This window comes from Pseudobdellovibrionaceae bacterium (assembly GCA_023898385.1).
Taxonomy (GTDB): Bacteria; Bdellovibrionota; Bdellovibrionia; order Bdellovibrionales; family UBA1609.
The window spans coordinates 2,882,893-2,998,235 of record CP060220.1; the positions used below are offsets into that span (position 1 = coordinate 2,882,893).

Here is a 115,343-nt window from a genome sequence, read left to right on the forward strand (position 1 = left end):
CGAGTCATCTGTTCGCCGTTTGACCCGCGGTGGACCCATCTATGACCACTTCAAATTTGACGATGAGACGCTTTTTGTCATGCCCAAAGGGGAATGGGGTAAAGATGAAGCCACACCCTACAAAGAGGTGGCATTTGAGCTTAAAAGCGGAAAGCTCGGGCGAGTGCAGTTGGCCATTCAGCCGTTTACGGATGCAGCAGGTGAGCTGCGATGGGTGTTGATGCTCCATGATGTGACCCTTGAAGAGGTGTTACACAAAAAATACCACAAGCAACTAGAAGAAAAAGAAGTGGTGATTGATGAGCTGAAAATAGCTCAGGAGAAGCTTGAAGCTTATAGCAAAAATTTGGAATCTATGGTTGAGGAAAGAACGCGTGAATTAAAATCAGCCAACCTCATGCTCAGTGCAATTATGGATAGCTTGGGACAGGGATTTTTGGTTTTTAATGAGGGTGGAGTCTGCTCGAAGATCTTCACTAAGGCCTGTGAAGATGTTCTTGAATGCAATCCTGCAGACAAAAATATTTGGGATGTGTTGCGCCTGGACTCTTCTGAGTCAGAGACATTTCAAATGTGGATGAAGGCCGTCTATTCAGAGGCATTGCCGTTTGCAGATTTAAAAAATTTAGCACCCAATGAATATAAACATAGCGAAAATCGGTTTATTGAACTCGATTATTATCCGTTAAATACAGATGAGGGATCTATCGGTAATGTGGTATTGGTAGCTACCGACAAGACAGCAGTTCGCGAAGCGAATTTGGCTCTAGAAAAAGAAAAGCAATTTGTAAAAATGGTTATGAAAATTGTGGCCAACAAAGGCCAGTTTTCAAAGTTTCTGGCAAGCTGTGTTGCGACCATTTCAAGCGTGAAGACGCTGGTGTCCCAATCTAGCGATCTTGATATTAACTATTTATTTAGACTTTTGCACACCCTTGAGGGCGAGGCGGCCACTTACTCAGCCAATGAGCTTTGGCGAGCTTCTCGAATGGTCCAGGAGGTATTGGAGCCGCTCAGAAGCGGTAAGGCCGAGAACCCAGAAGCGGTTATTGTTAATTTAAAGCGATCTGTTAACGATTTAGAAACATCATACTCTGATTTTATGGCAAACAACGAAAAGCTATTTACACTTACAGGTGTGGCGGGAAGCCGACGGGTTGAGGTCACTTTAGAGGAAGTTTCAGGGTTGATGGATGATTTGCGAAAAAGAGGAGTGCCCGAAGAGGCCTGCGTGCTTGTGCAAAACCTACTATTGGCGGAACCCGTAGCTCCCTTGTTCATGCACATGAATGATGTGGCCACTCTTGTGGCCGAAAGAACCGGAAAGAAGCTCAAGCCCATGTATGTGGAAGGTGGCGAGATTAGAGTTTATCCAGCAGCCTATGAAGAATTATTTAGCACCCTAGTGCATGCATTTCGAAACGCTGTGGATCATGGGATTGAGCCCCCTGAGGAACGACAGATGGCCGGGAAAGACGAACAGGGTCAAATTAAGGTTGTGGTGAAAAGCACAGACTCTGGTCAGCAGCAGTGGCTGGAATTCCACATTTGCGATGATGGCGGTGGAATTGATGCTTCGCGGGTTCGAAGAAAGATGCAGGAAATGGGTCGTGGCAATGAGATTGAGGGGCTATCGGATCACCAAGTTATACAATATATTTTTGATGACGGATTTAGCACCCGTGATTCTGTAAGTGATTTTTCGGGACGTGGAGTGGGAATGAGTGCGATAAAAGCCTCTGCTGAAGAATTGGGCGGTACCGTAGAAGTGCAAACACAGCCAGGTGTGGGTTCTCGACTTATGATTAAGGTGCCATTGATCGTGCCCAACGAACTTGTCGTCGCAGAGGCCATAGCCAGCTAGATTTTTTGAATTGTACCACAACCTTAGGCCAGTATAGGTGTTCAAAGCCGATAATAGAACTTCAAATTGCTGAGAAAAACTGAAAGAATAAGTTATTGCAACTAAGCGGCGAAGAGGTTTCGCGATATGTTTCCAAAAGAGACCCAAATTCTTGTAGTTGATGATTCAATGAATATTCGTCAGATCATTTGTGACAACTTAAGGCGACTTGGGTACACAAGAATTGAGTCTGCCGGAGACGCCAACGAGGGTTATGGACGTTTAATGAATCTCAAGAATGAGGGGTCACCGGTAGGTTTGGTGCTTTCCGACTTGAACATGCCTGGACCCAGTGGGCTTGATTTTCTTAAACAAGTGCGGGCCCAGCCTGAGTTTTCAAAGCTGCCTTTCGTATTGGTTACCACCGAAAGTGAAAAAGGCGCGGTCATTGAAGCCGCTGTGAATGGGGTGAGCGGCTACATCGTAAAACCTTTCAATTTAGAGACCCTCACGCAACGACTCAAAGAAGCCTGGAAAAAGCACGGACATGCGGGAAGCTGACCTAAGTCGAGTTAATTCTTAACAGCAAATTGCCGATACATTTAATGCAATGAAAAAGTCCGAAATCAACATTTTAGTTGTCGATGATGACTCATCGATATTAGAAGCATTAGTGCAGGCGGTGACTCGTTCTGGGTTTACAGCGTTGCCTGCCAGTAACGGAAAAGAAGCCATTCAAATAGCGAAGTTGAAACCTGTTCACTCCGCCATTGTGGACTGTATGTTGCCCGGCACGCCGGGAGTTGATTTAGTTCGGCAGCTCAAAAACACGTTGCCCAATCAGGATTCGTGTTTGTTTATTTTGATGAGCGGAATTTTTCGCGACAGATCATTTCCAGCCGAGGCCATGGGCAAGACCGGGGCGAAAGAATTCTTTTTAAAGCCCTTTGATAATCGAGAAATCCTAAAGGTTTTGGAACAAGAATTAGCACACCATGTGGATGTGCCGAAGGTGGACTTGCATTCGCTCCTGTCGCAGCCATTTGCTTCGCAGCGAGAGCGACGTAAAGCTCTGGATCATGTGGAAGACATGTATGGATACGATCTTCCCTTCATGCTTTGCATATTGATGGATGCCGGTAGCTCAGGGCACCTAAATATCGTCAATGAAAACCATGAGATTTACGGGATCACCGTGGCCGAAGGACAAATAGCCAAGGTCGATACGGAAAAGTCGAAAGACCGACTTCAGGAGTTACTAGAGAAAAAAGGTTTTGTTTCAGCGAAAGAAATTTCTGAACTCGAAGTACAAAACAAAAAAGGTGACCTAATAAAAAATCTGATCCATGAGGGTCTATTGAGCCCCCACGCGATGACTGAAGTGCTTCCCGAACAGATCTTAATGGAATTACGACATTTAGTTACGGCAAGCAAGGTTCAAGTGAATTTTTCGCCAGATAGAAAACTGAAGGGGCAGGGCGGGTGTATAGATCTTGTGGCATTCACTTCTGAGCTTGAGAGAATGATCGAAAAGCAGATCCCCGTGGATTGGTTAGTAGATTTTTATTCTGCGTGGATGGATCACCCTATTGTACTTGGGCCCAATTATGATGACCATAGCTCAGTTCTAAAAATGCACCTGGTTCGCAGCGCGGGCGCGGAATTTATCGAGTGTGTGCGCGGCGGTTGCACCTTAAAAGAAATTAACGACAGGTTTGATGCAACTAAAATGCAAAGCATCTACCGGGGACTTCACCTATTGGCATTGCGGCGCTTGGTGGTGTTTGCGGAGTCGAAGAAATCCAGTGATTTCACCGAGAAGAATTCGAGAATTGAGGAGTTTTTGAAGCAATTCAAAACTAAAAATGCGGTCCAGATTTTTCAGTTTCTCGGAGCCTCAGACAGAATGACCGCCGACGAAGTGAGTCGGATATATAAAGAAATCGCCAAAGAGTACCACCCCGATCGATTGCCAGTATCTGCACCTGAGGCTTTGAAAAAGAAAGCCCATGACTTATTTGCTATAATATCAAGTGCACAAGATGTTTTAGTACATCAAGATAAGAGAGCAAAGTTTTTTGAAGAGCTGAAGCAAGAAGAGGCTAAAAAGCAAATGTTGTCGGAAGATTTACTAGGGCATGCCAAAAATAATTTGGTTTTAGGTAAGTACAAAGAAGCCCAAGAGCAACTGGAAGAGGCCGAGAATTTATTTTCGTCTTCAGCCAACCAAATGCACCTAATCTGGGTGAAACTGAAGCGGGCCACCGGAGAAGTTCCACTGGAAGTTTTAGCCGAAATGCAGGAGCAACTAAGGCGTACCGACCCAGACTTAAAAACTAAAGCCACTTTTCATTTTGTGAGCGGATTAGTTCATTTAGCAATGAGAGACGTGGCCACTGCAGCCAAAGACTTTCAAAAAGCCAATCAGATTGACAACAGGTTTATGCCGGCCCGACGAGAGCTGGCCAGCTTAAAATCCGTAAGTGGCAAAAAAGTGTCCACGAAAGACCTCCTCACGGGTGATTTATCATCAGTTGTGGGTAGCTTTTTTAAGAAGAAACGGTAGTTCCCTTAATGGTCTGTTGGGTGGTGGTCTACACCTGCTTCGTTAGATTTTCCGTCTAATAGTTTTCTGATGTTCTGCTGAAGAATTGCTTCTAGTACCATAAGTTCATTTTCAGTAGGTAGATTTTGAAGGAGAAGCCGCTTTAACGTGATGTAGGCGCTGGCTTTTCTTGCTTCAATGTCAAAGCCCATAGCTTCGAGCCATTGCCGAATGGATTGGTCTGGAAAGACCATTTGTTTTTCTGAAACTCTCGTGTCGAGCTCTTGAGATTGCCAAGTTTTAGTGTCGTCAGAATCCCCCATCAGTTCTTCGGCCGTGATAAAAATGGCCAACAATACAGCTTGTGATAAATTTAAACTGGCAAATTTACCGTACGTGGGTAAAGAGCTGCAATAATTAACAAAAGCCATATCGTCAGCGTTGAGCCCGTGGTCTTCGGGACCAAAGATAAGGTAGATAGGTTTATTGGCTAAATCACTTTGGTGGTCAGAGGACAGGCGTTTCATCAGGGGGCGAAGGGGTATGAGCGGACGGCGTTTCCCGCCCCGCCGTGAAAAAGCAATGCGAATGCCATCACCCTCGGCACGGTAAAAATCCTCCCAAGAAGAATACGACGTAGCTTGCTGTAAGGGTTCTTGCGCGCTGGCCGCGCCCTGTTTGGCCTTTGAGTTGATATCAGTTTTTGGATCCACAAGAATCAGCCGAGAACCACCCATATTGGCCATTGCACGGGCCGCAGCGCCAATGTTTGAAGAATATTTTGTGCGAACCAATACGACGTTAATTTTAACCATAGCTAGGAGAAGTGCGGATGATCCGTAAGAAGATAGTTTTTAAAATAGTCTTCAATGCCCTTTTCTAGCGGCCATTGGGGCAGGGAGAGATCTTGATCTTTAAGTTTATCCATTTTGGCTTCGGTAAAATACTGATACTGTTTTCGTAGATCTTCAGGAATATCAATCCAGTCTATGTCCAAAGTTCGGTCCATGCAGGCAAAAATTCCTTTTGCCATATCAAGCCAGGTCCGGGCCTCGCCATATCCCATGTTGTAGATTCCATTTGCAGTATCGGGTTTATTCAGCAGTTCTAACATCCACCGAGTAATATCCTTCACGTAGACAAAATCACGTTTTTGTTCACCATCTTTGTAGTCTGGGTGATGGGATCGAAACAATTTTAAGCGACCGGTTTCGTTAATTTGTTTGAAGGCTTTGTAGGCGACACTGCTCATTGGGCCTTTATGGTATTCATTGGGCCCATAGACATTGAAAAAGCGAAGGCCATACCAAGAATCGGGTGTGGTCGCTTGCTGTACGACCCATTTATCAAAATTTAACTTTGAGGCGCCATACGGGTTAAGCGGGCTAAATGTGTCTGGAGGGGTGCGGTCGTCAAACCCGTTTTCACCTCCACCATATACGGCTCCGCTACTGGCATAGATATAGGGAACGTTATGCAGAGTGCATAACTCAAAAAGGTGTTGAGTGTATTCGGTGTTATTAACTCTAAGATAATCGACGTTTTTTTCAAGAGTAGATGAGCAAGCTCCCATGTGAAAAATGGCCTGGCAGTCTTTTAATAGGCTGGATTCACGTAACAAGGGAAGAACTTCATCCGTATGAACAAATTGACGGAATTTGAGACCTTTTAAAAGCTCGGGCCGATCCTCTGGGCGAACAGTATCGGTGCAAATAATGTCATCAATACCGGATTGATTAAGCTCCCAAACCATAGCGCTACCGATAAATCCGTTAGCTCCGGTGACAATGATCATTGAGTCCTCCTGATAGGTTAGGTGCCAAAGGTTGAATCTATGGCCTGGCCAGCGATCTGTTGACGCAGCAGGCTGAAAATGTAAACCCGGCAGCTAACGCAAATAGCAGATTTTTTAATAGGGGAGTAGAGCTAAATGCTCTCTTTGCACTCTTCCACCATATCTAAAATCTCGGCCATAATTTGTTGGGCCTTTTTAGAGGGGAGGTTGTCAGGTTCCACCGTGGGGAGGCGATGGAGCGTGGGCGCGGTGTCTTGGTGGTAAATGAGCTCTTCGATGATTTTTTGAACGCTATGGTGCTCTAAACCCTTTTTGCGGGCATCCATGATGTGTTGAACGATGTAAATAAGCGCGTTACCAGTGAGTCGATCCTCGCGATTGATGATCGAGGCTCGTTGTTCTAGGGTCTTCAATAGGGTCTTTCTGGACCCATTGCCGGCGCAAGATAGGATCATTTCTAAATAGGTTCTTTGAAAGTCTTCGATTTTTCGTTGCTGATATTTAGTTAGGCTTTTTGGATTTTCAACCTCTTCCGCCAACATCAAATTACGTAAGTCTTCAGCGGGCGCCCCATCAGGGTGACTCTGCAAAATATGGGGAAGCTGGGCCAATAATTTTCGCATATTGTATAGAGCTGGCGTATTCACGCCATCTTCCACGGCTTCTTCTTCAGAGGTGGCCTTTGTCTTTTCAAGATTCTCGAAGGTGCGGTAGAGGCGATCAACAAGGTCTTTGTGTTGATCTTGCAGTCTATCTATCTGTGACTTGGTAAGCCCCACTTGAAACAAAAAGTAATCAATAAGTTTTTCTTTAAAAAGACTGTCAAACCGCTGAAGTATTGGGTGCTTTGAAAACTCAGCTAGCGGTGTTTTCTTCTTTGTTTTTAGAAATTCAATCAGCTGAGCAAATTCTTGCACGATAAGGCGAGCTTTTTGTTTTTGTTCGTTGAGGTTGGTGGACCATCTTTCAACATCATCATATCGGTATTTATCGTGGCGAAGGCCAAACTGTCGGATGCTCCCGTAATCTATAATTCCGGCATCGAGCAAAACATTGTCGCCGTCCCAGTCGAGCCACGCAAAAATATATTCTCGTTCTAGTCGCGCACAGAATGTCGCAAAATCCGAACAAACTTGATCAAGCATCAGGTCATAGCGATTCTCAGCCAAAACGCCAAAGGGCCATTTGCGGTTTTTAGCCTGCCGGCGGATGACAAAGTCAGTGGCCCGTTGAAGGGCATCATGGTTTTCTTGCTTTAGATAAACAAACAAGTGGGCTGGTCGAAATAGGTTTTGGGCCGCTCGTACGCCAATGCCCATGCCGTTTCCAATATCAATGATTGTGAGGACTCGTTCGGTATGAATTCCCCGTCGATGAATGATTTCTGCCATAATGGCTGCAGAATAGAGTTCGTCAATTTCAGCTAACCCGCAACCGTAGCCAAAGTCTGTTGACCCAGATTGTAGCGGCTTGCCTGCTTCTACCGCACCGGGCGCCAAAGCTGTAACCCCTGTGCCACGGCTACTGATATCCCAAATTTTATTTTTATGCTCAAATGTGCCGTTCCAAATTCCTCGGCCGTCGCCAGAAGTCTTACCCTGTTTGTTTCTATGTTGAAGCTGTAGATAGCGGGTGGCCATATAGGGGTGAGGCTTCACGAGGGAAGGCTTAAATTGCTTGTTATTTGTTTGGTCAAACTCATTAATGATTCGTAAGGAGAATGTTTTTACAAGTTTTTTAGCAAGGTCAGGATTCATCACGGGGGAATGATTTTCATGAACAAGCCCCATTTCTTTTGCGAGATCAAAATTGAAATAGGCAATTTTGCCGGCCTTCAATTCGCGCACAGGGTAATTGACGCACCCTTCTGGCATGGCCAGCTGCCAGGGATGTTCCCCATTTATTTGATCAAAGGCTGGATAGGCCTCTTTGGGTTGGGGAGAATCATTAGTTTTGTTTGCCGCTGCTGCCATAACATATGCTATATCGGTGACATGACTCGCCGACTAAAGCATTTCTCGACCAAGGCCCATGGAGTATTTTTGTATTATGAAATCTGATGATCTCTACAAATTAATGACCAGCCGAAAGTCGATTCGAAAGTTTAAACCGGAGCCGATTCCTCGTGAAATTTTGGATCGTGTTTTAGCCGCAGGAATGCAGGCCCCCTCTGGCAAAAACCGACAAAACTGGCGTTTTTTTGTGGTCACAGGTGAAAAGCGAAACGCCTATTTGAAGTATTCGCAAAAAAGTTGGCTTGGCATTAAAGACATTTTGAAGGAGCGTCTTAAGCCCTCGCTTTATGAATTCACAGAACGATTTTTTTTCACATTGGGCGACGCACCTGTCATTTTTTTTTGCTATTCAATGAATGATCCGGATGAGCGATATCTAACCAGTGTAGGTAGTGTATATATGGCCGTGCAGAACATGATTCTTGCCGCCGTGAGCGAAGGTCTCGGGACTTGCCCCATGGGCGCTCCACTAGAAATTGAAACGGAAGTGAATCGATTTCTAGAAATTGAAAAAATCAAAATGAAAGAAGGGGCTGAGCTTCAGTTGCTATGTGCGCTAGTGTTGGGTTTTCCAGACCACGATCCGCCGAAAGCTCCACGGCAAACAGATGGTCGGGTTGTTTGGCTAGCCTGAAACAACAATTGGCGCAAATCCACCCTGTGGCGTAGAAAAGTTTGTCACTTGCCCCTTATAGACGCGGGCTGTAGCCAGTTGAATTCGATCTTTGTAGACATAAAAACGAATGTCGTATTTCCATTGGCCATCTTCGGTTTCTGCAGCCGGGAAGTACTCTTGCACCAGCGTGTCTTCTTTGAGGAGGCGCTCGAAAGTGCCCTTTGTAATCGATTTTCCTCGATAGGTTGATTTGCCGCCATGCGATCTTTTTGGTTTGAAAAACCAGTGCTTTCGTTCTGTCCAGAGCGTATCAGGATCCGAAAATTCAGAGATATCTTTGGTTTTTAGCAAAACTTCTGCGATTGTATCGGGCAGGTCAGGGGCAAGTCCCCATTCGACCATTCGTTGTTTGTCGGCAATCAATAGATACTCTTTCGGTTGAGGAGAAAGACCCACCACTTTTGTTAGGTAAGCGGCCCGCAATTTTTCTGATCGGCGTTCGCGCAATAGAAAATCGCAGTAACGGTTGTATATAAAATTGCCACCGGCAACCTTGTTGGTTTGAGCGTGAAATTCTAGGTCCTCAAAATCTATCAAACTTGCGCTGAATCCCCATTGTCGAAAGAGATCTTCGTAAAGTAAAAATTCAGGATACATCTTTTGCTGTTTTAAGGTTTCATCCATAATCAGAATGTGCGAAGTCCCACCGCCGTTAAACAACTGTAATTCACTTGTAAATGAGTTTTTCAAAACCATAAGCGGATTGATTTGCGGAAAAGGCTTTAACCCATGGGTCAGGTAACTGAGGTAGGCAAAAAGGTAACCGGCTCCGTTAGTATTGACTTCAATGAGGCGAGCCTGTTGAGTGTTAGGATCTACATGAAAGTCATAGGCCATGAGCACAGAAAACTGCTCGGTCTTAAAGTCCAAGATTTCTTGGTCTTGTTTAGAGAGGTGCGGGCGAAGTTGATCAGCATATGAATCAGTGTGAGTCCATGCAAAGGTGTCAGCAATGGCTTTTTGAATTTTTCCGTACAGAGAGGGGGAGAGATTAACGGTCTGCGCACCAGCCAAATACTCCAATGGAAATGCTGAGCGCCCGGCTGCAGCCGCATCGGGAAAAAGAATTTTCAAGTGCCCAAAACATGATTCAGCGAACGACTCTTTACCCATATTTCCTCAAAAAAAACGCGCTCAGAATAGCGCGTTTTTTGTAACATAACAGTTGTCCTACCCAGTTTAGTTGGCGTTTACAAATCCATCACCAGGTTTCCAGCCCGCTCCACACAATTCTCCTGTTTTTAAGGCATTGACCACGCGGAGAATTTCTCCAGCATCTCGCCCGACATTGAGGTTGTGAATGCCCATGTATTGAATATTACCTTCAGGATCAATAACGAATGTACCCCGCGTGGCAATACCCGAATCCTGCAACAAAACGCCATAGTCTCGTGACAGTTGCTTAGTGATATCACCAATGAGTGGATAACCAAGGTCTTTCAAATCGTCTTTAATCCAGCGTGCATGCGAGTGCACAGAGTCCACACTTACACCGATCACTTCGGCACCCGCCTCTTTGAACTTACCCAAGTGATCTCGAAATTGGGTGATTTCAGTGGGGCAAACAAAAGTGAAATCCAGAGGATAAAAAAACAAGACAACCCACTTGCCCTTGTAGTCAGAAAGACTGATATCTTTAAAATCGCCTCCGTCCACAACGGCAGGTGCAGTGAACTGAGGAGCTGGTTGGCCAATGATCGGCATCATAAACTATCCTTTTTGTGCGCAACGTTAATTCGTCTTAAATTAAACTGTGCAAATACGAATATTTGCCACAGAAACGAGAGTGCAGCAAGGTGCGTGTCGACTTATGATGGCGCAGTTGCTAAATAATTGGCGAGATTTCTTAAATCTAAAAGGAGTTGGTTTTGCGAATTGTGTCTTGGAACGTCAATGGAATTAGAGCGTGTGCAAAAAAAGGATTTCATGAGTTTATCGAGGCCCACAATCCTGACCTTTTTTGTATTCAAGAAACTAAAGCCCATCGGAAACAGACAGAAAAAGAGCTGTGGTCACCTGGAGGCCGTTGCAGTTTCTGGTCGGCAGCCGCTCGTCGGGGCTATTCTGGGGTGGCCACGTATTTAAAATCAGAACCTGAATCCGTATCTCGTGGCATTGGTATTCCAAAATTCGATGACGAAGGTCGAATTGTGGTTACAAAGCAACATGGATTTTTACTTTACAACGTGTATTTTCCAAATGGGGGATCCGGTGTAGAGCGGCACATGTTTAAACAAGAATTTCTGCAAAAATTTTTAGTCCACCTAAAAACGCAAATAAATCGAGGTCATGAAATTGTTTTGTGTGGCGATTACAACGTCGCTCACCGGGACATTGATGTGTATGATCCAGAGGGTTTGAGTCAAGAAAGTGGTTTTTTGCCTGAAGAGCGAAAGTGGTTTGATGATTTTTTAGCGGCGGGATTTGTGGATACTTTTCGAAAACTCCACCCTGATGAAAAAGATCGCTATACTTGGTGGTCCTATCGCGAAAAAGCGCGAATAGGTAATCGCGGATGGCGAATTGATTATGTTTCTGTCACGAAGGGTTTGAGCAACAAAATAAAAAGAGCAGAGATCTTGGATGATCAGACAGGGTCGGATCATTGTCCGGTTCTTCTGGAGCTGGATATAAAAGGCGGTTGAATATGTTTGGTTTTTTGCTGTTTATGTTTACTGTGGTGCCGGCTGTTGAACTTTATTTATTAATTCAAGTGGGGCAGGTGATTGGCGCCATTGAAACCCTGGGTATCGTGTTGCTGACAGGCATCGTGGGTGCCTATATGGCTAAGGCACAGGGTTATTTAATTTTGGCTAGGATTCAAAGAGAACTGAGTCAAGGGCAATTGCCCGCAGCCAGCTTGTTGCACGGTTTGTTTTTGTTTGCTGGTGGAGTGTTGTTGGTTACGCCAGGGTTTATTACCGATCTGGCGGGATTACTCATGGTGTTCCCTCTCACGCGCAGCTTATTTGTGATATTCTTGAAACGCTACCTGCAGGCGGCCATGCTGCGAGGAACATTGCGATTTTATTCTTTCCGTTCAGGCTCAACTCGAGTTAACGATGTGGACCAGCCAGAGACATACAGTCACGACGAGCTAGAAGTTATCGATGTCACCCCAAAGCACAAGAAATAAACCAAAGTCAGATCACTGGGGCCGAACAATCAGCAGACCTAGATAAGCCACATAACCCAATAGAAGTAGAGCGCCGCTCAATCGACTCAGGCGAAACCGCCCAATCCAAATCAAAGGAATCACACTCAAGGTGGCCACCGCCATCACAAAAGTATCCGTCGTAACAATTTGCGGGTTCATTTGAAATGGTTTGGCCGTTGCAGCCACGCCGGTTACGCCAAGTGTATTCACCATATTAGAGCCAATTACGTTGGCAATGGCCAAATCATTGCGGCCTCGGTAGGAGGCCACAACGGAAGTGGCAAGTTCGGGTAATCCCGTTCCCACGGAGATGATTGTGATACCGATGATTCTTTCTGAAAGCCCAAATAGATGCCCTAATTGGACTCCACCCTCTAGGGCCAATTGGGCTCCACCAAGGAGTCCAATAAAACCTATGGTGAGGTAGACCACATCAAACTTCCAATTTTTCAGTACGGAGAACTCTTCGTGAACCTCGTCGCTAGTGCTCTTCCGATCTTTCTTGGCCATCATCACTGAATAAAAAATAAATCCATTTAGACCAATAAGAAAAAGACTCCCTTCCCAGCGAGAAAACATATGGTCTTGGGCAAGGAGCAAAAACAAACTGGTGGCCACAACAAGCAGAGGTAAATCCATTCGAACAATGGTTCGTGCCACTGAAAGTGGGCTCAACAGGGCGGCTATTCCTAGAATAGCCAATATATTAAAAATATTTGAACCAACAACGTTACCAACTGCTATATCGGGATTGTTTTTTAATACCGCCATCACACTTGTCAAAAGTTCAGGAGCCGAGGTGCCCGCGGCGACTATCGTCAGGCCAATAACCATTGGACTGATGCGCAGTCGTGAGGCGGCACTGACAGCACCAGCGACCAGGGCTTCGCCTCCGAAAACCAAAACTGCAAAGCCGGCTATGACAAGCCCAATAGCCATTAAGTAACTCAAAACAATTGTCCTAACGCAAAATCCCTATGATCAGAAAAATCGAAAGTGTACAATAAATGGGTCACAGGATTTAATCAACGTCTTCAATAAGGGGTCGTCGTTGTTCACAAAGTTAAGATATGGCGTGTTGGTTAGCGTTTTCATGCCCCAATTGGTTTTTGGGCTATGTGTGACCGCCAACAAGGCCTACCTTAGAAACGGGCCGGGCAAGTCATTTCAGAAAACGTGGACCGTGGGCAAATATACGCCTCTGCTGGAGGTGAACCGCAAGGGTGGTTGGATCGAGGTGCGTGACCAAGACGGTGAAACTCATTGGGTGTTTCGTACTTTAGTATCAGATGGCGATTTGCGCTGTTTGAGTGTGAAGGGAGAGGTGGCTGCGCTTAGACAAGGGCCTGGCAAGGCTTACCCCTTTTCTGATCTACAGACGGTGGATAGATACACATCGTTTAAGATTATGGACATGGATGAAGATGGGAATTGGTACTATGTTGCCGATACATTTGGGCAAAAATTTTGGATTCATCGCTCGTCAGTTTGGAGGCCCGTACGGACCACCAGCGTGAGTTTTTGATGTCCGTTATTGTTTGTTTCACATTGAAACAGCGTAAAACAAAATGTTTTGTTCCGTAAGAAATTGCATTTAAGATCTAATATTGTCCGGACAGACGCTGCGCGCAAGATGCTGAACGGGTTGTTCCTAAAGGGTTGTAAGAGATTTAAGAATATTTCATATTTTTTGTTGCAAACTTATGGGCATTTATGTGTAAATAGTTCAGTTCCAATTTGGAACTATTTCATGCCACGACCTAGCAAGGGGGAAGCTATCATGGCGGAAATCACGAGAGAGCTCGTTGAGCAGTGTAAGCAAAATTTATTAGAGACGAAGGCCGAAATACTTAACCGGTTTCAAAGCGCTCGTCAGGATCTTCATGCGTCAGATGACAGCAAAGGCGGGGACGAAGGTGATCAGACCATGCGAGCTCTTGCTGAGAGTGAGTTTTTGAGCATGAACGAACGACTTCGAAAGCAGTTGGTCGAAATTGAAAGTGCTTTGGCCCGCATTCATAGTGGGACCTACGGAATTTGTGAAGAGACTGAAGAGCCCATAGAGGCCGAACGTCTTTTGGCGATTCCTTGGACTCGTCTCAGTATTGAAGGTGCTGAAATTAGAGAGAGCATAGGGAAACGCTACGCTCGCTAGGCCAATGCGGCTAGTAGAGAGCTTCGGCTTTTTCTTGCTCTTTCATAATGGACTCAATTTCATTGGCCGAATATTTTCGGCCTTTTCCTATTCCAGGGCAAAAACTAGCGACATCTTTGTTCCATGCTTTGGCAGACATGTTTTCAGGCCAAAACGGCCAGGTTCGACATTGGACCGGGCGACCATGGTATATTTCACAGCGAGCGCCGTTGAGAAACATACAGTCTTTTTGTTTGTCACTGGATTTTAGGTGATAGTACCCGTCTGTTTTTTCACAGTACTGGCGGGTGAATGTGGAAGTGGGTAAGTTCAACTCTTTAGCCATTCGTCGACGATCAGACAAAGTCAAATACACATAACCATAAGCCCCACGAGAGGCACAGCACTTGCCGGATCCTTGGCATTCAAATCTCACACCCTCTTTGTACCATTTATCCATGGCTAATCACCGACCATCCACACATTTTCTGCAAGAGCCTGGCTCCAACATTGCCATCCCATTGACTCTCGCCTTGAGGAGCCACCTCTACCAAGTCAAAGCCAATAACTGTGCGACCGCTTTCACCTAACACACTTAACAAATGAACCGCCTGATCAAAACTCAAGCCACCCGGTACCGGAGTTCCAGTGCCAGGGCAAAATTCAGGAGACAGCCCATCAATATCAAAAGAAATATAAACTTGTTGAGGCAATTGGTTGACGATTTCTCGGCACAGCGATGTCCAATTCTCGCCGTCAAACATTTGTTTTTTTAAATCACGATCCAAATATTCCACAACGGCGCTATTGGAGGCTGCATAGTCAGCTTCTTCTTCGCAGTAGTCACGAATGCCCACTTGAACTAATTTTTGCGGTGGCTTTTCAAGTTCCATCACATTTCTCATAATCGATGCGTGGGAATAGGTGAGCCCTTGATAGGCCTTTCGCAAATCCATATGGGCGTCAAAATGCAAAACGCCAAATTGGCCCTCGTAATGCTCGGAGAGGGATTTGATAATTCCGAGACTGACAGAGTGGTCGCCGCCAACCACTGCGGGGATCTTTTTTTGAAGAAGGAGGTTTTTTGTTTCGCTATAAACCCAGTCCACCATTTTCTGGCAGGCTTGATTGATTTCGGTGGTCTGTTTTTCAGTTAAATTCTCAGTAGAGTCTGGTTTCACTGAACGGCCAAGGTCCACAATTTCAGATTTAACGGGCAGCCAATGATATCCCTGTTTGTAGGCATCTTTCACATCGTCATCAAAAAGGTCTAACTGTGGGCTTGCATCAAATATGGCCTCAGGTCCAAGCGCAGTGCCGCCGCCATAAGATGTGGTGACTTCCCAAGGCACGGGTAGAAGCGCCACCCGCGAGCTGTTTAAATCAGTGAAGACTCCCAAAAATCCGAGGTTTTGGCTCATTAAGGTACCGCCTTGTAAGCAATGAATGCCAAGATGATCACAACTGCAACGGCTATCGTGATTTTTTCAAAGTGTTTCTCTAGGCCGTCTCGTATGGACGTGCCAAATTTGTAAAGTAAAGTGGCGATCAACATAAAACGCATGCCACGGCCAAGTATTGATCCAAAAATAAAAGCCATCAGATCCAAATGGGCAACACCGGCAGCAAGAGTGAATACTTTAAATGGAATGGGTGTGAAGCCGGCTAAAAAAATCGCCAAAAAAGCATTGCTGTTAAATTCATTGATTACAAATTGGAATTTTTCTTGATTGAAAACATAGGTATAAAATATTTCTTGGGCGTTCTCCCAGAACATAAACCCCACCGCATACCCCAAAAGGGCACCGATCACAGAAAAGGTTGTGCTCATTGCCCCAAACCACAAGGCCTTTTTGGGCTTCGCGGCACCCATGGCCACAAGCAGGGGATCCACGGGAATGGGAAAAAAGATAGACTCAATAAATGCGATAAAAGCTAGGGCGAATGAGCCTTTCGGATGCTCGGCCCAACCCATGACCCAGTGGTAAAGTTGTTTAAACCACTGAAGAATCTTAAATCGGCTTAAAGAGGAATTCTTCACATCAATACTCTTGTTCATGCTGTAACCTCGAGGTCTTTTTCAGTAGCCGATTCAGGATATAATCCAAACATACTCCCCATTCGATTTCGAAAAGCGACATTTTCGCTGAGGCTCACAAGAATGGCCGTAATCAAAATGGTCAGTGGAATTACCGCAAAAATAATGTCTTGTAGCCACTGGCCATTCGGAACGTAAAATTTTGGCTGCAGTGGTAAGGTAGCAAGCACAGCGCAGGCAAGGCCTCGGGGACCCATAGCCGTAACGACCATGGCGTCCAAACGAGAGAGGTGGTTTTTTCCAAAAAGGATTCGCAACGTCACATAACGGAGGGCAAAAAGCACTAAAGTCACTACGATTGCAATTCCCACGGTGGAAAAGTTCGAGAATTTCACAAGCGTTCCAAGATACAGAAAGAAAAATGTCCGCAGCAAAAAGGTGATTTCAGACAATAAGGTTTGCTCCTGGTAGGACACGGGCTTTTTCGACATCATGTCCTTCATCCATTCTGGGAGCAGTTGCAAATTGGCGAGGGTAAAGCCAAGCACTAAGACGCCGATAGCGCCATTGTGGCCACTGGCTTCAATAAGTCCATATGTCAAAAGAGCAAAGGCTTCACCAGCAAATGCTTTTGGAATCCATTCTGAAAAACGTTTTTTTACAAACGACCACAAAAGGCCAAATCCCAGACCCATAAGGCCCGCCAATACAGTTTTAGGGCCAATTCCAACGATCAATTGCTGTACGCTAAATTGATTTTTAACAATGGACTCCAAGATGACCAAAAAAGTCACAATTGTGAGCACATCAGTAAACGCTGACTCTAAAGAAAGAACAGTTTTAGTGCGATCATTGATGGAAAGGGGTTTGACCATGGGGATAACTATTGCCGATGATGTACTGCCAAGGCCGATCCCTAATAAAAGGCAAAGTCGCCACGATTCAAACGATAGAGCTTTGGCAATCAATGTCACCGTACCCACCACCAATAAAAAACCCAATACAGACAGACCCGCGGCAGGCAAACTCGACGACTTTAAATCGTCAGTACTTAAATGCAGTCCGCCTTCATACAAAATAACAATGAGAGCCACTGTTGCTAACACGGCACCGACTTCGCCAAGGTCTGCCGGAGTTACAAATCCCAATACCGGACCGATCACAAACCCCAGCCCTACAAGCAGAAGTAGGTCTGGAATTTTTGTTTTGATAAAAAACCAATTGAGCACGTGGCCAAGAAAGAACAATGCGGCAAGACTTATTATGACGTGGGCCATAGGGCCTCCTGTAAGTATCGGCTTTTTCGGCAGGTCAGACCACTACTCTGGATCTTCCAGGTAGGTGTATCCCAAAAGTCCCTGTTCGTAGTGATTCATTAAAAGTCGAGCCTCTGGGCGGGTCAAGCGCTGTTCGAGAATCCCTTTTTCGCTGGCCTGTCGAATACGCTCAATAAGATCTGGCCAATGATACTCAACATAACTTAGGACTTCCGAGACGGTGTCGCCGCGCACGACGTGATCGACCTGATACCCAGCTTCAGATAAACCAATATGAACGGCATCCGTGTCTCCAAACAGATTGTGCAGATCGCCCAATGTCTCTTGGTAGGCTCCCGTTAAGAACACCCCGAGGTAGTAGGGCTCATCTTCTTTTAAATCATGCACTTCAAGATAGGTCTGTGGAGTTTCAGGGGTTTCGCTATCAATAAATTGGTCCAGTTTGCCGTCAGAGTCGCAAGTTAGATCGGCAATGGTGGCCCGCCGCCCAGGTTTTTCTCCCAATCTATGGATGGGCATGACGGGAAAAAGCTGGCCCACGGCCCATGCGTCAGGAAGCGATTGAAAAACTGAAAAGTTACAGAAGTAGGTGTCTGTCAGCTCTCCTTGGCACGCCCAATAGATGTCCAAATACTCCTCAATCCCCTCAGCTAATCGGGCCATTTTTGTGCAACTGGCCCAATACAGGTCGTCCGCTTTGGCTCGTTGTTGCAAACTCAATCCACCGTACGTGAACCGCTGATTGGTCTCGAGTTTTTTTTCTACAAGATCGTTGTAGTACTCGTTGATGTTTTCTGTTTTTAAATTGTTGTACATATAAAACAGTTCTCTAACGAGACTGCTGTCTTCTGGCTCCGGGCTAAAATTAGGAGTGGACACCGTGACTTCATTTACCCCCAGGACGTTAAAAACCAACACAGATGAATGGGCGACCAGTGCGCGTCCCGATTCAGAAATGATATTGGGGTGGGGCACTTTTCTTTCTTCACAGATAGATTGAATGATCGAAACAATGTCGTTGGCATATTCTTGTTCGTCGTAGTTGGTGGAGCTTTCACTGTGCCCGGACCCATCGTAGTCCACACCCAGTCCGCCACCCACATCAATGATCGATGGATGTGCCCCTAAAGCATGAAGCTCTGTGAACAAGCGGGCAGCCTCTTTTGCCGAGGATTTGATCGATTGAATAGAGGGGATTTGTGATCCAATGTGAAAATGCAGAAGCTTGAGGGCATCAATTAAACCTTCATTTTTTAAGGTCTCGATGCCTTTGACCATTTCAGAGGGGGTCAGGCCAAATTTAGAACGAGCGCCACTTGATTCCATCCATTTGCCGGCGCCTTGAGAGTTGAGTTTGGTTCGAAATCCTATTTGGGGTTTAATTCCAAACTTTTTTGACGCCTCGATAATTAAACCCAGCTCGGCCATGCGGTCGACCACGATGATCGTGTTTCGCCCCAGCTTTTGTGACAATAAGGCGGTTTCAATGTACTCCACATCCTTAAAACCATTACACACGATGTAGGCTTCCGGGGCCACTTTAAACGCCAGTGCCACAAGCAACTCGGGCTTACTCCCACACTCGAGTCCCAAATTGTGTTCGAAACCGTATTCAACGAGTTCTTCAAGGAGATGTTGTTGTTGGTTCACTTTAATGGGGTACACCCCAGCATAGGAGCCCTGGTATTCATATTCTTTGATGGCGTTGTTAAAACAATTAGCGAGTAGCTCGACACGTTTTTTTACGATATCCGAAAATCGCAAAAGAATGGGTGGTCTAATGCCTCGTTCCCGCAAATCACCGATGAGCTGGTACAGGTCTAACTTTGGCGAGTCTTTCCCTAGGCCAACTTGCACATTGCCGTCAGCATTTATAGAAAAATAGTCTTCACCCCAGGTTTCAATACCGTAAAGAGTAGAACTTTCTTCAGGAGACCAGCTCATAGTTTATTTGTCCTTTCGTCGTCCACTTTTGGCTCGAAAATGTCAGACAATAATATTCAAAATTCGGCCCGGCTTGTATATTACTTTCCGAATGGATTTGTCACCTATTGCGTTATTTACCGTGGCTATTTCTAGAGCTTTTTCTACGGCCCCGTTTTCTGGGGTTTGTTCGGTCACTTCGATGGTTCCGCGCATCTTACCGTTAACTTGAACTCCCATGGTGATGACATCGTCTTTGGCGAGGGAAGGGTCAAATTTTGGCCACGGAGCCAACGACACCAGGCCTTTGCCGCCAAGGCGTTGCCAAATCTCTTCGCTCAAATGAGGGGCAAAAGGCATTAAAAGCTGGCTGAGTCCCAATAAAAGGCCCTTATCGTTGGATTTATGCCTGTACATGTCATTTATAAATATCATCATGGCGCTAATAGCGGTGTTGAAGCTCAGATTTTCAATGTCTTCAGTCACTTTTTTTACGGTTTTATGATAGCTGCGCATCAGCTCCATCGGGACTGCGCCAGAGGCTTTTGCCAAAATGGCACCATCGTCACCCACGCACAGACGCCATATTCTATCAAGAAATCGGCGAACCCCTTCAATGCCGTTGGGGTCCCAGATTTTGTCTTTCTCAAAGGGGCCAATAAAATTAATGTAGGTTCGGGCAGCATCGGCGCCGTATTTTTCGCGAACATCGTCGGGGTTAATCACATTGCCCCGCGATTTAGACATGCGCTGGCCATCAGTGCCCATGACAACACCCTGGTGGGCTAACTTCGAAAAGGGCTCTTTGTGCTGGGTGAGTCCGGCGTCAAAGAGGACCCTTTGCCAAAATCGGGAATAAAGAAGGTGACCCACTGTGTGTTCTGCACCTCCAATGTAGAGGTCCACGGGCATCCAATAGTCCTCGGCTTCTTTTGAAAACGCAGCGCTATCGTTATGTGGATCCGTGTATCTTAGAAAATACCAAGAAGACCCCGCCGAACCAGGCATGGTATCGGTGTCTCTTCGTCCTTTTTCTCCAGTGATTGAGTTTGTGTATTCCACAAAATTTTTGACTCGCGCCAAAGGTGGCTCGCCCTCTTCCGTAGGTTCATAGTCGGCCACCTCAGGGAGTGTGACGGGCAATTCACTATCGGGTACGGGTCGTGTCGAACCATCTTCGTAGTGAACCACCGGAAAGGGTTCACCCCAGTATCGTTGACGACTAAACAACCAATCTCGCAATTTGTATTGTATGTCTTCGCTTCCCCATTGATTTTTTTCTAAATGTTTAATCATGGCATCAATGGCCTCAGATTTAGTTAATTTATTAAGGAAATCTGAGTTCACCAAGTGGCCATCGCCATCAAAGGGTAAGTCCTCATCACTAGCAATAACTCGTTTGATCGGAAGTTTAAACTGAGTTGCAAAATCAAAATCGCGAGTGTCATGGGCGGGAACCGCCATAATGGCGCCCGTGCCGTAATCCATAAGGACATAGTCTGCTATCCAAATAGGAATTTTTTCACCGTTAACAGGATTGATTCCGTAGGCACCAGTAAATACTCCCGTCTTGGTTTCAGCTGCTTTTCTGTCGAGCTCACTTTTTCTTTCTGTTTGTTCCACATAGGCCTCAACAGTGGCTTTTTGCGCGGCAGTTGTAATCTCTTGCACAAAAGGATGCTCCGGCGCCAACACCATAAATGTGGCTCCAAACAGAGTATCTGGTCGAGTTGTGAACACCGTGACCGACTTATCAAAGCCGTCAATGTTAAACCGCACCTGGGCACCACGACTTCGGCCAATCCAGTTGCGTTGGCCTTCTTTTGTGGCATTGGGCCAATTGATTTCGTCAAGGCCTTCTAGCAGTTTGTCGGCGTATTCAGTGATTTTCAGCATCCACTGTTTCATCGGTTTTCGAATAACAGGATGGCCGCCTCGCTCGCTTTTGCCATCAACGACTTCTTCGTTAGCCAAAACAGTGCGGAGTGCAGGGCACCAGTTTACAGGGACTTCTTTTTGATAGGCTAAGCCCCGTTCAAACAACATCAAAAATATTTTTTGAGTCCATTTATAATAGGCTGGATCACAGGTTGACACCTCACGGTCCCAATCAAAGCTGTATCCATACTGCTGTAGTTGGCGTCGAAAATTGGCAATGGCCTCATTGGTGGTGACAGCAGGATGTACGCCTGTTTGAATGGCATATTGTTCTGCAGGCAAACCAAAAGCATCGTAACCAAAAGGATGTAAAACGTTAAAGCCCTGGGCTCGCTTAAAGCGCGCGACCACATCGGTAGGAGTATAAGAGGCCAAATGCCCAATGTGAAGACCGACTCCAGACGGGTAGGGAAACATATCAAGGACATAGTATTTCGGTTTAGACCTGTCGACTTCAGATCGAAAGGATTTTTCATCTAACCAACGTTGCTGCCATTTCCTATCAATTTCCTCGTGCAAGTACGCCATATTTCCTCAAATCTCGCAGTCTTTACCGGTGCATTGTTTCGTGTGAGTGGGCTGACTAGGGGTATCTTTTTGCCGGGTTTCCCTCGCGGGAACATTGGCATTGGACACGTGAACTCCTCTCGACTTCGGGATAGTCGATCCCAGAAGCCCAGTCAACCAGGGCTCCTGGCCGATTCCAGCCCAGGCCTTCGTTTTAACTGTACAATTTTTCCTCTACAGGGTTGCGGTGGCAAGCTACAATGTTGAAATGGGTGAGAAAAATGAAAACAAACACCGGCATTTGCTTTTGGTGGATGATGATCCGGATTTTACTCGGTTAGTGAAGCTGGCGCTGGAGAACGAAGGGTACACAGTGACCGCTGTGAATTCAGGCGAGAAGGCTCTTGCTGCCATGACCAGCCAGCGCCCCCACCTGGTTCTGCTTGATGTGAACATGCCCGGCATCAACGGGCTAGAGACGCTGCGTTTTTTGCGCAACAGTTCAGAGTATATTAGCGCCCTGTTTGTCTCAGCGCGATCAGAGGAAGAGGATGTAATTCGAGGGCTGGATGCGGGAGCTGACGATTATATCTGTAAACCGGTCCGTCCTAAGGAGCTTTTGTCCCGGGTGCGCGCCCATTTGCGCATTAAAGATATCCGTGATGAATTGAAGCGAGCTAATAGTCGCCTCAAAGAATTGGTCGACATTGACGACTTAACGGGCTTGTACAATATGCGAAGCCTCTACGACAAGTTAGATAATGAACTTCGCCGGGCCCAGCGCTATGGCCGTTCCGTTTGCGCTATCATGATGGATATGGATCACTTCAAGTCCGTGAACGATGAGAATGATCATTTGTTTGGAAGTTTTGTCTTGAAAGAGGTGGGGCAGATCATAAAGGACAATGTGAGACAAATCGACATTGCGGCTCGATATGGCGGAGATGAATTTTTAGTTGTGCTCACCGAAATAGAATTAGAGGGTGCATTGGCTTTTGCGGAGCGCCTCAGGCAATCCATCGGCGGCCACGACTTTTCAAATGACGGATACCATCGTTCGATGTCTTCCAGTATTGGTTTAGCCCTGTCTGAACGAGGATCATCTCATGTAGACGCTCGCACTCTTGTGCGCTATGCTGACCGAGCCTTATACGATGCTAAAGAGGCGGGGCGAAATTGCGTGCGCTATCGGTTGGTGGGAGACAGTTCAGACCAAAACAGATCTGAAAGACCAACGATTCCTTGGCGTAAAAATAAACCTGCCTAAACACCGGTGCCCAGGGGCACCGATGAAGGGTGGGAATCCATGCAGAGTCAATTGCAGTCAGGTCTTCATGTTTTTCAGCTTAAAAATTTCAATTTAGAAACGTTAACCATTAAAAGTCAGGCCCTTAAGGGCAATCCGTGGAACGACTCCGTTGTTCGCCACAATCCTGTTTTGGCTCCTAAAAGCAAACCGCCTCGGGACGGGTATCCTGTGGTATTAGTATTGGCCGGATTCACCGGCAACGGGCCCAAATATTTTGGGTTGCGGACTTTTGAAGCAAATTTTCCCCAAGAACTGGATCAATGCGTGTCAGAAAATAGGGCGCCATTGGCGCTCTACGTATTTGTTGATGCCATGACCTTTTGGGGAGGATCTCAGTTTTTAAATAGTGATGGTATGGGTCGATATGAAGATTATGTGGTCAAAGAGCTTTGTCAGGCGATTTCAGAGAAATATCCCGCAGAACAGCTAGGAAAACGTTGGTGCGTCATGGGCGGGTCCAGTGGAGGGTACGGGGCTTTGCATTTAGCCAGTAAGTATCCAGAGAAGTTTTCCACAATGGCGGCCGTGGCCCCAGACAGTTTTTTTTCGATGAGTCTTTTGCCCGAATTTTATGTGGCAACACCAACCCTACAAAGTTTTGGAGGCCTTTCGGCGATCAAAAAATCTCTAAGTGAAGGCGAATTTCATCAACGCAGGGACGCCCACTCCACCCTCAATGCCATTGCCATGGGACTTTGTTATGTCCCTCGACCAGGAAAATCAAGCGAGCCGCTTTGGCCCATAGATAAAGAATCTGGGGAGTTGATCACTTCAGTTTGGAAAAAATACCTGTCTCATGACCCAATATTTTTTCTAAAAAATAGACGAAAAAAGGTGGCCAAAATAAAAAACATTTACTTAGATGTGGGTGCCTTTGACCAATTTCACTTGCAGTTTGGTACTCGTCAAATTAGGGAGACTCTAGTCAATCAGGGCTTAAAAATAGCCTATAGTGAGTTTAAGGGTAACCACTTTGACATTGGATCGCGACGTCCACCCATATGGTCTTGGCTAAAAAAGGTGTGGAAAAAATAAGGGAGATATATGGGAGTCATCTCAGCAACGCTTTCGCCCAAGGAAAAGAAAAACAGAACCACTGCGGCCGTGCTGTCGTTGATAGTGGGAATACTGTTGATGCTCGTAAAATTTTGGGCCCACAATATGACAAAATCACAGGCGATTTTTTCTGACGCTCTAGAAAGTATTGTGAACGTCACCGCAGCAGGCTTGGCTTTTTTAGTGATGTACTATTCGGCTCGTCCGGCGGATGAAGATCATCCTTACGGCCATGGGAAAGTGGAGTTTTTCTCAGCGGCATTTGAAGGTGGATTGATTACTTTTGCCGGCGTATTTATTGTCATTGAGTCTTTGCAGGCTTTTCTGGCTGGATCAACCTTGCATCGCTTGTCTGAGGGCCTTTATATCGTGGCGGCCGCAGGTGTTGCTAACTTGCTTCTTGGTCTTTTTTTATTGCGGACGGCAAAGCGAAACAGTTCTGTGGCACTACGGGCTAGTGGACATCATGTCATTTCGGATTTTTGGACGAGCGTTGGGATTATTTTAGGTCTTATTGTCGTGAAATTTACAGAGATTTTTTGGCTGGATCCGGTGATTGCGGCCCTTGTTGGTTTATCGCTTTCTTATCAAGGTTTTAAATTGGTACGCTCTTCGGCAGGTGGTTTGCTTGATGAAGAAGATCCGGAGGCTATGCAACAGTTGGTTGAAATTTTCTCGAAATATTCAACTGGCGGAATTATTCAAATACACAATGTGAAAATGATAAGATCAGGATGGTACCATCATATTGATGCTCACGTCGTATTGCCTGAATTTTGGAATACAAACGATGTGCATGAAAACCTATTGGCTTTTGAGAACAAGGTCATTGCAAATTATGAGTATGGAGGCGAGATGAATTTTCACGCTGATCCCTGTCGTCGGGCCTATTGCCGGGTGTGCGACCTCAAAGACTGCCCTGTTCGTAAAGAAGCCTTTCAAGAAAGAATGGCTGTTAGCATTGAGCAGTTGCGCTCAAAAGATGAACCTGACGAATTCAGAAAGAAGAAGATTCAATAGCCGCCGGCGGCGCCCTCGCCTCGAGAGTCAAATGCGGCATCGAGAATACCGGAGTCATTTAACAAAACTCCGTACACTCGTGAGTTCCAACTCTCTTCAACTTCGTGACCTTTTTTCTTTAAACCATCAATAGTTTCAGGTGCGAACCGATAAGTGTCGACAAATAATTTGTGCGGGAGAAACTGGTGATGAACACGGGGGGCCTGAATCGCCCAATCGAGGTTAAATCCACTGACCAACACGCGGTAGATGGCCTGAAACACACCGCTGATAATTCGAGGTCCGCCCGGTGCGCCAATGGCCAGTTTAACTTGGTTATTTTTCACCACAAAGCTTGGGCTCATTGAACTAAGAGGTCGTTTTCCTGGTTCTACGACATTGCCCTTTCCCTGCACCAATCCATACATATTGGGTTCATCTGGGCGGGTAGTAAAATCGTCCATCTCATTATTGAGCGCAATGCCAAAGCGTGGACTCACTAGGCCAGACCCATAACTTCCGTTAAGTGTGACCGTCAGCGATACGGCATGGCCTTTGGCATCCAAAACTGAAAAGTGAGTGGTTTCGTCAGATTCTTTCCATTCGCCATCGGCTAAGGGTTTGATTGACTCTGTTTTATCCAGATCAATGGATTTGGCCATTTTGTTCAAATAGGCATCAGACACCAAGAACTCTAGGGGATTTTGGTGAAAATCGGGATCGCCCAACAACGATCGTCCGCGAAAGCTGCGACTGAGTATCTCTCCAAGCAGATGAAGCTCATTCACGCTCAAGGGTTTTTGTTTGGTGACATCCACTCGCTTGACGAGTTCCAGAGCCGATTGAATGACAATGCCACCACTGCTCGGCGGGGGCATGAGATAAACTTCATAACCTTGAAAATCAGCTTTAAGTGGCTTTAACCACCGTACTTTATAATTTTTTAGATCTTTTAACGACAGCACTCCACCTGATTGTTTCACAGCCTCCACCATGTCCTGTGCGATGGGGCCAGAATAAAACGATAAAATATTTCGATGTCGCATTTGCTTAAGGGCATCGGCTAGGCCTGGTTGTCGGAGGGTTTCACCGGGGCGGTAGGGTTTTCCTTTTTTGTTAAAAAAATGTTTTCGTCCAAAATCGTTAAACCGAGTTTCGTTGCTGTTGGTTTTTTGTACCCATTCACCAGATACGCGAAAGCCTTTTTGTGCCAAGAGCAACGGTTCTCGATAAAGTTCACTCCACTTGAGCTTTCCATATTTTTTGTGCATGGCCCAAAGCCCGGCCGGCACGCCCGGTACGCCTACAGCGTGTCCGCCATTGATCGATGCGTCTTTTGGTTTGTCCAAATAATATTTGGGGTGCGTGCCTATGGGTGCCATTTCACGAAAATCTAAAACCTCCACATCTTTTCCCACTTTGATCATGGCAAAGCCTCCGCCGCCAAGCGAAGCATAGTAAGGGCTGGTGACGGCCAGTGTAAGCCCTACGGCCACAGCCACATCGACGACATTTCCGCCCTTGGCCGCGACCTTTTGGCCGACTTCTACGGCGTATTTTGAGGGGGCGGCGATCATCATATGGGAGCCGGATTCAGGTATCGCCAACAGCGCCGGCGAAGAGAAAATAAGAAGGATAACAATGAGGGTATTGAATAAATTTTTCACAATATTAAACCTTTCATCGGGGCATCTGCGGCTAACAGTGGATTAACACGGTAATGAAGGCCCATCAATAGGAGGATGCAGATGGGTGTACACCGTAAATTGCGTCCGCTCGGAGAATCTGCTATCCAAGCGCAATGGAACAATTAATTGAAAATATTGGCGTTTGCCGTACAGCCGATTTACCGAACCCGACTTATTACGTTGATGCCCTCACCGGTGAATTTTCAAGCTGGGCTTATTGTGAAGAAAAGTCACCCACCTATCGGGGTCAGTGGCGCTCTGAGGTGTTTCAGGTTTCGGACTCCCATCCATTGGATCTAGAGATTGGGACCGGCAATGGCTATCACTTTGCCCACTATGCGAAAAATCATCCTGAGCGCAGTTTTATCGGTATCGAAAAGAAATATAAGCCGTTAATTCAGGCTATACGCCGTGCCCTTAATGAGGGATGCGATAACGCCAGGATTCTACGTTATAATGCCAATTATTTGAGTCACCTTTTTGAAAAAGGTGAACTCAACGACGTGCATATTCATTTTCCGGACCCGTGGCTTAAAAAGCGGCAGAAAAAGCATCGCTTAATCCAGGAGAGTTTTCTAAAGACCTTGCATGAGCTGCAGCGGCCAGGTTCTAAAGTAGAATTCAAAACAGACAGTCGAGATTATTTTGACTGGGCGGTAGAACGATTTCAAAAGAGTCCATATCAAATCACTCGATTGACTTATGATCTGCATGGGTCCGAATTTCAAAAAGAAAATTTCGTGACCCACTTTGAACAGATCTTTTTGCAGCAAGGATTGCCCATTCATTACGCTCAGCTTCAGCGCTGACGAAGTTCACAAGCTTTATTCTCAAGCGCTTGCGCCAAGAGGCCGGTGGAGACTTGCTGTAGGTTGGCATTTCTCGACCATACCCGCTGAGCTTCGGAAAACGCCGAGAACGAGCTCAATAGAAGGGTATTTTGATTGTCTAAGGGTGAAAGAATCATATGTTCGGCCCTCACTTGATGGGGAGTCGCGATTTCAAAGAGGTATGCCATCTCAAAATCTTGCGCCGAAGGTTGGTATTGGTAGGTGAACTTGCACTGGAGTTGAATCTCGCCCGTAACAGCTAAGACGAGAGAGGATTGTGGCTCCACTCGTAAAATTTGATTTCCTATGACGGTGCCTCCACTGACAGAGTAAGGATGTTGAAGATCTAAAGTGTGTTTATACACTTCAGTGGCTAGAGCAAATCCAGTGCGAGGTTTGCTGAGTGCGGTAATGCGGGTCATTAGTGCCGATGGCCCGAGTATTCTTAAATACACAGGAAAACCATTCGGATTGCCTATAGTAGTTCTGATTTCCGGCAGAGCATGCCATCTGGTAGTTGCATATCCTTGTTCGGCCCCCGTGGTTTGTTGAATCGTGATTTCAGGCTTATACATTAAGATAGAAAATAGAGGCGATGTGGCAATCACCTGACCAAGATCAGAGTGCCCTAGAAGGCGACAGACACGAAGCGGTTCGCGATCCGGTGGCGTGGGTTGACTCAGCTGACTCCAGTCAAAGGCCACCAGCGGAATCACTTCTTTGTTGTAAGGTCGCAAAGATGACTGCATCTGATCACAATGGAGAGAAAATGAGTCCACAGTCGATATTGAATTAATCGCATTAATTTTGTGAACGTCATCTTTTAATATGGGTGTTTCGCCCATGGCCTCAATGCCATTTTTCAAGATGAGATGGTTAGACGAAGTGAGGTTCACAACATTTAACTCAAATGTGTCAAAAGAGTGGGTGGAACCATCTTCTCTTTGGGCTTTAAATGTGAACTGGCAACGAGAAGTCTTGTTTCGATTTTGGGGTAAAAACAGTTCTGGTGGAAGTATTTCCCGAACAGAAATGGTTTTTGTGGGGGGTAGTTGCAGATTGAACTGAACTTCAGTGGTGTTATTCAATTGGCATCGATTTTTGATTTCAAGCTGAAAAAAATCTTCCGGTAGGTATGGAAAACTAATGCGGTAGTCGGGATCAAGCGAAAGATTGGGGTTGTCATTGAGTTCGGTAAAATCAAGAGCATCCCCCTCTTGACTGACCAATTCAGGTTCAGGAACGGTCCAGGTATTTTGTTCGCGGGGTTTATGAACTTCCTGAACACAAGAAATGAGTCCAAGACTTAGGATAATAGCAGCATAGTACACGACATATTTAATTTTTAGCATCTGATAGCCTCCTGAAGCGCTATCTCAGCAAGGCTTGTGCCAGGTAAAAGCGTTTTGTTTGCAGAAAATTCACATTGAAGATAAAGAGTCCTTACAAACACCGAAAGTAGCCGATGGGAGAATTAGAGTTTTTTAGGTAAAGGCATTTGGGCTATTCAAAAAGTTTGAAGGAGAAAAGTTTTGGTGGATAGAGTAGCAGTTTTGGGAGCCAGTCGTGGTCTAGGGCTCGAGGTATTTAATATAGCTAAGCAGAAGTTGGGGGCCGAACAAGTGCAGGGATTTGCCCGGACTATGGGGGCTAACGGTCACATCGCCGATTTTTCTAAGGTGGAAGCCCAAGATTTTGTAATTCAGCGATTGAAGGCCTTTTCGCCAACAAAAATTTTTTACTGTGCTGGAGGCGGCCCTTTTGGCAAATATGAGAATAAGCAATGGAAAGACCATCTCTGGACCTTTCAGGTGAATTTTTTGTTTCCCGCACGGGTGTTGCACTGGGTGTTGGCAGAATCCCCGGTGAAACAGTTTGTGTGTGTGGGATCGGCTATTGCAGAATCTTCTCCGGACCCCAATGCGGCCAGCTATGCCGCTTCCAAACATGCTTTGAGAGGACTCATTTCTTCCGTGATCGCGGAGTCTCCAGAAAAAGATGTGAGGCTTTTTAGTCCGGGCTACATGGACACACCCTTATTGCCGCCAAATGCTTGGCCGCGTCACTCAGGTAGGCCCCTGGCCTTGGCCGCAGAAGTGGCACAAAGACTATGGCAGTGGGCATCAGTTGATGCCGATCCGGCGTTGAAGATATATAGAGAAGAAGCTTAGACGATATCGATTTTGTTGATCGTGACCCTATGAACTTGAGTGAGGAGTGAGTTGTGGAGAACACAGTGGAGAATGTTATAATTTTGGGTTCTGGCCCTGCCGGATTAACTTCAGCCATCTATACGGCACGGGCTAACTTAAAGCCGCTTATGATTGAGGGTGACGAGGTGGGGGGCCAATTAATGACCACCACGGATGTTGAGAACTATCCAGGATTTCCTGAGGGTGTGATGGGTCCAGAACTTATGGATGTCACAAGAAAACAGGCGGAAAGATTTGGCACTCGGTTTATCAGTCGTAACGCTACAAAAGTGGATTTTAGTACTCGTCCATTTAAGGTTTGGGTGGGAGATGACCTTTATCAAGCTCATTCAATTATTATTTCCACAGGGGCCTCGGCTAAATATTTGGGCCTGCCAAATGAAAAGCGGCTGTTGGGTCGAGGTGTCTCTGCCTGTGCCACCTGCGACGGGGCGTTTTTTCGCGACCTCAATGTGTGCATCATTGGCGGCGGCGATACAGCGATGGAAGAAGCCTTGTTTCTTACACGATTTGCAAAAAAAGTATGGGTCATTCATCGTAGGGGTGAATTCAGAGCATCGAAAATCATGGCGGAGCGAGTGCTAGGACACGAAAAGATTGAAGTCATGTGGCATTCTCAATTGGCAGATGTTTTGGGAGATGACCTTGTGAAGGCCATTTCAGTAGAAAATGTAGAAACCGGTGAAAAGACAGAGCTACCCATGGACGGAGTGTTCATAGCCATTGGCCACAAGCCGAACACAGATATTTTTAAAGGCCAGCTTGAATTGAATGAAGTGGGCTATATTAATACAAAAAATAAGTCCACCTATACATCTGTTGATGGGGTGTTTGCCGCAGGAGATGTGCAAGACCATGTTTACCGACAGGCCATCACCGCCGCCGGAACCGGTTGTATGGCGGCCATTGATGCTGAAAGATGGCTTGAAAACCAACAACACTCATAGAATGCGATGACTGAATATGGTTAAAAAACCCACATTGGATACCCGAGATCTACTCAATAAAATAGAGCGACTGACTCAGGAGCGAATGTCCCAGGAAGAGGTTGTTTCGTTAGCTGAATATCGGAGCTTAAAGAATCAGGTGGAGCCTCCGTCCATATTGGTGATTGAAGACGACGAGACCATGCGAAAATCACTTCGCCGGATTTTTGAATCAGAAGGTTACCGGGTAACCACAGCGGCGGATGGAACCCAGTTGAGCCAAGTGTTGGACGTGGCACCGATAGATTTGATTGTACTTGATGTGGGTTTGCCATGGATCAATGGATTTGAACTAGCAAAACTCATGAAAGAACACGATCAACTGAAGCACTTGCCCCTCGTTTTCGTTTCTGGGCGAAGTTCAGAGGAAGATGTGAAAAAAGGTTTCGAGTTAGGTGCTGATGACTATATTAAAAAACCTTTCGATATTGAAAAGATCAAAAAGTCGATCAGCACCTTGTTGAAGTTACACTCGTAGTTGAGGGCCTTGGTTATTGGCCGGTAAACTCTGAAAGTTCAAGATCTAGGGCAAAGGTACGTTGTTCGTCTGATTCCACTTGATGAATCTTGATGAGCGCAAAAGGAGCCAGTCCGATCCAATAAAAACCAGAAATTTGGCTTTGAGAAGAAAAACCCGCGGGTTTAACACCGAACTGAGCCATGCCATTTTCCTCGATGGGAAATTTGCATGTGTCATAAGTGCCAGCAGGAACTTTGATTGATTCTTTAACGCCACCTTGTTGTTCGCAAACGGCGAGAATCATCTGAACTAAGCTGTTGTCTGGCAAATCTTTACGTTTTTTCCATTCAGACTCGTCGCTGGCTAGGGTGTCTTCAATGAAAAACTGCGAAGTCAGAAGCATTTCTTCCCCATCCCCTTTTTGTTCGACCAATTGCTGCTGGAGTTTCGCAGGAAAGGGTTCGCCATTAACAGCAATGGTGCCGGTTAAAATGGCCTGATCACCCATTTCTGGAAAACCATAGCTTTGAGCAGAAAAAACAATTGAAAAAATAAATAACGCTAGTGACTTCATATTTCCCCCTTTAATGGATTTTTTAGGTCCATCTGATTTAATGAACACAAACGTTAGCCAAGCCCAAAGGGGAAGGCAACATGATCCTTAATAGGAATTTAAAATATCTGAAGCCTAAAGAAGCTCTTTGGGAATTCCTCTGGGAATGGCGCTTAGCAGCTTTTTTGTGTAGGCATCTTTGGGATTTTTATAGATCTCAAGAGCATCGGCCATCTCCACAATTTTTCCCTTATTCATTACAGCCAGCTCGTCAGCGATGAATTTCACTACGGCTAAGTCATGGGAAATAAATATATAGGTGAGATCGAGCTCTTCTTGAAGATCTAACAACAAATTCAAAATCTGCGCCTGAATGGACACATCAAGAGCCGACACCGATTCATCACAAACGATGAACTCAGGTTCCACAGCAAGGGCTCTTGCAATGCACACCCGCTGCCGTTGACCACCAGAAAACTCATGGGGGTACCTGTTCAGCATGGATCGATCGAGGCCCACTTTCACTAATAGAGAAGCCGCCATTTCAAGACGTTCTTCTTTTGACGACCCTAGGTTATGGATCACCATTGGCTCCATGATCGTTGAGCCGATAGTCATTCGTGGGTTCAGCGAGGCATAGGGGTCTTGAAAGATAATCTGCATTTTTCGCCGAACATGCCGAAGCTCTTCGCGATCCATGGCCGTTACACTTTTGCCATTGTAGATAACTTCGCCAGCAGCCGGTTCGATAAGTCTCAAAACAGAGCGACCCAAAGTGGTTTTTCCACATCCAGATTCACCCACGAGTCCCAGCGTTCGACCCTTTCGAACCGAGAGGGTCACGTCGTCAACGGCGTTCAGCCAGTTTGTGACATTGCCAAAAAAACCTTTCTTTGAGGGAAACCGTGTCACCAATGACTTAACTTCTAAAAGGACGGGATTCTTGTCTTCAGAGACGGGCCGGTTGGTTTTTTCTTTAATTTCCACTTGAAAGGATTTTTCTTTACCGTCTGAGGTCATGAAATCACTGACTGTCGGCAAACGAAGCGGATTATTTTCTAGTGAAGGACGGCATGCCAATAGGCCCTTGGTGTAGGGGTGTTGGGGCGATTCAAAAATCTGCCGAGCAGGTCCCTTTTCCACGATATCCCCTCGGTACATGACTACAACTTCATCGGCAATATCGGCAATCACACCCAGGTCATGAGTAATAAACAGTACGCTCATGCCATATTCTTTTTGAAGATCAGCCAGCAATTCGAGAATTTGTTTTTGAATGGTCACATCAAGTGCCGTGGTGGGCTCATCGGCAATCAACAAATCAGGCTCACAGGCTATGGCCATAGCAATCATCACCCGCTGGCGTTGGCCGCCACTCATCTCGTGGGGATAAGACTTAATTCTATTTTCAGGGTCGGGAATACCCACTTGTTCCAGAAGTTTTACGGCCTTGTTGAGGGCCTCGGCTTTGTTGAGGTTTTGATGCAACATGAGCGTTTCACAAATTTGATCACCAACGGTGAACACCGGGTTTAGGCTGGTCATCGGCTCTTGAAAGATCATTGAGATGTTGTTACCTCGAATCTTTCGCATCTGATCTTCTGTTTTTTTCACAAGATCTTGACCATTAAACAGCATTTGGCCGCTGGTTATACGTCCGGGGGGATTGGGAATGAGCTTCATTACCGCAAGAGAGGTCACACTCTTGCCAGAGCCGGATTCACCCACAAGACCAACGGTCTTCCCTTTAGGTATATCAAAGCTAATGCCTTTTACGGCATTGACTATGCCATCATCCGTTTTAAATTCAACCGAGAGATCTTTTATCTGTAGCAAAATGTCGCTCATTACGGACATCTCCTTACCATCACACCAGCAACCGGGGCTTTTATTTCTTTAGTTTGGGATCAAGGGCATCCCGCAAAGCATCGTTAAATAAGTTAATAGCTAGCAACAAGAAAAACATAAATATTGTTGCTGCCGCCAAATTCCACCAAACACCTCGAGCCAATTCTTGTCGGGCATCGTTGATCATCATACCCCAAGATGGCACTCCAGGCTCAACTCCAAGCCCTAAAAAGCTGAGGATCACTTCGCTTTTTACGGCACCCACAAAGCCTAAAGAAAAATTAATCAACATAAGGTGAGAAATATTAGGCAAGATATGACGAAACATGCGGCGGGCGTGGCTAGCGCCCATGGCCATGGCACTTTGCACGTATTCTCGCCCGCGGTGCTTCATAAATTCACCACGAACCAGTCGACATAAACCCACCCAACTGGTCAGCCCAATGGCTAAACAAATCGTCTGCAGGCTGGGGCCAAGCACAAATGAAAATGTGGCCACAAGGAGAATGTAGGGGATAGTATCAACTGTAGAATAAAACCAAACCACCAGTTCATCGGCCACGCCACCAAAGTAGCCCGCAATGGCTCCCAGAGTGGTACCGATAAGAAGTGCAATGCCTGTTCCCACCACGCCCACAGTGAGGGATGTTACCGTTCCGTGAGCGGCTCGCGCTAAAACATCGCGGCCAAAAATGTCTGTGCCAAACCAATGCTGAAGGCTTGGCGAAGCATAAGTGTTGGCTTCATTAATAATGTCATAGCTAGGAAAGGCCACTCCAAGAGCGCTAAAAATGGCAAGAAGCGCATAGGTTAATATAATGAAAAAACTAATCACAGCTACGCGGTCTTTTTTCATTCGCCTATAAGCATCCCACCAAAGTGAATTCTGCCGAGGTTTTGCAAGCCGCTTGAGATCTGTTTTATTTGTCATTACTGCTGTACTCATCAATCACCACCGGGCCTAGCTCAGTTTCACTTTTGGATCGACCAAGGCATACAAAATGTCTGTTAACAGTTGGGCGAACATATAAAGTACGGCACTCATAAATACCATGGCTTTAATTACCGGAAAATCCGCATTGCCCAGAGCCGAGTAAAGGAGGCCTCCTAAGCCTGGAATTCCGAAGAACGCCTCAAGTAAAAGGGTTCCCAAAATCAAAAATGGCAGTTGCACCACAGTGATGGTGATGATGGGAATCAGCGCGTTTCTAAGGACGTGTTTAAGCATAATGGCCTTTGGACCAAGTCCTTTAGATCTGGCCGTTCGCACGTAGTCTTGAAAAATCTCATCCATAAAGATGGTCCGGTAAAACAGGATATTCGATCCTAAAGACAACACCACATAAATGAGGATGGGGAGGATTAAGTATTCCCAGCGCCCCACCCAGTCGGGATCCCATCCCGTAATCGGAAACCAACCCAATTGGTATCCAAGGAAATACTGAAGAAACAAAATATAAACCAAAGAAGAAATACTCATGGCCGCCAGGCAAACGACCATCACTGATTTATCTACGATCTCACCAAATCGAGGCCCTCGCAAAAACACCAATAACAGAGCAATTGAAATGGTCACTACTAAGGTGATCATAAAGGCTGGAAAAGTCAGCGACAAGCTTGCGGGGATGCCGTCTAAAATCATGTCGGTAATTTTTTGCCGAGTGGCCCAACTGCGGCCAAAATCAAGGGATGCAATTTGTTTAACATAAAACACATATTGCATGTGCAGCGGTCGATCGAGGCCGAGCTCTCGTCTGATTTCAGCAATTTGTTCTTCAGAGGCGTGCTTACCTGCATGCATTGTTGCCGGATCACCTCCGGCAACGTTAAAGAGCAAAAAAGTAACGAGTGTGATCCCAAACAGGATCAGCGGCATGTAGAGAACGCGTCGTACAACATATTTTAACATTAGAGTTTAGCCTTCATTTTGGCTTTTTCACTGCCTTCAACTCGAAAATATTTATATCCATCAGAAATGATGGGATGAGGCTTGTAGTTTTTAACCCACTGATGTCGAAGTGAATAGCCCATGCGATGCATACCCATGACCCATGGAGCTTCGCTCACAACGATATCTCGCATTTGATGATATAAATCTGTTCGCTCAGGTCCAGGCGGCAGTAGGGCCGCTTTTTCGTAAAGCTTATTAAACTTAGAATCATCAAAGTTTGAACCATTGGGCCCAGGACTGGTGTTTGGACCATAGAGTAACTGCAAAAAGTTCTCGGCATCTGGGTAGTCGGCCAACCAAGCTACGCCCCAAATCTGCGCTTTCTTTTTATGAATCTTGTCTTGGAATTGAGGCCATGAACTTGTGGCTATGGAAACCTTAACGCCAATTTGAGCCATGTTTTGTTTAAAGAACTCTGCCATTTGTCGGCTAGTGGTAGATGAGACAGTGGAAAATTCCAGTTCTGGAAGACCCTTTCCACCAGGAAAACCAGCTTCTGCTAAGAGTTGTTTGGCCTTTTCAACATTGAACTCTTTGTACGGGTTTTTGTACTTGGCATCGTAGGCGTCCACACCTGGAGGAATGGGGCTTTGTGCTGAAATGGCGCGGCCATTGAAAAACTTTTTAATCACTGAATCCACGTCGGTAGCCATAGAGATGGCTTTGCGTAGTTTTTCGTTTTTTCCCAAGATGGGATCTAGCATGTTGAAAGCTGTGTAGGTGACATCTGGTTCCATGACTACAAACAGCTCAATACCCTTAGCCGCAAATTCTTTGGATAGCTTGTCGTCTTGAATGGCGGTTTCAAAATTGTCTTTTGGGATACTAGAAAAATCTAATTCACCCTTCATGAACTTTAGCCATCGGGGCTGTTCTTGCACAATTTCGTGCATCACAACTCGATCTACAAACGGGATTTTCTTGCCAGCGTCGGCCAAGAAACCATTGGTTGTATCCGATGCTTCACCGTCAGTGGGGTAGGTTTCATTGCGCCAGTTGGGATTTCTAACCAGTTCGATTCGGCTGTTTCGAATCCAACTGTCAAACTTAAACGGGCCAGTACCCACAGGATGATTGATGATTTCTTTGCCATATTTTTCGACGGCTTCTTTGGGAACGGGAGAAGTGTAAGGCATGGCCAAGACGTAGTAGAGCTGATAATAGGGTTGAGTCAGCTTAATGACAATTGTGTATTTATCAGGCGCTTGAAGTCCAGAAACGGGTGTCGAATAATCAGCCTCACCTTTGCCGACTTTAGTTCTCCACTCATTGAGGCCTTCAATTCGTTTATCAAAAACCCAAAAACCAAGGGCGTTGTTTTTAGGGTCAGCCAGACGTTTCCATGAGTAAACAAAGTCTTCAGCTGTGAGCTCTCGGCCTTTTCCATTAGGAAAACATTCGTCGTCGTGAAACATCACGCCAGGCTTAATCTTTATCGTGTGAGTGAGGCCGTCTGCGGAAGCCGTTGGCATTTCAGTGGCCAATAGGGGCTGAAGAGTCAGCGGGCGTTTTAGGTAGTGGTAGTGAAGAAGAGTTTCGTAGATTTGACTGATGACGCCACTGGAATAAGTGTCGTTAGCATCAATAGGATCAAGTCCTTTTACATTGGCTGCAATTGCGGAATTGATGACGATTTCTTCATTACCAGAGTCGGTTTTTTTTCGCGTGCAACTCGATAGAGTGACAGCAAGTAATGAGAATGCGACTAACAATGCACCAACCTTCACTGGTGAAGGGGCTTTCACGAAAAACTTTGTCATCTTTTGGCTCCTTTTATAGGCCGAAGAAAAGAATATGTTGTGTAGCGTTAGAGGCAATTAATGTCAAATTAATCGCCGCTTTCAAAGGGGTGAAGCGTTATGATAATTGCTCAATCTGATGCGCCAATTCACCATAGTGATCAATCATGGCATGGGCGCCGGCGGCCCGCAGGGCTTGATTTTCAGCATATCCGAATCCTACGCTGATGCTCCGCACACCCGCCGCTCGCGCGGCTAAAACGTCGGGTAGGCCATCGCCAATCATCAAAGTCTCATCCGGGCTCACTCCTGCCATCTTCATCACCTCATTGAGTGGCAGGGGATGGGGCTTTTTCTGCTCAAAAGTGTCGCCTCCTACTATAGCCGTCCATGAAATTTCTCTGAGTGGAGAGGCCATCACTAGGGGGCGGATAAATCTTTCGTGCTTGTTGCTTACAATAGCGAGCTTCTTTGGCCAGGCGCGCAAAAACTGCAGAGCCCCTTCAAAGACCTGGATGTCATCGAGGTAAATGTCTTGATAGACCTCCATAAACTCGGCTTCACGCTGTTTGAGGTTTCCCAGGTTTTGAGCCACTTCTGGGTCAAGTCTCGTGACAAGTTGAGCCAAGCCGTTGCCAATGAGTTGCGTGACCAGGTCGTAGGAGACTTCGGGCATGCTCCACCGCCGCATAAGAATATTTACGGTTTTGTGGATGCCGGGCGCCGTGTGAAACAAGGTACCATCAAGATCAAACATTAGTAACTGCACCATATAGATTCAAGCTACCATGATGTGTATAATGTGCAAATGTTAGTGATACAATTAATCGAAGCGAATAAGACCCTTCCTTTACGTCAACGCCTTTTAAGGCCGCACTTGACCCTGCAGCAAAACCAGCTGGTTGAGGATACCGTGCCTTCGACGTTTCACATTGGAGCCTTTGACGGCAGTGCCTTGGTAGCCATTGCGTCGTTTGTGCAAGAGTGCCATGAAGAAATCCCGGGGCAGAATTGTTATCGGCTTCGGCAAATGGCCACAGAGCCTGATTATCGGGGGCGAGGAGTGGCCAGACAAGTGATGGAAGCTGGGTTTCGCGAGCTGGAAAATCGTGGAGCTGAAGTTTTGTGGTGTCATGCGCGTGTGGTGGCATTTAAGTTTTATGAAAAAATGGGTCTTGAATACCACGGTGATTTTTTTGATATCCCCCATATTGGTCCGCATAAACTTATGTTTAAACGACTAAAATAGGAGCTGTAAGTGCGCCTTAATATTGGCCCCCGAGACCATTACATCAATAATTTGTTTGCACCAGAAGATGCTTCCCTTATGGCCATACGGCAGGCCCTTCGAAATGATGAAAAAGAGGGCATCAATGTGGGTCCCTACGAGGGGCGCTTGTTACAAACTCTCATTGCAGCCAGTGGTGTTCGTCGAGTGGTTGAGTTGGGTACGCTTTATGGGTACTCCACTTTGTGGATGGCCAGGGCCCTTCCTGAGGGTGGCGAAATTCACAGTATAGAGTTTGATGAGGGAAACTTCAAAAAAGCTCAATCGCTGCTAAGAGACACTGAATGTTTCAATAAGATCATTCTCCATCACGGTGATGCACTGTCAGTGTTGCCGACTTTAGAGTCGTCGCCTTTTGATATGATTTTTATAGATGCCAATAAGGCCGGCTACCTTAAGTACCTTGATTGGGCAGAAGCCCATATCAAACCAGGTGGACTCATCGTCGGAGACAATACATTTTTGTTTGGTCATGTCATTGGTGAGGGCAATAACTCCAATATGAGTGAGAACACCATCGCCACAATGAAACAATTTAATCAGAGGCTAGCAAACCCTGAAAAATACGTATCTGTATTGGTACCCACTCAGGAAGGGCTGACCGTAGCTGTGAAGCTGTGATCACGCCCTTATCAGTCCACTAATGTTTTTGTGGCCATAGTTCGCGCCAGTTATTGATTGGGCCACTGACGGATTGGCTTTGAACCTCTTGAGTCACACGCTGACTCACTCGAACGCCTTCCATTGCTGTTTCAGACAACACTTTGCCGGCCGCCTCTATTATAGAGTTGGTGTCGATGCCGTGATAGGCATAGACATCTTTTGGTCGACCACATCGAGAGTGCTTTCGTACGGCGAGTGACTCGTGCTTGACCCCAACAATGGAACCGATGTTATCAAGCAGCCCTGGTTCTCCATCTTGGACGCTCACGATAGGTATGCGGCGCCCGGAGAGAGTCACCATTTCTGAGGCATTGAAGTTTCCATTCAGTTGGGGCTGTAAATACAATGTCGCATCTACATTTAAAGTTTGTTTTAAGTGAGAGTATTGGTTTTCATATCCAAGATTGCCGACCAACAAATCTGTATTTGTTACGACGATCACGTTGGCATACACGCCACGTGCCAGTAATTCTTTTGAGGCCTCTATGGCTTCAGCGGTGAGTGCACCAAGTGAAAAAATATGCACCACATTATCACCAGGTTCATAGCCTGCGTAACCACGGTAATCTATTAGATAGTAGCCGCCAGCTAGAACTTCATGTCGGACTTGAGCCAAAATCTCTTCATCGGGTAAGGTTCCCACTTCACTCTCAATGGACGCGCCAGCTATGGGGTATTCCACGTGGGAGAGAAGCTGGTCTTCAGATATGCCCACCTTAAAGCGGCGCTGGGTTTTTAGATAATAGAGAAAGTCTTTTTGTTCTACGCCTCGGGTAACACCTCGAAACACTACGCCCGTTCGCCCCTCGTTTTCTCCATAAAAATGGCGTTTAAGGGCATCGCAAAAAATCCAGTCCAACTCTTGGCAGAAGTAGGGTTCCCACGTGGATTGGTTAGGAATTTGAAAATCAGACTTCCATCCGTGTTGGGCGCCTTCAGGAGAAAGAGTCACACCGGACGGAGTTCCCGCTAAAATAAAACTGCTCTTCCAGTATAGGTTGTAAAAAAACTGATCGGCCGCTCGTTTGATGAAAAAGTCATAAACGGACATTAACGGCATATAGGGAAGACCAAGAATGTCTTTCATGCGACCAAATGAACCCATGCATGACATAACATTAGCTTCAGCTATTTCGAAGCGCAAATAGTGGTCTTCGGCGGCCTCGTCAGGAACCAAATCAGGAGTTTTTTTGTCTTTCACTTCAAGCTCAGTCTCAACATCTTCAGTCACATGGGCACCATAGATTTTTCCGTCCATGGCCGGGTTTAGATTTGTACTTGTGCCCACATCGGGGGCCATGGGAACGAGCATATCACCAGCCACCGACCAACTTTTTTCAAAAGGCGTTAATGGCTTATGCCCCACTTCGAGGTCTGAATCACTAAGGCTTGTGTTAGCAATTCGTGTCAGTTTAGCTACTAGTTGTCCAAGCATCCACTGAGTGTGTGGGTAGCTGGCCATTTTTAGGTTAATGTCCAAACTGTCAGGAATACCCCCGCGCTCTTCGATGGTTGAAACAAAATGTTTGTGATTTCTTGCTTTGATATCATGCTGTTCTTTGATTTGAGAGTAGAGTTGCTCCCCGCGCTTTTTCAAAAATTTTCCAGCATCAGTGCTGTCTTCAAAACGCGCAATGGGAGTATTTTCATCAAGACCTTGCCTTGCTTGAAGCTCTCGCATTTCATTTAGTGAGGGGAGAGCGGAATGGTTTCCAGAGGCTGCGGCCATCTCAAGCCCCCAACCTTTTAAAGTGTGGGCAATGATCAAACATGGTTTTTTGGTATTGAGCTTACTTTTTTGCATGGCTTCAACCAATGCCGCCATGTCATGGCCACCAAAGTCTCGGAGTGCCGAATACAATTCGTCATCTGAGACTTCAGCAAGAAACGACTTTATTTTTTTGGCACTCTTAATGGGGCCGGAGGCAATATGTTCGCGAAGTTCTTTGCCATTAGGGACGCGCAACATGGCTTGCAATTCGTAATCGGCCAAGTCTTCTTCAAGCCACACTTTGAATTTGTCGCCGTCTTTTTTCTTAAACAGTTCCTGACGTTTTTTCCCATGCCGAACTTCAATGACTTCCCAGCCATTGGCTTCAAGAGTTTTTTTGATTCGCGTGTCGTCGGTGCCGCCAATGATTTCTTTGTTGGTGATTCTGTGGCCATCAAGACTTTGCCGATTGTAATCAATGATCCACGTTAAATTTCCGAGTTCACGCTCGGCAAAATCGGGGATAGCTTCAAACAAAGATCCTTCTCTAAATTCTGAATCACCAATAACCGCCCAAAAATGAGCCTCAGGCACTTCGTACCCATGGTTTTTTGCATATCGATAGGCCAAGGCCAAATATCCAGCGTTTACGGGAGGAATGCCCACAGTGCCCGAGGGGAAATAATTGTGGTGATCTGGGTCATAGGCAGAGTGATAAGACTGGAGCACGTACTCGCCATTTTGTGAAAAAGCCCGCAAGCCAGCCATAGCTGTATTGGCCTCATCCAACGACAGTTTGGATAGATCTGACTTTAAAAATAAATCTAACAGGTAGTTATAGGAATGGTCGCAAGGTGAGGCATGCGGTTTCACCGCAACGTGGTCAAAACCTGTTTTTACAAATAGGTGTAGGGCCCCCAAAATATGTAGAGCACTTGTGCTGCCGGAAGAATGTCCTCCTACTTTGGGATCGCCTTTTTGTTTATCTTTTCGATTGTTGGCTACAACGATCATTTGATTGATCAAATAGTGGGCCCGACTGACAATCTTATCGACCAGTGCTGTGTTGTTTAGTTCTTTGCTCAAAACAATACCTCTCGTGAGGGGATAATAGTTATTTGGCCTTTGCCGTTAACCGCAGGGAGTATATGAAATTTACTGGTGAAGGCAAGTTTCAGTACCATTTAGGTCAGTAAATTTAAGAATTTTACGCCTCCAGAATAAAGTCCCAACGAATACGAATAGTTCCATCTTGTTCAATGATCCCTTGTGGGGGATTAGGAAAGGGCTCTGCAGCGCGAAAAGCATCCACGGCGGCATCATCAAGGTCATGTAATCCGCTTTGACCGAGAACTTTCACTCGCAGCAGCGATCCACGTTTGTCTAAAACAATCATGACACGAGTGATGCGATCACGAGCGGAGGCGATACTGCGTCCCTGAGAGAGGATTTTTTCCACTTTTCGTCGAATACTGGGTTCCCAATGTTGTCGCAAACGGTGACGGATGCGTTCATAGTACGAGTAATAGACAAATTCTTTTGTGCTCAGCAGGGTTTGCATGCCTGTTTCCACATCTTTTAAGTAATCATCAGTTTGACTCGGGGCTCCGGCCTGTGCCTGTTGAGTTTTCTCGGGCGAGGGTGGTTTGTTCTCGAATTGAGGTCGGAGGTCGCTTAACGATGGCAAATCGCCTTGCGTGTTTTTTAGCGGAGTGGCTAGAGATTTTTGAGCGGGCGCGGCTTCGGTTTGAGATTCTCCAAATTGCCCGCTTCTTGCTTGATTTTTAAATTCACCGGTTTGTTTGGCGCGAGTCTCTTTAACCACCGTTTGGTTATGTTGACTCAGGTACTTGGCTTTTTCGGGAGTCTCATCGTTAATTCGCTGATCATTTTGCTGAACCACTTGTTTTGGTTGCTGGTCTTTGCTTGTACGATCTGTATCGGCATCAATCAAAGTGATTTCAGTCACAGATTTTTCAGGGCGCAGGGGGCTATCGTCTTTGGCCAAATTTAGACTTAAGACCAATAGCAAATGGGTGGCCAGAGAAATTATTAGCGCCGCCGTAAATTGTCGTTTGAATTTAAATCTCGTCATCTCAAAGACTGATCGGTCGGTAGTAAGGATTAATTGAGAGTTTTGTAGCGAATTCGGTGTTTTTTCTTGGTTGAAAGCTAGAGCCAGAATAAAATAAAAATTATGGAAATAGAGGCATGGGGACAGACAGATGTAGGACTGGTTAGGTCCATTAACCAAGACACTATTTTGGTAGACAAAAATCTAGGTCTATTTATTGTGGCTGACGGGATGGGTGGTCACAAAGGCGGCGAGGTGGCCTCGGCCATGGCTGTGGAGACCGTCCGCGAAATCGTGGAAAACGCTAAAAATGAGGGCATTAAGCTTTCACCCCGTGAAGTTCTGGCCCACGCTTATCGCGAAGCCAGTTTGCGCATTTATCACAAAAGCTCGAAGGAAAATCCCGAGCTTCAGGGGATGGGCACCACTATGGTTGCCGCGTTGGCCAAGGGCAACACCATGTATATTGCTAATGTGGGTGACTCACGAGCTTATCTTTTTAAAGACCCCGAGATGTGGCAGGTGACCGAAGACCACTCACTGGTGAGTGAGCAAATTCGGGCCGGCATTATTAGCGAAAAAGAAGCCGAACAAGTGGCAACGCGAAATGTGATCACACGCAGTGTGGGCTATGAGCCCGAGGTTCCTGTCGATATAATTGAGCGGCAAATGCACCGGGGTGAGATGCTTTTGATGTGTTCTGATGGTCTTACGGGTATGGTTTCAGACATTGAAATTGCTGGAATTTGTAAGAATGAGTCCCACGACCTGGTTGTTAGTCGATGCGTAGAAGCGGCCAAGCGAGGTGGCGGAGATGACAATATCTCCGTGATATTATTAAAGATTCAGTAAATTTATTGGCTCTTGACGCCTTTAGTTATAAACGCTAAATTGCGGATCTTTTCGAAGTAGAGGGTATGGAAAAGAAGACCTACACATTTTTGGTTATGAGCAACCGGCGCGGTCGCTCCACAACACTCACAGTCTCGGCGGCCTGGCTAAAGGCTATGGCTTTTCTAGGGGGCGTGGTGGCCATATTGGTTGTGGCCGTGGGGGTCGATTACGCGGGACTTTTATTAAAGGAAGCCGAAAATAAGAGTCTAAAAGTAGAAAACTCTCAACTTACGCGCCAGCTAAAAGTTATTGAAAGCAAAGTGGTATCTCTTGAAAATGGTTTGGAGAGGGTTAAAAATTTCGAAACCAAGCTGAAGTTAATCACCAACATTAACCCAGATGTTTATAAAAAATATGACGACCGCGGTATTTACGACAAATCCATTAAAGATGAAGATCGCGCCCTAAAACTTTCAATGGGACCAATGCCCACTTTGGGTATGCACGAGGCCAACGCCCTAGATGGTATGGAGCACGAGCGAGGCCCCACGTCTGAGTACCTTGAAAAAGATGCTGTTTTTATGGAGAAGGCTCCTCTTGATGAAGCTCGTGGCGAGATTGGGTCTGAGCGCACTCGCAGCTATGCCTCGCTATCAATTCGTATAGATAGGGCTGTGAGCGATGGAAGTCTCATTGAGACGGGAGTTATGGATCTCTATAATTCACTCAATGAACGGCGAAGCCTAATGAATGCCACGCCCAGTGTGAAGCCCACTCGGGGATGGTACACGTCGCGGTTTGGCTATCGTGTGGATCCGTTTACGGGCAAGCCAGTGATGCATAAAGGTTTGGATATTGCAGCCACGCCGGGAACTCCCGTTTATGCACCCGCTGATGGAATCGTATCTTACGTCGCTTATGAGCCTGGCTATGGAAAAATCATCGCCATCGACCATGGATATGGCGTGAAAACTCGCTTTGCCCACAACTCTCAGGTGTTTGTTGAACGTGGTCAAAAAGTGAGTCGGTATGACGTGATTTCTGCCGTGGGGAACACAGGGCGGTCGTCGGGGCCGCATTTGCACTATGAAGTGCGCGTACATGATGTTCCAGTCGATCCCATCAACTATATCTTAGATATTCAGTAATTTTAGATCATCGTTTCATGCATTTTTTGTTGAGCAGTTAGCAAAAAAAAGCACCTGATTCACAGGTGCTTTTTTTGTTTCCAACGCAAATCTTATTCGGATTAACGTTTTGAGAACTGAGTGCTCTTACGGGCTTTATGACGTCCGTATTTCTTACGTTCCACCATTCGAGCATCACGAGTAAGAAGGCCAGCCTTCTTAAGTGATGAACGAAAACGATCTTGATCAACAACAAGTAGAGCGCGAGCAATTCCGTGGCGAATAGCATCCGTTTGACCGGTGATTCCGCCTCCGGCTACGGTAACGTAGGCATCAAACTGTCCATTTGTATCAGTGATTTGAAAAGCTTGTCGGGCTACGACTCGGCCGGCTGGCGTTGTGATGTATTCGTCTGCGGGCTTGCCGTTGACAGTCATTTTTCCTGTGCCAGGTCGAAGAAACACACGAGCGGCACTCGTCTTTCGCTTTCCAGTGGCGTAGTAAACAGTATCTTTAGACATATCTCTTTCGTTCCTTCCCTATTACGCTTGTGGCGACATCGCTTGTGGTTTTTGTGCGCTATGAGGGTGTTCGGCGCCATCATAGACTTTTAATTTTTTAATAATCTGTCGAGCTAAACGGTTTTTTGGCAGCATGCCACGTACCGCTTTTGTGATCACTTGAGAGGAGTCTTTTTCAAGTAATTCTTTTGCCGTCATTTCTTTTAGAGAGCCAAAAAATCTTGAGTGAGAATAATAAGTTTTGTGATCCCATTTATTGCCGCTCATTTTGATTTTGTTGGCGTTGACCACAACCACAAAGTCGCCGGTGTCTACATGGGGAGTGAATTCTGCTTTGTTTTTTCCGCGTAAAACTGAGGCAATTTGTGTGGCCAATCGACCCAATGTTTGGTCTGTGGCATCAACCACCCACCACTTGCGATCAACAGTTTCAGATTTTGCATTCCAGGTTTTCATCTGCATTCCTACCTTATTTGGGCTTAAAGAGGCGGTAGTATTAAATTTTTCGGCACCGGCTGTCAAGGTCCTCAGGATAGTGAACTTGCATCAAATGCAGACCCTCAGGGGCGGCGGTTCCTTTTGCCAGGCGCCGATCTCGGCCATCGAGAATTTGTTTCATGGCTTGCGGGGGTGCATCCGCGGCAAATAGATCGAGCTGAGTGCCCACCACATTTCTAACCATTTGTTTTAAAAAACCATTTCCTTCAATGGTGAACTCCAGCATGTACTCATCCACTTGCGCCCAGTGGGCTGTGTCAATTCTTCGCTCGGTGGTCTTCAAATCGGTGCCGGCTGTTTGAAAGCTTTTAAAGTCATGCAACCCTAACAAATACTGCGAAGCCTCGTTGAGGTAATCCAGATGCAGCGGCCTTCGCACCCAGGTACTGAATCGGCTGCGCAGAGGATCTGGGGTCGGTGAATTAAGTATTCGATATTTATAAGTTTTTTTTGTAGCCGAGGCCAGGGCGTGGAAGTCATCGGGGGCCACAAATGCCTCAGTCACCGCCAGACTCGAAGGGGTGAGGCTGTTGATCCCGACTACCAGATTGTAATTTTCAATGGGTTTCGGAGCTAAAAAGTGGGCTACTTGACTCGCCGCATGAACTCCGGCATCAGTTCGGCCCGCACCGCGAACCGTGACGGGGGAGTCAAAAAGCCGGGTCAGTGCCTTTTCTAAGGTGCCTTGAACGGTGGGTTTGCCCGCATTTTGTCGTTGCCAACCACCGTAGTCGGTTCCGTCATAAGAAAGATGTAATCGAATTTTCATGGACCCATGGCTCCTGGAGTTCAAGTTGGGGCATACATAACGCAATGGGGCGCAAAAGGGAAGTCTTCAAAAAGTGAAATGGGTCCGTCTTGTTATTTTTTAGAAGCTTTTACGGGAGCGGTTAAGCGTGGCGATGATCCAATTTAATTGGAGGGCCCGATTTATCAATGGACCTCCACAGCTCCGATATCGCAACTGCTTCCCGAAGGCCGTGTTTGCCCCCGGCCGTCCACGGATAAGTTCTGTTGATTTTTGTTCGCGCTTCGGCCATCGACCTAATAGTGAATAAAGGGATCCCATGATTGACATGAATGAGCGGCAGAACTAGTAATCGACGCCCTATATGAAATTGTTAATTATTGTTTTTTTATCAGTTCAGTTGCTGGTCACTTCGGTGTTCGCCGAGGAACCATGCGATAATGTTCTCCAGCCGCAGGCGGCAGCCTCAGCGTCTCGTCAAAGATTGAAATCTTATTCGGTCATTGCCTCAGTCATGGTGGGCTCGTCGAGTTTGGCGGCGTTATTGTCTTCGCTTGTGGGTGAGAACAGTCCGGCTCTCACTTACTTTGCGGCGACATTTCTCAGTCAACTGAGCAGTTTGGGTGTGTATGTGGTAGGTGCCCCTATTTGGGAACCTTTGCAGTCTAAAGTGCGTGCCATGGCTTACCGCAAAACGGGTGAACATCAAGAAGCAAATGAAATCCATAGTTTTTTAGAAAAGCAATATTTTCGAACTAATCGCCAGCTGACAATTAACGAGCAGATGTCGCGAAATATTTTGCGAGACTATGTTTTGATGGTTTCGATGGCCTTTGATAGTGCTCGCCACGCATCTTCCACAAGAGATTTCGATCGAGTCGCGCGGCAGATTGCTGAGGTGGCAGTGAGGCTGAATAAACTTTATCCTGACGTAGACCCCAAGGATCCTCTGGTGGTTCGGGCCATTCACATAGCATTTACCGATTTTATAGAATTACCCAGTGATTTTTCAGAGCTGGTATTGAAGTACACAAGTGAGCAGGATCAAGACGGTGACTATGATGACACCATCAATGCCTGGTTGTCATAGGTACCTAAAATTCGACCAGTAAACCACCGTTGGCGACGGTTGACGTGAAATCAAATTTCGTTAGGCCAAAATAGCGCCGAAGTTCTGCCGTTAGCCACACAGAGTTGACTCCGTATTCTTCATCCAGTCGGGCCCTTGATGAATCATCGATGCGAGTGAGGGTTATGGCGACCCCTCCGCTCACGTGTGCGGCAATAGATCCTCCGAAGGCCGGCTTTTTGCCATCATCCCGCCATTCCATAAACGGAATGAGATCAGCGCCACCCTCTAGGTAGGGAACAACCCACTGCTTGTCCCAAAACTGCACCCGATATACGGCGGCAGCTGTAGAGGGAAAAGCTAGAAAAGTGTAATTTTCTTGTGCCGGAGAATTGTTGTTTTTGAACACGCCGTTGCCACTGCTTGTGAAGATTCCCGAGCCGGCTTTAAGACCGATTTTACCTAGAGATGAACGCCACATTTGCCACTCCCAGGCCATGGTCGCCACCAAAGAACTGCTGTCGGGATAAATGTCGGTAAAAGGCACGCCTTGGTCATTTTCTAAATCCAAAAGCTCCATATATCCCAAGCGAACAGTGGTGGCTTTAGTTTGTTCTGATTCGGGTACGCGATAAAAATAGATTCTTTCCTTGTCGATTTTAATTAGACCTTCTTTTGATAGAGGGTGTTCTATATATTGAGAACCCCCGGATTCGCTTTCGTCTTCCACAGCGGCCCGAGCCGGCTCAGGGGCCGCTAGCGCACTCAATAGGCTCAATACTAAAACATGCAAAATAAAATCGCTTCGGCGTCGAAAAATCAGAGGAATGGCCAATGAGGCGCTGATCAAAGTCAATATTGCCAAAGCCAAGGCCCAATAAAAGCCCCAATGCAAACTCGCCCACGCAAAAGCCCAAAATGGCCATAAAACTGCGCGGCTTAAAGTCCTCAGCCAGGGACGTTGCGCAATGAATTCAGCGGCAGCCGGGCTGTAGTTGTAATAGGTCGATATAAATTTTTGTCCCCACACATGAGGAAGCAAAAACTGGTTTCGAAATTCTCGAAACGTATTCACCCTGTTGTCCATGATCGAGCCGTAAGAAGCTGTGGCAATAAAACAATTAAGTTTATCCGGATCTAGTAGCCCAACAACTTCTCTTGGCATGGCCATATAATCACACGCATCCACTTGGTCGGGCGTGGTTCCGCCGGGACATTTATCACTTACGGCCGTGTCTGAGGTGATATAAAAAAAGTTATAAAACTGATCCACAACGCCAACACGAAAATAATAAACCACGTCGTTTTCAAGTCCATCAATGTACTCATCCACCTCACCGGAGGCTGAGATATCAAGGTCTTTAACAATTCCGCCCGTGGATTCAGAGCCAGGCGTGGCACTTGCAAAATCCACTTCAGAAATAAACACCCGCACTTTTTCTATTTGGGTGCCAGGAACTAAGTTTTTATTAATGGAGTTGCTGCTGCTTGAGGTGGATGATGTGACTTCGGCGGTGGGTTGAAAATAAACCTTTTCGTCGCCCGGGAGCATGGCAAAATCACATATGCCTCCGTAAGGTTCAACGAGGCTGCCACCTCCGCAAAGGGCTGTGGTGTTGACATTAGCTGAAACCGCAATGGCAGGATTAAAAACCTTAATTTGCAGAGTGCCGTACTCGCTACCTTCGTCCAGCGACGAGTTGGCGTTGAGGTCGACGCCAAGCCTAATTGTGGTACTGAAATTATCATCGTCGCAGTTTTGGCTTTCATTAAGGGCTTGGCACAAGGAGTCCCAGCTGATGGTCATGGTGACCGAGGTGTCTTTTGTGGCAGAGGACACCGAAAATGAAGCATCACTAATAATAACTCCGGTTGAATTTCCCAACATGGGAGAGGCCGATGTGGATGTGCTAGATGTCAGATGATAAGTGATAGATAGGGTGAGCCCACCATAGATCCTTGATTCGTTACAGGCTTCTAGCGCAGACGAGCAATTGCTGCATGTGGAGGTGCCGGTGCCCGCATTACAAGTGGTTCCGGCAGTACCACCATAAATGATTGGATTTGTGAGCGCAGCCGAATCATCATATCTAGAAACCCCACTGACGTTGTTTACTTCGATATTGGCAAAACCTAGAGTTGGGGCCAAAATCCCTAGGCCAAAAAGAATTAAAAACAGTGTTTTGGAGCGACATGAAATCATAGCTTTTATCTCAGCATTGCCGAAGTCGAAAGTAAAGGTCTAAGCCAGTAAAATGCCTCGATTATTGGGGTGGGGTGGGAGTAATACTGTGGCGGCCGTATCCAGGGACTTCTTCTGCAAAAGTCTCAAACATGCGTTTGGCAGCCGCGCTCGCTTGCAGCGAGCACTGCACCAATCCGAACTCGCTTTTGCAGAAGAAGTCCCCGGATGCGGCCGCCAAAGCATTACTCCGCCGGTGATTTATTGTCCTATCGGTCTTGGAAAATTTTTTGGGCTATTTGTAGTCCATTTAGGGCGGCGCCTTTTAGAATGTTGTCTGCCACTACCCACATTAGGTAGGTTTTTGAATCGTAAAAATCTTGGTGTACGCGACCAACAAATACGGGGTGTTTTCCAGAAACTGAAAGTGGATGGGGGTATTCTTCGGGTTGTGCTTGTTTTACAAGTTGCAAGCCGGGGCCATCGCCTAGAGTTTTTAATACTTCTTCAAGAGAAGACGTGTCATTTTTTAAGGTCACCCAAACCGCTTCGCTGTGAACATTCAATACGGGCACTCTCACCGTAAATGCACTCACGGGCAGATCGGGTAGAGATAAGATCTTGCGGGTTTCTCGCATGATCTTCATTTCTTCACTGCAAAATCCCTGATCATTAAAACCACCAATTTGTGGGAGAGCATTAAAAGCAATGGTGTGTGGAAACACTTCATGGGGTACTTCTGGACCACCGGTGAGTTGGGCTGAGGTTTGCTTGATCAATTCCTCTTGGGCGGCCTTACCGCCGCCGCTGACGGCTTGATAGGTGGCCACCTTTACGGCTTCTAAGCCAAATTTTTTGGCCAAGGGATTTAGTGCAACCACCAATTGAATTGTCGAGCAGTTGGGATTGGCAATAATTGTGGGCTTAGTGAGTTGATCGACCAGGTGACCGTTAATTTCAGGTACCACAAGTGGATATTCATCACTCATTCGAAAAGCGGCCGAATTATCAACGGCATAGGCCCCATCTTGGACAGCCTTGGGTGCCCACTCTTTACTGATGTCATCGCCCGAGGAGAAAAAAACCACATCGAGGCCCTTAAAGCATCCATCATGGAGGCTTTGAATTTTCCAAGATTGGCTTTGGCAAGAAACCTCTAGGCCTTCGCTGTTAGTGCTCGCAAAGGGGCGAAGCTCTGTTATTTGCAATTGCGATTCATCAAGTAGGCCCAAAAAGGTTTGCCCCACCATACCCGTTGCACCCACTACACCAATTTTGAGATTTTTCATATTTTATCCACCGTATGCTGCCGTTGAGAATTGGCCTAAGTTTCGTTTATTACTGCGTAGAGTAACAAGGTCAAGGTGAATGTTGGCAGAAAGCCAATGGCTCTGTCTGTTGAGTGCAGAGGAAAGGCTGTTACCGGTTCAGTGGTCATCGTCATATTCAGGTACGACTTCTTCACTGTCATCAGAACTTCCATCTACATTCATCACCGGATCACGCACTTTTCGCTGTTTACCGATTTTTAAAACACCAAAAATCAGGCCAAGTCCTGCATAGGTGAGAAAAGTGACAAACAGCATGACTTCGGGACGTACGGCAATCATCGCAAAAACAAAAACCGCAGCCACCAAAAATGGAAAGGGCAGGCGCTGTTTCAGATCGAGATCTTTAAAGCTTCGGTATCGAAAATTACTCACCATCGCAAAACCAAGGCCCACAGTAATTCCGTATAAAATCCACGACCGAGAGGGGTCCCAGCCGAGATCATCAAACGCCAACACAGAGCTTGCCACAATGCCCGCGGCCATGGGAATGGGTAGCCCTTGGAAGTAGGCGGGGTCCACAATTTCTTTTTGTACGTTAAAGCGAGCTAACCGCAAAGCCCCACAAGCCACGTAAAAGAAACTGGCTAGCCAGCCCAATCGCCCAAACGGTTCAAGAGCCCATAGAAATAATAACAACCCCGGTGCCAGGCCAAAGCTGACAAGATCTGAAAGTGAGTCATACTCGGCACCAAACTTACTTGTGGCGTGTGTGAGCCTAGCCACTCGGCCATCGAGCAAATCAAACACAGCTGCGGCCACAATAGCATAGGCCGACATCAGGTAGTCACCATTGATTGTGTAAATGATCGCAAAAAAGCCGAAAAACATATTTGCCGTGGTCAGTAGGTTCGGCAATACGTAGATGTTCACTCTTACGCGGTCGCTTTTTTTTCTTTGGTCAGAAGACTTTAGATTTGATTTCTTTTTCGACATCACAAACCACCAAACATATAAAAAATAATCCAAATAAACCCAGCCGCTAATATGGGCAGCGTGAAGTTATCATCGAGCTTGCCAATTTCAATCAGTTCAGAGGCTGATCCGCCAAGCCCGGCCAGCAAACTTACAATCAAAATACGGTCTGTCATAAGATTGTAACTATAGCAATATACGGCAGTAATCAGGGTGCATACAGCAAAGGCAGCCATCGTGCCTTGAAGGCTTTTGCTGCGAAATATTTTATCTTTACCATAGCGAATGCCCACATAACTGGCTACAGGATCTGCTACAGCTAGAAATAGCAAAGCCAAGTGAACAATTGTGCTCGGAAAAACCCATATAATGGTAAACACGCCAAATAACAAAAATGTAGTTCCGGCAAAACCATTGCGCTCATATTCACGCATCAATGGCCCCATGATCTTTAAAACGGATTCATTGAATTGAGGCGAAAACCGCCGCAGGACGTCCACGGTCAGAGAAAATAAGGCCGCCAGGCTAATCAGCTGCAGAGACACTACATGACTCACCTGGGAGTAGATTAGTAAAATCAATAGCACGCCCCCCATGTGCCAGACTTTTCTTATGCGATGAATGTCACTTTTCGTCTTTAGGTGGATAATTGGCATGCATCCTTTATTGATGGGACGAATTTCGGCCCAGGGGTGTTACAGATGTTGATAGTCTAAATAACTGAAATCACTAAAATTTTCTATTAGCTTTTCGGGTTTATGAAGTACAGATTATTGAGCTTAGAGCAACTCTCTCAAGCTCCAAAAATGCCCCATAATTTCAATGACTTAGGCGCTGGCGTTTGGGCCGGCCTTTGCAAATATAAACTAATGTATGGAATGGATTTTTAAGTATCTGAAACTATTAGCCTTATGGCCAGCCCTGGGAATGCTTCTGGTCGCGCCCGCATGGGCTCGCGTTCAGGCCGAGGTTCGTGATCTGGACGCGCCCCATCCAGGTTATGTGGACTCTGTAGCGGACGAAAAGAACCTTCGCGTGGTGGAAATTGCGCTGGTTCGTGAGCCCCATCTTGATGGTCCACCGTTGAGGCAGCTCATATTTGACCCCAAATTAGAACATGAGTTTTCTCAGAGATATGAAGAAAAATTCGGCCGTACTGAATCAGATAGAAACCTCGATACCTTAAACCAGTTTTCAGAAAGCGGCTATATTTCGGGAGAAAACGTAAGCGCCAAAGAAGAAGTGGAAGAGCAACGCCTTTTTGGACAATTTATGGTGAAGCGCCTGACTGAGTTTCATGTGGATACTTATATGAAGTCAAACCCCAGTGCGCGGCCGCTCTACGAAATGAAAGAGCGCGTGAGTAAAATGAGTGTCCAAGTGAACAAAGGGTATAAGTTTAATATCAACTATTCTTACAGTGGAAACTATGTCGACATAAAAGTGGATAACCCTTTTGAGGTTTATAACAACGTGAAAGTTGAAATGGACCCTGAAAAGTTGGGGCCTTCAGATATTAAAGAAACTATGCTTTCGTTAAAATACCCTGTCGACAAGACAATAGTCGTGGGCTCTGATTTGCGTCTCAACGAAGGGTTTGTGAATGTATACGGCTCGCGGCAGGTGTCGCCGCACTTAACAACGAGTTTATCTGGATCCACCTATTGGTCGGCCACTCCAGAGCAGGAATCACGTATAATTATGGGACTAACTTGGCATTAGTCTATTTGCCACCCATTGTGCTGGGAATCGAGGTCTTACCTTGAAATTCTCCCTTAATTGAGGCTCAATAAAAAGACAATCAAGGGGGTTCTTGTGAAATTAATATTTTTATTGCCAGTGATTTTGTTTTTTGTCGGATGTGCTCAGCGCCCATTCAAGGGCCACGGCATGGCTGAACATTTTAATATGATGGACGCAGACGGTGACGGCAAAGTTTCTAAAAAAGAATTTGATACTGGTCACGAAAAACATTTTTCAGAAGTAGATGCAGATAAAGACGGCTTTATCACAAAAGATGAGAAAAAGGCCTGGCACAAATCAAATAAAAAACGTTCTTGTGGCAAAAATCAATAGCCATTGATCTTTAAGAACCTTCAGGGGAGCCATACTCTTTTAGGGGCTTCATGTACTTAGAGCAACCCTGAAGGTCGCCATTATATTCATAGTCACGAATAATATCTCTTGTTGACGTCCCGATTTTTATTTTACAGAAGTCGTTAACCACCACGGGTTCTTGGGACGAAACGGATTCTTCTACCACTTTGTTGTCTACTACTTTTGTCGTTGTTTTTGTACGAGTTTGGTATTCGGTATAAGTGCGGTCAACACTCCAGATGTAGATGTGTCGATCACCCGTTTCAATCTTGTCGTCTGGATACCCCAGAATTTTAAATGCTTTGCCGATTCTTTGACCTCGAAGGCGCTCAAGTCCGGGTTCCATTTTTTTTAGGCTGGCACAGCTTGATATTGTGAAAATTGAAAATAGAAGCAAAAAACGCAACATGGTCATCTATCCTTTAAAACCCTTTTGGGCCTGGTTTTCATATCATAGTGGTTCAATTACATCAAAATCAAACCAAGATAGAAGCCAAAATTAAACGCCACATGGCAGGTGACGGGCACGGTAAGTGATCGCGTTGTGAAATATCGAAAACCCCACCAGATTCCCATCAGGAGCATCCAGCTGCTCTGATAATAGATGAATGTGTGAAGCTGCTGATGGGTGTAAAAGATAGAGCCGAGAAAGGCATAGGCTGTCAGGGCCGCTGTGACTAGGGTGGTGGGCCAGTGCTTTTTCAACAAATCTTCGGTGGGATGAAAAAGGGCATGCCTAAACAGAAGTTCAATTAACAGTGACGCGGTAAAAATCCGCGATAGAGTTTCCTCGGTGTTATTGAAGGTAAGAGGATTATTAATGCCGGCAGTTTTTAGTCCGAAATACATAAAAAAACCGGCAGCTATGGCGACCAGTGCATCTAAAAATAATTGGCGTGGGTTTCGGACTCTAAACGAAATACGGTCGCGGAAAATTAGACTTGCAACTAAAATTACCAAAACTTCGATGATGTATCCGCCAGAGTCCACGACGCTTTCGACGTAAGCAGGGAAAAGAAAACGAGTTATTATATAAAACGCTAAAAGACCAATACCGATAAACTTTTGAGATTTTTTGTTCCTCATGGCAACAGCCAGTTTATTTTAATTTCGTTGTGTTGTTAATTGGTTTTACCGGCAAAGGAGAGTTCGCGCGGTCTATATCCTGGTCGTTGGACCAGAGCGCAGACTGCGGGGCTGATCGAGCCCATTATCTATAAATATCTAGGGGTTTTGTATAAAAAGCGTGTCTTCCTCAAGGTTTATGACGTTTGAGCAAAGATTTATTCGGATGTAAATGGACTCGACAAGCTTTGATTTCTTGAACGAAAAGTTAGCCCGAAAGCGGCTAGAAGGCCTCCCTGACTGAAACAGGTTGTGGCACCGTCATTGCAATTGTACCCATGAGAGTCTTGGGGGGACAATAGATTCTTTAAAATTTACTATTGTTTTTTTGGTCGTTGCTTAAGTGGAGTGTCGTGCCTTCAACAGTAACAATCGGTGATATTTTTTGTCCAATTGGATTTAAAAATGAAGAGGGTATTTAAGTTTCTGAAGGCGACATTGCCTTAGGTAGATATTCAGATGCGGTATGTGGGAGACCTTTCCGAACGCCTAGGTCGGACGTCGTTTTTCAGTAGATGAATTGCTGAGAATTTAAAAAACATATCATGATGATTTATATGGTGTGATTTTTTTTAACGGATTTGACATTTACTAGCATCTAACTCAATTTTTCGCCACTAGATGCCTGGCGTAATACGGAAGGTACATATGAGCGGTCATTTAGTTTTTATCTTCATTCTTCTTTCATTTCTTGCTCCGACAGAGCTTCGAGCTGAACGAGTCAATTCGAGGGATACATTCACCATCGACACACTCCCCCCGGGATCTGTCCCCGCTTGGTTTTACACCCAGGTTTCAGGGGGCACAGGCGGACCCTGGCCGCCAGATATTTTTAAGGCCGAGCCGAACTTTCATGCGATTACTGGCTATCTTAGGGGCACAAGCACCATGGATTTAGCTGACACCGGGGTGTTTTTATTTAAAGAGTATTTTTCAGGGGTGAATGAGTATTTAAGTAGAAACGAAGACTACGCCTTAGCCAATTACACTAATTCTTATTATGAAATGACCGGGATGAAACGCACTTGGCAACCCGATCATTATTACGTAGATGGCTCAATTTTTGCGAAATGGGATGCCACTTTAAGAAGAAAAAGCGATGGCGCCATCCAGATCGGCCAATGGCGGCGAGGGCAGAGCACCTATCATGGGCGTGCATGTCCTAAGGGGTACAAAGGAGTTATTCTGAGAAACATTGATGCTTCTACGGAATATTTTTGTGCTCCCAAGTCAGATGCGATGAACCCCGAACAAAATTACGGAGCTTCCTGCAATTCTGGCCCTACAAATCCAATCAATCTAAGTACGGGGAACAAGTATCAAGAAATCACCGTGATTTCTCCTAAAGGTAGTAGCCCTCTTTATTTTAAGTTTTACTACAACAGCCAAAGATCCGCCGCTGGAAAATGGACTCATAGTTTTTCTCGTCACTTGACTGACACTCTTGCTAGTTCTCTGGCACAGAACGCCAGTGCGGCCATATCTGGACGAGCCAGTGTAATTAGTATTTCCGCTGTCCGTGATGATGGCAGAACCCTTACATTTTGGAACACCATAGATTGGACCAATAAAAAAACAGAGCGGGATACCTGGTTTGGTTCGTCTACGAGTGCGGAGAGATTGCTGTCTGCCTACGATGATAGTGGCAACCTAATTGGCCTATTGTTGGAAGACGAGGCCGGTAATAGAGAGAGCTATGATATCAATGGCCGCTTACTCAATATTGGTTATGATGACGGACGATTTGTTGAGGCGAGATACAATGCGCAAGGAAAATTAACAAGACTTATTGATGAATTTGGCAATACACTGAGAGTTTCTCGCAAGAAGTCTAATGGAAACATTCAAGCGGTCGTAGACCTCACTGGAAATCGTTTTCGTATCAAAGGAACTGGTAAAGATAATAGTTTTCGCTTGAAGGAAATAATATTTCCGGATGCCACGTTAGACATTAAGTTTGATAATCCCACTACAAAACTGCTCTACGAAGACCAGCGTGACAATACATTGCTGACGGGCCTAGTTGACCCTGCCAACAATGTTGTCGGAAGCTGGGCTTATGATGACCAGGGCAGAGCTGTTTTAAGTGTAAAACAAAATGGATCACACGCCTATTCAGTGGCGTATAATCCAGATGGCTCGGCGACGGTTACGGACCCCTATGGCATCAGTAAAACGTTTAAATTCAAGAGTGTGTTGGGTATAAATCGCGTAGCCAGTATCAGCGGCGAATATTGCAATATTTGTATCAACAGTGTTGCGAAAAAAGAATACAACGCTGCCGGAAACCTCGAGCGTGAAACAGACTTCCGTGGCAACGTCACCTACTACGAGTATAACGATAGAAATCTTTTGACTCTCAAAGTAGAAGGCGAGGGGTCGGCTGATCCGCGCACGACAACTATCCAGTGGGAGCCGGATTTCAATAAGCCGGACAAGATTACAGTAGGTAGACTTACAACTGACTATGATTACAATAAAAAGCGGAAACTGATCAGGGTAACAAAAACTAGTAGCGATACTTCACTAGTCAGCAAGACCATCTATAAATATTATAGCAACAACAAATTGAAATCAGTAGACGGCCCCCGCAAATCTGTAGACGGCGTCAACGACGTTACTCTTTATCGGTGGGACTCGTTAGGCAATTTAAGCAGCATTACCAATGCCTATGGCCACAAGACGACTTTTAAAGAGATCATTGGTAACAAGATCACAGAATATGCCAATGATCTGGATCCCTCTGAATTAAGTCGCATAGTAGAAGTGACTTCGCCGAATGGCTCTATTCGTTATAAGTACTACGATCTTAAAAATCGCGAGGTGAGAAGTTCAATTGGTGATCGCACGATCACTTATATATACAACGATATGGATCAACTTGTTGAAGAGATCGGTCCTAAATCAAATAGTAAGGGTGTAATGGGTAAAAAGATCTACACCTATGATGCCAATGGAAATGTAGATTTAATAACAAATGAAATTGGAGAATCCATTAAGCACAAATACGATCAAATGAATAATCTTGAAACGGTTACTTATTTTGATCGTTCTGGAACGGCTCGACGTCATGTTAATATGTATTATGACAATAACAATCGCTTGGCCGTGTCTGAAGCTGGAATGGGTCAGCAAATTAGAACAACATACAACCCTCAGGGTCTTGTTAAGACAATAAAAAATCCTAATGTCGACCTGTTGAACTTTGATTACGATAGTCTCAATCGCCGTAATTTGCTTGTAGATCCTGCCGGAGTGACCTCTACACTTGTGTACGACGAATTTGATAATGTAGAGCAGGTAACAGACCCGAAAGGCAATACCACCCATTATTCCTATAACGGACTTGGTTACTTAGTGGGAATTGAGAGTCCTGACTCTGGACCGACTAGTTTTGTGCCCGATGAAGCAGGTAACATTGTGAGCAAGACGGGTGCAAAGGGTGAGTTTTTCACTTATAGGTATGATGCTCTTAACAGAATAACGTCTGTAGAGGCTCCAAATCCAGCAGATAGTGTTTATTATGAATACGATCAATGTGCCAATGGGATTGGTTCATTGTGTAGCGTAAGACGAGATAAAACCTTACTGACTTATGCTTACAATAACTACGGTGAGGTTGTTGAAAGATCTCAAAGCTACGGTGAAACTCCGGAAAACTCCACAGCAAAAGCTGTCTTAAATTACCAATACGATCAAATGGGTTTACTTGTTGGTATGGTTTATCCCAGCGGTATGGAAGTGAGCTATCAGCGTAATCTTGCGGGGCAAATAAAAAAGATGGAGGCTCTTATTGATGGTCGATGGCTCACGCTTGCGCAAAACATTAATTATGCCCCAGAAGGCCCAATTAAATCGTTGAAGCGAGGGTCGAGATTGGAGTCAGTCAAAACAGAATTGGACGCTGACTATAGAGTATTAAGAATCTTAAGTGACAATTTAGATCTTAATTATGAATATTGGGCCGGAACAGACCGGGTTAAAAGTGTTGAGAGTCGTGCCAATGGGTCATTCTCCGCGCTGACTCAATATTACTATGATTCGTTTGGTCGCTTAGAATCTTTTGAAGAGTCAGGCAAAGTGACCAGCTGGACGTTTGATGCCAATGGCAACCGCATAGAGACTAAAACCGATGAGGAGTTGGTAAAGAAATATGCAATCGCCCCAAATAGCAATCAGCTGCAATCAGTGACTGACGTTCTGAAATCCTCAACGTCGACTGTTGAAAACAATCAATTTGGCAATGCTACTGTTTTTGGTGGGATAGCTTTTGACTATACTTCTGACAACCTAGTGGATCAGACATCAAATGGGATGCAATATATTTACAATGGAATGGGCCTAAGAATGGGCCATCGCAGATTTCTACAACACGACAGTGATACTCAGTTTTTCTTTTTTGACGACACGAGACTGTTAAGTGAATATGACTTCACAGGTAAATCGCAAAAAGAATACATCTATTTGAACGATAGGCTGTTTGCGGTTGTTGATTCGCGTGACGGCGCAGCTTCGAGCACCTCAGCGGGTGGCGGAAGTGGTAGCTCAGTATCTAAACCAACGCTCTTTTATGTCAATATCGATGCATTAGGCACTCCCAAAAGTGTCGAAGCTGAAGGCGGAAAAGTTGTTTGGCAAGCGCAGTACAGTCCTTTTGGTCTTGCTACCGTAAACGACAATCCCGATGGTGATAGCCAAACATTTACTTTATCCCACCGCTTCCCGGGGCAGTATTACGACGACAGCACGGGGCTTCATTACAATATCAATCGTGATTATGATCCACATTCGGGCCGCTATTTACAGACCGACCCCATTGGTTTGGTGTCAGGATTTAACACTTATCTTTACACGAGCCATGATCCTATTAACAATGTGGACAAAAATGGACTGTTCGCACCTGCTGTATTTTTTGGTGCAAGAATAGCATATAAGATGTTCCTCTCGTCGGTAGGTGTTTTAGGCGCAAGAGAAGTTGCCAAGAATGCTTTCGAGAATGGCGCCATAACGGTCCCCTCTAATACTTTGCCAGAGAATACTGCTGAGGAAGGTGAGAAAACGGGCGAACTCATGCCAAGGGACCAGTGCAAGACAGGAGATCCGGACGACTGTGAAAAATTGGTGAGGGATTGGCTGGAGGAGACTTATAACTACTATAATTACTTGTACAAAACGGGCTTTCTTACCAGCGAGGAATTTCAGGAGGCCCAGTATGCTGCAGCTAGAGAGGCAAAACTTAAGCTTTTTAGATGCCAAAACAACGTGATGAAGCCCGATGAGTTTAAAGTGCCACAACCCCTGCCTGGATTTACTCCACCTCGCCGTGGCCCCCTTGGAAATTTTTAAAATTTGAGTCGAAATCTATTCGGATATCTCAAATGAGATATCCGAAGAAAAAGCCTCCGGCTCGATCCAGATGACACACCCATTTACACACCCAGCCAGGTGGGTACGTCATCTGATTGGACCGACATTTCAGTGGGAGGTTCCAGCGTTTGCGGAATCAATAACGGCGACACACTTTGTTGGGGGCAAAATATGTTAGGTTTTATTCCCACAACGGCGGCGCCATTTTTGATTTTAGAATTTCAGTAAGACAATAGATCAAGCGATGCACGGTAGAGTCTTGCCTGGCTGTTGAAGGCTTCGGCGTTTGCAAAAATTAAGTTTTCTTAAGGAATCGTCCGGGTCCCAAAACAGCAATAATCAATATTCTTTTGGTTCTAAGTTGATAAATCAGTCGATAACCATCATACACAATCTGTCGAAAGATCGGATTCTCTTCTACTATGCTTCCTGATTCGGGAAAACGAGTTAGTCTTTCAACAGAATCAATTAACTCATCTACAAAGGTAATGGCTCTTGGCGGATTGTCTTCAGCAATGAAGTCACCTATGGACTCAATATCCTTTAAGGCTTGAGGGGACCAAACTATTTCCACTTTTTCTTCATGGCCTTTAATTTTTTGATTGCAGACTTGTGCTCAATACCTTCGCCTGATTCAATTTGTGAAAGACCAATAGCCATTTTCTTAAGAGCGTCTTTTTCATCAAGCATTTTATCATAAGCCGCTTTTGAAAGAAGCACCACAGGTTCGCCTTGCTTGTGGGTTATGACCTGGGTTTTTCCGGAGGAAACTTCCTTCAGAGTTTCATAAAGGTCACTTCTTAAGGAAGTGGCAGATTTCACTTTTGGGGTTCCCATAAATACCTCCACCTCAAAGCGTACGTTATTACGTACATATTGTCAAGGATACGTTTTTAAGCCGAACTTCTCTTCAAATTCAATCATTTCGATAACGAGGTAATAGGTCCTCAAATTGAGGTGTTTCGCCCCTATTAACCAATAAATAAATGTCACCAAGGAGCAACGGCTCCGCGCCCCGCCCTTTGTCTAGCCCAGTTGTTTCATACTGATACGACTAAAGTTTTAGGGCCATTCGTCCGATAGAAAAGAATGATTAAGGCAAATCTTAACATTCTTTCTAAAATTCGAGTGAGTATCTTTTCGATCACCACGTTTTTGGTCGTGATTATGGGAGCGCTGGTCTACTTTTCTCTTGTGTCGCCTCCGCCCATAGTCATAGGTACTGCGCTTGATTCAACACGTTCGCCGGCTTCGATTGTTTCTCCTTCTGCGGGTCCGATCAGCGAGGCTGTTTCTGACGAGGTGATGCCCACAATCAACTTGGGTTGCCTAGACCGTGGCCATATTAAACCCATTGATTCAAAGGCTTCTTACGTGCGTGTCACCGGAAAATTCTGCAACTCTAGAAAATCGCCAACGGACACTTTGGTGGTGAAAAATTCAAAATCTAAATTTGTGGCATCAGTATTTCTAGTGGACGGCCGTGAATTTACAACGGACTACATTAACCTCTTGCCGGGGCAAAATGAGATATTTGTGCAATTTGGCGAAGGTGATAGCCAATCCGAACATCAATTTCTAGTGAATCAATTGGCAAAAGCCGCCAACTAATCTTTTACATCTTCCGATTTTTCTACTGGCTTAACTTCGGTTCGCTTTAAAATAGCTTCCGCCACTGCCTGTAAATTATATTTTTTGTACATACTTCGCCGAAGGGCTTTGTTTACTTCTTTGCTGACCTCTAGGTCCGATTCTTTGATTTTTTCATAGAGGGCCCTAATTTCAGACTTATGGGCCTCGGGTTGCATTTCACCCATAAAATTTTCTAAAAGTACGTAGTAGGTGACTTGTTGATCCACGCTGCCCACTTTATTTTTAATTCCATAGATGGCTTCATTCACCACACTGGCCAAAGTGTCTTCAAAGGCTTTATAGCGACTCAACTCAATTTGTACTGTGGGAAAAATTTTTGACACCAATTTGTCATTGGCCGTGTCTGGCCGAGACAAAACCAACTTAAGAGCCTCTCGCAGCAGCTCCACAGCCTTTGCTTCACCTTCTGTCCCAGAGGAGGCGCTCAGCTTTTTAGCCTGCGACATCTTGGCGTTCACCGCCTCAGTCATGTCATCGAGGTCTTTGCCGCGCAGCTGACTATGTGTGTAAATCTCGGCCTGGGCGGTGGTTAACGTTAAAGCCAATACCATTGTGATAAAAAAGAAACCCAACTTAAGTTTTTTCATGCTTCTAAGTATGATACGTGACCCGCCGCATACACAATTTGTGTTTTCCTCTTATGGACGTCTGTGTCAATATAGTAGAAATTTTTTGCCTCACACAGGAGAGACAATAGTGAAGTTAAAAGTGCAATTTGGAATTCTTAGCTCGTTGGTTGTTTTTATGGCGGCATGTAGCCCCACGGCGTCGCAGCTGCAAAAAACATTAGAAGAACACCCTGAGGTTTTGCTTGAAACCATTAAAAAGCATCCAAAGAAATTTATGGATACGCTTTATCAAGCACAAGAATTGGCTCAGAAAAAAGCTCAAGACGATCAGCTGGAAGAAGAGTTCAAGAGCCCGAAAACCCCTGAGATCCAAGACAATCGGGTGATTTTTGGCAACAAAAATGCTCCAGTTACGATTGTTGAATACTCTGACTTTCAATGCCCGTACTGTTCAAAGGCCCATGACACAATGAAGGGTTTGCAAGAAAAGTACGGCGAGAAGGTCCGCATCGTTTACAAACACTTACCATTTAAGTCTTTAGCAGAGCCCGCCGCTCGATATTACGAAGCCATTGGAATGCAAGACCCAGCTAAGGCTGAAAAGTTCCACGACACACTTTACGAAAATCAGAAAAAAATCCATGACGAGGGTGAAGACTATCTTAAACAAGTGGCGAAAGAGGTCGGAGCTGATCTTAAACAGGTGTTAAAAGATATGAGTTCAGAAACCGTGAACAAAATCTTAAAGGCCGACTTCGAAGAAGCCCAAAAGTTTGGATTTCGCGGAACACCAGGGTTTCTTGTGAACGGTGTGGCTGTGAATGGTGCCTACCCACAAGAGCATTTCGAAACGATTATCGATCGTCACTTAAATAAATAACGGTCGACTTCAGTTTTTCGGAACATCAAAAATCGAAAAGCAGGGGAGAATGAGTATTCAATCGAATGCCGTCTCCCTGAAAATCCTAATGGTAAACCAGGGCAATCACATTGATGTCGTTGGTTTGACATTCTATTAACTTAGACCAGAACAACCACCTCGCTTTTTAGCAAAGGTTGACTAGTAGCCATTTTACGCCGTGAAATGGCTACATGATGACGAAAAGATTATTATTTAATAAAATTAAGGACTTAAAGAAATCGATCTTGCTGCTTGGTCCCAGACAAACTGGAAAATCCACTCTCATTAAGCAGCTCCGACCAGAAATAGAAATCAATCTCGCGGATCAGCAACAGTTTTTACGTCATCTATCGGATCCGTCACTCATTAAGAGCATGGTAGCGGGGAGAAAGACCATTTTTGTGGATGAGGTACAACGAATTCCGTCACTGTTAAACACTGTACAGTATTTAATAGATGAAACTCCCGGTGTTCAGTTTTTTCTGACTGGCTCTAGTGCCAGAAAACTCAAGCGTGGGAAGGCAAATCTTCTGCCTGGACGAATCGTCACTTATGAGCTAGGACCGTTGACCCATCAAGAACTGGGTGATGACTTTGAAATTGAAAAAGCACTAGAGGTGGGTTTGCTGCCCGGGCTCTACTGGGAAGAAGGCCGGCAACTGGCTCACAAGATACTGCGCACTTATAGTGCCACTTATCTGACAGAAGAAGTTCAATCTGAAGCATTGACGAAAAACCTTGAAGGATTTTCTCGATTTTTTCAGGTGACTTCAGCGCTTAGTGGCGGATTTCTAGACTACGCTAAGTTTGCTTCGAAAGCCATGATCGACAGAAGCTCCGCAAGACGCTATTTTGATGTTCTGGTGGATACTCTTATTTTTTACAGAATTGAACCGTTCTCAAAAAGTAAGACTACTCGTTTAACCCAACACCCCCGGTTTTATTTTTTTGATTTGGGAGCATTGAACGGAAGCCTAAACAATTTTGGTGTGTCGTCTGATCGAAAAGTTTTACTTTTTGAACATCTTTTTTTACAGCTGCTGCTTTCATCTGCCAAAGCCCATGATCATGTCATACGAACAAGTGTTTACAGGACCGAAGCTGGAGCTGAGGTAGATTTTGTCATTGAACGTGAAGATCAAGTATTTGCAGTTGAAGTTAAGGCTTCAAAAAACGTGGGAAAAAGCGATCTAACCGGATTAAAGAGCTTTGCATCATTTTACGGAAAGACTCACTTGCCCATGGTGATTTATCTCGGATCGGAAGATTATGAATTAGAAGGAGTGCCAATTAAGAGTCTATCTAGTGGATTCCGAACCCTTGGCTATTAAATAGGTACTCAATGTGGTTTTCTTTTTCATAGTTGCGGATAGCTGCCGCTGAGGAAGTTCCACACGCCAGTGTTCCAATTGGGGAAGGGTGTGGCTGTTTGCATATTGGCCGTGGGTTGCCCGGTGCCGCCCGCGTAGGGGGCTGAGTCCACAGTGTTTTTGTCGCAAGTGCTAGAGTCATAGTAAACATCGCTGAGAGTTAAGGTGGCTGAAGCCACACCGGCCACGCACCCCAATCGATTGTTGCCGGTGGCCGTGCCGGCGAAGTAGCTATTAATAACATCAATAGTGCCAGTGCCTCCACCGGATCCAACGAGGCCTCCAACGACGCCACTGGAGGCGTGGGTGGAGTTCACGCTACTTGAGCTATAGCTGTTACTTAAAGTAAGACCACCGCTGATACTGGTGCCGCCGATCAATCCGCCACCTATCCCGCTCCATACGGTGGCGGATCCCGTGGCAAAGGATTGGGTGACTAAGCCCGAATTCGCATAGATACTCCCGACAAGTCCGCCACAAGTGCCTGAGCCACCATCAAGAGTGCCGTTAAAGCTGGAATCTGTAATGTTTATTGTATCGACATCAGCTTCGCCGACGAGGCCGCCAACCATCATGCCGTTAATCGCGCCCGATACCTGGGCTTGGTTGATGTTGACTGACGCCATATAGGATGAGCTAAAACGACCGAGTATGCCGCCCACTCCGGAATTGGCAGATCCCACGATAGAAAGGCCAGTGACATTAATATTTGTGAATTGGAAGTTGAACGTTGCGACACCACCGGCCGCCCCGACAACGCCACCCATGTTGGAGAAAATATCAACGATATTGGTTCGACTTAAATTGATGACATCGATATTTGTGAATGTGCCACTGTTGCCGAGGAAGCCTATGACACCACCAGTGAGAGAGCCAATCGGTATGGAGACATCGGTGACACTCACATTGCTAATGTCCACGGGGCCAAGGCTTTCATGGATGATCCCACTCCCTTTTGTTGAAAAGGTGGCTGCGCTTAAGTGAACATTATTGAGTGTTAGTGTGCCGCCAGACTTATGGGTTCTTATCAGGGTAGAAATGCCGCCAGTGGATGTTAGATGAATGTTCTCTAAGAAGATGTTTTGAAAAGTGGCGTTAGAGCCTGTTTCCATAAAAACGGCTACGTTGTCACTGCCAGCATCCACAGCGATATTGCGAATCTTTTTGTTGTTGCCATCAAAGTGCCCTGTGAATGGCGTCCCGCCCGTGCCAATTTTATGAAAGTTAGCATAGTCAATAGATGTAAAGTCCAAGTCGGATTCTAGGCGGATAAATTTATCCCAACTGGAATTCGTGGCGGCAAAATGGGCCCAATGATTAAGACTACAAACTCTAAAGGGTTCGCCAGAACTGCCATCGCCGCCGCCAAAGGCGTTCAAGAGGGTTGCATCGCACGCGGGTGGAGGGGGAGCAGGATCATCCGGCGGTAGAGTCGAAGCTGTATCATTGATTTGCCCCCGGATCTCGTTGTCAGCCAACTGACATCCGGCAGAAAAGATCACACCAACCAGAGCCAAAGGCCACAATGCCTGGGTCAACCACGGCGAGACAAGGCGTCGCAAGAAAAAAGCCAAAAATGGATAGAAAAAATCGTTCATAAAGACCTTCCTAGGCTACCTGAGTGTCGGGTAGGTTATGCCGTCAACGATTTGCCAAATATTTATAAAATCCCAGTCAATAAATGTATTTTTCTGCCTGAGGTCAGTTTGATTCGTGCCAAAGACGTAACTGGTGTCACCGGTATCTCCCTCGCTAGTGTCAAGTAGGCTGGGATTACTCTCTTTGTTCCAGTAATTTTGGTGATAACTGATAGTTTGTCCATTGGTCGTGCCAATGAGTCCCCCTTTGTTGCCCATGCCTGTGACAATACCCAGGGCGAGATTGTTGCTTAGATTCAGCGTGGCTTGCACAGAACCAATGAGACCCCCAGCGTAATCATCACTTGTGACATCGCCCGAGGCGTAGGAGTTTTCAATATTTAGCCCTGCTCCACTGGTCGTGCCAATGAGTCCTCCGGCTTTTGTGGTTTGTGCTTCAACAGAGCCCGTCGCGTAACTTTGATCGATTGTAGGGTCGACCGCCATGGCAGCACTTGCAAGTCCGACGAGCCCGCCAATATGGTCGAACCCAGTTACATCGCCAGATGCAAATGACTTTTCAACAATCATTTTACCAGTGACATTTGCTTGGGTCTGCCCAATAAGCCCGCCGACGTAATTGATTCCTGTGACAGTGGCATTGCTGGAACTTGTCCGAACGATCTCCGCCTCACTGGCCAGGCCGCCCACCTTATAGGTGCCATCGACAGTGGATGCTGTTACATCGCTGTCTTCAATGATTGAACAGTAAACGCAAAGGCCACCGGCGGCATCCCAGGCGTTAATCGTAGAATTGGTGATTTGGATGTTTCGCGCCACCAGAGGCACATTAGTAGACAAGGCAGCGGCGTCACCGACGGAGCTGGTTAATTGAAAGCTATCAATGTTCAAGTTTGAAGCTTCAGGATACCCCCGTGGCACCATAATGCTTGATGTGTGGGTGAGGAGGGCGGCATCACCTGTGGGCGCTGTGTAAACAAGATTTGAAAGAGTATGTCCATCGCCATCAATTCGTCCTTTAAAGTTAGACCAGGGCCGAAACGTCTCGCTCAGTGTGCTGAAGTCAATATCGCCGACAACAATAAAGTTAGCTCCATTGTAGTAGGGATTGAGGCCCACCATATTGAATTGGTCTGCAGTTGCAATTTGATAGGGATTTAAATAGCTGCCATCACCGCCGGCAAAAGGGGAAGTATCTTGCCAACTAAATCGAGGGTATTCGCCTGGAGGCAAATACCAAATGGCCTGGGCGGCGTTAGTTAGGTTTGAAAAAGTCCAATTGCTCGGGTAGGCGCTGTTGAAAGTGGAGAGCGTTTTCATTTCAGCTGTGGTTTTGCCAAAAGTGTTGTTGCACCCACCGTAGCCACACATTTCACTTTGGCCTGATTTTTCGGCATCCCAGAACGAGCGCGTAACAGAGTGGGTTGAAAACTTGCCGCCGACAAGGCCGCCAATGTCGGCACCGCTGAAATCGGTCTCGCCAGCAAAGTAGCTATCATAGATATCAAAGCTAAAGTCATAGCCCACGAGACCACCGGCCGTGCCGCCAGAGGCAGTGATTCGCCCTGTGGCGTAGCAATATGACATGGTATCTAGACTGAGATCGCCACCAATGCCCCCAACTCGAGTTACGCCTTCCACATCTCCCGTAGAAGAAGCGTTTTGAATAAAACCGTCCCCTCGTCCAACAATCCCACCCACGTAGCTCTGGCCGACAATATTGCCTGTGGAATGCGAGTTGACGATGGTTTCAATAGCTCCCGGCCTTGAGAGCGTGCCGGCAATGCCGCCCACCCAGTTGGCGCCCGAAATATTTCCAAACGACTTTGAAAAGGCGATTGTAGTTCCGCCTATACCGCCGCCTATTCCACCCACATATTGATTTCCGGTTACGGGGCCTAAAGATGTCGCATGATAGATAAACATTCTTTCGGTGCACCCACTTGTACCCATATAACCCACAATGCCTCCAACATAATCCCCCCCGGCAACTCCCACATCTGATTGAGTGTCGACAATGGACATGTAGGATTTGCCCGAGCTGCATGCGCCACCTGAAAAGTTACCGACAATACCCCCGGTGTTGGCCCCGCCGTTGGCGACAGAGCTCGCCTCAGCGCGGCTGCCTAAGATGTATCCGCTGGTTTGTCCCGCAAGGATCCCATAATTGTCGCCATTGCCACTGATAACAACGTTAGTGGCTCGAATATTATCGAAGGTGTTAAAATCTCCTTTTCCGGCCAAGGCACCTACATAGTCTGAGCTTCCAGCGTCGATGGTTATATTTGAAAGCCTAAGGTCTTTGACGGTTGCAATTTCGATATGCCCAAAAATTCCCACACCTGAAGGTCCATCCACAGTGAGATTTAAATGGCTAATGGAATAGTTGTCACCGTCAAGACTTCCGGTGAATGCCGTGCCAGCATATTCGCCAATGGGCCGGTAGTTAGTCTCATCATAATCGATGAGGCTGATGTCTTTTCCGAGACGAAAATGCTTATCCCAAAGAGTCTCAGCGTATCCAATGGCTGCCAGCTGACCGGCCGTAACAATAATATAAGGATCAGCTTCGGTGCCTGAGCCAAACAATGTGGGGTCATCGCCTTGGTAGTTATCTGGAGTGGGCGTCGTTGGCGGAGATGGGTTTGAGGGGCTTGCGATCTGCCCGTGAATTCGATTGTCCCCCAGTCGGCATCCTGTAGATATGTTAAGACTAAACAGGGCAAAAAATACGATCGCATGCTTGAGTGCAGTGGCACGAATCATTGTCTCTCCAAATAAACGGGTTTTTCGGTGATCTGAGTACCAATGTTCTTATCGGCAAAAATGAGAAAAGTTTATTACCTAAGGATAGCTTTTTTTGGATAAAACGTTTCAATATGAGATGGAAAAAAGGGTCGGAGGGCCGCCGTAGGCCGAGCAATCGCGGAGGCATCCGTTTAGTTGCCCATTGAGGATTTCTCTTGGGCCTGGATCTAAGGCTAATGTTGTGGTGTTTGGGGACCTGTACGGGCACGCAAAAGTCCATTGCAACTATGAATGGAATTGAAGTGATATTTTTCGCCTAGTTTATGGCTCGATAGTTTTCGTAACCAATTGAAATTATTTGGTTAATCTTACAGCAAAAGTAATATTTAAGCGGTTTAAATAAAAATTTATTTGAAATTCAAAACTCACACGGCAGGGGAGAATGAGTATTCAATCGAATGCCGTCTCCCTGAAATTCCACAGCATAGGCTGAGATTAAAAGACCGCTATCTCGGTCTAGTCTTAAAAGTTCTCCGTAACGGGGATCGATATCATCTGCTGGTGAAAAAGAAGTGCAGTCTGTGCGCTGAACAGTAAACACAATTTCTGCCGTGTGTCCTTGCTCAATAACAGCCATTAATTCTTCCAAATGCTTTTGACCTCTTGTGGTGACCGCGTCGGGAAACTGGGCCTGTGAGCCCTTGGCCAAAGTGACATTCTTGATTTCTACAAAATGAAACTTACCTGAAGAAAAATCTTCGGTGGTGATTTTTTCTGGCACATCCGGAGACTCCAGGTTGTTCCATAAAACCATGTCTATGCGGGTTTTAGCGTGTAGCTTCACTTCTTTTTGTGCGTGAGTAAAGGCCTGCCAATGGGGTATGCGCTTTTCAGCCCAGGCTTCCCAGACCAACTGATTCGACAAATGGGTGTTCACGCCCACCCACGAATTTTTTGTTTTTAACATTTGAAGGGTGTACTTGAGCTTTCTTTTAGGATCATCATTAGTGGTGTAGCGACAGGGCACATGAGATTCTAAAAGTCCCTTCATGCTACCGGTATTGGGGACGTGGGCGGTGAGCACCTCTGAGCCTTGTTGGATGTCTGCAAAAAACCGTTTATAGCGTTTGAGAAAAAGACCGTCATTTATCGGATCTTCGAATTTCATGTCAGCGCTCCTCGAAAAAATGCTGAAAAATGAGCGAAAGTTGAGACGGGACCACCTGGTTTTTGCAAAATCAGTGGCCACCCATGACACGCCGTTTCGCGATAACGAAAGGGGGACATTTTCTTACCGTCTTTTATGACTCTTTCGGCTACCATCTATAGACAATTTTCACAGAGCTGACTACAACACATTGACGGCTAAAATTAAAGGAGTGTGGCTATGCAGGCTCAGGCATTGCGCGCCAAACCACAGTGGCTGAAGGTGAAGGCCCCAGCTGGCGAAAATTATCTAAACATAAAAGATCTTCTTAAATCTTTGAATCTGGCAACGGTTTGTCAAGAAGCCCGCTGCCCGAACATGGGTGAGTGCTGGGGCGGCGGTACCGCCACCTTTATGCTGATGGGCGAGGTCTGTACACGGGGTTGTCGGTTTTGCTCTGTGAAGACCGGAAATCCAAAGGGCGCCATTGATCCTGACGAGCCGCAGAAAGTGGGCTATGCCATTTCGCAAATGTCCTTAGATTACGTCGTGCTCACCAGCGTCGATCGAGATGACCTCCCTGATGAGGGTGCAGATCATTTTGCTCGCACCGTGGAAGTGATCAAGGCCAATAATCCTTCGATGTTGGTTGAGGTTTTGACTCCGGATTTTAAGGGCAACGAAGCCTTTATTGGGCGAATTGTGGATGCGCAGCCGGATGTGTTTGCTCACAACGTAGAAACTGTTGAGCGACTGCAAAAGCGGGTGCGAGACCCACGGGCGGGATACAGTCAGTCGCTTCGGGTTCTCGAGTGTGTCAAAGAAAAAGACCCCACTCGATTTACAAAAACCTCTTTGATGTTGGGTCTAGGTGAGACCGAAGACGAAATCATGGCCGCTTTGCAAGACTTGCGAAATGTGGGCTGCGACGTGGTGACCTTTGGACAATACTTACAGCCAACTAAACTAAAACTTAAAGTGGAAAAGTTTTATACTCCTGATGAATTTAAATATTGGCAGCGTGTGGCTGAGGGCATGGGATTTCTTTATGTGGCCAGCGGCCCTTTGGTTCGAAGCTCTTATCGAGCGGGTGAGTTTTTTATTAAAGGTGTAATTGAAAAAAGAAAACAACAAAGTCGGGGTGAATAATGGCAACTCAGGAAGTTAAGTTACCAGAAATTGGCGAGGGAGTTACAGAAGGCGAAATGGTTCAGTGGCTGGTCGCTGTAGGAGACACAGTGGAGGCCGATCAACCCATTGCAGAGGTGATGACTGACAAAGCCACAGTGGAAGTCCCATCTCCCATTGCCGGAGTTGTGAAAGAATTGAAAGTCAGCGAGGGTGATGTGGTGCCCGTGGAAACAACCATGTTGATCCTCGATGCCACTGCTGGAGCCACGGCTTCGGCACCTAAGGCAAAGTCCGCTGTGGAAGCACCGGCTTCACCAGCTCCAGCGCCCGCGGCGATGCCTCAGCCCGTGGTCGCTGTCGGTGCGATGGATGTGCATCCGCCAGTGGCGGCAAGTCATGTATTGGCCACTCCGGGTACACGGCGCTTGGCCCGTGAATTGACTGTTGATTTAAACACATTGCCAGGCACAGGATTAGCAGGGCGTGTGACCCGCGATGACGTATTGAAGGCCGCAAGTACGCAAGGGGCTGGAGCCACTATGGCCAGTCGCCCCTCTATGCCAATGCCTTCGCCTCAGGCCTACAGAGGACCTGTTGGTGCAGCTGAGGAAAGAGTACCCCTGCGCGGTATTCGTCGAAAAATTGCTGAACAAATGCAAATGACCAAACAAATTGTGCCTCACTTTACAATCATGGATGAAGCCAATGTCACTGAGCTGGTGCGTGTTCGCAATCAATCAAAGGCTGCAGGCGATAGCATGGGTGTGAAAGTGACCTATTTGCCTTTTGTGATGAAGGCGTTGATTGCCACTCTTCGCGAGTTCCCCATGTTCAACGCCAGCATTGATGATGCCTCACAAGAAGTTGTTTATAAAAAATATTTTAACATTGGATTTGCGGCTGACACACCAAACGGCCTGCTTGTTCCGGTTGTGAAAGATGCCGACCAAAAAACCATTCTTCAGTTAAGCCAAGAAATTAACGATCTCGCTTCAAAAGCGCGGGCAGGTAAAATTGGCCTTGAAGATATGAAGGGTGCAACAATTACCATTACAAATATCGGCAGCGTTGGTGGCACCTATGCTACGCCAATTATCAATCATCCCGAAGTGGCTATTCTTGGTATGTACAAGATGACTGATAAACCAGTTTTTAAAGACGGCAAGTTTAAAGCTGCAAAGGTGATGAATTTTACCGCCACATGTGATCACCGTCTGATTGACGGGGCCGTTGCGGCAAACTTTCTAAAAGCCTTTATTGATCGAGTGGAAAATCCCAGTCGACTGCTGTTGGATATGATTTAATTTTTTAAGGAGATGGCGTTGTGAGTAAAACTTTCGATGTGTGTGTGATTGGTTCAGGACCCGGCGGTTATGTGGCGGCGATTCGTGCAGCACAAGAGGGGCTAAACACGGTGGTCATTGAACGAGAGGCTTTGGGTGGGGTTTGTTTGAATGTGGGATGCATCCCCTCAAAGGCCATGATTACAGCTTCGCACTTTATGCATCGAGCCCAGCATGATGCCAAGGAGATGGGTTTTGAAATTGGCGGCGATATCAAGTTGAACATGAAAAAACTTGTAGCCTGGAAGCAATCAGTGTGTGACCGGATGTCCGGTGGCGTTGAGCAACTGTTGAAGGGCAACAAGGTTGAGGTGGTTAGAGGTGAAGCCTCATTTAAATCAAGCAGTGAACTAGAGGTTAAATCCAGTTCTGGCACTCAATCAATCAAAGCAAAAAACTATATTGTAGCTACGGGATCTCGCCCCATTGAAATCCCTGGCTTTGCCATCGATGAAAAAGATGTGCTCTCGTCTACAGGCGCGCTGGCGATGGATTCATTGCCAAAAGAGGTTGTCGTCATTGGTGGTGGCTACATAGGTCTTGAGATCGGCACATACTTGGCAAAACTCGGTACAAAAGTGACAGTGCTTGAAGCCGGTGCCCAGCTGTTAAGCGGATTGGTGGACAAAGACTGTGTGCAGGTGATTGCACGCCGGTTAAAGAAAAATGGGGTGGATGTGCAGCTTGAAGCCCGCGCCAAAGGATATAAAAAATCAGGTGGCCGATTAGAAGTTGTGGCTGAAGTTAAGGGTAAAGAGCAAAATCTAAAAGCCGACAAAATATTATTGATGGTGGGTCGAAAACCAAATTCAGATCAGATGAATTTAAAGGGCATAGGTTTGGCCGTTGATGAACGAGGCTTTGCAAAAGTAAATCCTCAATGCCGTACGAATATCCCTCATATTTTTGCTATTGGTGACATTGCCGGCCAGCCCATGTTGGCGCATAAAGCCAGTCACGAAGGGATTCTTGTGGCAGAAGTTATTGCTGGTAAGAACCGTGTGTATGACGCAAAAACAGTCCCGGCAGTGATATTTACTGATCCAGAAATTGCCTCAGCCGGCTGGACAGAAGAAGAGTGCAAAGCCAAGGGTTATACGGACTTAAAGGTTGGCAAGTTTCCGTTTGCGGCAAACGGGCGGGCTGTATCGATGATGGAGACCGATGGTTTTGTAAAAATCATCGCTAATGCTCAAAATAACGTGGTTTTAGGTGTGCATATTGTGGGTCCAGAAGCGAGCAATCTGATCAGCGAGGCTGTATTGGCTATTGAAATGGGCGCCACACTAGAAGATCTGGCACTTTCGATTCATCCTCATCCCACATTGGGTGAAACCATGATGGAAGCGGCTGAGGCCACCTTAGGGCACGCCATTCATATCATTCAAAAGCCGTTATCTGCACGAAAAAGCCAAGGGCCCAGTGCCAACGCTTAGTCGATTGGACTGGGGCGAGATAGATTATTCGCTGGCGTACAAGCAACAATTGGCCCTGGTGGATCAACGCGCTCGCGATGAAATTAAAGATACGGTGGTATTTTGTAGTCATCCACCGGTCGTCACATTGGGAAGAGGTGCTACCTCTGACGATCTATGTGGTTGGACCGGTAACGTCGTAAAAACCAGTCGGGGTGGCCGAGCCACTTATCATGGGCCCAATCAATTGGTGATTTACCCTATCATCTATTTAAAAAAACGAGATTTGCATTCTTATCTACGAGTATTAGAAAAAACGACCATTGAGGCTCTGGCAGCGTATTCTATTCAGTCAGAGATTCGAACCACTGAAAGCTTTGATGGCCAAGGTCGAAAACTTCTCCTCACTGGAGTTTGGATAGATAACAAAAAGGTAGCATCCATCGGAATAGCCGTAAAAAAATGGGTGACCTATCACGGTATAGCCATAAACCTAAGAGAAGATCCCTTGGCCTTTACTGGGATTAAACCCTGTGGGTTCGGCACAGATGTGATGACGCATTTACCAGTGGAAGTGCCAGATTTCGAGACAAAGTGGCTCGATGCCTTGGCTCGGGTTGGGGAGGATCAACTATTTTTTGTCGATGGAAATGGCAAATTTGGTGATGCCCGCTGATTTTACAATATCGATCAATTGAACAACCCGTCCGTGTGGCACATCTTGATCGGCAGAAATAATGGCCTGCGTGGTTGGATTGTCGGCCAATGATTTTTTGCTAAAGGCTGTAATTTCATCATCGCTTGCCGCTCGGCCGTTAAGGAGTACGGACCCATCTTTTGCCACCGTGATGTTCATCGATGATGGCGTTGTGTCTTCGCCACTGGCTGCTTTTGGTAGGTTAATATTGATACTTGGTTTAACGATAAATGGCGTTGTGACCATAAAAATAATGAGCACAACTAAAATAATATCTACAAACGGAACGATATTGATCTCAGCTATTGGGGCATCTTGATCACCACCAATTTTGGCTCCCATTTATGCTCCCTTCAGGGTTTTTGCATAAGCCAAGCAAAGTGACTTTGCACTTTCCAGGTTTTGAAAAATGCCCCGCACTTCACGTTGAAAATAGTTATATGAAATCACTGCTGGGATGGCCACAAGTAGACCCACAGCGGTCGCTACAAGAGCTTTCGAAATCCCTACCATAACTAGCGTGGCATCGCCTTGGCTTGATGCCAGCTCACGAAATGCGTCCATAATCCCGAACACCGTGCCCAATAGTCCGATAAACGGGGCATTTGCGCCCACAGTGGCCAAAAAGTTAAGATATCGTTCAAGGCGAGGTCGCTCAGTTAAGGCGTAGGAGTCAAACACTTCTTCTAGTCCAGGCACACCGTTGTCTTCTAGGTGGCGAAGGCCGTAGGCGAGGGCTCGTCCTTCGACAGAATCGCGATCTTTACTCATGTCTTTGATATCTTTTAGGCTGTTGCTGCGAATGGCATCTTGCATCAGTTCAGCGATTTTTTTGCTACGGCTTTTTAATGGTCGCAGCGACATGAATCTTTCAAAAATGGAAGCAATGCTCATAACGCTTAAAAGCAATAATAGCCATAACGTGGCGTCGTGGCCCAATTCAGCAATGACAAAAAACTTGTCTGTTAACATATCAGCAACTCCTCATCAGCCGGACCTCAAATTAAAATGATCAAGCGTATTCAAGAATTATCCCTGGTGTAAAAACCTTAGGTCAAGTTAAGATAGTCGTCAGCATCGGAGAGGTACTATGAAAGGCAAAAGAGTGGCCCAATATTGCTGGTCAGCGTTAGCGGTCCTTTGGGCTGTTTTGTCACTCATGGCTTGCGAGATGACTGTATCTGATAAGCCATCTGTATTGGTGATAGCCGTAGATTCTTTGGGTGCGAATCAGCTAACCTGTCAATCCGCGGGGGCAGACTACAATGTGACCTCCGGGTTTGAAGAAATGTGTCAAGATTCGGTGCGATTCTCGCACGCCTTCACCCCTTCCACATTGGCACAGCCAGCTTTGATATCGTTGCTCACCGGGAAATATCCACTTTCACACGGCGTCTGGCATAATGGCTCACAGTTTTTATCTGCAGCGACAAAGACCGTGCAAGAAGAGGCCGTCCGCGAGGGTTATCACACAGCTCTGTTCTCTGGGGGGCCCCCAATTTGGAAAAAATCTGGAGTCGCACAAGGTTTTGAAGTGTTCGATGATCTGTTCGTCCCAGAGGTTGGAGCCATCTATCAACCCGCAGAGAAAACCATGGCCCATCTACTTTGGTGGCTTGATCATCGGGTAGGGTACCGTCCGTTTTTTTCTATCGTGTTTTTGCCTGATCTTCAGTTTGTAAATTCAGCAACTCGAACGGATTCAGGGGAGTTACGAAGCAAAACTTTTGCAAGCCAATTGGCCGAAGTGGATGAGTCGCTGGGTGATCTGGTGTCGGCGCTAAAAAAGCGAAATCGCTGGGACAACACCTACGTTGTACTGGCCGGCCTGAATGGGTATTTGGAGCAACGAAGAAAAGACGACACCGTGGCTGTCAACCTATCCGGACAGAATACACAAGTGGCCCTTCTTTTTAAGCCGGCTCGCAAACGCCGAGATGCAGGTATACATTGGAAGGTGGACACCAACGTTAGTTTAGCCGACGTGGGCGCCACACTCTATGACATCGTCGGTGCAGTTCCTAGTGAAACACAGCAGACTGAAAAGTTTAAAGTGATCTCTTTATTGCCAGCCTTGCAGAAGCCGCAACAGATTTGGCCTGTTGATCGACCCATTCTTATTGAATCGTCTTGGTCAGCGTGGCGTTTTGATTCAGAGCCACGTTTAGCTCTGCGTATGGGTCACTATTTGTATATTCACGACAACGAAACAAAACTCTACAACACTCTCATAGATCCTTACGAGATTCATCCAATGAAACCTTCAGATCCTATGTGGTCAAAGGTTAATGGAGAATCGCAGCAGTTGTTCACTGATCTGGGATTTTCACCATGGGCGAATTTAGACAGCAAAACTCTTGTGAAAGATAAATTTGCTAGGTCCATTTTTGGACCCCGAGCTAATCAACAAGAAGCAAAGCACGACTGGTTGGCTCATCTCAAACAGTGGCCAGACGATGCCGAAATGGCCCATTGGTTGGCATGGGTGGCGTTGGAGAGCGAAGATTGGGAGTATCTGGAGGACGTTGGAAAGATCTATAACCAATCACTTTGGAAATACGTGGGAAGATTTCATCAAAAGCTTAAGCGACCTCGCCTTAATGATAAATGTGACCAACTTTTTAACTCGAAAGAACTACCGACATCTCACCGCCCGTCTGAGGGATGTGATGATCAATTATTTGTGGCCCTTTTAAAATGGGTATTTGCTGAGGGTAAGCCGGCGGAGTTGGCGGCCCAAGAGGATTTTTTGCGGCAATATGGCCAGCAGGCCATTTCGCGTGAAATACAAATGGCAAATAATTTTAATGGCAACATATGGGATGTGCGAGTTTTGGACAATGAGTGGCCCTCTCGAACGGATTTTTATCTCACACTGCCAAATGCAAAAAAGCAAAGGGTCATTGCCGAGCGTAGGTTCGGAGAGTTTTAATATTCCAATAAACCCAACCAAAAGGGATGATCGGGTTGAGTTTGAATAAGATGATTGGCCATGTCATCTAAATTAAACTGATCGCTCTTTAGACTGAACAACGAGCCGGGCAAGAAGCTCTGACTAACAAGAATCAACTTGTCGCCGGGTTGATACCTTAAACTGTGAATGAACAGGTTAGAGGTAGACGATAGGCCTAGGAGTTGGCCGGGTAGGGGCGGCATCGGCTTTTTGTGAGTACTAAACTGAGCCGCAAAATCAACTTGGCTTCCCAAAAGACAAAGAGGCTGATCCGCTCTCTGTAGGAGAACCATAGGATGGCCAGACTGAACGAGTGTGACCTCGTTTTCAACTTTGGCAATGGCCAGGAGCTCCACACCGGCACTGTATTCACTTTTGTTGTCTTCGTTGTAGAGGGTGTCGTTAGCCAGATACACTGAGGCTCGCAAGTCATTGGCAAAAGAGGACAAACAAGTCAATCGAGCAAACGGGGAAGTGCTTTCACGATCCTCTCGCGAGGACAAAAATTGATCAACAATCACTTGGCTTGCTTTTTTTGCAGCCGCGCGTGGCCCCCAAGGTGTGGCAATGACAGTCAATTGACCATCGGATTCATGGTGAATCTCTGGCTTTGGCCTGTAAATCTGGGTGTTGTAACTGCGCTCAGACAGGCTCATCAGGTGTCTCCGTTGATTCGCCGAAGTTTAGTTTTGGCTCTTTGGTGAAAGCTGCGAATGTCTTTAGACGGAATCGACTGGTCCAAAATTTGATTGTATAAAACTTTGGCCTTTTCAATGTGCCCCATACTTTCTTCAAGGGATGCATCTTGGTAAAGCACGCGAAGGTGCTTGTTGAGTTCGTTGTTGGCCTTTGTTTTTAGGTTTTCAATGTCCGGGTTGTTTCGATCCACTTCCTGGGCTTTGACGCAAGAAAAGTAAGCCTCCTTGAATTTCTTTTCATCTATCAGGGCTCGGCAGTCGTGGATAGCTTGTTTAACAAGAGTTTCAAACTCTCGCTCCACGCTGGCGAGGCTCCGGCGAGCTTCATTTTCTCGCGGGCCCTGGTCGGGGTATTGCGCCGTCAAATATTGGTTGAAAGTGGCAATGGCTTTTTTGTAGTCTTTATTTTGTTCGTAACCTTTGGCTTTGTTAAATACAGAAATACCCTGTTGTTTTAGCCGAGATCGATGGAGTTGGTTTTGTTTTGAAGCCTCAATCTGGCTGAACTTTTGTTCAAGTTCTTGTCGTAACCGCGCCACCTCAGCATTCTCAGGGTCCAGTGATGTCACTTCCAAAACACATGAGTCGAACTCCGCCACATCGTTAAAGCTTTGCATGCGACTTGAGCAGCCTTGAATAACAGTTTGAAGTCTTTGTTGTTGTTGAAGTTGCAGCTCTTGTTGTCGGGCGATTTCTTCCTGTTCACTCTGAATGAGAATCGCCTGCTGGCAAGTTTTTAGAAGGTCTCTCGAATTGAGATAAGAGCCCGATATCTCATGCAGGCGATCCAGGTTACTCACGCAGAGAGCAAAAGACTGACTTTCATAACTTGATTGGGCAAGGTTAAGGAGATGCTTCACCTCAGCAATCTGCTGTTCGGTGAGTTTGGGCTTCTCGGACCCGCCGTCTTTCTCGCCGCTTGGTTTTTCGTCATCCATAAGACCCACAACAACAATGATAACGGCCAACGCGCCCAGACCGATTCGAATCATCGTATTTCGCGACATTTTGGCCGGCAGCGATGGGGTCAGTCCGTAGTCTCCACCCGGAGGCATTCTCACTGCGGCAGGGAGTGGCTGTGACCCAGGCATTTGTTGTTCAAATTGCATCATCTCCTGTGGAATGGTTTGCAACATATTGTCAAATCGCGGATTGCGAATTTCGAACGTGATCATGATATTTTTTATAGAAATAATATCATTACTCTCGAGTTTAACGGGGGCGTCGGAAGAGACAGCTTTCCCATTGACAATAGTTCCGTTGGAGCTGCCAAGGTCTTTGATGAAATATTGGCTGTCTTCGTAGTAGATTTCAAAATGTTGACGACTGATGTTAAGATGATTGAGGCATATTTCACAGGACTCATCGCGGCCGGCAATCCAAGACTCGCCATCAAGTCTGAAAATCTCTTCCACTTCAGATGAAGTGGTTTTTACACGTAAATAGGCCACCTCGGTTCGGACTCCGGCAATGGTATCTTCAAAAACATCTGGCGGCGGTGTATCTGCTGCAGAGTCAAAACTAGGTTCACGAGTCATCATCGATGGGTTTGTGTTGAAGTCTGATTGGTCCATTGGAGCAGACACTTCAGACACAGCACTGGGCATGTCGATTAGCTCAAACTTGAATTCATAGGGAGACACTACAAAAGTGGTATCAGCATCGAGATTAATTTGCTCCACAGGGTTTCCGTCAAAAAGAAGACCACCGTATCGAGAAACCAACTGCACGGCCCATGTGCCGTCGTCGCCTTGATAAAATTTTAGATGTTGTCTTGATAGACCTTTGTAGCTTTCTAGAACAAAGTCACATGTGTCGCCTCGACCAACAAGGTACTCCTGTCCATCAACCAACTGGAGTTGGCCAACTTCCATACCATGTTTTGAGACCAATATGCGACTCATTAGTATTGTCCCTCCAGCGCCGCCGCGCATCGCTCATATTTAATGGTGGCTTCTTTGTATCGTATATCATTGGGGTCACGAACCAATGTCTTGACGTTTTGGAAAGCCGACATACAGGCGCGATACTGATTTTGCTCAAGTCTTTTTGAACCTAAGGTCAAATGATATTGAATAAGCTTATCAAGCTTAACCCGAGCCAGCTTACTATAGCGTGTGCAAAGCGGATGATTTGGGGCCAACGACAAGCAAGTGCCGAAGGATTCAATGGCCCGTTCAAATTGGCCTTTTTCGTAATCTCTGAATCCTTTGATAAAATGCGATTGGGCATTTTTATAAGGGTTTGTTTTGCGTCCACTAGCTTTTTGTTCATCTAAAAGTTTTTGATTTTCGGCCAACTGGTCCTGAATTTCTTTTTCAATCACTTCAGGTGTAACGAGAGTGGGGCCAGACTTTGAGTTTTTATCGACACCCAGTTGTGAAATCGCAACAGCCAAGACAATAAGGGCTCCAAGGAGCAGGTAGAAATTTCTCTTGCCGTTGTTCTTATTTTGTCTTGACCGCTTTTGAGACGGATTTGCACCGGGTTGGGCCAGTCCCATTGGAGGATTTGCTTTTGGCGCTGCGGTGGGAAGACTGCCCACGGAGTTTACGGAGAATTTTAACTTTGTGATGCCAACAGTGATGATGGAGCCATCCGTCAACGGTTGTACGGCTTTGGCTTTGCCATTAACAAGAGTGGAGTTCTTTTTATTGAGATTAAACACTTTAATTTCTGTAGGCGAAAATACAATTTTGGCATGGTGCCGGCTGCATTTTGGATCTTTCGGAATAACAATGTCATTTTCTTCGTCTCGGCCAATAGAGATCTTTTCAGATATCAATTTATAGGTAGCACCCTTGTCGGGGCCATTTAGTATGGTCACCACAAATTCAAGTTGAGGTTTAGGAGTAGGAAAGGTGTTCATATGACCTCCTCCCCATGTATGGCTGGTAACAGTATAATAAGGTAATAGGCTACGTTTTCAAGACCATAGATAGATTGGCAAACAATCTCGAAATTGTTGCCGCTAAATTCAATTTCATTGCTAATCATTTGATCTGGTGTCTGTCGGGATCGATCTATTAAATCTTCTATGCTTAATTTTAGGGCCTGATCAGTGAGTTGGCTCACTGGTGAGTGAAGAAGTTGGGCTTCGCTCTGGCCTATTCGATCGGCAAAATCAGAGTTTACCACGTCAATGGTGTTATTAACCGCCGATATTGCAATAGTTGGAAATCCGACCAGTTGCACTAAGTTGTGCATTTCTTGGCTTCGATCATACTCAATCTTATGCTGATGATCATTGGAGTCTACACTCATCCGCGACAGGGCACTTGTGATATTTGATGCCAGTTTGTTGAGCGGAGGGAAGTCATAGTCCACGTGCACATTAGTGCGCTCACCCTGTAGACCGCGATCGATTTGTTGATTCATCGAAATAATGGGATACTCGATGACCTTGTAGAGAAAAAAGAACAACACCGAGCCAATGACCAATGCAATAAAGAATGTTTGAACGAGTAAGCTGAGCGTTCGATGATTGTTTATCGCCAACTCACCCATATTATAGATGATGATCGCCCACGCATCGACACTTAACGTGCCTGTTTCTGGTTTAATGTTTTTAATTGGTGCTACGGCGACAATTTTGGTGTCATCAATATTGATGACTGAAGCCTCGTCTTTCGTTCGAGCCTCAAATATCCAAGGCTCATCGGGGTGTTGAGACGCAAGATGGGCGGGAGCCAGTATTTGTCCGTCGATATCTATGACTAAAGCCTGTTGAACACCTTTTTGTCGATCAAATCCTGATACAGTGACAGAAGAGGTAATACCTTGGGCAATGGCGGGTTGATTGACCTCGGCCAAGTATTTGGCGATGGTCAGAGCATTACTTTGACTTTCTGATTCAACGCTATCTTTAAGAATTTTCACCAAAGGGATAGATGACAGCGAAGTCACCGTGGCAACGAATGCAAAAACAAATAAACCAAGAACCCAACGAAACTCGAGCCACTCAGGGAGTTTGTAAACTCCCGGTAACACCACGTCGTCCATGTATTGCTTGATCAAATCAGCGATTCCTTCGACTTTCTTTGCCTTGGCTGAAGAGGGTTGCATCTCTTCTTGGGGTGCCGAATAGGGATCATAGGCGTGGGCGGCGTTTCCGTCAAAGGCGGCCATATTTGCATGGGAAACATGATGATGGTGTTGATGCTGTTGTTGTTGGTAGTTTCCGTGAGCCTGTTGTTGGGGTTGATAAATCTGCAGTTGGTGAATTTGTGTGGCTGTGGCAGGTTGCACTTCAAAAAGCACATCATGAACGCTCACCTTATCACCTTGCGACAAGGTGGCTGTCTTTATCTTCACGCCGTTGACAAAAGTCCCATTGGACGAGCCTAAATCAGTGATAGTGATGGCCTCTTTGCCAATATCAATTCGGGCATGTTTTTTAGACACGCCGGCGCTTGCAATTTGCACATCTGTGCCTTCAGAGCGCCCAAGAATGTTCGCTCCTGGTTTCAGTGGCAGTGATTGGCCCGAGAGTGGGCCAGTTAGTATTCTAACGACCCACATACAATTGATCTCCAGGTTGAATGTTTTGATTTTTTGCGATCCCGGCATTGAACTCAAACACAGAGTCAGCACTCCAAACGGGGAACGTGATTCGCCAGGGTCTTAAGTTTGTTATTACTTTTTTAACCACAAGACCACGATCGACGAATACCACGTCAATCGGAAATTTCATAAACCAGGTGTGGATGCTGTTGCATTTTGCAATCCACATGGTGCTATCACTCGTGAGGCTTTGATACCCCAAAAGGCCACGAGCCCGGTCAAATAGAGATGTTGCTTCAATCACATTCTCACAAATGGTGTTGTTTCTCGTTTGGTTTATCAGTTTCATGAGGCACCCCCATAGAAAAACTGAATAATCACCGGCGCAAACACCATGATAAACACGGCAGGAATAATAAATACCATCATGGGGACAAGAATCATCTGCGAAGCTCGAGCGCCTGCTTTTTCTGCCCGCACAAATCTCTCCAGCCGCATTTGGATGGCCTGGTCTTTTAAAACCTTTGCTAAACTGGTACCTGTTTGATCGGCATCGATAATGACAGAAGAAAGGCTTGTGATTTCTGCAATATCGAGGCGGTCGGCAAGAGCTCTCAGTGCATCGGCTCTGGAGCTACCAAGGCTGATATCTTTGATGACAATTCTCAGTTCATTGGCAAGCACACTGTTTTCGGCTTTTTCTACAATTCGTTGTATGGCGCCGATAAAATCAAGACCCGCTTCAGTGGACAGCGCCAGTAGATCAATGAAAAAGGGCAAGTCTACAATAACTGCGGTGTATCGAGATTTGCGCATTTGGTTAGCGTAGAGGTGGGGAAAGTAAGCGCCCAACCCGCCAATCATCATAACTACCAAATAGGGATATCCCAATTGGAGGGCAAAATTGAGAATGGCTAGCAATACGGGAAACATCACGCCCCAAAGAATTTGTAGGCCGATAAACTCATCGACGTTGAGTTCACCTGAAAGCCCGGCAGTCAGAATTTTCTGTTCGACGTTTTTTCGGTAGTTGGTGCTTTTAACTCGTCTAGCGTGTTGCAAAGTGAAGTTGTGGACAAGGGGCCGCGAAAAGTTTATGACAGGCGAACTCGAAGCTGAGGGTTCGTCTCCCGAAGCCCAGGCCAGAGCATCGGAGTCGGCATTGTTAGAAAGTACGGCGTGCGCAAACAAATACACACTGAGTGCTGCAAAGCCGAGACCTGATAACAATATTATTAAATCAAAACTTAACATTTTACCCTTTGGTGTGTTCTAACCAGTGTATGTATAAACTCATCCTCGCATCACAATCGCCTCGGCGGAGACAATTACTCGAACAAGCTGGGTTTTTAATTCATGTTTCATCACTAGAAGTATCGGAAAACATTGACGTAAACATAAATCCCACGACCATGGCCCAGATGCTGGCCCGGCGAAAATGTGAAGCCTGGGTTAATTCAAATAACGCTTTGAAAAATCAAAAGATTTTGGTGTTGGCAGCGGACACCCTAGTGGCCATTTCTGGTCGTGTCTTGGGAAAGCCAAAAAATATTTCTGAAGCTCAATACTATCTTGGGCTTTTGTCTGGACAAACGCATAGCGTAATAACAGGAGTGTGTGTCTATGCCTTCGACAGCGAGGTCTATTTTGAGAGTGCCGTCACGACCAAAGTGGAGTTTAGGGCACTGGAAGATGATGAGATTTCAAAGTATATTGCCAGCGGTGAGCCCATGGACAAGGCCGGAGCTTACGGAATTCAAGGTGAAGGCCGTCGTTTTGTGAAAACTTTCGAAGGGTCATGGTCAAATGTTGTGGGTTTACCGATGGAATACATAGAGACTCTGTTTAAGGAAAACAACTGGGATGTCGGTCGCAAGTAATCTTAAAATTATTCAAGAAAAAATAGATCAAGCCATCCTATCGACAGGTGGTTCCAATCAATCGGTCACGATAATGGCTGTGACAAAAACAAAACCCATTCAAGTGGTTCAGGATGTGGTAGCTGCTGGTCTTTTGGATATTGGAGAAAATTACGTTCAAGAAGTTTTAGAAAAGCAAAACCACTTGGCCGATTTGCCGATTCGTTGGCATTTTATTGGTTCCCTACAAAGTAAAAAAATCAGTCAATTGTGGGGGCGATTTCATTTAATTCACACTGTTGATCGTGAAAAAGTAGTTAAAAAAATGGGCGCGTTAGCCCAACAATCTCAGGTGATACAGCCGATTCTCATGCAAGTGAATGTGGGTGACGAGGCCAGCAAATCAGGTGTCAGCCTGGGCGAGGCCTCTGATCTTATGGGATTAATTCTTGAAACTCCTGGCCTTGAGCCACGAGGCCTAATGACTATGCCGCCTCTTTCGGAAATAGAGACAGAGGCTCGGTCCTATTTTTCGACATTGGCAAAATTGCGAGATAAATTATCTGCTGAATATGGTTTGTCGCCAAAAAATGGTCCCCAACTCTCAGAATTATCAATGGGAACCTCTCATGATTACGTTTGGGCTATCAAAGAAGGGGCGACAATTGTAAGATTAGGAACTGTATTAGTGGGTGCGAGAAGTTACCCATAAATTTTGGCCAATAAAAACAAGGTGAATTCTATGACTGAAAACTCATTATTGCGCGGCAGAAAACTGGGTTTTATTGGTGTGGGTAATTTGGGGCGATCAGTTATCAAAGCCCTAATCGAGTCGAAATCAGTACGAAGCGATCAGGTGTGGGCCACCAATAGAACGAGTCGCAAACTTCAAAAGGCGGCTGCTGAGTTTGGTATTCATTCTTTTGAGAACAATGAAGAGTTGGTTGCTGAATGCGATGTGATTTTTCTGGGCATGAAGCCGCAAGATTTATACAGCGCTATAGAGCCCATGGCCTCTGACTTTACAGAAGCGCACACAGTGGTCAGCTTTGCCGCTGGAATATCCTTGTCGGCCTTAAAAAAAATGCTTCCTCAGGTAAAAAAAATTGTTCGAGTAATCCCCAATACTCCTGTGCGGTTAGGTAAGGGAGTTGTTGGATATTGTTTGCCTGATGGGATGGATCATTTATCCACATTTATGGAGTCATTGTTATGTCCTTTGGGATATGTGGTGAAAGTTTCCGAGGGAGAGGCTTTTGAGGCGCTCACTGTAGCATGTAGCAGTGGTGTGGGATTTGTTTTCGAGCTTATGGTGTATTGGCAAGAATGGCTTGAAGAGCATGGGTTTGAGCCAGAGGTGGCGCGCCAATTGACGGTGGATACCTTTAATGGAGCGGCAGCATTGGCTAAGGACAAATCAAGCACTGAAATTTCGGAGCTGCAACGCCAGGTGGTATCAAAAAAAGGTGTAACCGCTGCGGGCCTTGAATCCATGCGAGAGCTTGAGGTGGAGCGTGCACTTCGCTATAGTTTTGAAAAAGCGGTGCTGCGCGATCGTGACTTGGGCAAGACTTCGGTCTAGTTTCTAAACTTCAAAAGGCAGCCGCTTTCAGTCAGTAACTTATTGATTCGCTTTGGTAAATTCTTTAACCTATCATTGGTAGACAGGGTGTCGAATTTTAAGGGGGAAAGATGAAGATCGCTCCAATAGATATTGCTCATAAAACTTTTGATCGCAAAATGATGGGATTTGACCCTGAAGAAGTGATGGATTTCTTGCGAGCTGTGGCTGATGAAATGGAAGGGCTCATTCGTGATCGAAACTCTCTTCGCGAAACACTGCGTGAAAAAGAGCTCAATATCATTGAGTACAAAGAGCGAGATGAGCTTCTAAAGAGCACGATCACCACAGCGACAAAAATGTCAGAAAAAATGCAGGCCGACGCTGATCGTGAAGCCAGGTTGATCTTAAACGATGCCAAGCAACAAGCTGATGTGATAGTTCGGGATGCTCGGGACTCGTTGAAAAGCATTTATGAAGAGGTTTCTCATCTGAAGAAAGTTCGTCTGCAGTTTGAAAACAACTTGCGCGCATTAATTCAGTCTCATGAAACCATGTTGGACCAAGGGCATCAAATAATGCCGAATCCAGAAATACCTCAGGGCATTCAACAAAAAGCATTTGTAGACGAAGAGCGGGCTATCACTGCCAGTGTCTCTGATGCCGTAAAGAAAAATCTGGTCAATCCGCCGAGCGCATAGATTGAATTCGAAATACATTTGGCAAAAAGAGGGCCTTGTTTACCTGGCCCTCTACGTTCAGCCGGGCGCCTCGAAGTCAGCCTTTGCTGGCTTACATGATGATCGCCTGAAGGTGCGAATCAGTTCACCACCAGTTGACGGCAAGGCCAATGAGGCTCTAATCGACTTTCTATCAAAGCAATTGAAACTAGTAAAAAAACAAATCACTATTTCTCAGGGCCAAACAAGCCGCAAGAAATTGGTTGTGATTTCCGGGGCATCAGAAGACGAGGTAAGGTCTGTATTGATGACTTTGATGGGTTGAGATGCGGTGGACGCGGATCATGTGGCCTAGCGATTTTGTTCACGTGTGACAGCCCATATAATCGGTAGATACTAGCTCATGGGAAGGTTTTGAGGACGAGCTTTTTAACCTCATTTAGATTCGAAGTTTCCGACTTAGACTCAATAAAGTGAATTGTTGAATCATCGATAATTTTGAATCCATGAAGTAGGCCCGAATCAGTGATCTTCTCTTTTTTGAGGCCGTCTAAGGATGAAATTTTGAGATCAATCCTGGTATTGTTGTTATTAGAAATGGGATAGGCAAGAAACGTGTTCGACGCTTCGATTTTAAATGGTTCGGTGATCACGATGGGGCCCACGTCGTCAATCACAGTGAATTCACTTCCATCAAGTGTGGCGATGGCTAAAACGTAGTCATTGGTTCCAAACAGCTGGCCCGCGATCAAAACATGCGTGTCTCCGCTTAAAGGCAATAAATAGGGTGTGGTTTCAAAAAGGGGCGAAAGGGTATGGTTACTCTGGCCGCCTAGGGAATAGGAAAACACCCGGTAGCCAGAAAGGGCCGGTAGAATGGGTGCGGAGTAGATAAAGTATTCGCCCCCTGGGCTCAGCAGGGATTTGAATGTCGTTGTTGATGTGCTTATGGGTTCTTCGGAATGTAGGGCAACGGCATCGGCCCCACTAGTGGGCACGCGATAGATATTGCCGTTGTAGGCCCCGACAAACTCAAGACTTTCGGGGAGAAATAGTGGGTTACTCACCGTAGAATTTGCTCCCAAGGGCGCAGTAGCACCCGTGGCGATGCTTGCCGCGTATTGAATGCCGCCTTGTCTATAGACTACCGTGTCACTGTCGGAGGCTATCAGAAACTGTGAGGTTGGTGAGGAGACATACTGACCCAAAAGCCTGTGATTGCTTCCATCTACATGAGTGCTATAGACGTTTTCTTCTGAAGCCGCACCCGCACAACACCAATCATGTCGGGCAATATATACGACCTTGTTGCTATCCGGTGTGAAAGCATAATTTGTGTGGTCATCGTCCAGCCAAACATATCGGGCAGGGTTGGGTGTGTCTAGGGTCATCTCTTGGAGGTTTGTACCGTCGATATTGGCGACAAAAATTCCGTCACCATAGTTTTTGACGTTCATGTAGCGATCCACCAGGTAAGCCACCTTGAGGCCATCAGGTGAAATAATGAAGCTGACAATTTTCGACCCTGGTATGAGTCCCGTAGAAATATGAACATGGTCAGAGCCATCCAGCTTGACAGAATATAGATTGTCTTCCCCGGTTCCCGTTTTTCCAACGTATAATACTCGATCTTGAGCGGGGGCGAGCTGAAAAAGATCAGACGGTCTATCAGAAAATTTGTAAAAAAGAGATTGGCTGTTTGATTCCAAGTCGAATTGGTTGATTTTAATTGGTGATGTGCCATCAGAACTGGCAGAAAAGAGGTCTGACTCGTCGGCGTACACGATTTTGCCCGCTGTGCTTGAGTGTTTGGCAAATCCCGATTGGAAATTGGCTTGGCCCGGTAATGGAGTGTCAAATTCGAGGTTTCCTCCGACGGTCCATACTTGAAATCGGCGGCTGTACACACCACCGGCCAACACCAAGACTCGATCGAGCGCTGTCAAGTAGCGACAGGTGTGGACGAATTCACCAATATTTAAATTGTTGTAGTCGATTTGGCTCCCGCCGGTGACCGCCACCGAGTGACATCCCGAGGCGCCAGACAAAAAGACGCGATCACTGGAGGTGGCAAGGCCCGAAAAATTCATTTGAGGGAGTGGCGAAATTTTTGTTCGGGCTCCTCCAGCCAATGGAGCCGAATAGTATTCATTTACGTTGTCCACATCCAAATCGCCTCTAAATATCACGTGAGAACCAGAGTTGTTGGTCCCCCAAGTGTTAAGCACTTGGCCTCCAGAAACAACGCTGCCTCCAATGGCGGTATGGCCTGCGCCGTTAGCCGTTGCCGAATACAGTTGGTTGAATACCCCTTCGTTGGCCCGATAGTATACATAAGATCCATCAGAGGAGAATTCCACATTGTAGACAGCTCCGATGCCGGAAGAAAAATTAGTGATATTGACGCGTGAGAGTCCGTCCGCCGTGGCGAAGTAAACATCTTTGACTCCGTCTGTGGTCAGGTCACCTATATAGTAAACACGGGATGAATCTGCTGAGATTCTGATGGCATCCAGCCCCGTCATCACATCGCCGTTTACATGCGGCGAAAGCACAGACAGCTTTCGAGGGTTGAGCCCGTCAATGTCTATGGCAAACAACTCGAATTGTCCTGCCGTTTGTTCGCTAGAAATATAGGCTACGAAAGTGCCATTTGGAGCGATCTCGAAGTTGTTGACGACGTCTTTACTTGTGCCGCCCAGGTTTGGATTGAGTTGGACCCGGTTGTTACCGTCCACACCAATGACATAGAGTTCATTCACATTGTCAAAATCTTGTTCTCCAAAATAGACCACCTTACTGCTGTCGGGAGTGAATTTAAAACTAGTGATATGTGAAGAGGTGCCGGGCATTGGGCCGCTCAGTTCGATTTCATTGTTGCCGTCCACGTCAGCAATATAAAGCTTGTCGCCGCCACCCACGACGCGTCCTATAAAGGCCACCTTTGATGAGTCTGGTGAAAACTCCAGCTGTGAGACGACCCAGAGGAGCGAGTCGTCATCAACTCGGACCATGGGATCGCCGTTAAGTGGGACGACCCAGACGCCATAGCCTGGATAAGCAAAAGTAAAAAAATGGCCATTGGGTGAGATGGCAAAATCACCCGAGTTGACGATGTTTGCCCAGTGCGAGAACAAATAGGAGAGTTGGTTAGTTATGTAATTATAGACAAAAATATCGTCTCCCATTTGCACTAATATTCGTTGGCCGTCTTCCATATATCGGATCTGTGGAGATTGCGCAAAAACGGGCCGGTCCCAGGGGACGTTTTGAATGTGGCCGGTAGCGGGATTGAAAAATAAGATATCAATGAGCCCATGAACCGACGAGTCAACCTCTAAATACGTGGAATTGCCAGACGGTGAATAGTTGAAGGTGCCTATTCTCAGGTCGGTGGTGGGAAGGCTATACATTGTTGTGACGGCATAGGGGCCCGCATCAGGAGGATCTGGTGTGGCGGGTGGAGGTGTGCGAACTCGGCCTGAAATTCTATTGTCCCCGAGTTGACAACCCACCAGGAGATATCCTGAGACAAAAATCAATATTAACAAATTTCTTCGCATAACTTCTTTTCGGACGAAGGGCCAAAAAACTTGAGGTATATTTGGCGTCTTCAGCGATTCCTTATGAGATACGGGTGTAAGGTGTGGTTTTTATCGTGACCGTAGCAAAAATAGAGGTTTGTCGTCAGAATTTGAGGGCCCTTGTTCAGTTTTTGCGGAGATTTAGGTAAAACGAAGAGGCTAATAACCTCGGGTATAGCCAATGGAATGGTAATGAGCCGAAGAATTGCAGAAAAATGTAGCCGACAGTAAGAAAAGCCCTGTTTCTCAATTTGAGACGTTTTGGTCTCCCTATGATTTAATTTTTGATAGCGTTCAGGTTATCCCATTGAGAAAAAATCCGGTGCGACGAACTGTTGTGATGGCAGTCTTGGGTAGCATAAACCCATTGGATGCCACAATTTTCTTTGCTGGAAAGACCTTGGTTAAAACGAATAATTGGCCACTATTGTGATCACCCTTAAGGGTCCCGCAACGTTTACGGCCTACGGAATATACTCACCCAAGTTGTCTATCCATCGCAATCGCGGCGTATCACTTTCGTCGTCCACGCGCCAAATCGAGTAAAGGTCCCACCCTTGATAGGTACTTCTTTGCTTAAGCTCGAGAGCGGTCTTGGATTCGCCCGTCGCGATGGTGCACGTGGGGCTACAGGTCGCGGTGTCCAAATAGTAGGCTGCCGCTGGAGGGAAAGCCGGCGTCACAGAAAATAAAAATCCCGTCTCCGGGGACACACCTGTCGCAGATACATTGCCCAGGTTAAAAATATAATATCCCATGCCGAGCCAGTTGCTCAGTAGGCCGCTGGCACAGTCCGTTCCCACTACAGTGCCGTCAAAAAAACTATTGTATACAGCTTGACTAGTGCCAATACCGCTCGCGCTATTAAACGTGCAAGTGCCTGTTTGTGTCGATGAGACAGTGGCCGTGCTTGTTGCGTATCGAATGTAAGAGGAACCCTTACCTATGCCCGCTGACGTTCCCGTCGACGACACTGTTCCGCTACTAAATACATAGTCTGCACCACTGCTGACGTCTCCGTAAATTCCGCCAGCATAGTTTGAACCAACTATGTCGGCAGAAACTGTCGCATATGCAATACTGCCAGTGCCCCAGCCTACAACGCCTCCGGCTCGGTTGGAGACAGATTCTATGCGGCCGCTCACGCTAACGTGGCGAATAGCCCCGTTATTCATCCACCCCGCGATACCACCGCTATAGTAGGCTCCTCTAAAATCTGCGTTTATTACTTTTAAATTACTAACCTGCCCGTCCAGTTTTGCAAAAATAGACGCATTGTTGGCATTTTGTCGATTTAGCCCATCAACGGTATGGTTATTGCCGTCAAAAACGCCTGTGAAAGACTGCGGTCCCACATCGCCAATGGGCGTCCAGTTGTCGGCTCCTGAACTGGAAATATCAGAATCAAGAATATAAAACTTAGTGGCATCATTCACGGCAATGGCCTGAAGCCCAGCGAGATTCGTAATTAAGGAGGGAGGGTTCGATAATTGAGTCACATAAATCCAAGTTCGCTTGGGCTGTAATGAATTTTGCTTAATATAAAAATGCGCAACGCCAATATTTCCCGTGGTCAAAAACGGGGCGGTGGCCGTGTAGTTGTACGTTGCAGCGAATGTGCCGCCCCCGGAAGGGGCGCATGATACATTTTGGTCTGTTGCGCTGGGGCTTGTTATTACTACCTCGCCGAGGCTTACATCACAAAGGCCTGTTAAGGTCCATGCGGGAGACATAGTTTCATTCACCGTGCGGGCGGCGATGGAAGCTGAGGGGTGAGAGTTGCCGGTAAATGCAAGGCGGGGCTCAGCCACTGTGAAGACTGGATCGGCAGATGTGATAGCGTGTCCATCAACGGCAAAATTAAGTGTCCGCGATATTGCTGAGACTTCGGCATAAAACGTTACTGAGTAAGTTCCATCAGTGTTGTCTGTAATAGTGGAGAGCCAAGCGTCCGTGGCGTTGCCAGCCATCGATGCTGTTATCGTGGTCGAAGCATCATAAATAGGGTCACCGTATTGGTCGCGCGTGGTGACGGTTACCGAAACAGGGGTATTGCGAATCACGCTGTTGTTATCGAGTAAGAATGAGCTATTGATTACGCTCAATGTGGGTGGCCCGGAAGGCACCTCAGCGACGGTCGTTTGGTTTTTTATGGTGCCGTAAATTTTGTTGTCGGCAAGTTGACATGCTGTAAGGGCCGCCAACAATAATACTAAAAAGACTCTATGCCGGCTGCCGTGGTAACGTTCCATTTTTGTAGGACGACATTTTGCCTCCATATTAAGCACTCCATTAAAATTGATATACTTAGTATCGTCTGATGCGGTGAATAACTTTAGTTATTATTGCGGTATGTTAAAAAATTTCAGATATCAATGTCCGGTTTTTTTGGCCAAAGTACGAATTCAGCGATTCCTTATGAGACACATTCAAAATTGCTTAATTATTGCGCAGGGTTTGTTTTGAATTTAACTTTAGAGTTTTGGACAGAAGATCCCAATCCGTCTTATTGTGAGACGGCTACGAACTGGGTTAGGTTGTTGTGCGAGCAATGAACAAGGGGCTTGAGTACGGATAACTTGGGTGATCCAAGTCTTATGAGGAGTTTATTTCAAGCTTCACGTAGAGAATCGGGTCACTGTAATCGTTGCTGACGATGCTGCTGAATATGACAGCCGCTCGTTCCCAAAATCGACGGCAACTGCCGACGGCTTTTATTTGCTTTTTGCCTTCTTTCCAAAGTGTATGGACTTGGGAAAAGAGGTGGGCTATCTGTGCGAGCCTAAAAAACACATTTGGTAAATTGCCAAAATGTCCAAAGTTATGAGTTGTGTGAAAGCCCCTTGTTTTTTGCTCATTAAAAGTCACATTTTCTATGGTAAATCGTGTCGCTCCTCCTTTTGCTATTTCTTTAACGTTGCCGTGATGTAGATTTAGATTTGTGATCCAACTATTGTAGTAAAGAGCCGCCCCGCTGGGATCTATTTCCGTGTACTCAAGCAGGTTTACGTGCAAGCGATTCTCTGCCTTGTGCTCTTGCTTGAGGGGCAGATTATTTGACCATTCAAAGTGGTGTTGATGACCCTCTTTGTCTATATACTGCCAAGCCTGTTTTTTGTCGGGCAAGTAATCATACCACGAAAACAGTTCCTTATTGCGCTCGGGCTTGGCAGTGATTATGAACGACCAGCCGTTATCAATGATTTGTGAAACCACGGTCACTGATGAAAACAAGTTGTCACCGGTTATGCAGATCGGTCGTTTCGGATAACTGGAGTTGAGTCTTCGAAGTAGATGTTTGGCCGCGTTGATCTCACAGTCATTTTTGACATAGTCTTCCTGATGTTTTTGTTTTTCTATGGGCTCTTAGGCCATAGTGAGTGAGATCGGCTGATAAGGGGAAATCAATGAAGCCACAAGCTGACCGTGCATATTCAAGTTGGCGCCCTTGGATCCAGTTCGCAAAAGACACTTATCACATCCAATCTTGTAGCTACTCCACTCCCCTGAGCTATCTATGTCTACCAGGTCGAATTTATTTAAAAGACGAAAGGATTGAACGAGCTTCTTGCGCTCCAGCCGTTGATGGATGAGTTTAAGTACCTGATTAAATGCTTCTGTTGGAATGTCACACAATATATAGCGAAACTGGTCATCGCCAGGGATGCCCTTGACCGTAAAAAATTGGTTCAAATTTTTCAACGCCACATTATTGGCCTTAAATTCTTTAACAAAGGCACGAAGTGATGGGTAGCGAAACAAGTACAAGCACAAGCCTAAGATCACTGTCTCACCCATAGAGTGGTAGCAGCTCCCCTGCCTTCTTAAGTCAGGCCTATTTTGATGCATCCAGCGGATCCAATCGGGAAATATTTTGTAGAAGAACTTAAAACTCCTTGCGTAACTACTTAAATCTATCAAATGGAACTCCCAGAAGAAGATATTAATTTGAAAAATATTCTTCTATTTTGATAGATTTGCAATATTATTGACATCGCTACTTGAGATATAGGATACAGTCACTATGTCCAGGGAATTTCAGTTTTCACTATTCAACATGAATAACAAAAGAGTCTTTGGCGGAGCTCTGCTTAAGAAATCAAACCCAAAAGAAAAGCGGCCGATTTCAACCAAACACACCATGCATATTGTCATGCGATCTCAGCATGCCAAGGGGAAACGATCATTTTTGGCAAAGAGAAATAGAGAAGCTGTAAATAGAATCATAAAACACCAAGCCAGCAAGCATGGCCTCCGGCTTTATCGCTATGAAAATGTTGGTAATCACATTCATATTCTTCTTCGAACGGGGCACCGTAAATGGCTCATCGGATTCTTACGATCGGTGACTGGACTTATTGCTCGCCATGTTCTGGGTGCCGAACGTGGGAGCGCTCAAGGCTTGCAGTTCTGGGAAGCTCGACCGTTCTCACGAGTTGTGACCTGGGGGCGAGATTATAATTCTGTAAAACGCTACTTCGATAAGAACCGCTTGCAGGCCTGGGGATTTGATTTATCCAATTGGAGCTTAGCCTTTGATGCTAGGCAACCAGACTCAAGTTAGGGGACACTGCAATATTGAGAAAAAATAATTTCAGTTCCAATTGGAAGCCCTGATAGAAGAGGATCCTGCGCTCATACGGAATTGCTGTGGCGTCTTGAGACGAATTTTGATTAATTTGTCTCAAAATGGGAGACAGGCGTATTGGCGCGAGGTTCATGCCGGTCGAAGACGGTCTCATCAAATGGTGTCTATGAGTTTTTCCGAGGGTTATAATGCAACTAATACCAGTAAGGGCGACACACGACTGCGCTTGTGGCCGAGGTTAGCCTTCCAGCCTTGACCCAAGATCTCGCATGTCGACAGATTCATTTCACTCCGCAATCTCAACTTCAAAATCTTCAGCACTTCGTTTTTTACGTACGGCCCTAGAAGAGCCAATAGACCAAGTGAGTGCCACATGGCCCGAGAAACCTGCGGCACTGTTGGCACCATTTAAGGTTTGGGCTACGCCGACACGCAACTCTCCTTTTTCTGCAAAATTCAGGTCAGCCCACAAAGACGCCGTTAGGGCTTCAGGGTTCACTTCATAGTACAAATAGCTTCCGGCATTGACCATGTTGACGACGTTGTCTCGAACACTTGGCGATGGAGCAAAATCGTCATCAGAAAGAGTGTGTTGGCCTGATACAGTTGTACCCAGTCGGAATCGTCCAAGAAATTTATACGTTCCCGCCTTCCAATTCACTAAGTTTGACCGCCCATCGTCCCGAACAGAAAACCCTAAGTACGTGAACACATCAATAAACCCCACATCAAGATCTCCCCAGACGCCGCCATTAAAACGCATGGTGCCCTCACCGATCATGACAACATGGGACGTAGGATCAACGGTGTAAATGGGTATCACGAGCTCCACCACCGGAGAAATATTCAGCTCATGCCAATCTTTAGTGAGTGCCATATCCACGAAGATTTCAGATAGCCCTGAGTTGGTAAGCCCCTGACCGGCATTGTTGCTTTCGCTATAGGCGACCACGGCACCACCACCGAGGGCCCATTCGGGAGCGACAAAATATTTGCCGGCTAGACGAAGTTGAGTGGAGCGCATTGTGTTGCCATCATCAAGGCGCACAAACTCACCCCACGTGGACTTAAAGTTGGCGTCTGTCTGAAAGTAGTTGGTCTCCACTTCAAATCGCACCTCTTCCCCTGAAAATACCGGGGGAGCAGGATGTGAGGCGAACGCTGAACTTGAAATCCAAAACAATACAAATCCAAATGCGATAAATCTCATTTTTTTCCATCCAAAAACAGGTTTTAGGGCGGCCATCGATAAAAAGCATATCCCACCTGGTGCCGGCGCAAAAGCGATAGATTAAAAAACATAGGTTTGGTGGATTCACATTTGTGCCAAACGCCAGATTCGACTAATGTGCATTCTGAATGCTAAAAATAGCGTAGTCATAAAAATGCAAAAACGAGCCATTTTAATCATATTTCTTACCGTATTCATCGACCTTGTGGGTTTTGGGATCATCATTCCGTTAACCCCCTTTCTGGTGACCTCATTTGGCGCCGATGCGTTTATGGTCGGGCTATTGATGGGGATATACTCTTTAGCTCAGTTTTTATTTGCGCCACTTTGGGGGCAATTGAGCGATCGACTGGGACGACGCCCCATTATTTTGGTGAGCCTATTGGGTGCGGGATTATCGCATCTGATGTTTGCATTTGCTGATCACCTTTGGGTTTTATTTGTGGCACGAGCACTGGCCGGCCTATTTGGTGCGAATATTTCAACGGCCATGGCTTACATCGCTGATATTACCGAAAAAAAAGATCGTTCAAAGAGCATGGGCCTTATTGGTGCCGCATTCGGTTTAGGTTTCGTGTTGGGACCATTTTTGGGCGGAATTTTTGCGCAATTTGGTGACAGTCTTGGAGACGTGGCCCCCTTTGGTAAGAGCTTTGCGGCGGTAGGGGCTGCGATAATATGTCTATTGAATTTTGGGATGGCTATTTTTCTCTTAAAAGAAAGCCTGCCACAGTCTTTACGAAGTCAGGTAAAAAAGCGACCGCCTCGATTCAAAAATATCACCAAGCATTTTTCGACGCCCGTTGTGGGATCGTTGATGACTATTTTTTTTCTTGGCACGGTGGGTATGGCCAGCATGGAAGCCTCTCTCTTTTTGTTTGTGAAAGATCAATTTAACTGGGACATGGTCACGGCAAGTTATGGTTTTGCCTATGTGGGTGTGATTATGGTTTTGACCCAGGGGCTATTTATCCGAAAACTCATGCCGCTGTGGGGTGAGCGTAAAGTGTTGCTCATTGGATTATTTCTTTTTGCTATCGGTATTGGCGGAATAGGTTGGGCCGAACACGTGTGGTACCTCGGAATCGTGGTGACATTGTTAGCTCTAGGCAGTGGTTTTATGAATCCCGCCATAAATGGGAGCATCAGCCTTCTGACGTCCAATGAAGAGCAGGGCAGTGTGATGGGCGTGAATCAAAGTCTTTCGGCCATGGCGCGAATATTTGGCCCGGCCATCGGGGGATGGCTATATGTGCATGCGGGACACTCCTCTCCATTTTGGCTCAGTGGGGCCTTTGGCGCCATAGCTTTTGGCATCGCCGTTCTTCACCGCAATTCATTGCCTGAGGCGGGAAAGCAGTCATAGATCTATTGCACAGTTGGGTATCAATTTTGCTCAAGCCTTTGTCAGATTTTGCTGAGGAGGGTTTGAGTGTCCGTTCAGATGTTTAGGTTTAATGCAGGCATTGTAATTGCTTCTTATTTGCCGCTTTTGATGCTTCTTTTTGTATTGGGGCAGCAGGTGGCTGCCCCCTTCCCTCCAGCGGAACCTGTCAACGCTTCGCTTCAGGCGGTGGAGGTCGAAGGGGCGACCGTAGAGGATCTCGTTGAAGATGTATTTACAGTTCTGGATGTGGAGCAAATCAACCAGGGGCGTGGCGGTTCCACACTGCACCCCTCCGATCTTCTTGGAGGATCTCCGTTTGCTGAAAAATCAAAGCCTTACGACACAGAGGCCCGCTTGTCTCCATTGCCTTTCTAATGCTAAGGAATAGATACAGTTTATGAATGAGAGGCCCCACGGATCGATGATGCGGATCGGCCTTCTCTGGGAACCCAAGGAGCCCGTATGTCGTCGTCGACAGAAGTTGGGGGGAGTCAATCCCGCCAACTGAGTGATCGCTATTTGCCTCAAGAAGTGGAAGCCCGTCATTATCAGAATTGGGAAGAAAAGGGATATTTTAGATCAGTCGATGTGTCCACGGCACCTCCATTTTCGGTCATACTGCCTCCTCCAAATGTGACCGGATCACTGCATATGGGACATGCCCTGGATCACACCATTCAAGACGTTCTTGTCCGCTGGAAGCGAATGAGCGGGTACAACACCATGTGGTTGCCGGGAACAGACCATGCAGGAATCGCCACTCAAAATGTTGTAGAGCGAGAGCTGGGTAAACAGGGCCAGACTCGGCAAGAGTTGGGTCGCGATGAATTTGTGAAACGCGTATGGCAGTGGAAAGAGCAATACGGCAATCGGATCACCTCACAAATGCGAAGGCTTGGTGATTCTTGTGACTGGGATCGGCACACCTTCACATTGGATGAGGGTGTTTCTCGTGCCGTGAGAAAGGTGTTTTCAGATTTATACAAAAAAGGCTGGATCTACCGCGGATCTCGGCTCATCAATTGGAGCCCCAAACTTGAATCAGCAATTTCTGATTTAGAAGTGGAGCACCAGGACGTTAAGGGCCACCTTTGGCACCTCAAGTATCCGGTGGATGGTCAGAGCGGTCGATTTTTAGTGGTGGCCACCACGCGCCCAGAAACCATGTTGGGCGATTTGGCGGTGGCGGTTCACCCGGAGGATAAACGGTATCAAGATTTGTTAGGACAAAAGGTCAAGCTACCACTGACAAATCGAAAAATATCGATCATCGCTGACTCTCATGTGGATCGCGAATTCGGTACGGGCGCTGTAAAGATCACTCCGGCCCATGATTTTAACGACTACGAAATGGGACTGCGGCATAACCTGGGATTTTTAAATATTCTAAATCCAGATGGAACATTGAATGAAAATGCCGGTGCCTATCAAGGATTATCAACCGCAAAGGCTCGTGAAAAGATTGTTGCCGATCTAGATGCCCAGGGATTTTTAGAAAAAGTAGAACCCCATCAACATTCAGTAGGACATTGTTCGCGAAGTGGTTGTGTGGTGGAGCCCTACTTATCAGATCAATGGTTTGTTAAGGCCGAAGAATTGGCTGTTCCGGCTCGACGAGTTGTCGAAAGTGAGACAATTACTTTTGAACCTGAATCATGGACAAAAACCTATTTGCATTGGATGAATAACATTCAAGATTGGTGCATTTCAAGACAACTATGGTGGGGCCACAGAATCCCGGCTTGGTATTGTCAAGATTGTGGGCATATTACAGTTTCTGAAGAAGACCCCAGTGAATGTGAGTCATGTGATAGCAAAAACATTAAGCAAGACGAAGATGTACTAGATACTTGGTTTAGTTCAGGGCTTTGGCCATTTAGCACCATGGGTTGGCCAGACGTGACAGAAACCCAAAAGACATTTTATCCCACTGACGTTTTAGTTACGGGACACGATATTATTTTCTTTTGGGTGGCCCGAATGATTATGATGGGCCTGGAGTTTACAGGTGATGTCCCATTTAGAAAGGTCTATATCCACGGTCTCATTCGAGATTCACAGGGGCGAAAGATGTCAAAGTCTTTGAATAACTCTGTGGATCCTGTGGAAATCATAGACAAACATGGCGCTGATGCTTTGAGGTTTACATTGATGGCCCAAATAGCCTCAGGCCGTGACCTCAAGTTTTCTGAACAAAGACTTGAGGGTTATCGAAACTTTATGAACAAAGTGTGGAATGCCACACGATTTTCAATGACAGCACTTAGTGATTTTGAAGGCGACTTAAGTGCCGAACCGGTTCCCAACAAGTTGCACCTGTCTGATGCAGATCAGTGGATAGTTTATAAGCTCGGAAAGTGTGAACGAGACGTGCACGAGGCTCTTAGTCAATACCGGTTTTCGGATGCGGCTGGAAGTATCTACAGTTTTATCTGGCACGAGTTCTGTGATTGGTATTTGGAATTTATTAAACCCATAATTTATGGCGACAAGGCAGAAGAACGGCGAGCTACACAAAAAGTTCTTTTTGAAACTCTAAACCGAGCGATAAAGCTTTTGCATCCATTTGCTCCGTTTATTACTGAAGAAATTTTTCAGACGTTGAACTCCACAGATAAGACGGTGATGCTTGAGCGTTACCCCACGACCAAAAATGATAAATCATGGTTAGCCATTGGTTCTGAAGCAGCAGCATTCGAAATGGATGTGGTGCGAGAGACGATCACCGCCATTCGCAACATTCGCGGCGAAAATAGAATCAAGCCGGGTGAGAAAATAGCTGTGCGTTTGGCCCCAGAGAGTGACAAGGGTCAGAAAATCTTGGGAGCCAACAAGCTGTACATCATGACGATGAGTCGCCTCGACTCCTGTGAAATTGGTGAGCCAGGAAATCTAGCAAAATGTGCCGTATCGCCTGTTTATTTAGGTGATGTGAGGCTTGACGTGATTGTTCCGCTAGAAGGGCTTGTGGATATAGAAGAAGAAGTGAAGCGCCTTGAAAAGAAAATCGAAAAGCTTGAAAAAGAAAAGGCAGGCCTAGATAAGCGGCTTGCCAATGAAAACTTCGTGAAAAATGCTCCAGAAGAAGTGGTGATTGAAGGGCGCGAGCAGCTTAAAACTCTAGATGCACAAATAACGATACTGCAGGCAAGTCTTGAGCGGCTGCGCTAACTAGGCGGTGTCGCGAAAGCGACCCGCCTAATTGCCTTGTCACATCATCAAAGTTGCTTGAGGCGACCTTGTCCATCCACGAAGAAGCTCACATTGTTTTGGCTTTTCTTGATGGCTGTTTCCACGCGCCAGTTGAGATTGATCTCTGCTCCGGCGATGGGGTCAGCGGTGGTTCCAAGATTAACCACTTGTGGAACCTCGACGTCGGCGTAAAAGTGATAGGCCAACATCACGTTGATGAGACTCGGTGTGATCGAAATATTGTTGAGGAACCTTCCTAAGCCTTTGTATTGGCCACCGAAGGTGTAGTTAAGTCGAAAACTAAAATCCACTACTGAAATACCCCAAAGGTTTTTGTAGGTGATACCGTAGTGAGCGCTTTCAGGTGGCATCCAACCTTCAAGTTGGTCCCAGCACTCAATGCCCTTTGGCAGTGCGCTGGCCAATTGACGGTTCACTTCGTAAATGGGTTCGTTGTCTTCGACAACTTTCCAGATCTTGCGACCCACGTTGACGATGGTACCAAGATCGGCGGGATCAAGAATCTTTGGAGCCACATTTTCTTCATTGTCAGTTTTGAGCTCAGAGCAATTGTTCAAATATCCAAGCGCCTCAGCATCATCAATAATAGTCGTGCCCAAATAGGTGACTTCCACGTCTCCCACAACTTCAGAACCCAACAGGTTCATCGGCTCGAGAAAATTGGAGCCAAAAGCTTGGCCCGAAAATAATGCCGTTATCGCTATCAAAAAAATACGACGGATTGATGTTCCCATTTATGCCCCCCAGCAAATGGTTGAATCTACGGCAAAGGCCCCACCGACCTTTGTCTTAGACTTGCCGGAGAAATTATAAAGATTTCAATTAATAGGCAATGGTTAAATCAGGCCGATCTCTCTGAGGCGCTGCATTAAAAAGTTTTGCGAAGAAATATCAGGATATTTCGCCCCCGTTCCGACGCAGCTTGGAATACAGCTGAGTGTGGCTTCAGGGTGAGGATGCATAAAAAATGGCATAGAATACCGGCTCACATTTTGGCCATCCTGGGGATTAACCACTCGGTGCGTGGTAGAGGGAATCACCTCATTGGTGATTCTTGAAAGCATATCCCCGGCATCCACGATCAGCTGTCCGGCTTCAGCTTCCACGGGTAGCCATTGTCCCTGGCGGTCTAGAAGTTCCAATCCAGAAGCTGATGCGCTGACCAATATCGTTATCAGATTAATATCTTCGTGGGCCGCGGCTCTTACAGCATGGGGATCAGCCCCTTCAGGTATGGGTGGATAGTGAAGAAGGCGCAAAATGGAATTGCCGTTAAGAGTGAGGCGATCAAAGTAATCGCTTGGCAGATCCAGCGCGGGCGTGAGTGCTTGCAACATAATTCGGCCCACGTCATCGAGCGCACTGTAGAGTTGTGAAAAGGTTTTTCTGAAGCCAAGAATTTCTTCGGGCCAAATGTTTTTTGGATATTGATCGTAATAGGTCTCGCCAGGGTTAAGATCACGACCCACATGCCAAAACTCCTTGAGATCGGCCACAGTACTGTCTTTTGCGTGCTCTTTGCCAAAGGGGGTGTAGCCTCGTTGCCCGCCACCTTCATGGCACAAGAACTCAAGCTTTTTACTCTCTGGCAAGCTAAACAGAACGCGGCTTTTTTCGTAGGCAGTATCCAAAAGCGTTTGCTGTATGGGGTGGTCTTTTAAAATAATAAAACCGAATTGCCTGAGGCCACGAAATAAATCCGCAGTGAACTCTTGCCGCTGATTTACATCACCATCAATGTATTGTTTAAGGCTAAGGGTTGGTACTTGGGTTAAATAATCGGCATGAGTGGACGCAGTCATAATTTCCCCCTGTTCCTATGATTCGCCGCACGGACCAGCTTCAGGCCTATTCCTTGTTGGTAAAGGCGTCAAGGTGTGCCTGGAGTTCGTGGGCGTTATTGCTAAAAAACCATGAAACGCCGCGTTTTATTTCGCGAAAAAGAACGTTTTTCGAACTCACAAAACCAGTGCCCACCTTTTGGCGATTGTCTAAATGTCTTTGAAGGAGGGCGTTTGTGATGAGCAGGTAGTGACCCGTGAGGCCGCCGAGCCTCTCTTTGAGGGCCCACTGACTTATTTCAGTTGTATTGGTTTCTGCAATGGCCAGTAAACATTGCCGTGGGAAGTTTTCGGTAGGTAACAGGGCGGGATCGAGGCTCATGATGTGATAATCTTCGCAGGGTATGAGTGTGCTTAAGCACTCTCTAAGATGATCAAGGCGTGAATTTAATTTGTGAACGGGTTCTTTGAGCTCGATCATAAAGTGCACATGTTTGCCAAACATTTCGCAGACGTCTTTTAAACGAGGGATGTCGGGAACAAGTTCATGCAACTCTTTCCAGCTAAGATTTGATAAGACCAAATCGGGGCGCTGAAAGAGGCGTCCACAATGTGCATCATGGTGAAGGACGGCCACATTGTCTTGGGTCCATCGGACATCAAACTCAACGCCCCAAATCTTTGCATCTAAAGTTTTTTGAACGGCAGCTACTGTATTTTCAATGCAATCACTCCCATGCACTCCTCGATGCGCTACAAGACGAACGTGTTGCAGGGAACTTGTCTGAGGGGGCTTTTGCGGGATAGCGCCCATCATCGCGTCCACAAACCTTTGAAGCCCATCTAACAATGCTTTTTTCAATATACTGAGTCTCCTGCGTGAATTGGGTTGAAACTCTAAAAATTTTGCTCGAATATATTATGAATTCAACTAAAAACGGGGGGCCGTATCGTGTGTGGGTTTAAGTTTCGAATAGTGGCAACAGTGTTCATGTTTCTAATCGCTTCTGAAAGCTTTGCGGCCGGAAAAGGTGGTTGGTCTATGGGCGGTAACCTTGGAGTCACCAATGCCAATCAGTCAGACATGAATACACTTCGAAGCCGGGCTAATACACGAGAGTCTGGCATATCGACATCTGACCTGGGAAATGCTTGGGAAGGAAATTTTATTTTGAGTTACCGACCGTCAAAGGGGTCATTAGCTTTCCAGCTTCGGCCATCGTTTTTCTATCAAAACTCAGATGGAAGTAATTCAGCGGGTCGCAAATTTGAATATGGGATGCAGGGGTACACCGTTTTTCCTGTTCTCAGATGGTATTTACTCGAAGACAAAACGATTAAATTTTTCTCACAATTTGGTGTGGGTTGGGCCTTTGCTTCAGGGACGATAAAAGAAGACAATGCCACGAGCGATGGAGCGGCCGAGTTGGATTTTTCCGGTGACGATATGGGTTACTTGGTGGGCCTGGGTTCTGAATTTTGCTTTTCTCGCGGGCAACACTGTATCAACTTTGAAGGTAGTTTTCGAATTCTACCCATACCTCGACTCATTGCGGATAGCGTATCCGGCGCCTTCGACAGCTCAGCCCCCTATGGGTCGCCAGATAGTTTGTCGCAAGCGACAAGTGGGCGCGAGGTCGAGTTGGACGAAACGGATCTGAGCGCCACACTTTCTGGTGTGCAGGTCTTTTTGGGCTATTTGTACTACTTCTGAACCTTAGAAGTTTTGGTTCAAAACACGGCCAGAGAGTGTTTTGTGCGATCAATTTCGTAGGCCTCGACATGGGTCCAGTGGTCAAACAAACGCACCTTATTGTATGACTTTAAAGATGCCGTGCCCTACAATTATCTGAGTGATTCCAATAAGTTGCTGTTGGAGAGGCATAATATAATGGCGATGCAAATTAAGCTTTGGGGTGTGCGGGGATCGTTGACAACGCCAAAACCTCCAAAAGAAATCGAAGCTCGGGTTTTACAGCTGCTCAAAAGATATATCGCAGAGGGCAAGGGAAGATCGCCAGAGGAATTTCTTTCCTCATTGCCTCAACGTGAGGTGGGCGGGTATGGCGGCCACACTTCTTGCGTGGAAGTTACAAACGGTCCGCACCAGATTATTATCGATGGTGGGAGCGGATTGCGACCTCTTGGCGGTAAAATGCTCACCGGTCCCTGTGGCCTTGGTCGAGGCGAGGTGCACATTTTGTTCACGCATTTTCATTGGGACCATTTAGTGGGGTTACCATTTTTCGTGCCGATTTTTATTCCGGGAAACAAAATTCATATTTATGCCGTGCAACCGGAGCTTGAAGAAATCATTCGGCACGTGTTTGAAAAGCCCTATTTTCCAGTATCTTTTGATGATTTGGGGGCAGAGGTGGTGTTTCATCAATTGGCGCCACGGGAGAAACGTGAATTTGGAGACTTGCAGGTGACGCCTTACCAGTTGGACCATCCCGATCCCTGTTGGGGGTTTCGCGTGGAGTGTGGCGGCAAAGTTTATGCTCACTGCGTAGATACAGAGTGCACTCGAGTGAGTCGAAAAGATCTGGGGCCAGATCTGCCGCTGTATCAGGGCGTGGATGTGATGGTGTTTGACGCCCAGTACACGTTTAAAGAGGCCACAGAAAAGGTGCATTGGGGTCATTCGTCGGCACCCATTGGTCTTGATATTGCCGTTCGTGAAAAAATAAAAAACGTTTATTTTGTACACCATGATCCTGTAGCATCAGATATGAAAATAGCGCAGGCCGAGGCCGAATCCAGAGATTATTTTAAAACTATGATAAAGGCCCTAAAAAGTGCCGATGAAAATGCATTTGAGCCAAATTGGTGTTTTGCCCATGAGGGCATGGTAATTGAGGTTTAATATTTAATGATCAAAAACACAGATGGTCTAAAGGTTAAAATCGAACAACAAAACGAGGAGTTGGTCATCCACCTGAATGGTTTTGTTGACGAAGATGCCGAGTTTTCAAATGAAACTCCAGAAGGAGTGAGGAAGATTATTATAGATTTTGAAAATGTAAAATTGATCAATTCATGTGGCTTACGAACTTGGGTGACTTGGGTTAAGGCTTTGGAAGGGCGAGTGCAGATCGTTTTTCGAAATTGTCATAGAAATATCGTGGATCCCATTAACATTCTTGAAGGCTTTATGCCGGCAGGTACGTTGCTTGAATCTATGTACGTCCCCTACGCTTGCGATTCTTGCGACTATGAAGAAGAAATACTCTATGTGCGGGGCCAGGACTTTTTAGAGGGCCGGGCCGACAGTCCGGAGACTAATAATATTCCCGAAACCTTTGAGTGCCCTAAATGTGGTGACTCAATGGAAATGGACATATTGCCCAGTAAGTTTTTTAAGTTTTTGAAATACCGCAGCTAGGTTGTTTCCCTAGTATCAGTGTGTTAGCTTAGCATCTGATGGCAAAAAACAAACGGCGTGAGCCAGTATTTGAGCGCAATATAGTCGGAATAATCAAACGCCACCCCGATGGCTTTGGTTTTCTTATCCCAGAACAAGATAGAATACCTGATGTGTATATACCCCGGCAGTCTATGACTGGGATTATGTCCAATGACAAAGTGGAGGCCTCGGTTCGTTTAGAGCGCGGTGGCGAACGATTGCGTGGAGATATAGTAAAAGTGTTAGCTCGGTCAGTTTCTACGGTGTCGGGGCGTCTTCACATTTCAGGCCCTGGTCGTGGGTATTTGAAAGACGAAAGCCACGCCTGGGGTGAAGATCTGCGTGTGTCCATTCCGCCAGGTTTAGAAGTGAAAGACGGCGATTGGGTTTCTGTTCGAGTGGAGAGCTTTTCTGATTCGGTACGGGGTTTTGCGGGGTCCCTTGTTGGTGTCATCGGGAATGTTGAAGATCCCCTCAATGATGATCGTCGTGTGATTTTCAATAATGGGATTCCCTTTGAGTTTTCAAAGGCGGGCTTGACCCAGGCCAGTGGCATGTCGGCAGAGGTTTCAGTGCAAGACATGGCCGGCCGAATCGACATTCAGGATTTACCCTTAATTACGATAGACGGTCAGACGGCTAAGGATTTTGACGACGCCATTTTTGTAGAGAGCAAAAAAGAAGGGTACCGATTGGTCGTGGCCATTGCAGATGTGAGCCACTACGTAAAGCCGGGCGCGCCCATTGATGAGGACGCCAAAGAGCGAGGCAACAGCACCTACTTTCCGAACCTAGTTATTCCGATGCTGCCGGAGATTTTAAGTAATGAGTTGTGTTCATTGCGCCCCAATGTGCCTCGACTGGCGGTTGTGGCGGATATGCATCTGTCCTCCACGGGTGAGCTCGTAGATTCTTCATTTTATGAAGCGGTTATTCGAAGTCATGCGCGGGTCACCTATGGTCAGGCCCAGGAAGTGGTGGATGGCAACCCGCCCGAAGAAATCAAGCACGTCACTCAAGAGATCTTGCGGGCTGCGGAATTGGCAAAAGTGCTTATGGCTCGAAGATTTCAGGCGGGGTCTTTGGATTTAGATATACCTGAAACTGAAATTGAAATTGATGAAGCTGGTGACCCGGTTGATATTTTGAAGGCTAACAGGCTTTTTGCCCACCGATTGATCGAAGAAATGATGTTGATGGCCAATATTGCAGTGGCCCAGTTTATTAAAAAGAACAATCGACACGGGTTATATCGAATCCATGAAGATCCAGATAGTGAAACTATATCAGAACTAGAGGGCTTTTTAGAAAGCTTTGGTTTTCGAAAAAGACTCACGGGCGGAGTCTTGCAAAAGCAGATCACTCGAGCTTTGGAGTTTTTTTCAGGTAAGCCTCAAGAGCACATGATAAATATCCTTACTCTTCGTTCTATGAACCAAGCCAAGTACAGCCCCGAGAATGTGGGGCATTTTGGGTTGGGGTTTGCTGATTATGTTCACTTCACTTCTCCCATTCGGCGGTATCCAGATCTTGTAATTCACCGAATTGTGAAGTCCATAGTTTATCCGGGCAAAGGGTACAAGGTTCCGTCGTTAGAAGAGCTGGCCACCATGGGTGAGATGCTCAGCGCTTGCGAGCAGCGATCTGTGAAGGCCGAGCGGCAGTTTTACTCCATAAAAAAAGCACGATTTATGCGGAAATTTTTAGGGCAAGAGTTTGAGGGGATGGTCAGCTCAGTGGCCAAATTCGGGATTTTTGTGCTATTGCGCCAGTATGACGTGGATGGGCTTGTGCGTCTGGAAGATCTGGGAAATGAGGATTTTGAGTTCGACGAGGAAACTTTGCGGCTGGTGGGGAAAAAGTCAGGGCGTTCTTATTGTCTTGGCGATCAAGTCAAAGTACAAGTAGTAGCTACCAATACAGATTTGGGGCGAATAGACTTTGTTTTGGCCGAAGGGGACGGGAGGGCCGCCACTGTTGATCCACCGCAAAAAAAGCCCGCTAAAAAACGCGGCAAGACTAAAAACAATCGTCGGGGTGTTCGCAAAGCACGGGTTCGAAAATCTCGCAGAAAGAGTTAAGCTCGGTCAGTTTGTTTTCGAGAAAATTGCGAAAAAAGATCTCACTCATTTGAGTTTGGCTGAACGCCTTCGATTGAGCTTTGAAGAGCTGGGGCCCACTTTTGTGAAGTTTGGGCAGCTTCTTGCTACGCGTCCAGATTTAATTCCTGCCGACATCGTCGAAGAGTGCAAGAAGCTGCATGATCAAGTCCCCTATGTGCCCTTCTCGTTGATTGAACAGCAACTGCATCGGCACTTCGGCCAGCCCTTGGATCAAATTTTTGCAGAGTTTGATGAGTCACCCTTGGCGGCCGCTAGCATTGCGCAAGTTCACAAGGCCCGTTTGAAAAATGGCCAAAAAGTGGTGGTTAAAGTTCAACGACCAGGGATCGAAGAGATCATCGCAGAAGACTTGAGCGTATTGTACACACTGGCCGAGTTATTAGAACGCTATGTTGTGGAGCTTCGGGTTTATAACCCTGTGGGCATTGTGGATCAGTTTTTTAATAGTCTAGAGCTTGAAACGAATTTTGTTATTGAGGCGAATAACATCAGAAGGTTTCAAAAAAACTTTAAAGATGAGCCCAATATTAAAATACCTGACGTATATGAGGAATACAGCGGCCAGAAAGTTCTGGTTTTAGAGTTTTTGGAGGGGACTCCCCTCAGCCAAAAACGAGCCTTAGACCAAGAGGGGATAGACCCTGAGGTGGTTCTTAGAACAGGCCTGCACTGTTATTTAAAAATGGTTTTCACAGACGGTCTTTTTCACGGAGATCTGCACGCAGGCAACATGTTTGTTATGCCAGATAACAAGGTGGGCCTTATTGATTTTGGTGTGGTCGGGCGCCTCAACAATCGAACCCAGTCCGCCATCGCCAACATGTTATTGGCACTTGCCGCTGAGGACTATGACCGCTTGGCCTATGAGTATGTGGATCTAGCACCCTATTCAGAGCGTGTGGACGTCGACAAATTTGCCCGAGAACTTCGAGATCTCATAGCGCCTTATTACGGGCTGACGTTAAAAAATGTGAATGTGGGTCGATTACTTTTAGAGTCCACCGCCATAGCAGCAAGACATCAGTTGATGCTTCCTACGGAACTGGTGATGTTTTTCAAGTCCATTGTCACCATCGAAGGAATGGGACGGGTTATTGTTAAGGATTTTGATTTTCTTTCTTATTCATTAGAGTTTGCTTCAGAGCTGGTGCAGTCTCGTTATCAGCCGAAAAAAGTGGCTCGCGATTTAATTTTAGTAGCAAGAGATATGAATTCTCTGGTTTCAGTTTTGCCACGGCAAATTAAACAATTTGTTCGCCGCCTGAATAGCCCTGATTTCGCCATAAAAATGCAAGTCGATCAGTTAAAAGAGCTAAGACGAGCGATGGAGTCCTCGGCTAATCTGCTGTTCCTCGGCCTAGTGATCGGGAGTTTGTTGTTGAGCGCGTCGTTGTTGATTATAGCTGATCGCGGGCCCTACATTTTACATATTCCCACATTGAGTGCTATCGGGTATGGCTTGGCTATCGTTCTTGGTTTTTTTGCGTTTTATAACTACATAAAAAAACAATAGGGGGCGGCCATGAAAGCAATTTCAATTTCTAAGTCCACATTGATATTGTTTGCTGCAGTCACGTTGTTTTATATATTTAGGCAACCTGCCACCTTGTACCAACATTACCTTTACACTTATGTGGATCAGCGGGCGTTTTTGGGGATACCTAATTTTTTCGACGTCACTTCGAATATACCGTTTTTGTTAATAGGAATGTGGGCCAGCTTTTTTGTGGTGTCACGGCGAAGTCAGATGACGGCACAAAAATCATGGTTGACTCTATTTATAGGGGTCACATTGGTTGCCGCAGGGTCAACTTATTATCATCTAGACCCCCAGCCGGCCACATTGGTATGGGACCGGCTGCCAATGACTCTTGGGTTTATGGGCTTGTTGTCGGCTACATTGACAGAATTTGTGGACGAAAGGGCTGAAAAGGCTTTGCTAGTGCCCTTGTTGCTATTGGGAGTGGCCAGTGTTTTTTATTGGTACAATTTCAATGATGTACGTTTGTATTTATGGGTTCAATTTTTTCCGTTGGGACTGCTGCTTTTAACCCTATTGTTGTTTCGCTCGGAAGCCGCGTTTAAGTGGATGTACTTTGCTGCATTTAGTTTGTACGTTGTCGCCAAGATAGCAGAACACTATGATGCAAAGATCTATCAATTTTCTAGTCAAATAATGAGTGGACATACCGCAAAGCACCTGTTGGCCGCGGTAGCCATATATGTACTCTATGTGCGCCTAAGACGCCGAGCCCAAATGGCCGGCGGCTAACTGGGCATTTCTGTGAATAGTAACACACACGGCAGGCCACGTTTCAAGGCGGGACCCTTCTGGCGAGTGACTAAGCTAATGATTTTTCAGGACATATTTGTACTCTATTGGTCACCTAGAGTGGATTGCCAGGGCCAAGGGGGCAAGAGAAATGTCCTGGGGCTGCCGGAGCTAGAATCAGGTAGCCTTGATGTCCGGAGGCGTTAAGCCTCGCCGATTTGCGAAGCATACTTGCAAATGAAATAAAATATTGGCATAATTTCAAATGAGTAGGAGGGCAGATGGCGCTGAAGAATACGGTCGCAGCCGAGAGAAAAGCGAAAAAAGGCGAAGGTAGTGATGACAATAATAATGACAAGAAAAAACTTGTTCTTAGAAAGGCCACGTTAAGGGCCGCAGACTATTTGGGGCTAAACAATCAACAGTTATCAGAAATTTTGAAGGTGAGCGCGGCCACAATTTCTAGAATAAGAAATGGCGGCGATTACTATTTTAATTTAGACTCCAACGAAGCAGATAAATCTTTATTACTGATAAGAATATATCAATCCCTATATGCATTAATTGGGGAAGATAAAGAACAAATTAGAAAATGGCTGAATAATGAAAATATTTATCTAAATTGTTCGCCAATTGATGCTATGAAAAAAACGACAGGGGTTGTTAATGTTACAGAGTATTTGGACGCAATGCGGGGTTAAGAAGTCTGATTTTATTTCGTCCAACTTTAAGGCGATCAGAATTGTTGAGGCCCAAGCTCAACAGGCTAGGTTTAAATTGGTGGATAGCATCGAGGAAGTCGAAATTCTTGAAGAGCTATTGGAAAATCAAAAACCTCCGGTTCCTAAAGACGACAAATCAGATGACAAGCTAGTATTCACTCCCTTTCGGTACCCGCCACTGAGGCATGGATCGAGATTTGGCAAAAAGACTGAACGAGGAATTTGGTATGGTGCTAAAAATTTGGTAACAGATTTTTACGAGGCCATTTACTATCGATTTCTTTTTAGAGAGCATTCACCAGCGCTAAAGTATGATGAGCAAAATTTTTCAATGACTTCATTTAAGGTCTCAATCAAAACAAAAAAATGCGTGGACCTAACAAAGAGGCCTTTCGCACAACACAGAGATCGTATTTCAGCGCCAGACTCTTATGTTGATTCCCAGCAGCTGGGGTCGGAGATGAGGAGCATGGGTGTTGAGGCCTTTAAGTATTTTTCGGCTAGGACTAAAGGTGAAGAACTCAGCTATGGCATTTATACGCCAAGAGTAATTAAGATGGAGTCGGGAATTCAAAAAGATCACTGGTTGGTGGTTATCAAGCCTGAAGCGGCTATTGTCACCCCGTACGATAAGTCAAAAGAAAAGAGATTTGAAATCCATCGAGATCATTACTTGGTCGATGGTAAATTTCCAGTGATTTCAACATGATGTAGAGGTCGATAGAATTTAAGCGGAGCGCAGAAAGTGGGTTGCCTGTTATTGCAGGGGGAACGAACTAGTTGAAATTGGAACATGAGTCAGTCTTGTGATTCTGTGAACCTAGCGACAAACACTGCGATCTTTTACCTTGAGACCCGTTTGGCCCATCACCACATAGAGAGGACTCCAGGGCTTGCAGACAAAGTCTGTTCGTGCCGTTTCCAGCTGAACAAGCATTTCTGAAAAAGGCATAAGTAGGCCGCCCGTTTCTTCCATGTAAATCTTTTCGCGGGCTTCGGTGTATTTTTGTAATTCGGCGCCCACCTTATCAAGAGCAAATACTGTTTTAAGAGCTTCTACGGTCATGTTTTTTGGCAGTTGATCTTTAGTAAATTCAAGGTCCATGTGTCGCGTGATCCAAGCAAACAAAGCCTGAAGGTTTTTGGTGAAACCCACTTCAAAGGTCCATTGATCTTGTTCCATCCACTCAAAAATCTTTGTTAACACGGCATCCTTGTGGCGCATGTTGCGCACTTTTCTATAGTCTCTCCACTCGCCCTGCAGCACGAATCGCGTTTCTGTGTCCATGTCGCCTGGAGCGAAGGTCTCTTTCACTGTGATGCCAAGAGCTTTTGAAAGAGCATTTTCTTTAGGAATGGCTGTGGGAAACTGGGGGAGGTTAACGCCAACATGGTTGTAGGCAATATAGCCCCATTCACTGCAAAACACTTCTGACGTGTCGCCAAGTTGCATTTGAAAGTCGTAGGGAACATTGTCGTTAACATCAACTTCTTTTATAGGTGGTCTAATGTGGCCGTAATCAGGATCGTCCCACCCCTGAAGGCGTTTTGCTCTTTGCTGAGATACGTAATTATTGACAAAATCAAAGCTGAACTGAGCGCCCCGTTGGGCCATAGCGGAGGCTTCTATAGCTGAGAGGTCCTCGGGTTGGAACCGGTAAAATAAAAGACGGGCATTGCCATCTTCTAGATACTCAGAAAAAGTGCGAATAGTGGTGCCCACCTCAATATGGGCTTCAATAACCTTTACGTGCGGACTCTTTATGGCTTCTTCAAGCGAATAAGCTCTGTGGTTGAACTCCTGGTCGATGTAGACAAGAGCAAGGTGGCTAAATTGGGCGTCTACTTCGCCGATGCGGGCGATGGCAGCGCTGGTGAAAGCGCTTCCTCGGCTGATAATCACATCACCTGATTGAATGGTGATTTGATCAAAGCTGGGATGAACCAAAAAGTGGGGTGGAGTGTTTTTATTTATGAGATCTGATTTTCTAACTTGTTTATTTTTGCCGTACTTATCGAAGTCAAATGGCTCTGGTTTAAGTGTGAGTTCGCCCACATAGTCTTCTAGGTATCTAATAGCGCGAAGGGCTTGTTTGGTAGAAGTGGCGCATGTGATCACTTGCTTACTAAATCCTTCAGATTTAATAAAGCCGCGAAGGCGTTGGCGCAGAGATAAACGACTTTGCCACAAGTTTTCTATTATAGAAGGCATTTCGCTGATGGCCCTTTGAACATCAAAGTCAGTGGGTTTTGTTGAATAGAGGGCATCAAAAGCTTCGTTGAGTTTTTCACTGCAATTATCGGCATTAAATTGGTCACCACTCACTGACAATAAAAAGCTTTCGGTTTCGGCTCGCAAATCGTATTTTTGAGTTTTGGCCAACAAGATCTGTGGTGTTGCCAAACAAACAGCGAGCACAAAAAATTTTATCAGAGTCATGACGATTCCTTTTTTAAAAAAATCAAATCTATATTTATTTAGTTACTGTGAGCTCAAGCTCCCAGTATTTATACCCTTCACCCAGCCCCTCTGATACGCCAGGAAATGGTTTTCTGGTAGCTAAAAACCCGCGTTTTTCCATTGTGTTTTTAAGCCACTCATTAACTGTGGCAAATTTAATTTGCACAACCTCTGTTGGATCACCCTCTTGCGACAGCAACGAGTTTGCAAATACAGCGATGGCAGCGGTCACCCGGCTTAAGGCCACAGATTGCCCCATGAAGCGATGTTCGTCGGGGATACGGAGCCCCTCGCTATCGATGTAGGCCAATTGATCAATTTGCAGAACCACTCCATGGGTTCCGTCTTTTTTCTCTATGCGTTGGGCTTTTACATAACCCTGAAGGGAGCCCGTATTCATTTTTTCATATCCGTCTAAACTATTGGCAAATCGGCCCTTCACGGCACTTAAGATTCTGTCTTTGAGAGGCATTTTTTCCTTTAAAACGGGAAGAGTCGACAATGTGTTCGAGAGGGCCTGCAGGGCGAGTTCGAATTCTGGGGTGCCTTGAAATCGATCCTGTCGGTCCAAATACCGGTTGAATTCGGGCATGTGGCCAATAGAGGTACTTCTGAGCTGCGAGCGGCATCCGACACCGGAAGCTGAAGCGCTGGTCGAGAATACAAGAATATAAATGAAGAAAATCACAAGCCTCATGCCTGCCACATCTTGCAAATGGCAG

General features: G+C 46.1%; 103 protein-coding genes (1 of these 103 running past the window's edge). 48 read left to right on the forward strand and 55 right to left on the reverse strand.

Features of this window, described 5'->3' with window-relative positions; genetic code table 11:
- From H6626_13285 to H6626_13295, 3 genes are all read left to right on the forward strand, one after another.
- Positions 1-1,864, forward strand: partial view of a PAS domain-containing protein gene (locus tag H6626_13285; GenBank protein ID USN47145.1) — the 3' portion only. 98 nt of this gene lie to the left of the window's left edge; only the last 1,864 of its 1,962 coding nucleotides appear in the window; its start codon lies beyond the left edge, outside the window; the stop codon is at positions 1,862-1,864.
- Between the two features lie 126 nt (positions 1,865-1,990).
- The gene (locus H6626_13290; GenBank protein ID USN47146.1) at positions 1,991-2,404 is read left to right on the forward strand and encodes a response regulator; all 414 of its coding nucleotides are present in this window, start codon (positions 1,991-1,993) and stop codon (positions 2,402-2,404) included.
- Between the two features lie 49 nt (positions 2,405-2,453).
- A complete protein-coding gene (locus H6626_13295; protein ID USN47147.1) occupies positions 2,454-4,409 on the forward strand; it encodes a response regulator in 1,956 nt (651 codons plus the stop codon).
- A gap of 5 nt (positions 4,410-4,414) precedes the next feature.
- On the opposite strand, the gene H6626_13300 is transcribed toward H6626_13295, so the two are convergent.
- The 3 genes from H6626_13300 to H6626_13310 all read right to left on the reverse strand — a co-directional run bounded on the left by H6626_13300 (position 4,415) and on the right by H6626_13310 (position 8,156).
- The gene (locus H6626_13300) at positions 4,415-5,203 is read right to left on the reverse strand and encodes an RNA methyltransferase (protein ID USN47148.1); all 789 of its coding nucleotides are present in this window, start codon (positions 5,201-5,203) and stop codon (positions 4,415-4,417) included.
- Positions 5,204-5,205: 2 nt separating this feature from the next.
- The gene (rfaD, locus tag H6626_13305; protein USN47149.1) at positions 5,206-6,183 is read right to left on the reverse strand and encodes an ADP-glyceromanno-heptose 6-epimerase; all 978 of its coding nucleotides are present in this window, start codon (positions 6,181-6,183) and stop codon (positions 5,206-5,208) included.
- A 131-nt stretch (positions 6,184-6,314) separates the two neighbouring features.
- Positions 6,315-8,156 (reverse strand): hypothetical protein, encoded by a 1,842-nt coding sequence (locus H6626_13310; protein ID USN47150.1) that lies wholly within the window; start codon positions 8,154-8,156, stop codon positions 6,315-6,317.
- A 76-nt stretch (positions 8,157-8,232) separates the two neighbouring features.
- Here H6626_13310 and H6626_13315 point away from each other — a divergent pair, with 76 nt between their 5' ends.
- Positions 8,233-8,832: a nitroreductase family protein gene (locus H6626_13315; GenBank protein ID USN47151.1), complete on the forward strand. Its 600-nt coding sequence runs from the start codon at positions 8,233-8,235 to the stop codon at positions 8,830-8,832.
- Here the strand turns inward: H6626_13315 and H6626_13320 are convergent.
- Complete coding sequence (locus tag H6626_13320) at positions 8,824-9,987, reverse strand: hypothetical protein (GenBank protein USN47152.1); 1,164 nt, start codon at positions 9,985-9,987, stop codon at positions 8,824-8,826. The genes H6626_13315 and H6626_13320 overlap by 9 nt on opposite strands.
- Positions 9,988-10,053: 66 nt before the next feature.
- Complete coding sequence (locus tag H6626_13325) at positions 10,054-10,578, reverse strand: peroxiredoxin (protein USN49041.1); 525 nt, start codon at positions 10,576-10,578, stop codon at positions 10,054-10,056.
- 164 nt (positions 10,579-10,742) lie between these two features.
- Between H6626_13325 and xth the strand changes: the two genes are divergently transcribed.
- Together xth and H6626_13335 are read left to right on the forward strand one after the other, a co-directional pair.
- The gene (xth, locus tag H6626_13330) at positions 10,743-11,519 is read left to right on the forward strand and encodes an exodeoxyribonuclease III (protein USN47153.1); all 777 of its coding nucleotides are present in this window, start codon (positions 10,743-10,745) and stop codon (positions 11,517-11,519) included.
- Positions 11,520-11,521: 2 nt separating this feature from the next.
- Entirely contained in the window at positions 11,522-12,010 is a 489-nt protein-coding gene (locus H6626_13335) for an FxsA family protein (protein USN47154.1), read from the forward strand.
- A gap of 12 nt (positions 12,011-12,022) precedes the next feature.
- On the opposite strand, the gene H6626_13340 is transcribed toward H6626_13335, so the two are convergent.
- On the reverse strand, positions 12,023-12,982 hold the full coding sequence (locus H6626_13340) for a calcium/sodium antiporter (protein USN47155.1): 960 nt from the start codon (positions 12,980-12,982) through the stop codon (positions 12,023-12,025).
- Between the two features lie 100 nt (positions 12,983-13,082).
- On the opposite strand from H6626_13340, the gene H6626_13345 reads away from it, so the two are divergent.
- The gene (locus H6626_13345) at positions 13,083-13,556 is read left to right on the forward strand and encodes a hypothetical protein (protein USN47156.1); all 474 of its coding nucleotides are present in this window, start codon (positions 13,083-13,085) and stop codon (positions 13,554-13,556) included.
- Between the two features lie 225 nt (positions 13,557-13,781).
- Positions 13,782-14,186 (forward strand): TraR/DksA family transcriptional regulator, encoded by a 405-nt coding sequence (locus tag H6626_13350; GenBank protein ID USN47157.1) that lies wholly within the window; start codon positions 13,782-13,784, stop codon positions 14,184-14,186.
- Between the two features lie 10 nt (positions 14,187-14,196).
- On the opposite strand, the gene H6626_13355 is transcribed toward H6626_13350, so the two are convergent.
- The 6 genes from H6626_13355 to H6626_13380 are packed head-to-tail and all read right to left on the reverse strand — an operon-like array spanning position 14,197 to position 21,869.
- The gene (locus H6626_13355; protein USN47158.1) at positions 14,197-14,625 is read right to left on the reverse strand and encodes a YkgJ family cysteine cluster protein; all 429 of its coding nucleotides are present in this window, start codon (positions 14,623-14,625) and stop codon (positions 14,197-14,199) included.
- Entirely contained in the window at positions 14,618-15,586 is a 969-nt protein-coding gene (gene speB / locus H6626_13360; protein USN47159.1) for an agmatinase, read from the reverse strand. Before speB ends, H6626_13355 begins: the two co-directional genes overlap by 8 nt.
- On the reverse strand, positions 15,586-16,224 hold the full coding sequence (locus H6626_13365; protein USN47160.1) for a DedA family protein: 639 nt from the start codon (positions 16,222-16,224) through the stop codon (positions 15,586-15,588). Before H6626_13365 ends, speB begins: the two co-directional genes overlap by 1 nt.
- Positions 16,221-17,480, reverse strand: coding sequence for a cation:proton antiporter (locus H6626_13370; GenBank protein USN47161.1), 1,260 nt, complete (start codon positions 17,478-17,480; stop codon positions 16,221-16,223). Before H6626_13370 ends, H6626_13365 begins: the two co-directional genes overlap by 4 nt.
- A gap of 42 nt (positions 17,481-17,522) precedes the next feature.
- Positions 17,523-19,424, reverse strand: a complete 1,902-nt coding sequence (gene speA, locus H6626_13375) for a biosynthetic arginine decarboxylase (GenBank protein ID USN47162.1) — start codon at positions 19,422-19,424, stop codon at positions 17,523-17,525.
- A gap of 42 nt (positions 19,425-19,466) precedes the next feature.
- Complete coding sequence (locus H6626_13380; GenBank protein USN47163.1) at positions 19,467-21,869, reverse strand: leucine--tRNA ligase; 2,403 nt, start codon at positions 21,867-21,869, stop codon at positions 19,467-19,469.
- 226 nt (positions 21,870-22,095) lie between these two features.
- Here H6626_13380 and H6626_13385 point away from each other — a divergent pair, with 226 nt between their 5' ends.
- Genes H6626_13385 through H6626_13395 form a run of 3 tightly spaced genes read left to right on the forward strand, consistent with a single transcriptional unit; the run spans position 22,096 to position 25,233 of the window.
- Positions 22,096-23,115: a diguanylate cyclase gene (locus H6626_13385; GenBank protein ID USN47164.1), complete on the forward strand. Its 1,020-nt coding sequence runs from the start codon at positions 22,096-22,098 to the stop codon at positions 23,113-23,115.
- A gap of 39 nt (positions 23,116-23,154) precedes the next feature.
- Positions 23,155-24,192, forward strand: coding sequence for an enterochelin esterase (locus tag H6626_13390; protein USN47165.1), 1,038 nt, complete (start codon positions 23,155-23,157; stop codon positions 24,190-24,192).
- 9 nt (positions 24,193-24,201) lie between these two features.
- A complete protein-coding gene (locus H6626_13395) occupies positions 24,202-25,233 on the forward strand; it encodes a cation transporter (GenBank protein USN47166.1) in 1,032 nt (343 codons plus the stop codon).
- On the opposite strand, the gene ggt is transcribed toward H6626_13395, so the two are convergent.
- A complete protein-coding gene (gene ggt / locus H6626_13400) occupies positions 25,227-26,879 on the reverse strand; it encodes a gamma-glutamyltransferase (GenBank protein USN47167.1) in 1,653 nt (550 codons plus the stop codon). The genes H6626_13395 and ggt overlap by 7 nt on opposite strands.
- A gap of 134 nt (positions 26,880-27,013) precedes the next feature.
- Here ggt and trmB point away from each other — a divergent pair, with 134 nt between their 5' ends.
- Positions 27,014-27,709, forward strand: a complete 696-nt coding sequence (gene trmB / locus H6626_13405; protein USN47168.1) for a tRNA (guanosine(46)-N7)-methyltransferase TrmB — start codon at positions 27,014-27,016, stop codon at positions 27,707-27,709.
- On the opposite strand, the gene H6626_13410 is transcribed toward trmB, so the two are convergent.
- Positions 27,700-29,082 (reverse strand): hypothetical protein, encoded by a 1,383-nt coding sequence (locus H6626_13410; protein USN47169.1) that lies wholly within the window; start codon positions 29,080-29,082, stop codon positions 27,700-27,702. The two genes, trmB and H6626_13410, sit on opposite strands and share 10 nt — an antisense overlap.
- Before the next feature lie 183 nt (positions 29,083-29,265).
- Here H6626_13410 and H6626_13415 point away from each other — a divergent pair, with 183 nt between their 5' ends.
- The 3 genes from H6626_13415 to H6626_13425 are packed head-to-tail and all read left to right on the forward strand — an operon-like array spanning position 29,266 to position 31,407.
- Positions 29,266-29,901 carry an SDR family oxidoreductase gene (locus H6626_13415; GenBank protein USN47170.1) on the forward strand — a complete coding sequence of 212 codons (636 nt, stop codon included), beginning with the start codon at positions 29,266-29,268 and terminating at the stop codon, positions 29,899-29,901.
- A 53-nt stretch (positions 29,902-29,954) separates the two neighbouring features.
- On the forward strand, positions 29,955-30,890 hold the full coding sequence (trxB, locus tag H6626_13420; GenBank protein ID USN47171.1) for a thioredoxin-disulfide reductase: 936 nt from the start codon (positions 29,955-29,957) through the stop codon (positions 30,888-30,890).
- A 16-nt stretch (positions 30,891-30,906) separates the two neighbouring features.
- The gene (locus H6626_13425; protein USN47172.1) at positions 30,907-31,407 is read left to right on the forward strand and encodes a response regulator; all 501 of its coding nucleotides are present in this window, start codon (positions 30,907-30,909) and stop codon (positions 31,405-31,407) included.
- Positions 31,408-31,420: 13 nt separating this feature from the next.
- Here H6626_13425 and H6626_13430 read toward each other — a convergent pair whose 3' ends face one another.
- The 6 genes from H6626_13430 to H6626_13455 form a co-directional block, all read right to left on the reverse strand.
- Entirely contained in the window at positions 31,421-31,963 is a 543-nt protein-coding gene (locus tag H6626_13430) for a hypothetical protein (GenBank protein USN47173.1), read from the reverse strand.
- A gap of 114 nt (positions 31,964-32,077) precedes the next feature.
- The gene (locus H6626_13435; protein USN47174.1) at positions 32,078-33,790 is read right to left on the reverse strand and encodes an ABC transporter ATP-binding protein; all 1,713 of its coding nucleotides are present in this window, start codon (positions 33,788-33,790) and stop codon (positions 32,078-32,080) included.
- 40 nt (positions 33,791-33,830) lie between these two features.
- Complete coding sequence (locus H6626_13440) at positions 33,831-34,721, reverse strand: ABC transporter permease (protein USN49042.1); 891 nt, start codon at positions 34,719-34,721, stop codon at positions 33,831-33,833.
- A 30-nt stretch (positions 34,722-34,751) separates the two neighbouring features.
- A complete protein-coding gene (locus tag H6626_13445) occupies positions 34,752-35,699 on the reverse strand; it encodes an ABC transporter permease (protein USN47175.1) in 948 nt (315 codons plus the stop codon).
- The gene (locus H6626_13450) at positions 35,699-37,501 is read right to left on the reverse strand and encodes an ABC transporter substrate-binding protein (GenBank protein USN47176.1); all 1,803 of its coding nucleotides are present in this window, start codon (positions 37,499-37,501) and stop codon (positions 35,699-35,701) included. Before H6626_13450 ends, H6626_13445 begins: the two co-directional genes overlap by 1 nt.
- Before the next feature lie 97 nt (positions 37,502-37,598).
- Positions 37,599-38,252 carry an HAD-IA family hydrolase gene (locus H6626_13455; GenBank protein ID USN47177.1) on the reverse strand — a complete coding sequence of 218 codons (654 nt, stop codon included), beginning with the start codon at positions 38,250-38,252 and terminating at the stop codon, positions 37,599-37,601.
- A gap of 105 nt (positions 38,253-38,357) precedes the next feature.
- Between H6626_13455 and H6626_13460 the strand changes: the two genes are divergently transcribed.
- Complete coding sequence (locus tag H6626_13460; protein USN47178.1) at positions 38,358-38,729, forward strand: GNAT family N-acetyltransferase; 372 nt, start codon at positions 38,358-38,360, stop codon at positions 38,727-38,729.
- 9 nt (positions 38,730-38,738) lie between these two features.
- Positions 38,739-39,389, forward strand: coding sequence for an O-methyltransferase (locus tag H6626_13465; GenBank protein USN47179.1), 651 nt, complete (start codon positions 38,739-38,741; stop codon positions 39,387-39,389).
- 19 nt (positions 39,390-39,408) lie between these two features.
- On the opposite strand, the gene H6626_13470 is transcribed toward H6626_13465, so the two are convergent.
- Both H6626_13470 and H6626_13475 read right to left on the reverse strand, forming a co-directional pair.
- Positions 39,409-42,156: a pyruvate dehydrogenase gene (locus H6626_13470; GenBank protein ID USN49043.1), complete on the reverse strand. Its 2,748-nt coding sequence runs from the start codon at positions 42,154-42,156 to the stop codon at positions 39,409-39,411.
- Positions 42,157-42,349: 193 nt separating this feature from the next.
- Positions 42,350-43,237 (reverse strand): energy transducer TonB, encoded by an 888-nt coding sequence (locus H6626_13475; protein ID USN47180.1) that lies wholly within the window; start codon positions 43,235-43,237, stop codon positions 42,350-42,352.
- 102 nt (positions 43,238-43,339) lie between these two features.
- Between H6626_13475 and H6626_13480 the strand changes: the two genes are divergently transcribed.
- Positions 43,340-44,068: a Stp1/IreP family PP2C-type Ser/Thr phosphatase gene (locus H6626_13480; GenBank protein ID USN47181.1), complete on the forward strand. Its 729-nt coding sequence runs from the start codon at positions 43,340-43,342 to the stop codon at positions 44,066-44,068.
- A 65-nt stretch (positions 44,069-44,133) separates the two neighbouring features.
- A complete protein-coding gene (locus tag H6626_13485; protein USN47182.1) occupies positions 44,134-45,198 on the forward strand; it encodes a M23 family metallopeptidase in 1,065 nt (354 codons plus the stop codon).
- 101 nt (positions 45,199-45,299) lie between these two features.
- Here the strand turns inward: H6626_13485 and rpsI are convergent, their stop codons facing one another.
- Genes rpsI through truA form a run of 3 tightly spaced genes read right to left on the reverse strand, consistent with a single transcriptional unit; the run spans position 45,300 to position 46,965 of the window.
- Entirely contained in the window at positions 45,300-45,698 is a 399-nt protein-coding gene (gene rpsI / locus H6626_13490; GenBank protein ID USN47183.1) for a 30S ribosomal protein S9, read from the reverse strand.
- Between the two features lie 21 nt (positions 45,699-45,719).
- A complete protein-coding gene (gene rplM, locus H6626_13495) occupies positions 45,720-46,154 on the reverse strand; it encodes a 50S ribosomal protein L13 (GenBank protein USN47184.1) in 435 nt (144 codons plus the stop codon).
- A 40-nt stretch (positions 46,155-46,194) separates the two neighbouring features.
- Positions 46,195-46,965, reverse strand: coding sequence for a tRNA pseudouridine(38-40) synthase TruA (truA, locus tag H6626_13500; GenBank protein USN47185.1), 771 nt, complete (start codon positions 46,963-46,965; stop codon positions 46,195-46,197).
- 343 nt (positions 46,966-47,308) lie between these two features.
- Here truA and H6626_13505 point away from each other — a divergent pair, with 343 nt between their 5' ends.
- Positions 47,309-48,034, forward strand: coding sequence for a hypothetical protein (locus H6626_13505; protein USN47186.1), 726 nt, complete (start codon positions 47,309-47,311; stop codon positions 48,032-48,034).
- 4 nt (positions 48,035-48,038) lie between these two features.
- On the opposite strand, the gene H6626_13510 is transcribed toward H6626_13505, so the two are convergent.
- The 4 genes from H6626_13510 to H6626_13525 form a co-directional block, all read right to left on the reverse strand.
- Positions 48,039-50,216, reverse strand: a complete 2,178-nt coding sequence (locus H6626_13510; protein USN47187.1) for a hypothetical protein — start codon at positions 50,214-50,216, stop codon at positions 48,039-48,041.
- A gap of 248 nt (positions 50,217-50,464) precedes the next feature.
- Positions 50,465-51,484, reverse strand: a complete 1,020-nt coding sequence (locus tag H6626_13515; protein USN47188.1) for an aspartate-semialdehyde dehydrogenase — start codon at positions 51,482-51,484, stop codon at positions 50,465-50,467.
- 138 nt (positions 51,485-51,622) lie between these two features.
- A complete protein-coding gene (pssA, locus tag H6626_13520; GenBank protein ID USN47189.1) occupies positions 51,623-52,459 on the reverse strand; it encodes a CDP-diacylglycerol--serine O-phosphatidyltransferase in 837 nt (278 codons plus the stop codon).
- Positions 52,459-53,019 carry a hypothetical protein gene (locus H6626_13525; protein ID USN47190.1) on the reverse strand — a complete coding sequence of 187 codons (561 nt, stop codon included), beginning with the start codon at positions 53,017-53,019 and terminating at the stop codon, positions 52,459-52,461. Before H6626_13525 ends, pssA begins: the two co-directional genes overlap by 1 nt.
- A gap of 292 nt (positions 53,020-53,311) precedes the next feature.
- Here H6626_13525 and H6626_13530 point away from each other — a divergent pair, with 292 nt between their 5' ends.
- Both H6626_13530 and H6626_13535 read left to right on the forward strand, forming a co-directional pair.
- Complete coding sequence (locus H6626_13530; protein ID USN47191.1) at positions 53,312-54,160, forward strand: hypothetical protein; 849 nt, start codon at positions 53,312-53,314, stop codon at positions 54,158-54,160.
- 93 nt (positions 54,161-54,253) lie between these two features.
- Entirely contained in the window at positions 54,254-54,514 is a 261-nt protein-coding gene (locus tag H6626_13535; GenBank protein USN47192.1) for a hypothetical protein, read from the forward strand.
- 10 nt (positions 54,515-54,524) lie between these two features.
- Here H6626_13535 and H6626_13540 read toward each other — a convergent pair whose 3' ends face one another.
- Both H6626_13540 and H6626_13545 read right to left on the reverse strand, forming a co-directional pair.
- Positions 54,525-54,944, reverse strand: coding sequence for a hypothetical protein (locus tag H6626_13540; protein USN47193.1), 420 nt, complete (start codon positions 54,942-54,944; stop codon positions 54,525-54,527).
- A 56-nt stretch (positions 54,945-55,000) separates the two neighbouring features.
- Entirely contained in the window at positions 55,001-55,621 is a 621-nt protein-coding gene (locus tag H6626_13545; GenBank protein ID USN47194.1) for a CPBP family intramembrane metalloprotease, read from the reverse strand.
- 687 nt (positions 55,622-56,308) lie between these two features.
- Between H6626_13545 and H6626_13550 the strand changes: the two genes are divergently transcribed.
- Complete coding sequence (locus H6626_13550; GenBank protein USN47195.1) at positions 56,309-61,006, forward strand: RHS repeat protein; 4,698 nt, start codon at positions 56,309-56,311, stop codon at positions 61,004-61,006.
- 316 nt (positions 61,007-61,322) lie between these two features.
- Here H6626_13550 and H6626_13555 read toward each other — a convergent pair whose 3' ends face one another.
- The gene (locus tag H6626_13555) at positions 61,323-61,601 is read right to left on the reverse strand and encodes a type II toxin-antitoxin system RelE/ParE family toxin (GenBank protein ID USN47196.1); all 279 of its coding nucleotides are present in this window, start codon (positions 61,599-61,601) and stop codon (positions 61,323-61,325) included.
- Positions 61,592-61,864: a type II toxin-antitoxin system Phd/YefM family antitoxin gene (locus H6626_13560; protein USN47197.1), complete on the reverse strand. Its 273-nt coding sequence runs from the start codon at positions 61,862-61,864 to the stop codon at positions 61,592-61,594. Before H6626_13560 ends, H6626_13555 begins: the two co-directional genes overlap by 10 nt.
- Positions 61,865-62,116: 252 nt before the next feature.
- On the opposite strand from H6626_13560, the gene H6626_13565 reads away from it, so the two are divergent.
- Complete coding sequence (locus H6626_13565; GenBank protein USN47198.1) at positions 62,117-62,638, forward strand: hypothetical protein; 522 nt, start codon at positions 62,117-62,119, stop codon at positions 62,636-62,638.
- On the opposite strand, the gene H6626_13570 is transcribed toward H6626_13565, so the two are convergent.
- A complete protein-coding gene (locus H6626_13570) occupies positions 62,635-63,267 on the reverse strand; it encodes a hypothetical protein (GenBank protein USN47199.1) in 633 nt (210 codons plus the stop codon). The two genes, H6626_13565 and H6626_13570, sit on opposite strands and share 4 nt — an antisense overlap.
- 220 nt (positions 63,268-63,487) lie before the next feature.
- Between H6626_13570 and H6626_13575 the strand changes: the two genes are divergently transcribed.
- Positions 63,488-64,129, forward strand: coding sequence for a thioredoxin domain-containing protein (locus tag H6626_13575; protein ID USN49044.1), 642 nt, complete (start codon positions 63,488-63,490; stop codon positions 64,127-64,129).
- Between the two features lie 212 nt (positions 64,130-64,341).
- Complete coding sequence (locus tag H6626_13580) at positions 64,342-65,481, forward strand: ATP-binding protein (protein USN47200.1); 1,140 nt, start codon at positions 64,342-64,344, stop codon at positions 65,479-65,481.
- 26 nt (positions 65,482-65,507) lie between these two features.
- Here H6626_13580 and H6626_13585 read toward each other — a convergent pair whose 3' ends face one another.
- From H6626_13585 to sfsA, 3 genes are all read right to left on the reverse strand, one after another.
- Complete coding sequence (locus H6626_13585; GenBank protein USN47201.1) at positions 65,508-67,118, reverse strand: hypothetical protein; 1,611 nt, start codon at positions 67,116-67,118, stop codon at positions 65,508-65,510.
- A gap of 15 nt (positions 67,119-67,133) precedes the next feature.
- Positions 67,134-69,884, reverse strand: a complete 2,751-nt coding sequence (locus H6626_13590; protein USN47202.1) for a hypothetical protein — start codon at positions 69,882-69,884, stop codon at positions 67,134-67,136.
- A 400-nt stretch (positions 69,885-70,284) separates the two neighbouring features.
- Positions 70,285-71,034 (reverse strand): DNA/RNA nuclease SfsA, encoded by a 750-nt coding sequence (gene sfsA, locus H6626_13595; protein ID USN47203.1) that lies wholly within the window; start codon positions 71,032-71,034, stop codon positions 70,285-70,287.
- Between the two features lie 219 nt (positions 71,035-71,253).
- Here sfsA and lipA point away from each other — a divergent pair, with 219 nt between their 5' ends.
- The 4 genes from lipA to lipB are packed head-to-tail and all read left to right on the forward strand — an operon-like array spanning position 71,254 to position 75,578.
- Positions 71,254-72,162 (forward strand): lipoyl synthase, encoded by a 909-nt coding sequence (lipA, locus tag H6626_13600; protein ID USN47204.1) that lies wholly within the window; start codon positions 71,254-71,256, stop codon positions 72,160-72,162.
- Positions 72,162-73,448 carry a 2-oxo acid dehydrogenase subunit E2 gene (locus tag H6626_13605; protein ID USN47205.1) on the forward strand — a complete coding sequence of 429 codons (1,287 nt, stop codon included), beginning with the start codon at positions 72,162-72,164 and terminating at the stop codon, positions 73,446-73,448. The genes lipA and H6626_13605 overlap by 1 nt, the downstream gene beginning before the upstream one ends.
- 20 nt (positions 73,449-73,468) lie before the next feature.
- Positions 73,469-74,923, forward strand: coding sequence for a dihydrolipoyl dehydrogenase (gene lpdA / locus H6626_13610; GenBank protein ID USN47206.1), 1,455 nt, complete (start codon positions 73,469-73,471; stop codon positions 74,921-74,923).
- On the forward strand, positions 74,910-75,578 hold the full coding sequence (gene lipB / locus H6626_13615; protein USN47207.1) for a lipoyl(octanoyl) transferase LipB: 669 nt from the start codon (positions 74,910-74,912) through the stop codon (positions 75,576-75,578). Before lpdA ends, lipB begins: the two co-directional genes overlap by 14 nt.
- On the opposite strand, the gene H6626_13620 is transcribed toward lipB, so the two are convergent.
- Together H6626_13620 and H6626_13625 are read right to left on the reverse strand one after the other, a co-directional pair.
- Positions 75,534-75,941: a biopolymer transporter ExbD gene (locus H6626_13620; GenBank protein ID USN47208.1), complete on the reverse strand. Its 408-nt coding sequence runs from the start codon at positions 75,939-75,941 to the stop codon at positions 75,534-75,536. The genes lipB and H6626_13620 overlap by 45 nt on opposite strands.
- Positions 75,942-76,571, reverse strand: coding sequence for a MotA/TolQ/ExbB proton channel family protein (locus tag H6626_13625; GenBank protein USN47209.1), 630 nt, complete (start codon positions 76,569-76,571; stop codon positions 75,942-75,944).
- A 118-nt stretch (positions 76,572-76,689) separates the two neighbouring features.
- Here H6626_13625 and H6626_13630 point away from each other — a divergent pair, with 118 nt between their 5' ends.
- Positions 76,690-78,531, forward strand: a complete 1,842-nt coding sequence (locus H6626_13630) for a sulfatase-like hydrolase/transferase (protein USN47210.1) — start codon at positions 76,690-76,692, stop codon at positions 78,529-78,531.
- On the opposite strand, the gene H6626_13635 is transcribed toward H6626_13630, so the two are convergent.
- Genes H6626_13635 through H6626_13660 form a run of 6 tightly spaced genes read right to left on the reverse strand, consistent with a single transcriptional unit; the run spans position 78,528 to position 85,007 of the window.
- Entirely contained in the window at positions 78,528-79,208 is a 681-nt protein-coding gene (locus tag H6626_13635) for a hypothetical protein (protein USN47211.1), read from the reverse strand. The genes H6626_13630 and H6626_13635 overlap by 4 nt on opposite strands.
- A complete protein-coding gene (locus H6626_13640; protein USN47212.1) occupies positions 79,208-81,154 on the reverse strand; it encodes an FHA domain-containing protein in 1,947 nt (648 codons plus the stop codon). The genes H6626_13635 and H6626_13640 overlap by 1 nt, the downstream gene beginning before the upstream one ends.
- Positions 81,154-82,119 (reverse strand): FHA domain-containing protein, encoded by a 966-nt coding sequence (locus H6626_13645; protein USN47213.1) that lies wholly within the window; start codon positions 82,117-82,119, stop codon positions 81,154-81,156. Before H6626_13645 ends, H6626_13640 begins: the two co-directional genes overlap by 1 nt.
- On the reverse strand, positions 82,116-83,771 hold the full coding sequence (locus H6626_13650; protein USN47214.1) for an FHA domain-containing protein: 1,656 nt from the start codon (positions 83,769-83,771) through the stop codon (positions 82,116-82,118). Before H6626_13650 ends, H6626_13645 begins: the two co-directional genes overlap by 4 nt.
- Positions 83,758-84,102: a DUF192 domain-containing protein gene (locus H6626_13655; GenBank protein ID USN47215.1), complete on the reverse strand. Its 345-nt coding sequence runs from the start codon at positions 84,100-84,102 to the stop codon at positions 83,758-83,760. The genes H6626_13650 and H6626_13655 overlap by 14 nt, the downstream gene beginning before the upstream one ends.
- Entirely contained in the window at positions 84,099-85,007 is a 909-nt protein-coding gene (locus tag H6626_13660) for a type II secretion system F family protein (GenBank protein ID USN47216.1), read from the reverse strand. The genes H6626_13655 and H6626_13660 overlap by 4 nt, the downstream gene beginning before the upstream one ends.
- Positions 85,008-85,036: 29 nt before the next feature.
- Here H6626_13660 and maf point away from each other — a divergent pair, with 29 nt between their 5' ends.
- From maf to H6626_13685, 5 genes are all read left to right on the forward strand, one after another.
- The gene (maf, locus tag H6626_13665; GenBank protein USN47217.1) at positions 85,037-85,633 is read left to right on the forward strand and encodes a septum formation protein Maf; all 597 of its coding nucleotides are present in this window, start codon (positions 85,037-85,039) and stop codon (positions 85,631-85,633) included.
- Positions 85,617-86,324 carry a YggS family pyridoxal phosphate-dependent enzyme gene (locus H6626_13670; protein ID USN47218.1) on the forward strand — a complete coding sequence of 236 codons (708 nt, stop codon included), beginning with the start codon at positions 85,617-85,619 and terminating at the stop codon, positions 86,322-86,324. The genes maf and H6626_13670 overlap by 17 nt, the downstream gene beginning before the upstream one ends.
- Positions 86,325-86,354: 30 nt before the next feature.
- The gene (locus H6626_13675) at positions 86,355-87,194 is read left to right on the forward strand and encodes a pyrroline-5-carboxylate reductase (protein ID USN47219.1); all 840 of its coding nucleotides are present in this window, start codon (positions 86,355-86,357) and stop codon (positions 87,192-87,194) included.
- 110 nt (positions 87,195-87,304) lie between these two features.
- Complete coding sequence (locus tag H6626_13680; GenBank protein USN47220.1) at positions 87,305-87,874, forward strand: DivIVA domain-containing protein; 570 nt, start codon at positions 87,305-87,307, stop codon at positions 87,872-87,874.
- 1 nt (position 87,875) lies between these two features.
- The gene (locus tag H6626_13685) at positions 87,876-88,178 is read left to right on the forward strand and encodes a YggU family protein (GenBank protein ID USN47221.1); all 303 of its coding nucleotides are present in this window, start codon (positions 87,876-87,878) and stop codon (positions 88,176-88,178) included.
- Positions 88,179-88,254: 76 nt separating this feature from the next.
- On the opposite strand, the gene H6626_13690 is transcribed toward H6626_13685, so the two are convergent.
- From H6626_13690 to H6626_13705, 4 genes are all read right to left on the reverse strand, one after another.
- Positions 88,255-91,416, reverse strand: a complete 3,162-nt coding sequence (locus H6626_13690) for a hypothetical protein (protein USN47222.1) — start codon at positions 91,414-91,416, stop codon at positions 88,255-88,257.
- 485 nt (positions 91,417-91,901) lie between these two features.
- Positions 91,902-93,716 carry a hypothetical protein gene (locus tag H6626_13695; protein ID USN47223.1) on the reverse strand — a complete coding sequence of 605 codons (1,815 nt, stop codon included), beginning with the start codon at positions 93,714-93,716 and terminating at the stop codon, positions 91,902-91,904.
- 316 nt (positions 93,717-94,032) lie between these two features.
- On the reverse strand, positions 94,033-94,671 hold the full coding sequence (locus H6626_13700) for a hypothetical protein (protein USN47224.1): 639 nt from the start codon (positions 94,669-94,671) through the stop codon (positions 94,033-94,035).
- Between the two features lie 132 nt (positions 94,672-94,803).
- Positions 94,804-95,235, reverse strand: a complete 432-nt coding sequence (locus tag H6626_13705; protein ID USN47225.1) for a hypothetical protein — start codon at positions 95,233-95,235, stop codon at positions 94,804-94,806.
- Between the two features lie 226 nt (positions 95,236-95,461).
- On the opposite strand from H6626_13705, the gene H6626_13710 reads away from it, so the two are divergent.
- Positions 95,462-96,001, forward strand: coding sequence for a transposase (locus H6626_13710; protein USN47226.1), 540 nt, complete (start codon positions 95,462-95,464; stop codon positions 95,999-96,001).
- A gap of 310 nt (positions 96,002-96,311) precedes the next feature.
- Here H6626_13710 and H6626_13715 read toward each other — a convergent pair whose 3' ends face one another.
- Positions 96,312-97,235 (reverse strand): hypothetical protein, encoded by a 924-nt coding sequence (locus H6626_13715; protein USN47227.1) that lies wholly within the window; start codon positions 97,233-97,235, stop codon positions 96,312-96,314.
- 175 nt (positions 97,236-97,410) lie between these two features.
- Here H6626_13715 and H6626_13720 point away from each other — a divergent pair, with 175 nt between their 5' ends.
- The 3 genes from H6626_13720 (at position 97,411) to H6626_13730 (ending at position 101,814) form a co-directional block, all read left to right on the forward strand.
- Entirely contained in the window at positions 97,411-98,622 is a 1,212-nt protein-coding gene (locus H6626_13720) for an MFS transporter (GenBank protein ID USN47228.1), read from the forward strand.
- Between the two features lie 66 nt (positions 98,623-98,688).
- Positions 98,689-99,018, forward strand: a complete 330-nt coding sequence (locus tag H6626_13725) for a hypothetical protein (protein ID USN47229.1) — start codon at positions 98,689-98,691, stop codon at positions 99,016-99,018.
- 87 nt (positions 99,019-99,105) lie between these two features.
- A complete protein-coding gene (locus H6626_13730; GenBank protein ID USN47230.1) occupies positions 99,106-101,814 on the forward strand; it encodes a valine--tRNA ligase in 2,709 nt (902 codons plus the stop codon).
- 47 nt (positions 101,815-101,861) lie between these two features.
- On the opposite strand, the gene H6626_13735 is transcribed toward H6626_13730, so the two are convergent.
- The 3 genes from H6626_13735 to H6626_13745 all read right to left on the reverse strand — a co-directional run bounded on the left by H6626_13735 (position 101,862) and on the right by H6626_13745 (position 104,499).
- Entirely contained in the window at positions 101,862-102,590 is a 729-nt protein-coding gene (locus tag H6626_13735; GenBank protein USN47231.1) for a hypothetical protein, read from the reverse strand.
- A gap of 102 nt (positions 102,591-102,692) precedes the next feature.
- Entirely contained in the window at positions 102,693-103,658 is a 966-nt protein-coding gene (locus H6626_13740; protein ID USN47232.1) for an isopenicillin N synthase family oxygenase, read from the reverse strand.
- Between the two features lie 46 nt (positions 103,659-103,704).
- Positions 103,705-104,499 (reverse strand): glycerophosphodiester phosphodiesterase, encoded by a 795-nt coding sequence (locus tag H6626_13745; GenBank protein USN47233.1) that lies wholly within the window; start codon positions 104,497-104,499, stop codon positions 103,705-103,707.
- 129 nt (positions 104,500-104,628) lie between these two features.
- On the opposite strand from H6626_13745, the gene H6626_13750 reads away from it, so the two are divergent.
- From H6626_13750 to H6626_13785, 8 genes are all read left to right on the forward strand, one after another.
- Complete coding sequence (locus tag H6626_13750; protein ID USN47234.1) at positions 104,629-105,351, forward strand: hypothetical protein; 723 nt, start codon at positions 104,629-104,631, stop codon at positions 105,349-105,351.
- A gap of 177 nt (positions 105,352-105,528) precedes the next feature.
- Positions 105,529-106,503 carry an MBL fold metallo-hydrolase gene (locus H6626_13755; protein ID USN47235.1) on the forward strand — a complete coding sequence of 325 codons (975 nt, stop codon included), beginning with the start codon at positions 105,529-105,531 and terminating at the stop codon, positions 106,501-106,503.
- Between the two features lie 6 nt (positions 106,504-106,509).
- The gene (locus H6626_13760) at positions 106,510-107,022 is read left to right on the forward strand and encodes a hypothetical protein (protein ID USN47236.1); all 513 of its coding nucleotides are present in this window, start codon (positions 106,510-106,512) and stop codon (positions 107,020-107,022) included.
- A 38-nt stretch (positions 107,023-107,060) separates the two neighbouring features.
- Positions 107,061-109,124, forward strand: coding sequence for a ribonuclease R (gene rnr, locus H6626_13765; protein USN47237.1), 2,064 nt, complete (start codon positions 107,061-107,063; stop codon positions 109,122-109,124).
- Positions 109,081-110,679 carry an AarF/ABC1/UbiB kinase family protein gene (locus H6626_13770; GenBank protein USN47238.1) on the forward strand — a complete coding sequence of 533 codons (1,599 nt, stop codon included), beginning with the start codon at positions 109,081-109,083 and terminating at the stop codon, positions 110,677-110,679. The genes rnr and H6626_13770 overlap by 44 nt, the downstream gene beginning before the upstream one ends.
- Positions 110,680-110,688: 9 nt before the next feature.
- Positions 110,689-111,438 (forward strand): hypothetical protein, encoded by a 750-nt coding sequence (locus tag H6626_13775; protein USN47239.1) that lies wholly within the window; start codon positions 110,689-110,691, stop codon positions 111,436-111,438.
- A gap of 281 nt (positions 111,439-111,719) precedes the next feature.
- Positions 111,720-112,139 carry a DUF2384 domain-containing protein gene (locus H6626_13780; protein ID USN47240.1) on the forward strand — a complete coding sequence of 140 codons (420 nt, stop codon included), beginning with the start codon at positions 111,720-111,722 and terminating at the stop codon, positions 112,137-112,139.
- Complete coding sequence (locus H6626_13785) at positions 112,105-112,869, forward strand: RES family NAD+ phosphorylase (protein ID USN47241.1); 765 nt, start codon at positions 112,105-112,107, stop codon at positions 112,867-112,869. The genes H6626_13780 and H6626_13785 overlap by 35 nt, the downstream gene beginning before the upstream one ends.
- Positions 112,870-112,980: 111 nt before the next feature.
- Here H6626_13785 and H6626_13790 read toward each other — a convergent pair whose 3' ends face one another.
- Entirely contained in the window at positions 112,981-114,600 is a 1,620-nt protein-coding gene (locus H6626_13790; protein ID USN47242.1) for a hypothetical protein, read from the reverse strand.
- Between the two features lie 34 nt (positions 114,601-114,634).
- On the reverse strand, positions 114,635-115,318 hold the full coding sequence (locus H6626_13795) for a hypothetical protein (GenBank protein ID USN47243.1): 684 nt from the start codon (positions 115,316-115,318) through the stop codon (positions 114,635-114,637).
- Positions 115,319-115,343: the final 25 nt, after the last annotated feature.

Bases quoted from the DNA above. Each gene is read 5' to 3' on its own strand.
- H6626_13395 (USN47166.1), top strand. From the start codon at position 24,202: ATGGGAGTCATCTCAGCAACGCTTTCGCCCAAGGAAAAGAAAAACAGA.
- truA (USN47185.1), bottom strand. From the start codon at position 46,965: ATGAAAATTCGATTACATCTTTCTTATGACGGAACCGACTACGGTGGT.
- sfsA (USN47203.1), bottom strand. From the start codon at position 71,034: ATGAAATTCGAAGATCCGATAAATGACGGTCTTTTTCTCAAACGCTAT.
- H6626_13470 (USN49043.1), bottom strand. From the start codon at position 42,156: ATGATCGTTGTAGCCAACAATCGAAAAGATAAACAAAAAGGCGATCCC.
- H6626_13480 (USN47181.1), top strand. From the start codon at position 43,340: ATGGAAATAGAGGCATGGGGACAGACAGATGTAGGACTGGTTAGGTCC.
- H6626_13785 (USN47241.1), top strand. From the start codon at position 112,105: ATGTTACAGAGTATTTGGACGCAATGCGGGGTTAAGAAGTCTGATTTT.
- trmB (USN47168.1), top strand. From the start codon at position 27,014: ATGGAACAATTAATTGAAAATATTGGCGTTTGCCGTACAGCCGATTTA.
- maf (USN47217.1), top strand. From the start codon at position 85,037: ATGTATAAACTCATCCTCGCATCACAATCGCCTCGGCGGAGACAATTA.
- H6626_13680 (USN47220.1), top strand. From the start codon at position 87,305: ATGAAGATCGCTCCAATAGATATTGCTCATAAAACTTTTGATCGCAAA.
- H6626_13775 (USN47239.1), top strand. From the start codon at position 110,689: ATGAAAGCAATTTCAATTTCTAAGTCCACATTGATATTGTTTGCTGCA.
- rplM (USN47184.1), bottom strand. From the start codon at position 46,154: ATGAAAACCTGGAATGCAAAATCTGAAACTGTTGATCGCAAGTGGTGG.
- H6626_13435 (USN47174.1), bottom strand. From the start codon at position 33,790: ATGAGCGACATTTTGCTACAGATAAAAGATCTCTCGGTTGAATTTAAA.
- H6626_13645 (USN47213.1), bottom strand. From the start codon at position 82,119: ATGAACACCTTTCCTACTCCTAAACCTCAACTTGAATTTGTGGTGACC.
- H6626_13710 (USN47226.1), top strand. From the start codon at position 95,462: ATGTCCAGGGAATTTCAGTTTTCACTATTCAACATGAATAACAAAAGA.
- rpsI (USN47183.1), bottom strand. From the start codon at position 45,698: ATGTCTAAAGATACTGTTTACTACGCCACTGGAAAGCGAAAGACGAGT.
- H6626_13335 (USN47154.1), top strand. From the start codon at position 11,522: ATGTTTGGTTTTTTGCTGTTTATGTTTACTGTGGTGCCGGCTGTTGAA.
- H6626_13550 (USN47195.1), top strand. From the start codon at position 56,309: ATGAGCGGTCATTTAGTTTTTATCTTCATTCTTCTTTCATTTCTTGCT.
- H6626_13780 (USN47240.1), top strand. From the start codon at position 111,720: ATGGCGCTGAAGAATACGGTCGCAGCCGAGAGAAAAGCGAAAAAAGGC.
- H6626_13715 (USN47227.1), bottom strand. From the start codon at position 97,235: ATGAGATTTATCGCATTTGGATTTGTATTGTTTTGGATTTCAAGTTCA.
- H6626_13350 (USN47157.1), top strand. From the start codon at position 13,782: ATGCCACGACCTAGCAAGGGGGAAGCTATCATGGCGGAAATCACGAGA.
- pssA (USN47189.1), bottom strand. From the start codon at position 52,459: ATGTCGAAAAAGAAATCAAATCTAAAGTCTTCTGACCAAAGAAAAAAA.
- H6626_13310 (USN47150.1), bottom strand. From the start codon at position 8,156: ATGGCAGCAGCGGCAAACAAAACTAATGATTCTCCCCAACCCAAAGAG.
- H6626_13365 (USN47160.1), bottom strand. From the start codon at position 16,224: ATGAACAAGAGTATTGATGTGAAGAATTCCTCTTTAAGCCGATTTAAG.
- H6626_13570 (USN47199.1), bottom strand. From the start codon at position 63,267: ATGAAAAAACTTAAGTTGGGTTTCTTTTTTATCACAATGGTATTGGCT.
- H6626_13720 (USN47228.1), top strand. From the start codon at position 97,411: ATGCAAAAACGAGCCATTTTAATCATATTTCTTACCGTATTCATCGAC.
- H6626_13440 (USN49042.1), bottom strand. From the start codon at position 34,721: ATGACAAATAAAACAGATCTCAAGCGGCTTGCAAAACCTCGGCAGAAT.
- H6626_13320 (USN47152.1), bottom strand. From the start codon at position 9,987: ATGGGTAAAGAGTCGTTCGCTGAATCATGTTTTGGGCACTTGAAAATT.
- H6626_13485 (USN47182.1), top strand. From the start codon at position 44,134: ATGGAAAAGAAGACCTACACATTTTTGGTTATGAGCAACCGGCGCGGT.
- H6626_13755 (USN47235.1), top strand. From the start codon at position 105,529: ATGGCGATGCAAATTAAGCTTTGGGGTGTGCGGGGATCGTTGACAACG.
- H6626_13590 (USN47202.1), bottom strand. From the start codon at position 69,884: ATGATTCGTGCCACTGCACTCAAGCATGCGATCGTATTTTTTGCCCTG.
- rnr (USN47237.1), top strand. From the start codon at position 107,061: ATGGCAAAAAACAAACGGCGTGAGCCAGTATTTGAGCGCAATATAGTC.
- H6626_13300 (USN47148.1), bottom strand. From the start codon at position 5,203: ATGGTTAAAATTAACGTCGTATTGGTTCGCACAAAATATTCTTCAAAC.
- H6626_13505 (USN47186.1), top strand. From the start codon at position 47,309: ATGAAATTGTTAATTATTGTTTTTTTATCAGTTCAGTTGCTGGTCACT.
- H6626_13390 (USN47165.1), top strand. From the start codon at position 23,155: ATGCAGAGTCAATTGCAGTCAGGTCTTCATGTTTTTCAGCTTAAAAAT.
- H6626_13760 (USN47236.1), top strand. From the start codon at position 106,510: ATGATCAAAAACACAGATGGTCTAAAGGTTAAAATCGAACAACAAAAC.
- H6626_13510 (USN47187.1), bottom strand. From the start codon at position 50,216: ATGATTTCATGTCGCTCCAAAACACTGTTTTTAATTCTTTTTGGCCTA.
- H6626_13750 (USN47234.1), top strand. From the start codon at position 104,629: ATGTTTCTAATCGCTTCTGAAAGCTTTGCGGCCGGAAAAGGTGGTTGG.
- H6626_13325 (USN49041.1), bottom strand. From the start codon at position 10,578: ATGCCGATCATTGGCCAACCAGCTCCTCAGTTCACTGCACCTGCCGTT.
- H6626_13290 (USN47146.1), top strand. From the start codon at position 1,991: ATGTTTCCAAAAGAGACCCAAATTCTTGTAGTTGATGATTCAATGAAT.
- H6626_13445 (USN47175.1), bottom strand. From the start codon at position 35,699: ATGTTAAAATATGTTGTACGACGCGTTCTCTACATGCCGCTGATCCTG.
- H6626_13455 (USN47177.1), bottom strand. From the start codon at position 38,252: ATGGTGCAGTTACTAATGTTTGATCTTGATGGTACCTTGTTTCACACG.
- speB (USN47159.1), bottom strand. From the start codon at position 15,586: ATGAGCCAAAACCTCGGATTTTTGGGAGTCTTCACTGATTTAAACAGC.
- H6626_13565 (USN47198.1), top strand. From the start codon at position 62,117: ATGATTAAGGCAAATCTTAACATTCTTTCTAAAATTCGAGTGAGTATC.
- H6626_13580 (USN47200.1), top strand. From the start codon at position 64,342: ATGATGACGAAAAGATTATTATTTAATAAAATTAAGGACTTAAAGAAA.
- lipA (USN47204.1), top strand. From the start codon at position 71,254: ATGCAGGCTCAGGCATTGCGCGCCAAACCACAGTGGCTGAAGGTGAAG.
- H6626_13370 (USN47161.1), bottom strand. From the start codon at position 17,480: ATGGCCCACGTCATAATAAGTCTTGCCGCATTGTTCTTTCTTGGCCAC.
- H6626_13650 (USN47214.1), bottom strand. From the start codon at position 83,771: ATGTGGGTCGTTAGAATACTAACTGGCCCACTCTCGGGCCAATCACTG.
- H6626_13675 (USN47219.1), top strand. From the start codon at position 86,355: ATGACTGAAAACTCATTATTGCGCGGCAGAAAACTGGGTTTTATTGGT.
- H6626_13530 (USN47191.1), top strand. From the start codon at position 53,312: ATGGAATGGATTTTTAAGTATCTGAAACTATTAGCCTTATGGCCAGCC.
- H6626_13315 (USN47151.1), top strand. From the start codon at position 8,233: ATGAAATCTGATGATCTCTACAAATTAATGACCAGCCGAAAGTCGATT.
- H6626_13295 (USN47147.1), top strand. From the start codon at position 2,454: ATGAAAAAGTCCGAAATCAACATTTTAGTTGTCGATGATGACTCATCG.
- H6626_13560 (USN47197.1), bottom strand. From the start codon at position 61,864: ATGGGAACCCCAAAAGTGAAATCTGCCACTTCCTTAAGAAGTGACCTT.
- H6626_13545 (USN47194.1), bottom strand. From the start codon at position 55,621: ATGAGGAACAAAAAATCTCAAAAGTTTATCGGTATTGGTCTTTTAGCG.
- H6626_13655 (USN47215.1), bottom strand. From the start codon at position 84,102: ATGAAACTGATAAACCAAACGAGAAACAACACCATTTGTGAGAATGTG.
- H6626_13635 (USN47211.1), bottom strand. From the start codon at position 79,208: ATGAGCCTGTCTGAGCGCAGTTACAACACCCAGATTTACAGGCCAAAG.
- H6626_13670 (USN47218.1), top strand. From the start codon at position 85,617: ATGTCGGTCGCAAGTAATCTTAAAATTATTCAAGAAAAAATAGATCAA.
- H6626_13660 (USN47216.1), bottom strand. From the start codon at position 85,007: ATGTTAAGTTTTGATTTAATAATATTGTTATCAGGTCTCGGCTTTGCA.
- H6626_13695 (USN47223.1), bottom strand. From the start codon at position 93,716: ATGGAGGCAAAATGTCGTCCTACAAAAATGGAACGTTACCACGGCAGC.
- H6626_13450 (USN47176.1), bottom strand. From the start codon at position 37,501: ATGACAAAGTTTTTCGTGAAAGCCCCTTCACCAGTGAAGGTTGGTGCA.
- H6626_13430 (USN47173.1), bottom strand. From the start codon at position 31,963: ATGAAGTCACTAGCGTTATTTATTTTTTCAATTGTTTTTTCTGCTCAA.
- H6626_13705 (USN47225.1), bottom strand. From the start codon at position 95,235: ATGGGTGAGACAGTGATCTTAGGCTTGTGCTTGTACTTGTTTCGCTAC.
- H6626_13730 (USN47230.1), top strand. From the start codon at position 99,106: ATGTCGTCGTCGACAGAAGTTGGGGGGAGTCAATCCCGCCAACTGAGT.
- speA (USN47162.1), bottom strand. From the start codon at position 19,424: ATGAGCTGGTCTCCTGAAGAAAGTTCTACTCTTTACGGTATTGAAACC.
- H6626_13425 (USN47172.1), top strand. From the start codon at position 30,907: ATGGTTAAAAAACCCACATTGGATACCCGAGATCTACTCAATAAAATA.
- H6626_13740 (USN47232.1), bottom strand. From the start codon at position 103,658: ATGACTGCGTCCACTCATGCCGATTATTTAACCCAAGTACCAACCCTT.
- H6626_13735 (USN47231.1), bottom strand. From the start codon at position 102,590: ATGGGAACATCAATCCGTCGTATTTTTTTGATAGCGATAACGGCATTA.
- H6626_13540 (USN47193.1), bottom strand. From the start codon at position 54,944: ATGTTGCGTTTTTTGCTTCTATTTTCAATTTTCACAATATCAAGCTGT.
- rfaD (USN47149.1), bottom strand. From the start codon at position 6,183: ATGATCATTGTCACCGGAGCTAACGGATTTATCGGTAGCGCTATGGTT.
- H6626_13605 (USN47205.1), top strand. From the start codon at position 72,162: ATGGCAACTCAGGAAGTTAAGTTACCAGAAATTGGCGAGGGAGTTACA.
- H6626_13410 (USN47169.1), bottom strand. From the start codon at position 29,082: ATGCTAAAAATTAAATATGTCGTGTACTATGCTGCTATTATCCTAAGT.
- H6626_13625 (USN47209.1), bottom strand. From the start codon at position 76,571: ATGTTAACAGACAAGTTTTTTGTCATTGCTGAATTGGGCCACGACGCC.
- H6626_13355 (USN47158.1), bottom strand. From the start codon at position 14,625: ATGGATAAATGGTACAAAGAGGGTGTGAGATTTGAATGCCAAGGATCC.
- H6626_13585 (USN47201.1), bottom strand. From the start codon at position 67,118: ATGAACGATTTTTTCTATCCATTTTTGGCTTTTTTCTTGCGACGCCTT.
- H6626_13620 (USN47208.1), bottom strand. From the start codon at position 75,941: ATGGGAGCCAAAATTGGTGGTGATCAAGATGCCCCAATAGCTGAGATC.
- H6626_13790 (USN47242.1), bottom strand. From the start codon at position 114,600: ATGACTCTGATAAAATTTTTTGTGCTCGCTGTTTGTTTGGCAACACCA.
- H6626_13630 (USN47210.1), top strand. From the start codon at position 76,690: ATGAAAGGCAAAAGAGTGGCCCAATATTGCTGGTCAGCGTTAGCGGTC.
- H6626_13640 (USN47212.1), bottom strand. From the start codon at position 81,154: ATGAGTCGCATATTGGTCTCAAAACATGGTATGGAAGTTGGCCAACTC.
- H6626_13515 (USN47188.1), bottom strand. From the start codon at position 51,484: ATGAAAAATCTCAAAATTGGTGTAGTGGGTGCAACGGGTATGGTGGGG.
- H6626_13475 (USN47180.1), bottom strand. From the start codon at position 43,237: ATGACGAGATTTAAATTCAAACGACAATTTACGGCGGCGCTAATAATT.
- H6626_13795 (USN47243.1), bottom strand. From the start codon at position 115,318: ATGAGGCTTGTGATTTTCTTCATTTATATTCTTGTATTCTCGACCAGC.
- H6626_13690 (USN47222.1), bottom strand. From the start codon at position 91,416: ATGCGAAGAAATTTGTTAATATTGATTTTTGTCTCAGGATATCTCCTG.
- H6626_13380 (USN47163.1), bottom strand. From the start codon at position 21,869: ATGGCGTACTTGCACGAGGAAATTGATAGGAAATGGCAGCAACGTTGG.